General features: G+C 57.0%; 102 protein-coding genes and 16 pseudogenes (1 of these 118 running past the window's edge). 73 read left to right on the top strand and 45 right to left on the bottom strand.

Features of this window, described 5'->3' with window-relative positions; genetic code table 11:
* Together ACZ5C7_RS03020 and ACZ5C7_RS03015 are read right to left on the bottom strand one after the other, a co-directional pair.
* Positions 1-77: the 5' end (the start) of an SRPBCC family protein gene (locus ACZ5C7_RS03020; protein WP_464375124.1), read on the bottom strand. It extends 385 nt beyond the left edge of the window; only the first 77 of its 462 coding nucleotides appear in the window; its start codon is at positions 75-77; its stop codon lies off the left edge, out of view.
* Complete coding sequence (locus ACZ5C7_RS03015) at positions 74-412, bottom strand: ArsR/SmtB family transcription factor (protein ID WP_464375123.1); 339 nt, start codon at positions 410-412, stop codon at positions 74-76. The genes ACZ5C7_RS03020 and ACZ5C7_RS03015 overlap by 4 nt, the downstream gene beginning before the upstream one ends.
* 190 nt (positions 413-602) lie before the next feature.
* On the opposite strand from ACZ5C7_RS03015, the pseudogene ACZ5C7_RS03010 reads away from it, so the two are divergent.
* Positions 603-800 (top strand): annotated as a pseudogene (locus ACZ5C7_RS03010) (hypothetical protein); the annotation flags it as partial.
* Between the two features lie 346 nt (positions 801-1146).
* On the opposite strand, the gene ACZ5C7_RS03005 reads toward ACZ5C7_RS03010, so the two are convergent.
* The 4 genes from ACZ5C7_RS03005 to folP all read right to left on the bottom strand — a co-directional run bounded on the left by ACZ5C7_RS03005 (position 1147) and on the right by folP (position 8315).
* Complete coding sequence (locus ACZ5C7_RS03005) at positions 1147-2118, bottom strand: electron transfer flavoprotein subunit alpha/FixB family protein (RefSeq protein ID WP_464375122.1); 972 nt, start codon at positions 2116-2118, stop codon at positions 1147-1149.
* On the bottom strand, positions 2115-2888 hold the full coding sequence (locus tag ACZ5C7_RS03000) for an electron transfer flavoprotein subunit beta/FixA family protein (protein WP_464375121.1): 774 nt from the start codon (positions 2886-2888) through the stop codon (positions 2115-2117). Before ACZ5C7_RS03000 ends, ACZ5C7_RS03005 begins: the two co-directional genes overlap by 4 nt.
* Before the next feature lie 49 nt (positions 2889-2937).
* Positions 2938-5472: a GcvT family protein gene (locus ACZ5C7_RS02995; protein WP_464375120.1), complete on the bottom strand. Its 2535-nt coding sequence runs from the start codon at positions 5470-5472 to the stop codon at positions 2938-2940.
* A gap of 389 nt (positions 5473-5861) precedes the next feature.
* On the bottom strand, positions 5862-8315 hold the full coding sequence (folP, locus tag ACZ5C7_RS02990; RefSeq protein WP_464375119.1) for a dihydropteroate synthase: 2454 nt from the start codon (positions 8313-8315) through the stop codon (positions 5862-5864).
* 344 nt (positions 8316-8659) lie between these two features.
* On the opposite strand from folP, the gene ACZ5C7_RS02985 reads away from it, so the two are divergent.
* Entirely contained in the window at positions 8660-10378 is a 1719-nt protein-coding gene (locus ACZ5C7_RS02985) for a formate--tetrahydrofolate ligase (RefSeq protein ID WP_464375118.1), read from the top strand.
* 143 nt (positions 10379-10521) lie between these two features.
* Here ACZ5C7_RS02985 and ACZ5C7_RS02980 read toward each other — a convergent pair whose 3' ends face one another.
* Both ACZ5C7_RS02980 and ACZ5C7_RS02975 read right to left on the bottom strand, forming a co-directional pair.
* Complete coding sequence (locus ACZ5C7_RS02980; RefSeq protein ID WP_464375117.1) at positions 10522-12369, bottom strand: BCCT family transporter; 1848 nt, start codon at positions 12367-12369, stop codon at positions 10522-10524.
* A 181-nt stretch (positions 12370-12550) separates the two neighbouring features.
* Positions 12551-13774, bottom strand: coding sequence for an NAD-binding protein (locus ACZ5C7_RS02975; protein ID WP_464375116.1), 1224 nt, complete (start codon positions 13772-13774; stop codon positions 12551-12553).
* Positions 13775-13935: 161 nt separating this feature from the next.
* On the opposite strand from ACZ5C7_RS02975, the gene ACZ5C7_RS02970 reads away from it, so the two are divergent.
* The 4 genes from ACZ5C7_RS02970 to ACZ5C7_RS02955 all read left to right on the top strand — a co-directional run bounded on the left by ACZ5C7_RS02970 (position 13936) and on the right by ACZ5C7_RS02955 (position 15349).
* Entirely contained in the window at positions 13936-14361 is a 426-nt protein-coding gene (locus ACZ5C7_RS02970; RefSeq protein WP_464375115.1) for a universal stress protein, read from the top strand.
* Between the two features lie 68 nt (positions 14362-14429).
* A complete protein-coding gene (locus ACZ5C7_RS02965) occupies positions 14430-14657 on the top strand; it encodes a hypothetical protein (protein WP_464375114.1) in 228 nt (75 codons plus the stop codon).
* Between the two features lie 37 nt (positions 14658-14694).
* The gene (locus tag ACZ5C7_RS02960; protein ID WP_464375113.1) at positions 14695-14850 is read left to right on the top strand and encodes a hypothetical protein; all 156 of its coding nucleotides are present in this window, start codon (positions 14695-14697) and stop codon (positions 14848-14850) included.
* A gap of 76 nt (positions 14851-14926) precedes the next feature.
* Complete coding sequence (locus ACZ5C7_RS02955; protein ID WP_464375112.1) at positions 14927-15349, top strand: universal stress protein; 423 nt, start codon at positions 14927-14929, stop codon at positions 15347-15349.
* Between the two features lie 84 nt (positions 15350-15433).
* Here the strand turns inward: ACZ5C7_RS02955 and ACZ5C7_RS02950 are convergent, their stop codons facing one another.
* The 3 genes from ACZ5C7_RS02950 to ilvA form a co-directional block, all read right to left on the bottom strand.
* Positions 15434-17230, bottom strand: coding sequence for a BCCT family transporter (locus ACZ5C7_RS02950; RefSeq protein ID WP_464375111.1), 1797 nt, complete (start codon positions 17228-17230; stop codon positions 15434-15436).
* Between the two features lie 318 nt (positions 17231-17548).
* The gene (locus tag ACZ5C7_RS02945; RefSeq protein WP_464375110.1) at positions 17549-17854 is read right to left on the bottom strand and encodes a hypothetical protein; all 306 of its coding nucleotides are present in this window, start codon (positions 17852-17854) and stop codon (positions 17549-17551) included.
* Positions 17855-18162: 308 nt separating this feature from the next.
* Positions 18163-19398 carry a threonine ammonia-lyase gene (gene ilvA, locus ACZ5C7_RS02940; RefSeq protein ID WP_464375109.1) on the bottom strand — a complete coding sequence of 412 codons (1236 nt, stop codon included), beginning with the start codon at positions 19396-19398 and terminating at the stop codon, positions 18163-18165.
* 491 nt (positions 19399-19889) lie between these two features.
* On the opposite strand from ilvA, the gene ACZ5C7_RS02935 reads away from it, so the two are divergent.
* Positions 19890-21266 (top strand): aminomethyltransferase family protein, encoded by a 1377-nt coding sequence (locus ACZ5C7_RS02935; protein WP_464375108.1) that lies wholly within the window; start codon positions 19890-19892, stop codon positions 21264-21266.
* A gap of 271 nt (positions 21267-21537) precedes the next feature.
* Positions 21538-22404 carry a methylenetetrahydrofolate reductase gene (locus ACZ5C7_RS02930; RefSeq protein WP_464375107.1) on the top strand — a complete coding sequence of 289 codons (867 nt, stop codon included), beginning with the start codon at positions 21538-21540 and terminating at the stop codon, positions 22402-22404.
* 123 nt (positions 22405-22527) lie between these two features.
* Here ACZ5C7_RS02930 and epsC read toward each other — a convergent pair whose 3' ends face one another.
* The gene (gene epsC / locus ACZ5C7_RS02925; protein WP_464375106.1) at positions 22528-23388 is read right to left on the bottom strand and encodes a serine O-acetyltransferase EpsC; all 861 of its coding nucleotides are present in this window, start codon (positions 23386-23388) and stop codon (positions 22528-22530) included.
* A gap of 239 nt (positions 23389-23627) precedes the next feature.
* Here epsC and ACZ5C7_RS02920 point away from each other — a divergent pair, with 239 nt between their 5' ends.
* The gene (locus tag ACZ5C7_RS02920; protein WP_464375246.1) at positions 23628-24578 is read left to right on the top strand and encodes a bifunctional 5,10-methylenetetrahydrofolate dehydrogenase/5,10-methenyltetrahydrofolate cyclohydrolase; all 951 of its coding nucleotides are present in this window, start codon (positions 23628-23630) and stop codon (positions 24576-24578) included.
* 44 nt (positions 24579-24622) lie between these two features.
* On the opposite strand, the gene ACZ5C7_RS02915 is transcribed toward ACZ5C7_RS02920, so the two are convergent.
* The 5 genes from ACZ5C7_RS02915 to ACZ5C7_RS02895 all read right to left on the bottom strand — a co-directional run bounded on the left by ACZ5C7_RS02915 (position 24623) and on the right by ACZ5C7_RS02895 (position 27595).
* The gene (locus tag ACZ5C7_RS02915) at positions 24623-24793 is read right to left on the bottom strand and encodes a hypothetical protein (RefSeq protein ID WP_464375105.1); all 171 of its coding nucleotides are present in this window, start codon (positions 24791-24793) and stop codon (positions 24623-24625) included.
* A gap of 148 nt (positions 24794-24941) precedes the next feature.
* Positions 24942-25940, bottom strand: coding sequence for a DUF8073 domain-containing protein (locus tag ACZ5C7_RS02910; RefSeq protein WP_464375104.1), 999 nt, complete (start codon positions 25938-25940; stop codon positions 24942-24944).
* A 570-nt stretch (positions 25941-26510) separates the two neighbouring features.
* On the bottom strand, positions 26511-26756 hold the full coding sequence (locus ACZ5C7_RS02905; RefSeq protein ID WP_464375103.1) for a HalOD1 output domain-containing protein: 246 nt from the start codon (positions 26754-26756) through the stop codon (positions 26511-26513).
* 3 nt (positions 26757-26759) lie between these two features.
* A complete protein-coding gene (locus ACZ5C7_RS02900) occupies positions 26760-27350 on the bottom strand; it encodes a DsrE/DsrF/DrsH-like family protein (protein ID WP_006667139.1) in 591 nt (196 codons plus the stop codon).
* Positions 27350-27595, bottom strand: coding sequence for a sulfurtransferase TusA family protein (locus ACZ5C7_RS02895; RefSeq protein WP_273742479.1), 246 nt, complete (start codon positions 27593-27595; stop codon positions 27350-27352). The genes ACZ5C7_RS02900 and ACZ5C7_RS02895 overlap by 1 nt, the downstream gene beginning before the upstream one ends.
* Before the next feature lie 243 nt (positions 27596-27838).
* Between ACZ5C7_RS02895 and ACZ5C7_RS02890 the strand changes: the two genes are divergently transcribed.
* The 4 genes and pseudogenes from ACZ5C7_RS02890 (at position 27839) to ACZ5C7_RS02875 (ending at position 31238) form a co-directional block, all read left to right on the top strand.
* Positions 27839-29032: an MBL fold metallo-hydrolase gene (locus tag ACZ5C7_RS02890; RefSeq protein WP_464375102.1), complete on the top strand. Its 1194-nt coding sequence runs from the start codon at positions 27839-27841 to the stop codon at positions 29030-29032.
* 5 nt (positions 29033-29037) lie between these two features.
* The gene (locus tag ACZ5C7_RS02885) at positions 29038-29550 is read left to right on the top strand and encodes a YeeE/YedE family protein (protein ID WP_464375101.1); all 513 of its coding nucleotides are present in this window, start codon (positions 29038-29040) and stop codon (positions 29548-29550) included.
* 1 nt (position 29551) lies between these two features.
* Positions 29552-30013: a DUF6691 family protein gene (locus ACZ5C7_RS02880; RefSeq protein ID WP_464375100.1), complete on the top strand. Its 462-nt coding sequence runs from the start codon at positions 29552-29554 to the stop codon at positions 30011-30013.
* Positions 30014-30066: 53 nt separating this feature from the next.
* Positions 30067-31238: pseudogene (locus ACZ5C7_RS02875) on the top strand (anion permease).
* Between the two features lie 93 nt (positions 31239-31331).
* Here ACZ5C7_RS02875 and ACZ5C7_RS02870 read toward each other — a convergent pair.
* Positions 31332-31676, bottom strand: coding sequence for a thiol-disulfide oxidoreductase DCC family protein (locus ACZ5C7_RS02870; RefSeq protein WP_323174653.1), 345 nt, complete (start codon positions 31674-31676; stop codon positions 31332-31334).
* A gap of 92 nt (positions 31677-31768) precedes the next feature.
* On the opposite strand from ACZ5C7_RS02870, the gene ACZ5C7_RS02865 reads away from it, so the two are divergent.
* Complete coding sequence (locus tag ACZ5C7_RS02865; RefSeq protein WP_464375099.1) at positions 31769-32041, top strand: DUF7967 family protein; 273 nt, start codon at positions 31769-31771, stop codon at positions 32039-32041.
* A 202-nt stretch (positions 32042-32243) separates the two neighbouring features.
* On the opposite strand, the pseudogene ACZ5C7_RS02860 reads toward ACZ5C7_RS02865, so the two are convergent.
* The 4 genes and pseudogenes from ACZ5C7_RS02860 to ACZ5C7_RS02845 form a co-directional block, all read right to left on the bottom strand.
* A pseudogene (locus tag ACZ5C7_RS02860) lies at positions 32244-32468 on the bottom strand (thioredoxin domain-containing protein); the annotation flags it as partial.
* Between the two features lie 414 nt (positions 32469-32882).
* Positions 32883-33017, bottom strand: coding sequence for a hypothetical protein (locus ACZ5C7_RS02855; protein ID WP_464375098.1), 135 nt, complete (start codon positions 33015-33017; stop codon positions 32883-32885).
* Between the two features lie 62 nt (positions 33018-33079).
* The gene (locus tag ACZ5C7_RS02850) at positions 33080-33436 is read right to left on the bottom strand and encodes an SHOCT domain-containing protein (RefSeq protein ID WP_226778650.1); all 357 of its coding nucleotides are present in this window, start codon (positions 33434-33436) and stop codon (positions 33080-33082) included.
* Positions 33437-33520: 84 nt separating this feature from the next.
* Positions 33521-34006 (bottom strand): hypothetical protein, encoded by a 486-nt coding sequence (locus ACZ5C7_RS02845; protein WP_464375097.1) that lies wholly within the window; start codon positions 34004-34006, stop codon positions 33521-33523.
* Between the two features lie 110 nt (positions 34007-34116).
* Here ACZ5C7_RS02845 and ACZ5C7_RS02840 point away from each other — a divergent pair, with 110 nt between their 5' ends.
* Positions 34117-34350, top strand: a complete 234-nt coding sequence (locus ACZ5C7_RS02840; protein WP_464375096.1) for a hypothetical protein — start codon at positions 34117-34119, stop codon at positions 34348-34350.
* Positions 34351-34388: 38 nt separating this feature from the next.
* Here the strand turns inward: ACZ5C7_RS02840 and ACZ5C7_RS02835 are convergent, their stop codons facing one another.
* Positions 34389-35234, bottom strand: coding sequence for a universal stress protein (locus tag ACZ5C7_RS02835; RefSeq protein ID WP_464375095.1), 846 nt, complete (start codon positions 35232-35234; stop codon positions 34389-34391).
* 337 nt (positions 35235-35571) lie between these two features.
* On the opposite strand from ACZ5C7_RS02835, the gene ACZ5C7_RS02830 reads away from it, so the two are divergent.
* From ACZ5C7_RS02830 to ACZ5C7_RS02805, 6 genes and pseudogenes are all read left to right on the top strand, one after another.
* Positions 35572-35718 carry a DUF7512 family protein gene (locus tag ACZ5C7_RS02830; RefSeq protein ID WP_273739397.1) on the top strand — a complete coding sequence of 49 codons (147 nt, stop codon included), beginning with the start codon at positions 35572-35574 and terminating at the stop codon, positions 35716-35718.
* The gene (locus ACZ5C7_RS02825; protein ID WP_464375094.1) at positions 35719-36756 is read left to right on the top strand and encodes a sulfite exporter TauE/SafE family protein; all 1038 of its coding nucleotides are present in this window, start codon (positions 35719-35721) and stop codon (positions 36754-36756) included.
* Positions 36757-36858: 102 nt separating this feature from the next.
* A complete protein-coding gene (locus tag ACZ5C7_RS02820; protein ID WP_464375093.1) occupies positions 36859-37266 on the top strand; it encodes a helix-turn-helix domain-containing protein in 408 nt (135 codons plus the stop codon).
* A 95-nt stretch (positions 37267-37361) separates the two neighbouring features.
* Positions 37362-37982: pseudogene (locus tag ACZ5C7_RS02815) on the top strand (aminotransferase class V-fold PLP-dependent enzyme); the annotation flags it as partial.
* A gap of 42 nt (positions 37983-38024) precedes the next feature.
* Entirely contained in the window at positions 38025-39818 is a 1794-nt protein-coding gene (locus tag ACZ5C7_RS02810) for a bifunctional metallophosphatase/5'-nucleotidase (protein WP_464375092.1), read from the top strand.
* 70 nt (positions 39819-39888) lie between these two features.
* On the top strand, positions 39889-41037 hold the full coding sequence (locus tag ACZ5C7_RS02805; RefSeq protein WP_464375091.1) for an MBL fold metallo-hydrolase: 1149 nt from the start codon (positions 39889-39891) through the stop codon (positions 41035-41037).
* A 166-nt stretch (positions 41038-41203) separates the two neighbouring features.
* On the opposite strand, the gene ACZ5C7_RS02800 is transcribed toward ACZ5C7_RS02805, so the two are convergent.
* On the bottom strand, positions 41204-41587 hold the full coding sequence (locus tag ACZ5C7_RS02800) for a DUF302 domain-containing protein (RefSeq protein WP_464375090.1): 384 nt from the start codon (positions 41585-41587) through the stop codon (positions 41204-41206).
* A gap of 110 nt (positions 41588-41697) precedes the next feature.
* Here ACZ5C7_RS02800 and ACZ5C7_RS02795 point away from each other — a divergent pair, with 110 nt between their 5' ends.
* The 6 genes and pseudogenes from ACZ5C7_RS02795 to ACZ5C7_RS02770 all read left to right on the top strand — a co-directional run bounded on the left by ACZ5C7_RS02795 (position 41698) and on the right by ACZ5C7_RS02770 (position 47464).
* On the top strand, positions 41698-42360 hold the full coding sequence (locus tag ACZ5C7_RS02795; protein WP_464375089.1) for a class I SAM-dependent methyltransferase: 663 nt from the start codon (positions 41698-41700) through the stop codon (positions 42358-42360).
* A gap of 218 nt (positions 42361-42578) precedes the next feature.
* Positions 42579-42935 carry a thioredoxin gene (gene trxA / locus ACZ5C7_RS02790; RefSeq protein WP_464375088.1) on the top strand — a complete coding sequence of 119 codons (357 nt, stop codon included), beginning with the start codon at positions 42579-42581 and terminating at the stop codon, positions 42933-42935.
* Entirely contained in the window at positions 42932-43975 is a 1044-nt protein-coding gene (locus ACZ5C7_RS02785; protein ID WP_464375087.1) for an NAD(P)/FAD-dependent oxidoreductase, read from the top strand. Before trxA ends, ACZ5C7_RS02785 begins: the two co-directional genes overlap by 4 nt.
* A 161-nt stretch (positions 43976-44136) precedes the next feature.
* Complete coding sequence (locus tag ACZ5C7_RS02780) at positions 44137-45156, top strand: NAD(P)/FAD-dependent oxidoreductase (RefSeq protein WP_464375086.1); 1020 nt, start codon at positions 44137-44139, stop codon at positions 45154-45156.
* A gap of 80 nt (positions 45157-45236) precedes the next feature.
* Positions 45237-45714: pseudogene (locus ACZ5C7_RS02775) on the top strand (transposase); the annotation flags it as partial.
* Positions 45715-45896: 182 nt separating this feature from the next.
* Positions 45897-47464, top strand: a pseudogene (locus ACZ5C7_RS02770) (transposase).
* 617 nt (positions 47465-48081) lie between these two features.
* Here the strand turns inward: ACZ5C7_RS02770 and ACZ5C7_RS02765 are convergent.
* The gene (locus ACZ5C7_RS02765; RefSeq protein ID WP_464375085.1) at positions 48082-49119 is read right to left on the bottom strand and encodes a sensor histidine kinase; all 1038 of its coding nucleotides are present in this window, start codon (positions 49117-49119) and stop codon (positions 48082-48084) included.
* A 733-nt stretch (positions 49120-49852) separates the two neighbouring features.
* Between ACZ5C7_RS02765 and ACZ5C7_RS02760 the strand changes: the two genes are divergently transcribed.
* The 3 genes from ACZ5C7_RS02760 (at position 49853) to ACZ5C7_RS02750 (ending at position 51459) form a co-directional block, all read left to right on the top strand.
* Positions 49853-50113, top strand: a complete 261-nt coding sequence (locus ACZ5C7_RS02760; RefSeq protein WP_464375084.1) for a hypothetical protein — start codon at positions 49853-49855, stop codon at positions 50111-50113.
* Between the two features lie 66 nt (positions 50114-50179).
* The gene (locus ACZ5C7_RS02755) at positions 50180-51070 is read left to right on the top strand and encodes a ParA family protein (RefSeq protein ID WP_464375083.1); all 891 of its coding nucleotides are present in this window, start codon (positions 50180-50182) and stop codon (positions 51068-51070) included.
* Positions 51067-51459, top strand: a complete 393-nt coding sequence (locus tag ACZ5C7_RS02750) for a DUF7970 domain-containing protein (protein ID WP_464375082.1) — start codon at positions 51067-51069, stop codon at positions 51457-51459. Before ACZ5C7_RS02755 ends, ACZ5C7_RS02750 begins: the two co-directional genes overlap by 4 nt.
* Before the next feature lie 446 nt (positions 51460-51905).
* Here the strand turns inward: ACZ5C7_RS02750 and ACZ5C7_RS02745 are convergent, their stop codons facing one another.
* Both ACZ5C7_RS02745 and ACZ5C7_RS02740 read right to left on the bottom strand, forming a co-directional pair.
* Positions 51906-52232 (bottom strand): TRAM domain-containing protein, encoded by a 327-nt coding sequence (locus ACZ5C7_RS02745; protein ID WP_464375081.1) that lies wholly within the window; start codon positions 52230-52232, stop codon positions 51906-51908.
* A 297-nt stretch (positions 52233-52529) separates the two neighbouring features.
* A complete protein-coding gene (locus tag ACZ5C7_RS02740) occupies positions 52530-52667 on the bottom strand; it encodes a hypothetical protein (protein WP_464375080.1) in 138 nt (45 codons plus the stop codon).
* A 441-nt stretch (positions 52668-53108) separates the two neighbouring features.
* Between ACZ5C7_RS02740 and ACZ5C7_RS02735 the strand changes: the two genes are divergently transcribed.
* From ACZ5C7_RS02735 to ACZ5C7_RS02725, 3 genes and pseudogenes are all read left to right on the top strand, one after another.
* Positions 53109-54383, top strand: coding sequence for an orc1/cdc6 family replication initiation protein (locus ACZ5C7_RS02735; RefSeq protein ID WP_464375245.1), 1275 nt, complete (start codon positions 53109-53111; stop codon positions 54381-54383).
* 884 nt (positions 54384-55267) lie between these two features.
* Positions 55268-55933, top strand: a complete 666-nt coding sequence (locus ACZ5C7_RS02730; protein ID WP_464375079.1) for a helix-turn-helix domain-containing protein — start codon at positions 55268-55270, stop codon at positions 55931-55933.
* 2 nt (positions 55934-55935) lie between these two features.
* A pseudogene (locus ACZ5C7_RS02725) lies at positions 55936-56631 on the top strand (hypothetical protein).
* A gap of 117 nt (positions 56632-56748) precedes the next feature.
* Here ACZ5C7_RS02725 and ACZ5C7_RS02720 read toward each other — a convergent pair.
* Entirely contained in the window at positions 56749-57324 is a 576-nt protein-coding gene (locus ACZ5C7_RS02720) for a hypothetical protein (protein WP_464375078.1), read from the bottom strand.
* 469 nt (positions 57325-57793) lie between these two features.
* Here ACZ5C7_RS02720 and ACZ5C7_RS02715 point away from each other — a divergent pair, with 469 nt between their 5' ends.
* The 3 genes from ACZ5C7_RS02715 (at position 57794) to ACZ5C7_RS02705 (ending at position 59380) form a co-directional block, all read left to right on the top strand.
* Positions 57794-58318: a DUF7342 family protein gene (locus ACZ5C7_RS02715; protein ID WP_464375077.1), complete on the top strand. Its 525-nt coding sequence runs from the start codon at positions 57794-57796 to the stop codon at positions 58316-58318.
* A 69-nt stretch (positions 58319-58387) separates the two neighbouring features.
* Entirely contained in the window at positions 58388-58849 is a 462-nt protein-coding gene (locus tag ACZ5C7_RS02710; RefSeq protein ID WP_464375076.1) for a hypothetical protein, read from the top strand.
* Positions 58850-59173: 324 nt separating this feature from the next.
* Positions 59174-59380: a hypothetical protein gene (locus ACZ5C7_RS02705; protein WP_464375075.1), complete on the top strand. Its 207-nt coding sequence runs from the start codon at positions 59174-59176 to the stop codon at positions 59378-59380.
* A gap of 81 nt (positions 59381-59461) precedes the next feature.
* Here ACZ5C7_RS02705 and ACZ5C7_RS02700 read toward each other — a convergent pair.
* Together ACZ5C7_RS02700 and ACZ5C7_RS02695 are read right to left on the bottom strand one after the other, a co-directional pair.
* Positions 59462-59754 (bottom strand): annotated as a pseudogene (locus ACZ5C7_RS02700) (hypothetical protein); the annotation flags it as partial.
* A 66-nt stretch (positions 59755-59820) separates the two neighbouring features.
* A complete protein-coding gene (locus ACZ5C7_RS02695; protein WP_464375074.1) occupies positions 59821-60060 on the bottom strand; it encodes a hypothetical protein in 240 nt (79 codons plus the stop codon).
* Positions 60061-60494: 434 nt separating this feature from the next.
* Here ACZ5C7_RS02695 and ACZ5C7_RS02690 point away from each other — a divergent pair, with 434 nt between their 5' ends.
* The 3 genes from ACZ5C7_RS02690 (at position 60495) to ACZ5C7_RS02680 (ending at position 63150) form a co-directional block, all read left to right on the top strand.
* Positions 60495-61460: a transcription initiation factor IIB gene (locus ACZ5C7_RS02690; protein ID WP_464375073.1), complete on the top strand. Its 966-nt coding sequence runs from the start codon at positions 60495-60497 to the stop codon at positions 61458-61460.
* A gap of 303 nt (positions 61461-61763) precedes the next feature.
* Positions 61764-62417: a type 1 glutamine amidotransferase gene (locus ACZ5C7_RS02685; protein ID WP_464375072.1), complete on the top strand. Its 654-nt coding sequence runs from the start codon at positions 61764-61766 to the stop codon at positions 62415-62417.
* Between the two features lie 271 nt (positions 62418-62688).
* On the top strand, positions 62689-63150 hold the full coding sequence (locus tag ACZ5C7_RS02680; RefSeq protein WP_464375071.1) for a response regulator: 462 nt from the start codon (positions 62689-62691) through the stop codon (positions 63148-63150).
* Between the two features lie 61 nt (positions 63151-63211).
* Here the strand turns inward: ACZ5C7_RS02680 and ACZ5C7_RS02675 are convergent.
* Both ACZ5C7_RS02675 and ACZ5C7_RS02670 read right to left on the bottom strand, forming a co-directional pair.
* Positions 63212-63312, bottom strand: a pseudogene (locus ACZ5C7_RS02675) (IS5/IS1182 family transposase); the annotation flags it as partial.
* Positions 63313-63356: 44 nt separating this feature from the next.
* The gene (locus tag ACZ5C7_RS02670) at positions 63357-64013 is read right to left on the bottom strand and encodes a helix-turn-helix domain-containing protein (protein WP_464375070.1); all 657 of its coding nucleotides are present in this window, start codon (positions 64011-64013) and stop codon (positions 63357-63359) included.
* An 85-nt stretch (positions 64014-64098) separates the two neighbouring features.
* Here ACZ5C7_RS02670 and ACZ5C7_RS02665 point away from each other — a divergent pair, with 85 nt between their 5' ends.
* On the top strand, positions 64099-64902 hold the full coding sequence (locus ACZ5C7_RS02665) for an SDR family oxidoreductase (protein WP_464375069.1): 804 nt from the start codon (positions 64099-64101) through the stop codon (positions 64900-64902).
* A gap of 311 nt (positions 64903-65213) precedes the next feature.
* Positions 65214-65705, top strand: a pseudogene (locus ACZ5C7_RS02660) (MOSC domain-containing protein).
* Positions 65706-65818: 113 nt separating this feature from the next.
* On the opposite strand, the gene ACZ5C7_RS02655 reads toward ACZ5C7_RS02660, so the two are convergent.
* The gene (locus ACZ5C7_RS02655; protein ID WP_464375068.1) at positions 65819-67003 is read right to left on the bottom strand and encodes a trans-sulfuration enzyme family protein; all 1185 of its coding nucleotides are present in this window, start codon (positions 67001-67003) and stop codon (positions 65819-65821) included.
* A 206-nt stretch (positions 67004-67209) separates the two neighbouring features.
* Between ACZ5C7_RS02655 and ACZ5C7_RS02650 the strand changes: the two genes are divergently transcribed.
* Positions 67210-67533 (top strand): antibiotic biosynthesis monooxygenase family protein, encoded by a 324-nt coding sequence (locus ACZ5C7_RS02650; RefSeq protein WP_464375244.1) that lies wholly within the window; start codon positions 67210-67212, stop codon positions 67531-67533.
* Between the two features lie 83 nt (positions 67534-67616).
* On the opposite strand, the gene ACZ5C7_RS02645 is transcribed toward ACZ5C7_RS02650, so the two are convergent.
* Positions 67617-67796 (bottom strand): DUF7511 domain-containing protein, encoded by a 180-nt coding sequence (locus ACZ5C7_RS02645; protein ID WP_464375067.1) that lies wholly within the window; start codon positions 67794-67796, stop codon positions 67617-67619.
* 707 nt (positions 67797-68503) lie between these two features.
* Between ACZ5C7_RS02645 and ACZ5C7_RS02640 the strand changes: the two genes are divergently transcribed.
* The 13 genes and pseudogenes from ACZ5C7_RS02640 to ACZ5C7_RS02580 all read left to right on the top strand — a co-directional run.
* Complete coding sequence (locus tag ACZ5C7_RS02640) at positions 68504-68839, top strand: pilin (RefSeq protein ID WP_464375066.1); 336 nt, start codon at positions 68504-68506, stop codon at positions 68837-68839.
* Positions 68840-68885: 46 nt separating this feature from the next.
* The gene (locus ACZ5C7_RS02635; RefSeq protein WP_464375065.1) at positions 68886-70655 is read left to right on the top strand and encodes a DUF8186 domain-containing protein; all 1770 of its coding nucleotides are present in this window, start codon (positions 68886-68888) and stop codon (positions 70653-70655) included.
* A gap of 172 nt (positions 70656-70827) precedes the next feature.
* Complete coding sequence (locus ACZ5C7_RS02630) at positions 70828-71508, top strand: hypothetical protein (protein WP_464375064.1); 681 nt, start codon at positions 70828-70830, stop codon at positions 71506-71508.
* Complete coding sequence (locus ACZ5C7_RS02625) at positions 71509-72717, top strand: hypothetical protein (RefSeq protein ID WP_464375063.1); 1209 nt, start codon at positions 71509-71511, stop codon at positions 72715-72717.
* Between the two features lie 5 nt (positions 72718-72722).
* On the top strand, positions 72723-76085 hold the full coding sequence (locus tag ACZ5C7_RS02620; protein WP_464375062.1) for a VirB4 family type IV secretion system protein: 3363 nt from the start codon (positions 72723-72725) through the stop codon (positions 76083-76085).
* Entirely contained in the window at positions 76082-77269 is a 1188-nt protein-coding gene (locus ACZ5C7_RS02615; protein ID WP_464375061.1) for a DUF8128 domain-containing protein, read from the top strand. Before ACZ5C7_RS02620 ends, ACZ5C7_RS02615 begins: the two co-directional genes overlap by 4 nt.
* Positions 77259-80363 carry a type IV secretory system conjugative DNA transfer family protein gene (locus tag ACZ5C7_RS02610; RefSeq protein ID WP_464375060.1) on the top strand — a complete coding sequence of 1035 codons (3105 nt, stop codon included), beginning with the start codon at positions 77259-77261 and terminating at the stop codon, positions 80361-80363. Before ACZ5C7_RS02615 ends, ACZ5C7_RS02610 begins: the two co-directional genes overlap by 11 nt.
* Positions 80364-80697: 334 nt before the next feature.
* A complete protein-coding gene (locus ACZ5C7_RS02605) occupies positions 80698-81969 on the top strand; it encodes a phage NrS-1 polymerase family protein (RefSeq protein ID WP_464375059.1) in 1272 nt (423 codons plus the stop codon).
* A 902-nt stretch (positions 81970-82871) separates the two neighbouring features.
* On the top strand, positions 82872-83039 hold the full coding sequence (locus tag ACZ5C7_RS02600) for a hypothetical protein (protein WP_464375058.1): 168 nt from the start codon (positions 82872-82874) through the stop codon (positions 83037-83039).
* Positions 83040-83043: 4 nt separating this feature from the next.
* On the top strand, positions 83044-83589 hold the full coding sequence (locus tag ACZ5C7_RS02595; RefSeq protein ID WP_464375057.1) for a hypothetical protein: 546 nt from the start codon (positions 83044-83046) through the stop codon (positions 83587-83589).
* Positions 83590-83636: 47 nt separating this feature from the next.
* A complete protein-coding gene (locus ACZ5C7_RS02590; RefSeq protein ID WP_464375056.1) occupies positions 83637-83840 on the top strand; it encodes a DUF7317 family protein in 204 nt (67 codons plus the stop codon).
* Between the two features lie 128 nt (positions 83841-83968).
* Positions 83969-84262: a PadR family transcriptional regulator gene (locus ACZ5C7_RS02585; protein WP_464375055.1), complete on the top strand. Its 294-nt coding sequence runs from the start codon at positions 83969-83971 to the stop codon at positions 84260-84262.
* Positions 84263-84377: 115 nt separating this feature from the next.
* Positions 84378-84538, top strand: a pseudogene (locus tag ACZ5C7_RS02580) (DNA-binding protein); the annotation flags it as partial.
* A 262-nt stretch (positions 84539-84800) separates the two neighbouring features.
* Here the strand turns inward: ACZ5C7_RS02580 and ACZ5C7_RS02575 are convergent.
* Both ACZ5C7_RS02575 and ACZ5C7_RS02570 read right to left on the bottom strand, forming a co-directional pair.
* Positions 84801-85283 carry a hypothetical protein gene (locus ACZ5C7_RS02575; RefSeq protein ID WP_464375054.1) on the bottom strand — a complete coding sequence of 161 codons (483 nt, stop codon included), beginning with the start codon at positions 85281-85283 and terminating at the stop codon, positions 84801-84803.
* Positions 85280-85933: a nucleotidyltransferase domain-containing protein gene (locus ACZ5C7_RS02570; protein WP_464375053.1), complete on the bottom strand. Its 654-nt coding sequence runs from the start codon at positions 85931-85933 to the stop codon at positions 85280-85282. Before ACZ5C7_RS02570 ends, ACZ5C7_RS02575 begins: the two co-directional genes overlap by 4 nt.
* A gap of 501 nt (positions 85934-86434) precedes the next feature.
* Between ACZ5C7_RS02570 and ACZ5C7_RS02565 the strand changes: the two genes are divergently transcribed.
* The 4 genes and pseudogenes from ACZ5C7_RS02565 to ACZ5C7_RS02550 all read left to right on the top strand — a co-directional run bounded on the left by ACZ5C7_RS02565 (position 86435) and on the right by ACZ5C7_RS02550 (position 88208).
* Positions 86435-86725: a hypothetical protein gene (locus ACZ5C7_RS02565; RefSeq protein WP_464375052.1), complete on the top strand. Its 291-nt coding sequence runs from the start codon at positions 86435-86437 to the stop codon at positions 86723-86725.
* A pseudogene (locus ACZ5C7_RS02560) lies at positions 86725-87058 on the top strand (DUF7558 family protein). Before ACZ5C7_RS02565 ends, ACZ5C7_RS02560 begins: the two are co-directional and overlap by 1 nt.
* Before the next feature lie 51 nt (positions 87059-87109).
* Positions 87110-87712, top strand: a complete 603-nt coding sequence (locus tag ACZ5C7_RS02555) for a winged helix-turn-helix domain-containing protein (protein ID WP_464375051.1) — start codon at positions 87110-87112, stop codon at positions 87710-87712.
* Positions 87709-88208 (top strand): annotated as a pseudogene (locus tag ACZ5C7_RS02550) (hypothetical protein). Before ACZ5C7_RS02555 ends, ACZ5C7_RS02550 begins: the two are co-directional and overlap by 4 nt.
* Here ACZ5C7_RS02550 and ACZ5C7_RS02545 read toward each other — a convergent pair.
* Positions 88186-88578, bottom strand: a complete 393-nt coding sequence (locus tag ACZ5C7_RS02545; RefSeq protein ID WP_464375050.1) for a hypothetical protein — start codon at positions 88576-88578, stop codon at positions 88186-88188. The pseudogene ACZ5C7_RS02550 and the gene ACZ5C7_RS02545 overlap by 23 nt on opposite strands.
* A gap of 113 nt (positions 88579-88691) precedes the next feature.
* On the opposite strand from ACZ5C7_RS02545, the gene ACZ5C7_RS02540 reads away from it, so the two are divergent.
* The 3 genes from ACZ5C7_RS02540 to ACZ5C7_RS02530 all read left to right on the top strand — a co-directional run bounded on the left by ACZ5C7_RS02540 (position 88692) and on the right by ACZ5C7_RS02530 (position 90450).
* On the top strand, positions 88692-89618 hold the full coding sequence (locus ACZ5C7_RS02540) for a helix-turn-helix domain-containing protein (protein ID WP_464375049.1): 927 nt from the start codon (positions 88692-88694) through the stop codon (positions 89616-89618).
* On the top strand, positions 89615-89935 hold the full coding sequence (locus ACZ5C7_RS02535; protein WP_464375048.1) for a hypothetical protein: 321 nt from the start codon (positions 89615-89617) through the stop codon (positions 89933-89935). The genes ACZ5C7_RS02540 and ACZ5C7_RS02535 overlap by 4 nt, the downstream gene beginning before the upstream one ends.
* 68 nt (positions 89936-90003) lie before the next feature.
* Positions 90004-90450, top strand: coding sequence for a hypothetical protein (locus ACZ5C7_RS02530; RefSeq protein ID WP_464375047.1), 447 nt, complete (start codon positions 90004-90006; stop codon positions 90448-90450).
* A 397-nt stretch (positions 90451-90847) separates the two neighbouring features.
* Here ACZ5C7_RS02530 and ACZ5C7_RS02525 read toward each other — a convergent pair whose 3' ends face one another.
* Positions 90848-91057 (bottom strand): hypothetical protein, encoded by a 210-nt coding sequence (locus ACZ5C7_RS02525; RefSeq protein WP_464375046.1) that lies wholly within the window; start codon positions 91055-91057, stop codon positions 90848-90850.
* A gap of 55 nt (positions 91058-91112) precedes the next feature.
* On the opposite strand from ACZ5C7_RS02525, the gene ACZ5C7_RS02520 reads away from it, so the two are divergent.
* From ACZ5C7_RS02520 to ACZ5C7_RS02510, 3 genes and pseudogenes are all read left to right on the top strand, one after another.
* Positions 91113-91790 (top strand): nucleotidyltransferase domain-containing protein, encoded by a 678-nt coding sequence (locus ACZ5C7_RS02520; RefSeq protein ID WP_464375045.1) that lies wholly within the window; start codon positions 91113-91115, stop codon positions 91788-91790.
* Positions 91780-92034, top strand: coding sequence for a hypothetical protein (locus ACZ5C7_RS02515; protein ID WP_464375044.1), 255 nt, complete (start codon positions 91780-91782; stop codon positions 92032-92034). The genes ACZ5C7_RS02520 and ACZ5C7_RS02515 overlap by 11 nt, the downstream gene beginning before the upstream one ends.
* Before the next feature lie 182 nt (positions 92035-92216).
* Positions 92217-93090: pseudogene (locus ACZ5C7_RS02510) on the top strand (transposase).
* A 607-nt stretch (positions 93091-93697) separates the two neighbouring features.
* Here ACZ5C7_RS02510 and ACZ5C7_RS02505 read toward each other — a convergent pair.
* The 3 genes from ACZ5C7_RS02505 to ACZ5C7_RS02495 form a co-directional block, all read right to left on the bottom strand.
* A complete protein-coding gene (locus tag ACZ5C7_RS02505) occupies positions 93698-95107 on the bottom strand; it encodes an MATE family efflux transporter (protein WP_464375043.1) in 1410 nt (469 codons plus the stop codon).
* 320 nt (positions 95108-95427) lie between these two features.
* On the bottom strand, positions 95428-96219 hold the full coding sequence (locus ACZ5C7_RS02500; protein ID WP_464375042.1) for an IclR family transcriptional regulator: 792 nt from the start codon (positions 96217-96219) through the stop codon (positions 95428-95430).
* 192 nt (positions 96220-96411) lie between these two features.
* Entirely contained in the window at positions 96412-97818 is a 1407-nt protein-coding gene (locus tag ACZ5C7_RS02495) for an alpha/beta hydrolase (RefSeq protein WP_464375041.1), read from the bottom strand.
* Between the two features lie 283 nt (positions 97819-98101).
* Here ACZ5C7_RS02495 and ACZ5C7_RS02490 point away from each other — a divergent pair, with 283 nt between their 5' ends.
* The 5 genes from ACZ5C7_RS02490 to ACZ5C7_RS02470 all read left to right on the top strand — a co-directional run bounded on the left by ACZ5C7_RS02490 (position 98102) and on the right by ACZ5C7_RS02470 (position 105647).
* Positions 98102-99265 carry a CaiB/BaiF CoA transferase family protein gene (locus ACZ5C7_RS02490; protein ID WP_464375040.1) on the top strand — a complete coding sequence of 388 codons (1164 nt, stop codon included), beginning with the start codon at positions 98102-98104 and terminating at the stop codon, positions 99263-99265.
* 180 nt (positions 99266-99445) lie between these two features.
* The gene (locus ACZ5C7_RS02485; protein ID WP_464375039.1) at positions 99446-100624 is read left to right on the top strand and encodes a CaiB/BaiF CoA transferase family protein; all 1179 of its coding nucleotides are present in this window, start codon (positions 99446-99448) and stop codon (positions 100622-100624) included.
* Between the two features lie 187 nt (positions 100625-100811).
* A complete protein-coding gene (locus ACZ5C7_RS02480; protein WP_464375038.1) occupies positions 100812-101990 on the top strand; it encodes a CaiB/BaiF CoA transferase family protein in 1179 nt (392 codons plus the stop codon).
* A gap of 650 nt (positions 101991-102640) precedes the next feature.
* On the top strand, positions 102641-103648 hold the full coding sequence (locus ACZ5C7_RS02475; protein WP_464375037.1) for a TAXI family TRAP transporter solute-binding subunit: 1008 nt from the start codon (positions 102641-102643) through the stop codon (positions 103646-103648).
* Positions 103649-103721: 73 nt separating this feature from the next.
* A complete protein-coding gene (locus ACZ5C7_RS02470) occupies positions 103722-105647 on the top strand; it encodes a TRAP transporter permease (protein ID WP_464375036.1) in 1926 nt (641 codons plus the stop codon).
* A gap of 246 nt (positions 105648-105893) precedes the next feature.
* Here the strand turns inward: ACZ5C7_RS02470 and ACZ5C7_RS02465 are convergent.
* A pseudogene (locus tag ACZ5C7_RS02465) lies at positions 105894-106778 on the bottom strand (transposase).
* 576 nt (positions 106779-107354) lie between these two features.
* Between ACZ5C7_RS02465 and ACZ5C7_RS02460 the strand changes: the two are divergent.
* Positions 107355-107873, top strand: a pseudogene (locus ACZ5C7_RS02460) (phage NrS-1 polymerase family protein); the annotation flags it as partial.
* 135 nt (positions 107874-108008) lie between these two features.
* On the opposite strand, the gene ACZ5C7_RS02455 reads toward ACZ5C7_RS02460, so the two are convergent.
* The 3 genes from ACZ5C7_RS02455 to ACZ5C7_RS02445 form a co-directional block, all read right to left on the bottom strand.
* Positions 108009-109280, bottom strand: coding sequence for an ethylbenzene dehydrogenase-related protein (locus ACZ5C7_RS02455; RefSeq protein WP_464375035.1), 1272 nt, complete (start codon positions 109278-109280; stop codon positions 108009-108011).
* A 15-nt stretch (positions 109281-109295) separates the two neighbouring features.
* Complete coding sequence (locus tag ACZ5C7_RS02450) at positions 109296-109778, bottom strand: DUF892 family protein (protein ID WP_464375034.1); 483 nt, start codon at positions 109776-109778, stop codon at positions 109296-109298.
* A gap of 89 nt (positions 109779-109867) precedes the next feature.
* A complete protein-coding gene (locus ACZ5C7_RS02445) occupies positions 109868-110440 on the bottom strand; it encodes a hypothetical protein (protein ID WP_464375033.1) in 573 nt (190 codons plus the stop codon).
* A 104-nt stretch (positions 110441-110544) separates the two neighbouring features.
* Between ACZ5C7_RS02445 and ACZ5C7_RS02440 the strand changes: the two genes are divergently transcribed.
* Positions 110545-110973: an arsenate-mycothiol transferase ArsC gene (locus tag ACZ5C7_RS02440; protein ID WP_464375032.1), complete on the top strand. Its 429-nt coding sequence runs from the start codon at positions 110545-110547 to the stop codon at positions 110971-110973.
* Between the two features lie 12 nt (positions 110974-110985).
* Positions 110986-112314, top strand: a complete 1329-nt coding sequence (locus ACZ5C7_RS02435) for an MFS transporter (RefSeq protein ID WP_464375031.1) — start codon at positions 110986-110988, stop codon at positions 112312-112314.
* Positions 112315-112609: the final 295 nt, after the last annotated feature.

Below are 112609 nucleotides of genomic sequence, written 5' to 3'. Positions count from 1 at the left end.
TCGAAGGTCCGTCTGATCGTCAGGTGCTCGGCGCGCGATTCGGATACTGCTTCGGTGTTCGCCGTGTCGTCTGTCATTGGCTTGTTTCCTCCAGATGGTCCTCGAGTGCGTCGAATCGATCCTCCCAGAAGACGCGGTAGCGGGTGAGCCATCCGAAGGCGTCGCTCAGCGGAGCACCGTCCAGATGACACCGGCGCACGCGTCCATCCGTTTCGACGTCGATGAGATCCGCATCTTCGAGCACCTGCAGGTGCTTCGAGACTGCTGCCAGGGACATGTCGTGTGGCTCGGCCAGGTCGCCGACGCGTTCCGGTCCGCTGGCTAATTGCTCGATAAGTTCCCGCCGAGTCGGGTGAGCCAGGGCTCCGAAGATCGCGTCAAGATCGATGTCGTTCGGGTCTCGTTCAACCATCCAGTTGAATATATGCTGCGGTATTATTTAACCTTTTAGTTGAATGAGGAGAAGTTCCAGTTCGCGTACCCTCCGTACGAAGGTTTAGCGACGCTATCGGGCCGCTTCAACGGAGACCGGTGTCGGCGAGTTCGACCGGATGGTCCGTCACGTTGGGCTGTACTGTCTACGACCATCCGAGTCGGTTTTGCTCGAAGTGCAGATCGATCGGCTCGGCGACGACCAGTCCGTCATCTCTGCGAACGAAGCCCTGATCGAAGTTGAGAGCGATACGGAGTCAGTACGCCGATCCAGGACCGCGTCCAAGAACTAACAAAACGAGACGACCGCGAGATCGAAGTCCTTCACACCCGACGAATCAATGACCGTCGACGAACTGGCTACCGATGGTGATTGTTGACGAGTCGAGCGTCGGATTCGTCGGCAAGAATTAGTCTACAATTGTCAAGTTGGGGCAATGGAGAGTTTCGGGCCAGCGTCGCTCCGGCCGGTTCGGTCGGTTGGCGAGTAACTGAAATATACTCGCCGTAATTACAGGCACACGTTTGTAAACCACTCGTCGTCAGACCATAATATCTCAATACAGGGACAATTTGTGCCGCGGCCAACTCGTCGGAGCCGGGTCACCACTCGTCCGCGGACTCTCTTTCGGTGTCGATCCGGTGAGGACCGACTGGCGAAGCGTGGCGACGAAACGTATTCGTGATCGAACCCAGGTGCGACGGCCTCGTCAGTTACGTCACCTCGCGTATCGCGTCGGTCAGCTCCGGAACGACCTCGTGAAGGTCGCCGATCACGGCGTAGTCGGCTTTCTGGATGATGGCGGCCTCCGAGTCGGTGTTGATCGCGAGGATCTTGTCGGCACCCTTGCAGCCGACCATGTGCTGGACTGCGCCGCTGATCCCACAGGCGATGTAGATGTCGGGACTGATCTGTGCGCCGGTTAGCCCGATCTGATCGTCGTGGGGCCGCCAGCCCTCGTTGATCGCGGCCCGCGACGCACCGACCGTTCCGCCGAGCAGATCGGCCAACTCCTCGAGTTTGTCGTAGTCCTCCGGGCCACCGACGCCGCGGCCACCGCCGACCACGACACGGGCTTCGCCCAGGGGAATTCCCTCCTCGTCTGCCGTCTCGACTCGGTCGACGCGGACCCGGAAATGGGCGTCCTCGAGCGACGGCGTGAACTCGTTGATCGTCGGCTCGGTCGTCGACGCGGCCTCCTCGATCGGGTATTCGTGCTCGGCGGCGGTCACCAGCTTCGTCTCACCCTCGAGGCGGGCGTGCTCGACGAGGCTACCGCCCCAGCGGTCACGGCGCACCTCGTAGCTCTCTCCCGCCCCGGTGACGTCGACACAGTTGGTCGCCATCGGGGCGTCGAGCGTGGCGCCGGCGTGGGCCAGCACTTCGTGCCCGCGATCCGTCCCGGCGGCCGCGACCGTGCTCGCCCCCAGTTCCGAGACGAGCTGGGCGACGCTTTCACCCCACCCCTCCGGTGCGTAGCCCTCGAGGCGGTCGTGAGTGACGTGGTACATTTCTTCGACGCCGTACGGGCCGAGCTCGTCTTTCAGGGCGACCCCCTCGTCACCGAAGACGACGGCACAAAGCGCCGCCTCTTCGTCCGTAGCGAGCTCGCGGGCCATGGTGAGCATCTCGAGGGAGGTCTCTTCGGGAACGCCGCTTTCGTGTTCGACGAATCCGAGGATCATAGTACTTCGATCTCCGACTCGAGTAGTTCGACGATCTCCGGGACAGCGTCGGTTCCCTCGCCGAGAACCGTGGCGTCGGAGTCGTCCGCTTCGGGGGCCTCCAGGCGGGTTTTCTCGAACGTGCCCGGAGCCTCCGTCCGATCGGGCTCGAGGCGGCCGACCTCCTGGCGGCGCGCCTGCATCTTGGCGCGCATCGAAGCGTACCGGGGCTCGTTGATCCCTTCTTTGACCGAGACGACCGCCGGCAGGTCGATCTCGTACACTTCCTCGCCGCCGGAGATCTCGCGTTTCGCGGTCGCCACGCCGTCCTCGACCTCGAGCGATTTGATCCCCGTCACGCAGGGGAGATCGAGTTCGGTCGCGACGCGGACGCCGACCTGGTAGTTGGCCATATCGGCCGACTCGTTCCCGAACAGCAGCAGGTCGAACTCGGCGCCGTCGTCGGGCAGGTCGCGAATGGCGGTCGCGATGGCCGACGCGGTCTCCCGGGGGCCCCACTCCTCGCCCTCAGTCTCGAGCAGCGTCGCCTCGTCGGCCCGCATGGCAAGTCCCGTCCGAAGCTGTTCGGTCGCTTCCTCCGGGCCGAGCGTGAGGACGTGCGTCGAACCGCCGTGGGTTTCGACTTGCTGGATGGCTTCCTCGGCGGCACACTCCTCGTGCGGGCTCATGGTAAACCCGAGATTACTCGTGTCGATCCGTTGGTTGTCGTCCGTTAGTACGATCTTTGCACCGGTGTTCGGTACCCGTTTGATACAGGCTAGTACGTTCATTGTGTGGATGGGAGGCCGCAGACGGCCTCGGTGTGGTTCGCGTGCTGTGCTAGCTGCGGATCCGTTCGTTCTCCGGATCGAACAGCGGCTCGCTCCCGACGACTTCGACGGTCACGGGGTACTGCTCGCCCATGTACTCGACGTGCAGTCCCTGCCCCTCGTCGGCGTATTCCGGCGGGAGGTACGCCATCAGCAGGTGTTTGCCAACGCTCGGACCGGTTCCCGCGCTCGTGACGTAGGACTCCCGGCCCTCGTCGTCGACGATCACGTCGCCGTCCTCGTTCAGTACCGGCTCGTTGCCGAGCATGAACCGGCGTTCGCCGTCGGACGACGTGTGATCGTCCACCGAGAGGGTACAGAGCGTGGCCGCGTCGTCTTCCTCGAGCGCCTCGGCGTAGGCTCCCTTCCCGATGAAGTCGGCGTCCTTGACGCCGTGGAACGTAAGTCCGGCCTCCGCCGGGGTGTACTCGAGTTCGAGTTCGTGGCCGTGGAGGCGGTACCCCTTCTCCATGCGGCCGGTCGTTCCGTAGACGCCCATGCCGACGGGCCGGATGTCGTACTCCTCGCCGGCCTCGGCGATGATATCCCAGAGGCGCTGGCCCTGACCCATCGACGTGTAGATCTCCCAGCCCCGTTCGCCGACGTAGGAGAGGCGCATCGCCCAGCAGTCGACCTCGCCGATGGTGAGTTCCTGTGCGGTGTACGGCGGGAACGCTTCGTGGGATACGTCCTCCTCGGCCACGCTATCGACGACCGCACGGGCGTCGGGGCCCCAGACGCCGAGCGTGCACAGCGACTCGGAGCGGTCGATCAGCGTCACGTCCTCGTCCGTTCCGATGTGATCCCCGAACCAGGCGCGGTCGCCGCCGGCCGCCGCCCCGCCGGTGATGACCCGGTAGCGTTCGGGACCGAGCCGGGCGATCGTCAGGTCCGAGACGAAGCCGCCGTTCTCGGCGAGGATCGGCGTATAGACCGTCTTCCCGACGTCGACGTCGGTCCGGCCGACGGCCATCCGTTCCATGTAGTCGACGACGTCCGAACCCACGAAGTCGAACTTGCCAAAGCCCATATCTCCGACCATGGCAACGTTGTCCCGCATGTGCAGATGTTCGGCCAGGATGATCGGCGACCACCACCGCGAGTCCCACTCGTTGGGTCGTTTCAGCCCCTCGAGGTCGTCGTCGTATCGCTCGAGGAGATCGTCGTTGGACTCGAACCACTGCGGCCGTTCCCAGCCGGCGGCCTCGAAGAACCGCGCGTCGAGGGCGTCCTGCCGGTCGTAGAACGGGCTGGTCCGTAGCGGTCGGGAACTCTGCCACTGTTCGGCCGGGTGAACGACGCCGTAGATCTTCTGGAACCCCTCGTGAGCGCGGTTCTTAACGAATTTCCTGGAGGTTCCGTACTCGTAGAACCGGTTGACGTCCGAGCTGTGGAGGTCGATGTCCGACCAGCCCCGCGTCATCCACTGAGCGACGGCCTCGCCGATCGCTGGCGCTTCCTTGATCCAGACCGCGGCACACGACCACAGCCCCTCGACGTCCTGGAGCGGGCCCAGCAGCGGCATTCCGTCCGGAGTGACCGACAACAGCCCGTCGATCTCGTGGCGGATTCCGGCCTCGGGATCGTCGAGCAGTTCCGGAACGATCTCGAGCGCGTCGGCCATCGACTGCTCGAACGCGTCGTCGGTCAGCGGCGGCTGCGTCGGCGACAGCGGCGCCTCGTCGATCGAGGGGATGTCCTCGACGTCCCAGAGGATCGGCCGGTGCTGGTAGGAGCCGACCTCGAGGTCGTTACCGTGCTGGCGCTCGTACATCTGGGTGTCCATGTCCCGCACGACGGGGAAGGAAATCTCGCCCTCGTAGTCTTCGAAGAACGAGATCGGTCCGACGCTGACCATCTGGTGGACTGCTGGGGTCAAGGGGATCTCGGCGCCGGCCATCTCGGCGATCTTGGGGCTCCACAGCCCCGCGGCGATCACGACCTCGCCGGCCTCGACCGTCCCGCGGTCAGTTTCGACGGCCTGGATCGCCCCGTTCTCGACGTGCAGATCGAGCACCTTGGTGTTCGGCGAGAGCGTCAGACCGCCGTCCATCGCATCGTCCGCCCGCGCCCGCATGACCTCGCCGGCGCGGAGCGGATCGCAGGTTCCGGCACCCTCGCTGTAGAAGCCGCCCTTGATGATGTCCGTATTGACGTACGGCACCATCTCCTCGATCTCCTCGACGGTGAGCAGTCGCCCGGCTTCGCCCCACGATTTGGCCGACTGGACGCGTCGCTCGAGTTCGTCCATCCGCTCGTCGGTCCGGGCCACCTCGATCCCGCCACTGTTCGTGAACGTGTCCATGTCGTCGTACTGTTCGATGCTCCGGCGGGTGAGGTGGGTCATCTCCTTCGAGTGCTCGACCGGCATCAGGAAGTTCGACGCGTGACCGGTCGAGCCGCCCGGATCGGGGAGCGGCCCCTTGTCCATCAACAGGATATCGTCCCGACCCTGTTCTGCGAGGTGATAGGTGAGACTGTTCCCGACGATTCCCGTCCCGATAATGACTGTGTCCGCACTCGACGGGAAGTCGCTGTCGCTCATCGTCGGTCGATACCTCCGTCACGTAGCCGTCCGTTGCTCGAGTCGATCCCTACTCTCGAGTTGGTACCGTACAGTAGCATCTTCGGTTGTTTGGTACTACCTCTCAGGGTATTAAGCGTCCGCAAACCTGACACCGAACATATGAAACGAGCAATCCGGACGCCGATCGGTGGTGGAAGGCAGTTCGCGAACCGGCCCGTAGCAGCCCCGAACTCCAGTCGAGCAGCGTCCGAGGTGACTCACAAGACATCCACAACGTATCCCTCGTTCTAGAGGTTGTGCCGTTCGACCGGTGATTCTGTGGTTGGATCAGGACGAACGCCACGGCCGATTTCAGTCGGAGCCACAGCGCCGAACGATCGGAGTCCCACGCCGATCCGCAGCGACGGCTACCGGTCGGCGACGGTCCGCTCGGCGGTGGCGATCGCGGCGGCGTTCGGAACGACGTCGTGGACGCGAACGAGATCGACGCCGCGCTCAGCCGCCAGCGCCGTCGCGACGGCGGTCGGTACGACTCGATCCTCGTCGCGACGCGTCGCGTGTTCGAACATCGAGTTGCGAGAGTGGTCGATCATCAGCGGTATCCCCAGCGCACGGAACTCCGCGATCCGGTCAAGCGACTCGAAGCGTTCGGCGGGGGTCGTCCCGAAGCCGAGTCCGGGGTCGAGCACGAGTCGCGAGCGATCGATCCCCGCACGCTCGGCGAGGAGCACACGCTCCGTGAGTCGCTCGAGCACGTCGTCGTAGGTGTGCTGTCGACCGGGGTCGGTCGGGGCGGAGAGACTGTGTACGAGCGCGGCCGGTACCTCCCGTTCGGCGACGATGCGTCGCATCTCCGCGTCCGCGAGCCCGGTGACGTCGTTGACCATGTCCGCGCCCGCGTCGAGCGCAGCCTCTGCGACCGACGGTTTGTGCGTGTCGATCGAGACCATCGCCTCGAGCCCGTCGAGGCGCTCGAGAACTGGAAGAGTGCGCTCGCGCTCCGTCTCGGCGGGGATCGGCTCGGCTCCCGGTCGGGTCGATTCGCCGCCGATATCGATTACGTCCGCCCCCGCCGCGACCATCTCCTCGGCGCGAGCGACGGCGTCCTCGAGTGCGTCGTACTCGTCACCGTCGCGAAAGTTGTCCGGCGTCACGTTCAGGACCCCCATCACCGCCGTCCCATCGTTCCACGGGTACTTGCCGCTCGAGTCGTCGGCCCCGATGCCGAGCGCGTCGGTCAGCTGTTCGGCCAACCGACGGCCGCCGACCGCCCGCCCGCGCAGTCGGACGGCGAGATCCGTAAACTGCGCGAGCGTGCCACCGAGCACGACGTCGACGTGCAGGTCCGTCGCACCGATACCGGCGACCGCACAGGTGCCGCCCAGTGACTCCATCAGCGTGCGCAGTTCGGACGCCTCCTTCTGGCGGACGTGAAACCGAAGCGTTCGGTGGGGAAACCGATCCGCGCGGTCCCGGCGTTCCGAAGCGGGGACGTCCGCACGTCGCATGACTGCTCGAGCGCGTTCTGCGGTGGGCGTCTGGACCGATTGCAGCGTCCGCGTCCACCAGTCGCGGGCTTCCCCGACGACGGAGAGTGATCCGGTCACGAGCACGCAGTCCGACGGCTCGGCCGCCCGGAGCGCCCGATCAAGTGCGACGAGGACAGACCCAAATCGATCGGTCTCAGCGTCCGTCTCGCGGTCGAACGTCTCGGCGAGCACCTCCGTTCCGAGGGTACGGTCGACGTCCGCCGCGGCGAGGTAGACCCGATCGGGATCCGGGAGCATCCGACACATCTCCGGATGGTCCTTGTCGCGTAATGCACCGAACACGAGGTGGAGATCGTCGTACTCGAACCGTTCGAGAAGCGTCGCGACCGTCGCACACGCGTCGGGGTTGTGCGCGCCGTCGAGAATCGCGAGTGGCTCGTCGTCCATCACTTCGAACCGGCCCGGCCACCGGACGTTGCGGATCCCCGCCGCGATGTCTCGTTCGGACGTTCCGCCGATCTGTCTGGCGAGCGTGGCGGCGATCCCCGCGTTGACCGCCTGGTGGCGACCGAGTAGCGGCGTTCGGCTCTGGACCTCCCAGTCGGGACCGACCAGCGAGATCGACGACGTCGTCGGCGAGACCATCCCGGTCTCTTCCGCTACCACGTCGATCGTTTCGGCCGATCGATCGCTCGAGTCTCCGTCGCGATCGGATTTCGCGTCGAGGCCGACCCGTACGACGTCGGTCTCCTCTCGGATCGCGTCCAGCGCTGCGCCCGTCGCGCCGGTCACCAACGGCGCGTCCGCCGGCGCGACCTGGGCCTTGTCGCGAGCGATCTCTTCGACCGTGTCGCCGAGGATGTCGGTGTGCTCGAGGCTGACGGTCGTGACCGCGGCCGCCGCGGGATCGACCACGCTCGTCGCGTCGTAGCGGCCGCCGATGCCGACCTCGAGGACGGCGACGTCGACGGCCTCGCGGTCGAAGTGCCAGAAGGCCATGGCGGTGAACACTTCGAAGAACGTCGGCGCCGCACCCTCGACGGCCCGGTCGACGACGAAGGGCCAGACGGTCTCGACGAAACGCACCACCTCGCGTTTCGGGATCTTCCGGCCCCCGACCGTGATACGCTCACGCCGGTCGTTCAGGTCGGGAGATGTGTAACAGCCGACAGTGCGCCCTTCCGCTCGGAAGATTCGGTCGAGAACGCGAGCCGTACTCCCCTTGCCGTTCGATCCGGCGATCTGAACGACGACCAAGTCCTCGTGTGGATCCCCCAAAGTCGAAAGCATCGCAGCGGTCGTTTCCGTTCCCATTTCCGGCCGGATCCGTCGCAGTCGTTCCATCCTGGAGACGGATTCGTGGTACTCCATAACACGGTAGATCACACACTAGCCAATAAAGTTCCGACTGACCGGGTTCGGCCCACAAAAAGTACGGTTTCTTACACGTTGTGCCGTGTGGCCGTCTCCGTTCTGTCGTCAGCTTCCGTCCACGTTCGGACGTCGATTCGAGGACGCTACTCGCGCCAGTCCTCATCCGCGGGCCGCCACCGGTACCGTACCACCGCAATACCACGGCTTCCGGCATCGGGAGGGGAGTAAACTACTGGGCACTGCACGGCGGCTATCGCCAGATTCGGCTCGCCACCCACGTCGTATCCGGAACGTTATAAGTGTGTTAACACTTAACACCAGGCGCGGAAACGTATCTGTACATGACAGCCTCTGAGGAAACCGACCAGTCGATACCAACCGACTACGAAATTGCACAGTCCGCTGAGACGAGCCACATCGCTGACGTCGTCGAACCGTTCGGTCTTATGCGGGACGACCTGCAACTGTTCGGCGAACACAAAGCGAAGGTCACACTCAAGGCGATCGAGCGGATCCGCGAGGAGCGATCGGCTGACGGCAAGCTCGTTCTGGTCACCGGGATGACCCCAACGCCGCTGGGTGAGGGCAAGACGGTGACGACGGTCGGGCTCGGACAGGCATTCAATCAGATCGACAAGGACGCGCTCATCGCGATCCGTGAACCGTCGCTGGGTCCCGTCTTCGGCGTCAAAGGTGGCGCTGCAGGCGGCGGATACTCCCAGGTACTCCCGATGGAGGACATTAACCTCCACTTCACTGGCGACCTCCACGCGCTCACGTCGGCACACAACCTCATCGCGACGATGCTCGACAACCACATCAAACACGGAAACGAACTCGACATCGCGGTCAACCAAGTCAACTGGCCGCGCGCGATCGACATGAACGATCGCGTGCTCCGCGAGACCGTGATCGGCCTCGGTGGTGACGTCACCGGCGTCCCTCGCCAGGACGGGTTCATCCTGACGGCCGCGTCGGAACTGATGGCCGTCCTCTGTCTCGCCGACGGGATCGACGATCTCAAGGAACGGCTGGCTCGCATCATCGTCGCCTACGACGAGAGCGGCGACCCGGTTACCGCAGACGACATCGGCGCGACGGGTCCCGCCGCGATCCTGCTGAAAGACGCGTTGAAACCAAACGTCGTCCAGACGATCGAAGGCACGCCCGCGTTCGTCCACGGCGGCCCGTTCGCGAACATCGCCCACGGGACCAACTCGCTGATCGCAGACGGGGTCGCCGCCCACCTCTCCGACTATCTCATCACCGAGGCCGGCTTCGGCTCCGACCTGGGCGCCGAGAAGTTCATGAACATCGTCTGCCGGTTCGGCGAGATGGAACCCGACGCGGTGACGCTCGTCGCGTCGGTGCGAGCGCTGAAGTACCACGGCCAGGAGATGTGGCCGCCCGACCTCGACGAACTCGAGGCAGAAGACGTCGACGCGGTACGCAACGGGTTCGAGAACCTCGACAAACACGTTGCCAACCTCCAGCAGTTCGGCGTTCCGGTCGTCGTCGCCCTCAACCGCTTCCCGGACGATTCCGACGCAGAGGTCGACGCGGTCGTCGGCCACTGTGAGAACGAACTCGAGGTCAGGGTCGCCGAGTCGAACGTCTTCACCGACGGTGGAGAGGGTGGGATCGACCTCGCCGAGAGCCTGGTCGACGCTGCGGAGTCCGAATCGACGTTCGAACCGCTCTACGACGTCGACGCGTCGATCAAATCGAAGATCGAAACCGTCGCCACCGAAATCTACGGTGCCGACGCCGTCGAGTACCACAGCGACGCCGAAGACGACATCGAGCGGCTCGCAAACCTCGGCTTCGACGAGGTCCCGATCTGTATGTCGAAGACGTTCCACTCGCTCAGTGACGACGCGAGCCGCAAGGGTGCGCCCGACGACTGGACGCTCGAGGTAAACGAGATCTACCCCTCGGCGGGTGCCGGTTTCCTCGTGGTGCTCACCGCCGACGTCCTCACGCTGCCCGGCCTTCCCGCCGAACCTGCTGCCGCCGAGATGGATCTCCACTCCGATGGGGACGTCTCCGGGCTCTTCTGACCCGGACAGCGGGCTCGAGATGCGTCTCCGGATCGAGAACCTGCGGACGCGCGGTCGCTACGGGTATCACTCCAATCGGTTCTAGCTCTCCAGTCGGTCGTCGTCTTCGGCTGGGTCATTCTCGGCGTCGTCTTCGGCTGAGTTTATTCCCGGTCGTCGTCTTCGGCTTCACTAGCCAGCTTCACGCGTGCGGTACCGACGATCGATCTCCGACCGCGTTCGTGTCTGCGGAACGTTCCGACGAGGCCGACCAGGGCGATCAGGACGACCAGGGCGAACGGGCCGCCGGTCAACACGGCCATCGCCTGCAGGACTTCGGCGCTACCGGTGACGAGCACCGAGATGGCAACGAGTCCCTGGAAGATTCCCCAGAAAATGATCGCGCCAGTCGTCGGTGCGAATTCGCGTCTCGTCGCCAGCACCGCTACGACGAGTGTAGACGTGTCGGCGGAAGTCGCCATGAAGACGACGATCAACGCTAGAAAGAGGAACATGAAGAGGTGGCTTATCGCGAGTGCCTCGAAGACCGGGAAGCCGGCAACGGCCTCGGCGCCGCCGTAGGCGTCGATCGCTGCGAGGACGTCCACGGCGCTCGTCTGCTGAAGGTGAAGCGAGGTCGATCCCAACAGGAGAAACCAGACCATCGTCGCCAGTGCGGTCGCGACAAAGCCCGTCAGGACGACCGTTCGGATCCGCCGGCCACGAGAGAGGGCGGCCAGGAAGAGGCCGGCGAACGGAGCCCAGGAGAACCACCACGCCCAGTTCCAGATCGTCCAGTCAGCGACCCACGGGTCGGCGACCAATCCGTTTCCCAGATGGAGGGTCATCGGGACCGCGTTGACGGCGTAGCTCCCAACCGCCCGCGAGGAACTCTCGACGACGACCGTTCGCGGTGCGACGGCGAAAAACAACGCCACAAATAGGCCGAACAGGACGAGGTTGACGGCCGCGATCCGTCTGATTCCCCGGTGGACGCCGCTCTGTGCCGATACGACGAAGACGAACGTCAACCCGGCGACAAATAGTATCGATCCGACGGTACCGAACGCCACATCCCACTGGAATTCGATCCCGGTGAGGAACTGCTCGCCAACGAGCGCGATGGAGGTGGCGATCCCGCCGATCGTCGCGAAGATTGCAAGCAGGTCGACGATCCGACACCACACCGAGTCGAGGTTTTCCACGCCGAGAAACGGCGTCAGGATCGTCGAAACCCGTAACGGTGCCCCCCGCTGGTAGACGTAGTAGGCGATCGGCACGCCGACGGCGATATAGGCGCTCCAGGCCCAGAAGCCCCAGTGGAACAGTGCGTAGGTGAGTGCCGCCTCCGACTGCGGTTCGACGTCGAAGTACGGCGGTGGCGTCTCGTAGTGAAACAGCGCCTCGGCTGGCCCCCAGAAGACGATTCCGGCGGCGATGCCGGCTGTGAAGAACATGGTGAAGTAGACGGGGTAGGTGTACGCCGGTTCGGCGTCGGAACCACCGAGTTTTATCGTTCCCCACGGCCCCACCAGCAGGTACAGAGAGAACACCACCGCGAGCAGCATGACCGCGACGAACAGCCAGCCTCCGTACGTGGTGACGGCCCGCTGTGTGGCACCGACGGTGGCGATCGTTCCTGACGGCACCAGCAACTGCCCGAGAAAAAAGAGGGCGAACGCAGCGACCGGAACCCCGAACGTAACTGGATCCTGGCGGGAGAGAAATCCCCTGACGGTGCCGGTCAGCCCGAGCCGACGGACCCGGAGCAGATACTCCGGATCGAGCGCGCTCACGTTCTCGTCACTCTCGGCCGGCAACACGGCGAGGTATGCCAACCCCGACCCGAAGAAAACGAGCGAGACGACGAGCCACATTCGTCCGGAGACCGTTTCCCCCACGAGTTCGGGGAAGAAAAAGCCCAACACGACGACGGCCCCCGAGAGGACACAGAGCGGAGCCAGCAGCTTCCGAAGCACCCGTTCGGCTGGGCTGACTCCCTGAAGCCCCATAAGGAGGAATAACCTCCCGTTCCGTTATAAATACCCCAGTCCGTCGAATCGAGTGGACTCCCGTTACGGAATGGGTACGGGGAGCCCGGTCCTCGTTCTGGCCCGCGCGTGGATTTCCCGTCCGAACCCAGCTACCGGACAGTCGGATCGGCCCCGTCCGAACGGCCGTGTCGTGTCCGCTTCAGTCCGAGTCCTCGTCAAGATTCTCGAACAGTGACTCGGCGGACGCCTCCTCGAGGATCGATCGACCGAGGAGTCGGCCACCGATCTCCATCGGGCTGATGACCTCGTCTGCGCCGACCTCCTCGAACTTGTCGACGTGCTGTCGGTCGTTCGCCGCGGCGACGATGCGGACCTCCGGATTCGACTTCCGCGCCGCGAGGACGGCCAGCACGTCGTTGGCGTCGTCCCGCGTCGCGACGACCACGCCAGAGGCGTCGTCGATCCTGGCGTCGCAAAGCGTCTCCTCGTGGGTCGGATCGTCGGTGAGGACGTTGACGTCTCGATCGTTCAACGTGGAGGCCTCGTCGGCGTCAAGCGTGACGACCACGACGTCGACTTGGTCAGCGAGTTCGTCGAGCAGTGATTCAGTGATGTCGCTGTAGCCGAGGACCAGCACGTGGTCCTTGAGCAGGGTGAGTTCTGACGGTGTCATGGTTCCGAATGCCGCGGCCATTCGCTTCTCGATCGCCGGCACGACCAGCGACCCAATCGCGACCGTAAACGCGCCGGTTCCAAAGAGGATGACTGACACCGAAAACCACCGCGCCCCGGCCGTCAGCGGAGTGATGTCTCCGTAGCCGACGGTCGCGATGGTGACGATGACGTAATAAAGCGAGTCACTCCAGGTATCGATCTCGCTGAACTGGTCCTGGAGGGCGTACGAACCGATGGTCCCGTACAGGACGACACCTACGATCGAGGAGAGTGAGGCGATCTGGAGTGAAGAGAGTTCGATCCGCCGGTCGAACGCGCCCCGGTTGGTGAACAAGAGCGGGAGCGCCACGAGGATCGAAAGCAGGAGGGGGACGTCAGTAGTCTGGAACGTCGTCAAGGGTAACAGCGTAACCAGTGTCAGAACGGCAAGCGTGAGGTACCACGCGAGACGCTTTCGGCGCTGCAGGCCGAAGACGAGTCCCGCAAGAACGAACGCGATCAGAACGCCAGTAAATTGCACGAAGCCTGGATCGACTGGAATGACCGCCGCCAAGGGACCGTCGTAGGTCACGTTCGGCTGGCTGAGATTCGACAGTCCGGTAACGAACGTGAGGACGGCGACGAAACCGGTCAACAGCACCGCCGCCTTCGCCCCAGAAAACTCGCCCCAGTAGACGAGCCGGATCCTCTCGGAGTGATAGAACAGGCGCTCGAGAGCGGGCTCCGACGGATCTGGGGTATCGGACACGACCGCTTGACGATACGGGAGCGGGATATATAATTGGTGTCGAACCAGGCTCTGTGCTCCGACTCGATCCGCACGGGAACCGCAATCAGCTAGTGAGATGTGTTAACAGAAGCAAAGATTATACGAGATACCCCCGATATTACAGACGGGGACGAGTACAAATGTACGATAACGTTCTGATCGCGACTGACGGCAGCGACGAGGCCGAGGGTTGCGTCGACCACGGTCTCGACATTGCCGAAGCGATGGATGCGAAGGTACACGCGCTGTACGTGGTCGAGACCAAAGCAAGCTACATCCTGACCGTCGGTCTCTCCGACGAGGAGCTAGAGTCCTACAGGGAATACGGCGAGGATGTCGTCACCGAGGTGATCGAGAGTGCCTCCGTGCGAGATCTCGGCGGGGAAGGCGTGGTCAGGACCGGGCGCCCATCCGAGGAGATCGTCGACTACGCCGAGGGAAACGACATCGACGCCATCATCATGGGCAAACAGGGCCACGAGGCAATCGAGAGGCACCTTGGGAGTACCGCGGAGAAAGTCATGCGAATGGCCGAGACACCAGTGACGATCGTCGCCGGGGATTGACGAGCAAGCGCGGAGAGGATGGACGCTGGTTCCACGCATCGGTTCCGAGGACGACCCGACGACCCCGCGTGAACTTTCGAACCGTTATAATTGATATGCTCCCCCTCGAAGAGGGGATAGAACGTATGCACTGGAACCCCAGGACGTACCTCCGACTCTTCCTTCTCGTCGGCGGGACACTCTTCCTTGCCAATGGGATCCTTGGCGGTGAGCTGCTGGAGATGGCCATCGGGGCCGCCGCGGTGGGTCTCGGCGGCGTCGGCCTGGCCTCCGAGTGGCGGGAGTCGTCGGCCTGACGACACGTATAAGTCCCGTCCTCACAGTTGTTCGTACATGTCCAGCCGGGTCGCGACTGTTTCCACGATTCTCGCGGTGGTACTGGCCATCGCGAGCCTCCTCCTTCTTCTGGCAGGCCGTCACTTTTTCGCCGGCGTACTGTTGACGTTCGTCGCGTTCTCCATCTATCTCAGGGAGACCAACACGGACTGAACCGGTTGGCGCGTGACACACCCCGGAGACAAACTATTTTGTACAGCCCTCCGAAGACTCAAACAGTAGCACGGTTATGCTAGACAAGATACTGATTGCGACGGACGGCAGCGACAGGGTGTCGAAAGCGATCGAACACGGGTTAGATCTCGCGGAGGTGTTCGATGCGGAGGTACACGTGATCTACGTCGTCGAGACGGAGGCGTCGTACATCCTCACAGTCGGGGTGAGCGAGTCGGAGATGGAAGAGTACCGACAGTACGGCGAGGACGTCGTTACCGACGTGGTAGAGCAGATCGAGGGACGAGGCCTCGACGGCGTCGGCGCGGTCACAACCGGAAAGGTCGCACAGGAAATCGTCGATTACGCAGAAGAAGAAGACATCGACACCGTCGTCATGGCCGAGCGGGGCCGGGGTACGCTCGAGAAGTACCTCGGATCCAGCACGGAGAAGGTCGTGCGGATGTGTCCGAAACCGGTCACCGTCGTTCGCTCCTAGGTCTGCACCCGGTCGGTTCGGATCCCCCGTGCCAAGATCGTCACGGCGTCCGAGCGATAGTCTGCCGTGCCGACGAAGCGGACGTCAGTCGTCACTGACGTCGATAATTCTGTCCTCTCTGGTCCTGACGTGGGTAACGAGGTCGCCGGTCTGGCTCGTGACGACGATCTCCTCTTCCTCCTCGAGATCGTCTATCAACTCGGTGAACTCGTCGGACTGGAGGAGCCTGTACTCCCGCCTGAGACCGATCATCACGGCGTAGATCATGAACAACAGAATAACGGTGAACGGGAGGCCGCTGGCGATGGCGGCCGCCTGGAGTGCCTCGACGGCCGCGTCGCCGCCGGCGATCAGCAACGTGGCGGCGACCAGCCCCTCTGATGCGGCCCAGAAGACGCGGCCGGCTGGCGGCGTCTCGTGTTTGCCGCCGGTGCTCAGGTGTTCGAGAACGAGCGATCCCGAGTCCGAGGAGGTCACGAAGAACGTCGTCACCAGGATGATCGCGAGCAGGGACAGGAGCACCGTTCCCGGCATCAGATCGAACATCGCGAACATCGCGACCTCTTCACCGATCTCGAACACCGGTCCGCTGATCGCACCCTCCGTCGCCTCGCTCAGTTCGAAGCTGAGGGCACTCCCGCCCATCGCCGCGAACCAGGCGAAGGAGAATACGACGGGGATCAGGAGCACTCCACCGACGAACTCCCGGATGGAGCGGCCCTTCGAGATTCGGGCGATGAACATCCCGACAAACGGCGACCAGGAAATCCACCAAGCCCAGTAGAACACCGTCCAGTCGACGAGGAAGGCACCCTCACCCTCGCCGCCCGAGCCGTAGTACTCCGAACCCTGGAAGTAGTGGTTGTCGAACGAGTTGCCGAAGAAGGACAGCTCGAAGAAGTTGCCGAGGTAGCCGCCGATGCCCTGTGGCAGCGCACCGAGGATGAACAGCGTCGGTCCGAGGACGAACACCGACGCCAGAAGAATCATCATCAGCGTGAGGTTCAGGTTGCTGAGCCGTCGGATCCCCTTGTCGAGGCCGAGGTAGACCGAAACGATCGCCATCCCCGTGACGACCCCGATGATTGCGACTGCAACCCAGATCGAGTCGGGCACTGCGGGGAACGCGCCCACCTCCTGGCCAACGAACGTCAGCCCCGCATTGATCTGCAATGCGCCTAACCCGAGAGAGGTCACGAGGCCGAACAGCGTCGCGAAGATGGTGAAGATGTCGATGAGATGTCCCGGCCAGCCGTAGATCCGATCACCGAGCACCGGGTAGAACACCGACCGGAAGGTCAGTGGCAGCCCGCGATTGTACGAGAAGAACGCCAGGCTGAGCGCGACCAACGCGTAGATCGCCCACGGGTGAAAGCCCCAGTGGAACAGCGACACCGCAAGCGCCACTTCGCCGGCACCCTCGGTTCCCGCCTCGGCACCCAGGTGCGGGTCGAAGAGGTGAAACACCGGTTCGGCGACGCCGAAGAACATGAGGCCGATCCCCATGCCCGCACTGAACAGCATCGCGACCCACGAGATGTCGCTGAACTCCTTCTCGCCGTCGACGCCGCCGAGTCGTATCGAACCGTACTTGCTTATCGCAAGATAGACCATGAAGATGATGAAAATATTAGCGGCCAGGATGAACAGCCAGTCGAAGTAATCTGACACCGCGACTCGAGTGTCCTGATACGCCGTCCCCGCCTGATCCGGGAACGCGAGCGAGAGGGCAATAAAGAGGATGATCAACCCTCCCGCGATGAGAAATACGGGTGGGTTGATGTCGAACCCGTATCCTCGCCAGTTCTTGTCGCCCGGTTCTCGGTCCGTCTCCGCGTAGAACAGACCTTCCTGTATTCCGCGTTTGTCTTCGTCTGCCATAGTTACCCTCCGTGTTCGTCCTGTCGTGTTCTGTCCGTTCGAGGCCGTCCGTCAGTCGTTTCGAAGCGGTAGTTCGTAGCATCACGCTCGACCCGGTCGATCGCGCTGACCCTCTCCAACCGCCCGGTCCAACCTCCACTCACCGTGCGAAAGCGTCTCGAGTGGCATTCATTACCAATCCCATTACTTCGATTCCATGCATTTCCGTATATAGTTTTGGTAAATATACCGATATTTCACAAGGGATCCTATCGTCAGGCAGTTAATTACGACCGTCTCCGGTTCAAAGTCCGACATCGCGGGCGTCGGGTGACACTCTCAAAATCGGGCGAAGATGGAACCAAGCCGGTACGGCGTGGCGAGAAACGAAACGACGAACATCACGACGGCGAGTCCGAACGAGACGACCGCGAGTCCGGCGAGAAATGGCGCCAATCCCGTCCAGAAGGGCATCATAAGCACGATCACCGACATCGAAACCACGACGACCATCAAGAACACCATCGAGACGCGAAGCCCCATCTGTCGCGGATTGAACCCGCACTTAGGACACCCTTCCTCGCCCCCCTCGAGCCCGCACCCACACCGTTTGCAATGGGGCACCCCACCAGTGAACGGACGCATATACTAACTTCTCGTTGAAACAATAAAAAGACGCGGCCCGTATCTGGACTCGAGTAATCGAAAGCGTGATCGGTTCCTCTAGCGATTGCGACGGAGCAGTCCGTCGACAAACTGCACGAGGTAATTCGGCTCCTCGGACACGTTCGGCATCGCAGGCATATAGTTAACGAGTTCTTCTGTCGACGTTTCGTCGGATTTCCTTTCCGTTCTCATTCACTCCGACATTCGAACCACCGGGGATTAAGAATTGCGAGTTTCTCTTTGGTAACCAGCAAACACGTTCATTCGCTCTAACTGGATGGATTCGGTCAGTTCACCACGTCGACCTCGTACCCGTGGTCAGCGATCGCCTCGATGATCTTTCGAGCGTGTTCCGCACCGCTGGTTTCGACCTGAAAGATCAGGTAGGCCTCGCCGACGTCTAAGTCCTCGAGGACACGATCGTGGCGGACGGTCTGGATGTTGGCACCATGGTCGGCGATAACCCCGGAGAGCTCCGCCATCTTTCCGGGTCGGTCGTCGATGTGTACCCGCAATCGCAGGATCTGCTCGCGGTGAGTCAGTGCGTGGATGAGTATCGCGCGGAGCATCGTCATGTCGAGGTTGCCGCCACAGAGCAGCGGCAGTATGCGCTCGCCGTCGACGTCGACCGCGTCGCTTCGGATCGCTGCAACCGCGGCGGCACCAGCCCCTTCCACCAACTGTTTCGCTCGCTCCAGCAGGACCAGTACGGCTTCGGCGATCTCCCCGTTCGTCACCGTGACGACCTCGTCGACGTGTCGCTCCATAATCGACAGCGTCAGCTCGGAGATGCCGCCCGTCGCGATTCCGTCCGCGATCGTATCGACCGAGTCGAGCGTCTGCGGGGCACCCTTGTCCAGGCTGTCGGGGACGGTCGCCGCCTCCGCCGCCTGGACGCCAACGATCCGCGTCTCGGGGCTGCGTTCGGCGAACGCGGTTGCGATCCCGCTGATCAGACCGCCGCCGCCGATCGGCACGACGACGGTGTCGACCTCGGGAACGTCCTCGACCATCTCGAGTCCGAGCGTTCCCTGACCGGCGACGATCGCCGGGTCGTCGAACGCGTGAACGAACTCGGCCTCCGATTCCCCGGCTAGCTCGCGCGCGAAGTTCGTCGCCTCCTGGAAATCTTTTCCGACGAGTTCGACGGTCCCGCCGTAGCCCCGCGTGGCGTCGATCTTCGTCTGGGGAGCGGTCGTTGGCATGACGATCGTCGAGTCGACGCCGAGTTTCGTCGCGGCGAGGGCGACGCCCTGTGCGTGATTTCCGGCGCTCGCCGCGACGACCTGCTCGAGTTCCCCCTCCTCCAGACAGCGCTCGATCTTGTTGTACGCCCCGCGGGTCTTGAACGAGCCAGTCCACTGGAGGTGCTCGAGTTTGAGCATGACCTCCGTGGCGCCGGTCATCGACTCGAGCGACGTGTTCCGCTCGACCGGCGTCCGCTTGACGATCGACGGATCGTCGAGTCGCTCACGGGCCGCTTCGACGTCGGCGAACGTGACGGGGAGTTTGTCTCGACTCATCGTCGTCTCACGGGGGTTCGATCGGCTCGAGGCCGTCGATACAGTCGCGGAGGGCGTCCTGAATTCGGTTCGCCACCGCGTCGCCGTCGATGACGTGGGTCACGGAAACTCACCGTCGGTCCTCTCGTACGTGTCGGTTGCGTCGAAGGTCATTCTCTCTCACCGCTGCGTCGCTCCCGACGAGTCGTCGTGTCGTCCCTGTGGACGTCCGCGCACGTCGGGCGATACTGAAAGCTAGCAGTGCGAAGAGTTATCAATGCACTGGGTCTCGCGGGTCGAACGCGGATTTCGGGACCCGTTCGGATCGAATTCCACATCGTATAAAATATTCGTTATGTATAGTCGGACGAAAATCTCCCTCATCCGCACCTCGTTGAATCCAAGCTATTACCCTTCTCGAGGTTTCTCCGGCGTACTATTGCCGGTTTCGAAGATTGAGAAGTAGTGGAGATCTCCTACTTTTATATTCTACGGGATACATATGCATGATAATGTCTGACAGCCAACCACCGGAACAGGACAGTACGGAACACCCGAACTACCCGAGCGTCGATCAGTCGGATCGGACCCTCCCGAGAAATCTGCGCCAGTCCGGCGATCCAGGAATCGAGATGCTCGTTTCCACGCGCGTTCGCAAGTCACCGTTCTTCCACAAGTCGTTCGTGGAGAACGGCGCCTGGCGGGCGACGGTCTACAACCGAATTTACCACCCGAGGGGCCTCGTCGAACCCGAAGATGGCGGCATGATGGAGGAGTACGATGCGCTGGTCAACCGGGTAACGCTCTGGGACGTCGCGGTCGAACGACAGATCCGCGTCCAGGGGCCCGACGCCGAGGCGCTCACCAACCACGTCATCACCCGGGACGCGACGGAAATCGAGACGATGCGCGGCAAGTACGTCATCCTCTGCAACGAGGACGGCGGCATCCTCAACGACCCCGTGTTGTTGCGACCGGGCGAAAACGAGTTCTGGTTTTCGATCTCGGACTCGACGCTGATGCAGTGGCTCCAAGGCGTCAACGTCGGCATGGATTTCGACGTCGAGATCGACGAGATCGACGTCGCGCCGATGCAGATTCAGGGCCCGCGCTCCGTCGACGCAATGATCGACGTCGTCGGCGAGGAAGTCGAGGAAATACCCTATTACGGCCTGATGGAAGCCGAGGTCGACGGCTGTTCGGTGCTGGTGAGCCAGACCGGCTTCTCCGGCGAGAAAGGCTTCGAGATCTACGTCCGGGACGCCTCGAAAAACGCCGAAGCGGTCTGGGATCCCGTCCTCGAGTCCGTCAGGGATCACGGCGGGATGCAGGTCGCGCCTGCACACCACCGCCGTATCGCGGCAGGGATCCTCTCGTGGGGCCAAGACATGGATCACGAGACCTCGCCGTTCCAAGTCAACCTCGGCTACCAGGTCCCCGACGACAAGGACGTCGACTACGTCGGCAAGGAAGAACTCGAGCGCCAGCAGGCGCAGATCGAGAGCGGCGAGTACCCGTTCGTCCACAAAATGGTCGGCCTCAAGATGGCCGGCGAGCCGGTTCGGGACTACGCGCCGGACTTCTGGCTCATCTCCGACCCCGACACCGGCGAGAACTGCGGTTACGTCACGTCGCCGTGGTACAACCCCGAGCTCAAGACGAACCTCGCGCTCGGGTTCGTTCCGGCGGCGAAACTCGACGGCGATCCGATGGCGGTCTACGACGGCGACATCGGAACGGAGTTCCAAGTCCACCTTCCGGACAAGTACGCCGAGGAACCCGGCGAGCCGGTGTACGCCAAAGTCTCGGAGGTCCCGTTCAAGCCGTCGGTCAACCCGAGCGCCCGGGAGCAGGCCAAACTGAACGCCAGAGAGGAGGCCTCCGAGTGAATCGTGACCGGGAGAGTGGGAGCCAACCGGTCACGGCGATGGCGGAAACGAACCGTTCGACGTTACTACGGACCGGTCCTGTGTCGGCCACCGCCGACCTGTTCGCACCACCGTGGCGACGCCGAATCGGTCGCCGGATCGATCGGTAGCCGATACGTACGTCGGGCTCGAGACCCAACGCGGTACCGGAGCCAGCCGACGGCCGACTACACTCGCCCCGGTAACGAGCGTTCGTGTCGAGGGACGGACCAGCCACCTCAGGAGTGAGACCATGTCATCCGAAATACAGTCGACCGCGATGGCGGAAGGGGTAGTGGAGTTACTCGATGAGCCGCGCTTCGAGCTGATGCCGTTCGAGAGTATCGACGAACAACTGGGGCACCTCCCGGACGGCGCGGAGGTCGCGATCACGACCTCGCCGACGCTCGGCCTCGAGGCGACGATCGACTGGACCGAGAAAGCGACCGATCGCGGCTACGAGATCGTCCCGCACGTCGCGGCGCGCTACGTTCGCAACGAGGACCACCTCGAGGAGATCGCGAGACGGCTCACCGACGCGGGAGTTACCGACGTCTTCGTCCCGGGTGGCGATCGCGAGGAGCCAGCGGGGGAGTTTCACTCGGCGTACGACCTCCTCTCGGCGCTCGAGGAACTCGGCTACGCGTTCGAAGAGGTCGGCATCACCGGCTACCCCGAGGGTCACGCGTTCCTCGACGACGAGGTGCTCGCCGAGTCGATGGCGAGGAAAGAGCCCTACGCCACGTACATCGTGACACAGCTGTGTTACGATTCCGACGCCATCCTCGAGTGGATCGCGGACGTCCGTGACCGGGGGATCGAGCTCCCGGTCGAGGTCGGCATTCCGGGCGTTATGAAGTACCAGCGGTTACTGGGTATCTCGAAAAAGGTCGGCGTCGGCGATTCGGTCCGTTTCCTCCAGAAGACGAGCGGCGTCCTCGACTTCGTCCGCCAGCTCGTCGGTTCCCGGGGGACCTACGTGCCCGAAGAACTCATCGAAGGTCTCGCGCCGTACGCGACCGACCCCTACCACGACATCCGCGGCGTTCATATCTACGCGTTCAACCAGGTTCCGGACCTCGAGTCGTGGCGCGCGGACACCCTCGCCCGGTATCAGTGACGCTGCAGGAGGCGACGCTCGTCGTCGACTCGAAGGACTCCTCTCACCCGTCGCTCGATATCCCCACGGCGACGACACCATCCGACGATTATCCGCGTCGGTCGAGGTCCGGTCCTGAACAGCTCACTCGCCCCGTTTTCGCTCCTGCGTCGGGTGCTCGGAGATGTACACCATCATGTTGTCCGGCACGTCCTCCGTAACCCACGAGTTCGCGCCGATGCTGACGTGGTTGCCGATGGTGACCGCTCCCAGTACCTTCGTCCCGGCTCCGATTACGACGTGGTCTCCGATGTCTGGATGTCGCTTGTACCCCTTCTTCAGCGTCTTCTCCTCGTCTTCTTCCTCCTCGAAGTGGAGCGCACCCAGCGTCACGTCCTGGTAGAGGCGAACCCAGTTGCCGATCGTCGCCGTCTCGCCGATGACGACGCCGGTACCGTGGTCGATGAAGAAGTACTCGCCGATCTTCGCACCCGGGTGGATGTCGATCCCCGTCACCGTCTTTGCATACTCGGTGAGTTCCCGCGCGTACTCGGGAGTCCCGGCCTCGTACAGTTCGTGTGCGACCCGTTGCATCGTGATGGCCTGGAAGCCAGGATACGACCGGATAACTTCGATGTAGGACTTCGCGGCGGGATCACCCTTGTAGGCGGCCTCGACGTCCTTCTTGAGCGTCGCCCGGAGTTCGGGCAGTCGTTCGAGCACGTCGTCGACCGTTTCGGACGGATCCGTTCCCGAATACGGGCGGATCCCGCGACAGTATAGCGACCCCAGTTCCGACAGCACGTCCCGTACCGCCGACTCGTCCTCGAGCAGGGCGTCGGCGTTCCAGCACCTGGGAAAGAGGAGTTGTCTGAGCAGTCCCATCTCCGCCCGCCGTTCCGATTTCGGGAAGTTCATCGACGACTGCGTCGGGAAGGGATCGGCGTCCGCCTCGTAGACCTCGAGGAGTTGTGCGTGTACATCGCCCGTGTATCTGTACTCCATGTCCGTTGGTCCTTCGCGTGCTACGTACAAAGATGTAAATGGCCGAACGCATCGCGAATCAACGGACGATCGGCGCGCCGAAGAGCCGACACTGTCCGAGCGTTCGACAACGGCAAGCCAGTACCGAAGGCCCGAGAGATCGTCTCGCAGAGCGATTCCTGGCTGGACACCGCGCGGTACTCGATCCGGAGCTGGCCGCGGGAGCCGCCTACGTAGTGAGCCGTCGGCTACCGGGCCGAATGCTACAAGAGCGTCGCCGTCGAACTCAGACCGTGTCGACGGAACTGCTCCTCGGCGAACCGGTCGCGGCGGACATCCGCGAGGCGGTGAGCGACCGAGTCCACGACCTCGGCGATCGAGGTATCGTCCCGACGCTCGGGACCGTACTGATGAGCGAGGAGCCGGCCGACGAGCGCTTTATGGACTTAAAGCACGCTGCCTGCGACGATGTCGGCGTTGCGACGCGGGACGTCCGTCTCGAGCCGTCCGAACCGTCACGACGCCTCTATCGGGAGATCGAGGATCTGTGTACCGATTCCGAGATTGACGCCGTGTTCGTCCAGGTTCCGCTCCCGAACCACGTCGCGCTGTCCGCGGTCAGGCAGCGCCTCGAGCCCGAGAAGGACGTCGACTGCTTCAACCCCGAGAACCTCGGACGACTCGTCGCCGGCGAGTCACGGTTCGTTCCGGCCACGCCGGCAGCGGTGTGTCGGCTACTTTCGAGCTACGACGTTCCGATCGCGGGAGCGGACGTCACGATCGTCGGCCGATCCGGAATCATCGGGAAACCGCTGGCGAACCTGCTGCTCCAAGACAGGACGCCGGGAAACGCGACCGTCACCGTCTGTCACTCGAAGACGACCGACCTCGCATCGGTGACCCGTCAGGCGGACATCGTCGTCACCGCCAGCGGCGCTCCGGAACTGGTCGACGGCTCGATGCTCTCCTCCGGCGCCGTGGTCGTCGACGTGAGCGCGAACCGCGAACCCGAGACTGGCAAAACGGATGACGGCTCGAGCAGTCGACACGGTTCAGGGACCGCCGGCGTAGTTGGCGATGTCGAATTCGAGAGCGCCAGGGAGAAAGCGAGCGCGATCACTCCCGTTCCCGGCGGCGTCGGCCCGGTCACGCTCGCGATGCTCGTGAAGAATGTCGTTCGCGCCGCCGAGCGGCGAGGTAGCGACGGATAGAATTCGACGACCGTACAGGAATGGAGTATCTCCGGGCAACCGCTTCAGCGATCGCTGCGCTCGTGCTGTCGATCCGCTCGAATCCGCCCTCGACGACGGAACAGTGTCTTGAAGAAGCGCTCGAGTCGGCCATCGGAGGGAGACATCGCAGGAGTCCCGGGGAGGTAGTATTCCGCGCCGCGCTGTTCTTCCGACGTGGTACGTTCTTGACTCATATTCGAACAGTGGGCCTCGATCGGATTAAAAATTCTGGAATGGTATGAAATAGCGTAACGAATGTTCACCACTGACAATTGTCGTCGAGGAGGTCCTCGACGAGCGTTTACGAACCGTTCGATCGTTCTCAGGGCCGACCCTATTTCGTCAGGACTGTGGAACGGAGGCTTCGCGGAGGCGGTCGACGATCTCTTCGCGACCGATCCTGCGCTCGGGCTCGTTGGCAACGCGACCCACCACGAGGTCGACGAGGTCGAGTTGACGTAACAGTTCGAGCGTCTCGTCTCGATCCAGTTCGAGATCCTGTTTGACTTCGTAGATCGTGTTCGACCGCGACACCGTCTCGACGAGTGTTTCAGCGGTAACATCCTCGGGAAGCCCAATTCCGTCGGTGAGAACGACCGGCGACGACTGCGTGTGTTCTGAACCGTCGACCGGCCGGTCGTCGGAGGAACTCCGTGCCGACGCATCCGAATTGCTGTCGATCTGGGGACGCCCGCCCGAGTCGCCGTCCTCGGTTCCGTCGGTATACGAGTTCGGCTCGTGGATATCGTAATCGATCATATACCGCCGGACCGTCTCCGCGGTGACGTCCATCTCGATAACCTCGCTCATCTCCGTGAACGTGTCACAGGATTCGTACACCTCCGTGAGCAGCTCCGGATCTCTGAACGGCGGCACGTTCCGTCCTCGACCGTCAGTCGCCGCGTCGTCAGTGTCGTCGGTGTCGTCGGTGTCGTCGGAAACCGCAAGCGGACTCGAGTTCCGTTCGTCCGTTTCAAAAGTAGCGCCGCCGGTCTCGTTATCCTCGGTAGCGACGGAGACACTGAGCACGATCGTTATCGACCCGTCGTCGATCGTCACGCTCGTCGGATCGACCTCGAAATCCGGATTGGTCGTCGGAACGAACGGTACCGACTCCAGGGTAAACTGGAGTCGCCCGTCGTCGTCAGCGGTTACGTTGTCGGGGCCGAGCGGCGTCCACTGTTGGCTCGATAACGACGATATCGTCAGTTCGACCTCGGCGGTCGGCCTCGTTTCCGAATCGAGTCGATCGGCGAATTCGACGCTCGTTATGGTGCCGACCTCCTCGTCGAATTCCTCGAGAAAGAGACCCAGGTTCTGAAGGGTACTGCCGACATCCATGGTATATGTTATCTCACCATGCACAAGCATGAGGATATATGATGAATACTGCAGGTGTTTAAGTGTAGCTCGAGTCCAAAACGAGTCAACGAGTGTCTACGTACAACCGACGCCGAAGGGACCGGTCTCGAGACGGAACTCTCCGCCCGCTTCATCGATCGATAGATCGCGTCGTACTGTCCGACGGTTACTTCAAATACACATGTGAGATTTAGTGGTTTGTCGGAATCCATCTTCCGAATTCTGCAACTTCGACGATACCGACGGGACCGGCACGGGCGATGCTCTCAAGATCATGCGGCGAGCTGGCTGGGAGCCAACGAACGCCTGTTTCTCGAAAAAACGGCTCACGTATTCTACGTGCCCATCGTCCACAACCTCGGAGGATGATTCTGATGTGTGGCTTTGTTTCCCCTTAGCCAGAAGAGAAACTGACAGCAAGTAGAGTACGAGTTGCTCAGTAACTAATCGATTCCAGACCTTCTGCGTCGCGTGATTCAACCGAAGGGATGTAGTAGTGCATGAAAATGACAATAGCCGAGGGTCGTGGAAGCGAATCCCAAACTCTTCTTACGACAGTTTGATGGTCCCATCCGAAGAGATTGTTACGTCATACCCTCGGTACCGGAACGAAACGTGTCCGCCTCGGACCGAGTCGTCAACAGCGGTCGGTTCAAACAATCGGTCCAGCGCAGCAGGATCCACAACGTCGTTGAGCGGTGGCTCGAGAGCAATCGGGGAGACATCTTCCGCGTTGGCAATCGCTTCAAGGACGCGTAGGCTCGGCTTTGAGCGCGTTGACTTGGTGGCAGTCATGGATTAGACGAGGAGCTGAATGTCGGATTCAGCCATGTGTTGCAGCGCGGTGGCCGCACCGACGCCGGTGGTGACGCCGTCGTAGAAGTCGTCCTCATCATAGTCCATCAGTTCGATCGTCATCTGACACGCCTGCAGATCGACGCCGCTCTCGAGCGAGAGGTCGATCAGTTCCTCGATGGTGGCAGTCCCATTGTCGTCAATCTTCTTCTGCATCATCTTCGTGGCCATCTTGTCCATGCCTGGCAGAGCAGCGACGGCGTTCGGGACCGGCATATTCGGGTTGCCGACGGCGCTCAACTTGAGGTCCTTCGACTTCTCCTCGTGGAGGATATCGAGCCCCCAAAACGTGTGGAAGACGACAACCTCCCAGCCGAAGGCGGCCGCAGTGCTCGCGAGGATTAACGGTGGATACGCCATGTCGAAACTCCCCTGTGTCGCGACGATGGTCATCTTCTTCTGATCATCGCCAGTGTCCACCGCTGCCATCGATTCTTCCAATTCCTCGACGCGCTCGCGCAGCGCCTGTAACTCGGCGGCGTCGACGTCCGGATCGGCGTCGTCGACTGCCGTCGTTGGGTTATCCGTGCTCATTATTCCGTCTTCTTCACGTAGTGGGTGTAGATGTCGTCCTCCTCGACCTGCTCGAGGAGTTCGACGCCGTCGGTGCCGTCGGCCCACCCCTGAATGTCGCTCATGCTGCCCGAGTCAGTTGCGACGACCTCGAGGACGTCGCCGGCCTCGAGATCGTCGATCGATTGCTTGGTCTTCACGATGGGCATCGGGCACGACTGTCCCTTCACGTCTAGCGTCTCCGTGGTCTGGTATTCCGAACTCATAGTTTCGTTCTGGCTCCGTATTGGAGCTATCATACAATATTGGGCGCCCCCATATAAGGCCTCCGGTTATTGCACAATACACGAATACCCCCCAATCCTGGTGAGGGTAAAATAACTAGTTAGCACCTTCCATACGCATATATAGAAATCGTGAGGCTGTATTTGGCCAGTCTGTATTGTAGATAATAGGAAATACTACACAAACCCTTAAGTGCCAGTAGCCGATACTGGGAACTGTACAACATGGACGATATGGATCTTCCAATGCCGGACGTCGAGATCGAATCGGTCAGTCCAGACGAATTGAAGGGGCGAATCGACGCGGGCGAGGATGTCACGCTCCTCGATACCCGTATGGAATCGGAGTACAACGAGTGGAAGATCGTCGGAGAGACCGTTGAATCGATCAACATCCCGTACTTCGAGTTCCTGGACGACGAAATTGACAACGATGTCCTTGCACAGATTCCCGATAACCACGAAATCACGGTTCTCTGTGCGAAGGGTGGCTCGAGCGAGTACGTCGCCGCACAGTTGAGAGAGCGCGGCTACGACGTTGACCACCTCGAGGACGGGATGAACGGCTGGGCGCGCATCTACGAGCGCGTCGAGGTCGAGCGCTACGACGGTGCGGGGACGCTCTACCAGTACCAGCGTCCCTCGAGCGGCTGTCTCGGCTACCTCATCGTTGGCGGTGACGAGGCGGCCTTGATTGACCCACTGCGTGCATTCACCGACCGCTATCTCCAAGATGCGAACGAACTGGACGCCGACCTGAAGTACGCAATCGACACGCACATCCACGCGGATCACATCTCGGGCATCCGCGACCTCGCCGATGAGGGCGTCGAGGGCGTCATCCCCAAGGCGGCGGTCGACCGCGGTATCACCTACGCCGACGAGATGACTCTCGCAGCAGACGGCGACGAGTTCGAAGTCGGTGCTGCCACGATCGAAACCGTCTACACGCCCGGACATACCTCCGGGATGACCTCGTACCTGATCGACGACTCGCTGCTTGCGACTGGCGACGGCCTGTTCGTCGAGAGTGTTGCCCGCCCTGACTTAGAGGAGGGCGACGAGGGCGCAGAAGACGCCGCACGCCAACTCTACGAGTCGCTGCAGGAGCGCGTGCTGACCCTGCCTAACGACACGCTCGTCGGCGGGGCTCACTTCAGTGACTCCGCTGATCCCGCCGACGATGGCACCTATACGGCACCGATCAGCCAACTCGAAGAAGAGATGGACGCTCTAACGATGGACGAAGACGAGTTCGTCGAGCTGATCCTCTCGGACATGCCGCCCCGTCCGGCCAACTACGAGGATATCATCCTTACGAACCTCGGACAGCAGGAGGCCAACGACAAGGAAGCGTTCGAACTCGAGCTCGGCCCGAACAACTGCGCGGCCAGCCAAGAGTCGCTGGCGGGTGACTGATCACCGTGATCGAGATCGCACTGTTCGCCGAACTTGCCGCCCCGGGTCAGGTAGTGCCCGCCGAGCCGTTTCCCAACGGCATCTCCCGGTACGCGATCGGTGGACTGCTCGTCGGCCTCGGCGCGGTCGTCATCTACCTCGGGACGGGGATCGCCGCGGGCGCGAGTACGTTCCTCGAGTCGACGCTGTCGTACGTTTCGGATCAGTCACGGTTCAAGCAGTACCGCGGCTCCCGGGACTGGCGGGTCGTCTTCACGCTCGGAATTGTTCTGGGAGCGGCGGTCTACGCCATCTTCTGGCAGGGCGGGACGTGGACAACCGACGTCCAGCCCTGGCGGTTGCTGCTCGGTGGGGTCCTCGTCGGGATCGGAACGCGCGTCGGGAAGGGTTGCACATCGGGCCACGGCGTCTGCGGTGTCGGCTCGGCCTCAAAAACGTCGATCGTCGGCGTGATCACGTTCCTGACGGTCGCGATTGTGACCGCCCAGATCGTCCAGGCGATGGGGGTGAGTCCGTAACATGAGCAGAAATCGCCATCCGCTGTTCATGCCGCTGATCCTCGTTGGCGGTCTGATCTTCGGCTTCGGACTAGCGTACAGCCACATGGCCCGGCCGGAAGTCGTGCTGGACTTCCTCCAGTTCGACGACCTCGGCCTGCCGTTCGTCATGTTTGGCGCCGCGATCGTCTCCGGGATCGCCTTCGCGATCATGCCCCGGATTCGCGACAGCGCACCGCTGACGGGCGACGTGTACCGTCGACGGCTGAAATCGTTCGATCGAAACGTCCTGATCGGCGGCGGGATCTTCGGTGTCGGCTGGGGGCTCTCGGGGATCTGCCCCGGCGCGGCCTACGCCAGCCTCGGGATCGGAAACGTTGCCATCCTGTGGGCGCTCGTCGGCATGTTCGTCGGCGCCTACCTGCAGGGGGTCTGGCGCAGCAAGCGCGCCGCGGCCGACTCCGGTCCAGCGAGTGCTGACTAACACCGTTCGAATTTCGCACCTCGAGAACTGAAACGGAGGATTTTCGTACACTAATGGAACCCACAACGATACTCCTGTTCGCAGCGGCCGCGGTCGCGAGCCTCTTCATGGCGTGGGTCATCGGCGCCGGCTCGAGCGGCGCGACCCCGTTCGCCCCGGCCGTCGGCGCGAACGCGATTCCGACGATGCGCGCGGCGTTTCTCGTCGGCATTCTCGGCTTCGCTGGCGCGGTGATGCAGGGCGGAAGCGTCTCCGAAGCCGTCGGCAGCGGCCTCGTCGACGGGATCAGCCTCCCGGTCAGCGGCATCATCGTCGTCCTGCTGATCGGTGCCGGGCTGATGGCGATCGGGATCTACACGGGTATCCGATCGCGACCGCGTTCACCGTGACCGGGTCGGTCGTCGGCGTCGGCCTCGCGCTCGGCGGCGATCCAGCCTGGGGAAAGTACGCCGAAATCGGCGCGGTCTGGGTCCTCACGCCGTTCGTCGGCGGGGGAATCGCCTACGGGATCGCGAGCGTTCTTCCGCGACCGGACGTTCCCGAGGCGACGAGCGTTCCGATTCTCGCTGGCGTCGTTGGCCTCGTGGTCGCGAACCTCGAGTTCGCGTTCCTCGCGTCGGTCGGCGGGACGCTCGCCGCGGCCGGAAGGAACGTGATTCCGATCGACGGAACTGCCGCAACGGCCACGGTCTCGCTCGGGCTAGGCGTCGTCGCCGCAGCCATCGTCCGCTGGGATATCCGACGTGATCAGGCGGGCGGATTACGGCGGTTCCTCCTCTCGCTGGGCGCGCTCGTGGCGTTCTCGGCGGGCGCGAGTCAGGTCGGTCTAGCCGTCGGACCGCTGTTCCCGCTACTCGAGGAGCTGCCGACGGTGTCACCGATCGTGGTCCTGCTCGGCGGCGGCGTCGGAATCCTCGTTGGCTCGTGGACGGGCGCCCCGCGAATGATCAAGTCGATCTCCCAGGAGTACGCGTCGCTGGGGCCGCGTCGCTCGATCGCGACGCTCGTCCCTTCGTTTCTCATCGCACAGAGCGCGGTTCTGCTGGGAGTCCCGGTCTCGTTCAACGAGATCATCGTGAGTGCGATCGTCGGCAGCGGGGCCGCGGTCGCCGGCGGAGCCGGCGTCAGTCCGCGAAAGCTGGGACTCACCGTCGCCGCCTGGATCGGATCGTTCATACTCGCGTTCGGTCTCGGCTACGGGTCGATGCTTCTTCTGGACCTCTGAAGCTGCAGGACGCGTTCGGCCCTTCTTCGATCACCGTCCGTTTTCGATCGAATCTCGGTCGGAATAGCGGGTTGCCTATACGCTTTCGAGAAGCTACGGTAGCAATCGGCCGATCGACGGCCGGTTCGATGCGACGACGCGATAGACGAACTCGCGGACGGGTGCATATCCAGGAACGCGACGAAACAGCGGAAAAAGCTGCGATGGCAGAAGGCCGGTCCGTTCGTAGGCGCGTTCCATCGCTGCCCCACAGGAGTAGGTCGTCTCGTCGGTAACCAGATGCGCACACGCCTCGTAGTCGAGCGGCAAGCGCGCTCGCAGGTCGTCCGTGAGTTCCGAAAAGCCGACGATGTCAATCGCCGCGCGGCGGTCCACGAACCGCGCTGCACGAGTACAGACCCCGCAATCGTCGTCATAGACGAGCGTCGGTGGTGACATTCTCGAGCCGAAGGCGTGGATACCGATGAGGTTCTCAAGCCACTAAACTCTCAACCTCAACGACTACCCTTACGCTTCCCGTTTGGGTTCTCATGCCATCGGAGTCGGCCGACGTTCGCGTGTGGCTGGTCGAGCGCGATTACGACAATCGAGACCTCCTCATCCTCACCTATGCGACTCCCGACGGAACTCGAACCTTCCGAAAGGAACTCGCAGTACAGGCGGTCGACCTGGACACGGTCACTGCCGCGAAGGACGTCTCTCCTGATGACCTCGCGACCGTCGAGGATCCAGACGTTCGCGACCGGTATGCCGACGAAGCAGCGCGCATGGTGGAGGAACACGATCCCGACGAGACGATATAGTTGTGACAGATGACCGGACCCGATCCGTCCCGACGGCGACTACTCGAGCGTACGGCGGGAACGCTCGCGCTCGCCGCGCTGGCCGGCTGTAGCGACCTCGGTTGGGACATTGACTCGAGCGACGTCAACAGGACCGACAAGAGCGACGGCGGAGACGTGATCGACGGTGACGACCTCCCCCCCTCCGTGAGGCGAACGTCGTCTGACAGGGGCCACACCAGTCGGCGTAACAGTCCACGAGGACAACATCGTGCTCTCCGACGACCTCGTCGAGGTGACCCTGACCCGTGATCGCGATTGGCTCGTCGGGTGCGGTGCTCTCCCTGTCGGCCGCATCGAGGCCCCCGCCGTTCTCGAGACGTTCCTGCAGCTCTCGCTTCTTCTGTTCACGGATCCGTTGGCGTTCGTTGTTTGCAGAGTCGCTCATCGATCGACGGTACGGTTTCCACAGCAATAACGGCTTTGTGAACTAACTACAATATCATATGGCCGGTTTGGACTCGCACTGGTCTCGTCGCGGATCGCCGGCCGACTCTCACATCGTTCGGGCTGAGCAGACCGGGAACAGATCGTCCTCGAGTCCAGTAATGAACCATACCACGGCGTTGACACCGCCCGTTTGATCGGGTAGCGCAGTACCGTATCGACCGCTCTCGTGGCTGCTGCGGTGACCCAAGACCGCTTCGTCGCGTCTCGCACCTCCTCCCATTCCGTTTGTCGTTGGTGAACTGCCGACGGTGCATCTCCGCGACCGTTTCCGACTCGAGGATCCGCTCAGTATCGACGGCTCCGCCGTGAAGGTGTACCCGGACGAACCGTGCCATGTCAGTCGCGGTCGCGCTCATCGCTCCAGTCGTGCCATTCCGACGAACTCGAAGGGACGGTCCTCGAATCCGCCGTCTGCGGCCGTGTACCCCATTGCGAGATCAGCGAAAAGCACGTCCGAAACCGGCTGGGCGAACGTGCTCTGATCCATCGAGAGGGGGCACTGCCGGACAGAAATGGCGGCGTCCGGCTCGGAATGCGTCCACCCGCGTACTACTTCTCCCGTCGCAAGCGTTCGCGGCGCTCCTCGAACTCCTCGTCCGTGAGGTCGCCGCGGGCGTAGGCCGTTCTCAGTTCCTCGAGTGCAGGATCCGTCCGTTGCCCGCCCGAGTGCCGAACCGCACTGTACAGGAGATATCCGAGACCGAGGAGCACCAACAACGGAATAATCAACATGAGGAGCCACATCCACGTGGCTCCGGTGCCGTCCCACATCCCGCCGTTCCACATGTGGCCCCCACTCCAGACTCCCATCATGGGCATCGCGAGAGCCATCATGAGAAACGGTAGGAGAAGGATCGCGGCGATAATGATTAGCAGCGTCCGAACCAGAGAATCGTCGGTTGCCATATGTTCTCCTTTGGTTGCCAGAGTCTTGAACGGTATGGTGGATACCGATTCCCGGGAACTGGTCGTCTGTCTGCATCAGGGAAATCAGTCGGTTTCCCTCGACGGCCATTCTCGAGCATCGGATTCGACTAACCCGTACAGTATTCGCCGACGTGTGTCCAGTTCGTCGAGTTCGGTCTCGAATTCGTCGTCCGATATGGTCGGGATACCCTCCTCACGGAGGTGGCGAAGATTCGGCGGGGGTGGTTGGCTGTCCGCGGATTCGACGAATCCTTCGTGGAGTGTCTCGAGTTTCCGCGCCGTCAGCTGTGGCAGCGTGCCGAAGAGCAACTGCGTGAACGCGCCGATCGTAACGAAGTGGATGTGCGTCCACGTGATCCACGATACCTGCGGAATGAGTTCGAACGCTTGAAGGCCCTGATAGAGAGCGAGTGCGAAACCGACAAACAGGAATGCGATGCCAGCAACGTGAAACGGCGTCAGAGTGAGTGTCGGTCCATCAGCCATCCGCCGGGTGGATCGGTATTCGGAGTCGCTTGGACGTGGGTCGCACGGATCCGTATTAGCCATACACGTTCGTTTGATCGGCCGCTGTGTATCCGTTGTCGCGAATATTGCAGGGTGCTTCGAACATGTTCGAAGCGTATGCTACGGTGTTCGACTGCCAACCATCAATACTGATGCCACGGGCGAAACTCACCGTCCAACTCCCCGAATCCCTCTGGATCCACGAGATTTCGACGGCCTATCCCGACACTACGTTTCGAGTCAGTTCAGTGCTGCCGGGATCGGACGTCGCGTCGGCGCTCGGCGTGACCAAGTCGACCTGTAGCGATGTCCTGCATCGCGCGGAGAGCGCGATCGCACACTGGTTTGCCAACGAACGCGTCGACTCCATCTCTCACGACCGGTGAACCGGTTCACGCTCGAGTGAGCCGACGGTTCGCCCTCGTTACGCCGTTCGATCCGGCGGAACGAGCATAACGTTGCTGTCCGCCCGTGCGACGATATCTTCAGAGACGCTCCCGAGCAAGAGTCTGCGGAGCCTGCTGTGACCGCGCGAGCCGACGAGAATCGTCGTCGGTTCGTACTCGACTTCCGCAGCGAGAATCTCGTCCGCCGGATCACCTTGACGGACCGCCGTTCGCGTCTCGATCTCCCAGTCCTCGAGTTTGGTTGCCAACTCCGCCAGTCGCGCTTCGGGGTCGGCGCCCTCTGGAAGCGCCGGATCCTTCGGCGTTTCAACGTGGACTAGCGTCGCCTCCTGTGTCGCGTGACGGAGGTACGAGAACGCCTCGAACGCCCGCTCGGCGTTCTCCGAGAAGTCCGTCGCGAATAGCATCCGCCGAAACAGGTGTTCGCGGACGACGGCTGGCTCGTCCGCCCCGCGTTCGATCCGGTTGACTAGCAGTGGGACGATCGTCGTCCGCGCGAGATTGCGTGCAGTCGATCCGATAACGCGGTTCTCAAGCGGACTCTTTCCGCGCGAGCCGATGACTGTAAGGCTAGCGCCGACCGCCTCTGCGATCCCGTTGATGCGTCGATGGGGCGTCCCGCGAACGACGTGTGCTTCGACGTCGAAGCCCGCGTCTTCGATGACGCTGCGATAGCGGTCGAGCGCTCGCTCGCGTCGCGCTGCGAAGTCGATACCGGGCATCCCCGCGTGGACGTTCGACGGGATCACGGTCACGAGGTGGATCTCCTCGACGCCGATTCGGCCGAGACACTCGAGACAGGTCTCGCTCTCGATCGTCGCCTCGCTGGCGGCCGAGAGATCGGTCGCACAGATCGCTATCATACCGGTCGTAGGCTTCGGACGCATAATATTGTTTGTGTAAACCAATACCTACTCCGAGTTATCAGTCGTAACCGATCCGTAGGTATCGCGACGCCGACTCCGTCTCGCCACGAATCCGCTGACACAGCGTTCCGACCGCGCGCCAGCGGAAGGAGTCTCCGTCGGTTCGTTCCTCGGCTCCGTATAACTTACTGGAATATTCTCGTTGGATAGCCGTGAGATAGACTGCAGTAATATTGTACGGAATTCCCAAAAGTGTTATATCCGTCCTCCGGATAGACGATACCGAGTAGAAACCTATGCTCCGCACACAATCGGGCGACGGAGGTCGGTATCGATGATCGACCTCGCAGCGTATTCGTCAGCAGTACAGTCAGGCGCCCTCGTTGGCGCCGTCCTCCTCGAGGCGTTCGTCCTCTACGTCGGGTACGGCGCGCTCGAGCGAGTCGCAGCGCCGATCGTCGAGAAAATCACACGCGCATAGATGGAGTTATTCGGAATCGCCCTGATGACGCTCGCACTGTTCGTAAGCTTCGGCTTCATGGTCGGCGTCCTATTCGGCTTCTTTGGCATGGGCGGTTCGTTCCTCGTCACACCGGCGTTACTCGTGATGGGGTATCCCGCCAGAGTCGCCGTTGGGAGCGGCATGGCCTTCGTCTTCGGGACGGCCATGATCGCGACGCTGAAACACCGCGACCTCGGCCAGGTCGACTACAAACTTGGCGGACTGATGATCGTCGGGACGACGAGCGGTATCGAGGTAGGGAGTCGGATAGTGTACTATCTCGAGGAATTGGGACTCGCCAGCGGTGCCATCGGCGTCACGTACGTCGTCCTGTTGGGTGCGGTCGGGCTATTCGTCACCCGAAATGCGCTCGTAAACGACGGCGGAGACGATTCGAGTAGCAGCCACCACGAGTCCGACGGGGAGATCGATCCGGACGCGATTCCGCCCCTCGCGAAGCGGATTCAGTCTTACCGTATCCCGCCGATGATGACAGTTGCCGGTGGGATCCAGGTCTCGCTCTGGTTGATTCTGGTCGTCGCGTTCGCCACGGGTCTGCTGTCGGGTTTCCTGGGTGTCGGTGGCGGTTTCATCAAGATGCCCGCGATGGTCTACCTCATCGGCGTCCCGGTTCCCGTCGCGGTCGGGACCGACCTTTTCGAGATCGTGTTCTCGGGCGGGTTCGGCGCGTTCACCTATGGACTCAACGGCGGCGTCGATCTCTCGATCGTCGCACCGCTACTTGCGGGGAGCGCGCTCGGCGCCCGGATCGGCTCGGCCGCGACCGGCATCGTCGACGAAGACGACATCAAGATCTACTTCGGACTGATGCTGGTCGGTGGTTCGATCGCCGTCGCGTTCCGTCAGGCGGGCGACTACCTCGGAATGGACGTACTGAATACGGTCAGTTTTGCACTGATCCTGCTCTCGGCGTTCATGGTCAGCGGGGCCGTGATCGTCAGCACGATCATGACGATGCGAGCGCAGTCGAACGCGTCCACGACGTCCACGAACTAACGCCGTAGACGCCACTCACCCCATTCAGATATCGGCTCACCGAGATTGTACAATATTCGCACAATCCTTATATCGTCGCGGTCCCTATCACGTGATAGTTAAATGGCTGACTCAATGGCAGAGCAACTACAGCAGGACATGGAGTGCGAGGGGCTGCTGGAGTGTATCCACGGCCTCAAGCAACTCGACAAGGACTGCTTTCGCGTAATGGTCGAGAGCGAGGAAGCGCTGACGATCGACGAGGTCGCCGAGCGGGTCGACCGCGAGCGCTCGACCGCGTACCGATCGATTCAGCGCCTGCTCCAGAGCGGATTCATCCAGAAGGAGCAGATCAACTACGAGCAGGGCGGCTACTACCACGTCTACTACCCGACAGACCCGACCCAGATCGCGAACGACATGCAGCGAAAGCTCAATGACTGGTACGCGAAGATGGGGCAGCTCATCCAAGAGTTCGAGGACAAGTACGAACACGCAGAGGCCGACATCGAGATGCCCGCACAGAGCTAATCGTCTTCCGGCCGTTACTCTCTTCGCTCTTGTCCGTACTCTCACTCTCCTCGAACCGCTTTTAGGTCGTTTCGCTGACGGGAGTCTCCCGACGAGCCCACGACGCTGGTGCGCTTGCGCTCGTCGACGCCGTACAGGTCCCCGGACAACTACCAATGAACGTCGCGGAGTGGGGTGCTGATGCGGTCGCTGCTGCCGGCCATAAGTGGCTGCTCGGGCTGTGGGGCGGCGGCTTCCTCTACGTCGACCGTGACGTCGCTGAGGGTTTCGAGCCGCGAACGGTCGGCTATCGAAGCGTCGAGACGCCATCCGACGATCCCTACAAGTACGCAGCAGGCGCACATCGGTTCGAAGTTGGATCAGCGAACCCGGCACCCCACGTCGCGCTCCGGGAAGCAATCAACGTGATCGATGAAGTCGGGATCGACCAGATCGAAGACCGCGTCCGCCGTCTCGCCGGTCGACTAGTAGACGGTGTCCCCGTTGACCGTCTTCTCAGCCCCTCAGTGCCGGAGTCGGGGCTCGTGACCATCGATGTCGACGATCCGGCGACGACGGTCGAACGGCTGGCTGCCGACGGGATCGTCGTTCGAGCACTGCCATCTCCGACCGCCGTTCGAGCGTCCGTCCACGCAGTCAATACTGCAAACGACATCGATCGACTGCTCGACGGACTTGAGCAAGAGTGGGAATCGCGGGAGCACAATGCAGGGTAACGGCTTGAGTACATGCTCTCGTAGGATGTGAAAGAGCATCGCATGGATCTCGACACGGAATACATGGAGGAGTGGAAACGGCTCGACGGATCGGACGCGGCTGACCACGATCAGGGACAAGTACCGGACGTAGTCTGTCTCCACGTCAGCGACCTGCACGGCCAGCTCGTTCCCGAATATCACGTCTACTACGATAATCCCGAATCGAGCCCCGATTTCGACTTCGGTGGCGACGACCGGATCCTCCGGCGCGGCGGCGGGATCCCGCTGTTGGCCGGCAAACTCAAAGATATCCGCTCGGCTACCGATGAGACGCTTACGCTGATGAGCGGCGACACGTTCCACGGCACCGCGGTGACGACGTACACGAAGGGCAGGGCGATGCTAGAACCGATAACCGAGCACGTCGATCCGGACGTGTACGTTCCGGGGAACTGGGACTTTGGAAACGAGGCCGCCGAGGACAGGAACCTGCGGAACCTGATGGACGAACTCGAGGCGCAGGTGTTAGCGAACAACCTCTACGGGCCAGATGCGGACGGGTTGCTGTTCGACCCCTACACGATTGAACGTGCGAACGGCGTCGACGTCGGAATCGTCGGGATGACGAACGTCTACGTCGACCGTATGGCGCCGGCGTTCCATGAGGGAAAGTACCGGTTCGGAAAACACCCAGCGTTGCTCGAGGAAGCCGCAGAATCCGTACGCAACGAGGGTGCCGATGTCGTCTTCGCGGTCACCGAGATCGGACTGCCGTGGGCCGTCCAAGCGGCGAAGGACATCGAGAGTATCGATGTTCTGTTCAGTGCGCATACTCACGAGTACACTCACGATCCGATCCTGATCGATAAGACGGAGACGCTCGTCGTCGAATCAGGAACGGGCGACGGACTCGGCCGCGTGGACCTCCACATCGATGACGACGGCGTCGCATTTCGCCACATCCTCTATTGTCTCGCCGAAGACCACGACTACACATCCAACCCGGCACCGGTGGCCGAACGGACGGTTGCGGATATTCGATCGCCGTTCTTCGACGACGAAACTTCCTACGAGCGAGGAGACGGAACCCTCGAGCGGCCGCTGGACACAGTCGTCGGTAGGACGGAGGCGTCGCTCGATCGACAATCGTTCCTCGAGAGCGACTGGAACGCGCTGTTCGCCGACGCACTACGAACGTACTTCGGCACCGAATTAGCGGTCACCCACGGCTTCCGTTACGGTCCAGCAGTTCCCGCCGGCGAGATAACGCTCGAGCACCTATATCAAGCGTTTCCGATGACCGCACCGGTGGCCCGTGGCGAAGCGTACGGTCAGCAGCTGCTGAACCACATGGAGGCGTTCCTTACTGACAACTTCACACCGTACGTTTACGAGCAAGAGGACGGTCGTGTCCGGAACTACTCTTCGAACGTGGAGGTGATCATTGATCCGACCGCGAAACGCGAACGCAGACTCGTCGATCTCGTCGTCGACGGGGAACCGGTCGATCCCGAAGCGCGCTACTCGATCGCGACGTTTACCCGTCCCGGTGATCCCGAACGTGATCTCGGAAACTGCGGCTTCCCGTTCCAAGACATCGACATTGAAGACGGCGTCGTTCCGGTTGACGTCGTCGTCGACTACCTTGAGGACTACTCGCCGATCGATTACGAGGAGACGACGCTCGTCCAGACGCCCGACAACGGCGGATGGGTCCAGAATACGCCCGCTGACGGACCGTACCCGTACGTCCAACCGGGGGTTGATTACGCGGGCAGAGATGAGTACTGCGAGACGCGGTTAATCCCAACCGGGACCCGCTTCCCCGAGAGCGGGCGAAATCCGTACCGGTAGCCGAGGATGCCTATGCAGGGATGAGAACTATCGGCGGCCTCGCACCAGATAGTATTGTAAGGAGATTCCAATGGTGAACCAAATTTCCCCGGAACGGCTCGCGGATATGATTGACTCAAACGAGTCGTTCACGCTCGTCGATACGCGCCCTGAAGATAGTTACGAGGGCTGGCGTATTCACGGCGCCGAGAACATCCCGTTCGGTCCAGACAACGAGATCGGGGACGAAGAACTCGAGCGCGTTGAGGAGGCCAAGGACGGAGAGACAGTAGTCGCGATCTGTGGAAAGGGGCTTACGTCGACGCCGTTCAGCTTCGAACTCGAGCAACACGGCTACGACGACGTGTCCGTCGTGAAGGGCGGTATGGAGGATTGGAGCAAAGTCTACGAGGTCGTTCCCGTCGAGACCGAAAACGACGACCTCGTCGTCCTGCAACTGCAGCGACGGGCGAAGGGCTGTCTCGGCTACGTCGTCGGCTCGAGAGACGCCGAGTCGGCCGTCGTCGTCGATCCGACGCGACAGACGGACCAGTTCAAGATCGTCGCCGAGGAGGCCGGACTCACGATCGAGCGCGTCCTTGACACTCACGTCCACGCCGACCACATCTCGGGCGGACCGAAACTGGCGGCGGAGCTGGACGTCCCCTACCATCTCGGAGAACACGCGAGCGAGCGGGGCGTCGAGTACGACTACGAACCCCTCACCGACGGCGAGACGATCGAACTCGGTGAGATCGGGATCGAAACGCTGCACACGCCGGGGCACACGACCGAGATGGTCAACTACCTCGTCGACGACGAGGCGCTGCTGACCGGCGACACGCTGTTCGTCGAGTCCGTCGGCCGGACAGAGCTTCAATTCGGTGACGAGGATGCGGCACGCGGCGCCGAACTGCTATACGAATCGATTCACGACACCATCCTCGAGTTACCGGAGGAGACGCGAATCCTTCCGGGCCACGTGTCGGTCACGGAGGACAACCGATACGAGGTCGGCTCGCCTGGCGAACTGATCGGCGCTCGACTAGGTGACCTCCGCGACAACCTCGACCTGCTGGGACTGGACGAGGACGAGTTCGTGGACCGATTGGTCGACAATGCGCCCGACAAGCCACCGAACTACGAACGCGTGATCGAGATCAACACGGGTTCGGAGCCACCCGAGGACGAGTCCGAGGCGACGGAACTCGAGTTAGGGCCAAATAACTGCGCGGCCTAGTTCGCGCAGTCAGACTCGAATCGGTTCTGTACGGTCGATCAGCGGTTCCGTGGCACGTCTTCTACATTGGAATCCTTCCAGTCACCTCCTGCCCTGTTCTCTTTGCGAAATTCGTCCTTCGGTTGGGACAATAGGAGCGATCATGAATGGCTGCACCGGACCCGAACTATAACGACTCGAGAACGCGTTCGAAGCGTTCGTAAGCATCGTCACCGATCGAGTCGAGTTCGTTGTCGTCAGCGACACCAATCAGACGCTGCGGGTCGACCGCGCTAACGACGACGCCGTCGTCATCGTCGTACACGACGACGTTACACGGGAGCAACGTCCCGAGTTCGAGATCGTGCTCGAGTCCCTGATGGGCCAACTGCGGATTGCACGCACCCAGGATTCTATACTGCCGGAAGTCCTCGTCGAGTTTCTTTTTCAGCGTTTCCCGGACGTCGATATCGCAGAGCACGCCGAACCCCTCGTCCTCAAGGGCGTCGATCGTTTTCTCGACGATGTCGTCAAACTCGCCGTCGACTTGTGTACGAAGCGTATAGGACATACTGTACCACTGATTTCGAGAACGGTCGTAGTTGGGGTAGCACCAGCAAACCTGCAGCACGTGCGTCAGTTTGAGGAAGACTGTAGTCCGTCCACGATGAAGGGAGTACTATGGTTTCTCGTCGTACCGTACGAGCGATCGCCGCCCTGCTCGGACTCACGCTGCTCGCCGGACTCGGATACGCCCTTCGGTGGCGATCGAACCCATCACCGTGCCCGTACGCCCAGCGCCACGCGATCAACTTCCCCCGTCCGGTCATTACTCGCTCCCGGCTGCGCGACGTACTCAAGTCCCAGCCCAGTGAACGTCTTCTCGAGGTCGGACCGGGAACCGGCTACTATACCGGGATGGTCGCACGGGCAATCGAACCGTCGGGGACACTGCACGCCGTGGACGTCCAATCGGAGATGGTCGAACACGTCCGAACGCGAATGCGACAGGAAGGGAACCCGAACGTCGAACCGATCCGCGGCGACGCACGATCGCTTCCGTATCCGGACGACACGTTCGACGCTGCGTATCTGATCTTAGTCCTCGGGGAAATTCCTGACCAAGAGCAAGCCCTCGACGAACTCGAGCGGGTTTTGAAACCCGACGGTCGACTCGTCATCGGTGAGTCTCTCCCCGACCCGCACTTCGTCGGATTCGAAGGGCTGCGACGCCGTGTCGAACAGCGAGGACTGACATTCGACGCGCGCGTCGGAACGCGAGTTGGGTATTTCACCCGCTTTGACGCGGGTATTTCAGATCGGTCGGCCGACTCTGTCGAATGAGCGGTTGTTAGGTTACTGTGCAAAACCGATCGGGACGGTTCGACCGACGAAAGCGTTGTCACATCTCCTCAATCATCCTCACCGAACCTCTACTTAGCGCGGTCCACGGATCGGTTCGTTCGTCGTAGTGTGGAGAATGAAGACAGCCTCTACTATGGCACCCATATTGTGCAATTCTCACAAAACCTTTAAACACTATCAGTCCATACGTAGTGGTGATGGCAACTGATGCACGCGGTGCCTCCGGAGAATCGCTCGACGAACCGATCTACATCGACGGGAGAAGCCACCTCGAGGACGTCACGACGGCGCACGACGTCGTTCTCGTGGACTTCTACGCCGACTGGTGTGGCCCCTGTCAGATGCTCAATCCCGCCCTCGAGCAGCTCGCGGACACGACCGAGGCCGTGATCGCCAAGGTCGACGTCGACGAACACCAGCAACTCGCGGGCTCGTTCGGCGTTCGGGGTGTGCCAACGCTAGCCCTCTTCGCTGACGGCGAGCAGGTCGAACAGCAGTCCGGCGCGCTGCCGGAAGACCGACTCCGTAGCCTGATCGAGAGATACACCGAATGAACAAGGAAACGGACATGATCGCGGACGTTCGCAACGTAGTGATCGTCGGTTCCGGCGTCGCCGGCCTCTCCGCGGCCGTCTACGCCGCACGGGCCGACCTCGAGCCGCTGGTGCTCGAGGGACCCGAACCGGGCGGCCAACTGACGCTGACGACCGACGTCGAGAACTACCTCGGCTTCCCTGAGGGTGTCGGCGGGATGGAGCTGATCCAAAACGGGAAGGACCAGGCCGAGCGCTTCGGCGCTGAGTTCACTCACGGCACTGTCGAAAACGCGACGCTCGCGGAGCGGCCGTTCGAACTCGAACTCTCGAACGGCGACACGTTGCAAACGCGTGCGCTGATCGTCGCGAGCGGCGCGAGCGCTCGCTGGGTCGGCGCCGAGAACGAAGACGAACTGATGGGCTACGGGCTCTCCACGTGTGCGACCTGCGACGGCGCGTTCCACCGCGGTGACGACATCCTTGTGATCGGCGGCGGCGATTCGGCGATGGAAGAGGCGCTCTTCCTCGCGAAGTTCGCCGATAATGTGACGATCGTTCACCGTCGCGAGGAACTGCGCGCCTCCGAGATCATGGCCGACCGCGCCCGCGACAACGAGACCATCGAGTTCCGCTGGAATACGGAACTCGAGACGATACACGGCTCGCAGGAGGAGGGCGTCACCAGCGCAACGCTCATCTCGCATCCCGACGGCTATCCCGCGGAGAAGGCCGCGACCGGCGTCGACGTCGACCGAGAGACCGTCGATGTCGGCGGCGTGTTCTACGCCATCGGCCACACACCGAACACCGAATTCCTCGAGGGGACCGCCGTCGACCGCGACGAGAGCGGCTATCTCCGCACCCGTACGGACGACGCCGGCCGCGCGACGACCGAGACGGCGGTCGAGGGCGTCTTCGCCGCCGGCGACCTCGCTGATCCGCACTATCAACAGGCGGTCACCGCTGCCGGAACCGGCAGCATGGCAGCACTCGATGCCGAAGCGCACCTCGAGACGCTCGAGCGAACGGAAGAGGCCGCATTTGAGATTCCTCTGTAGCTGGAAACATGCATTCTACGAATTATTAGATTAGGAACGGCTGCTCAGTAAGTCTATAGAATTCAAGAACGAGATCTCACTCGGTGGCTTTGTCACTGTATCCACAATATCACGCCGATTTCGAACCACCATTTTATGTGTCGATATCGGACGAAGAGACGATGGCTACTGATTCAACTGTTCACGATTACGAAGTTCTTGTCGTCGGAGGCGGTCCGGCTGGAATGACCGCAGCGCTGTATACGACGCGACTCGGTCATCGAACGGCCGTCGTCGATCGCGGCGGTGGACGCGCAGCGATGATGCAAGAAGTCCACAATTTACTGGGTGTCACGGAGGAGACATCCGGGAACGAATTTCTCTCGGTCGGGAGAGACCAACTTCGAGAGTACGGGTGCGATATCCACAATGATCTACTCGTCTCCTGCGACAGTACTGAGGATGGTTCGATCCGTCTCTGCGGGAATAATGCTGACTATCGCGCAGAGTACATTGTTCTCGCGACGGGATTCAACGATGTCCGCCCAGAACCGCCACTACCGCGGACCGGTCGTGGACTCCACTACTGCTTGCACTGTGATGCCTACATGTTCGTCGATGAATCCGTCTACGTCATGGGATACGGGGAGAGCGCTGCACACGTAGCTGCGATCATGCTGAACTTCACCGACGATGTTGATCTACTCACTCGCAATGATAGCCCTGAATGGAGCGACGAGACGGCAACGATGCTCTCGAACCATCCGATCGATATCATTCACGAGGACATCACTGGCGTTCAAAACGACAAAGATGGCTGGTTAGCAGCCCTTGAGTTCGAAGATGGCATGGTTCGCGAGTACAAGGGTGGCTTCGCCATGTATGGTGCCGAATACAACAACGGTCTGGCCCGCAACCTCGGCTGTGACGTCAACGATGATGGGACGGTCGTCGTCGATGATCACGGGCAGACAACAGTCGATCGCGTCTATGCAGTGGGAGACCTGACACCTGGGCATAATCAACTCCCGATTGCATTGGGCGAAGGAGCAAAGGCTGGTATTTCATTGCATTTCGAGTTACGTGAATTTCCCCGTGATCTCGACATCATCGAGGAACAGGGTCCAGTCCGTTCCGATGAAGTTCCTGGGATTCCCGACGAACTTCTCGAGCAAGAAGTCGAATTCCACACATATGACTGAATGACTGTAGAATTGTTCTATAAGCACTATTGTCGGATTGGGATATATTAAATATACCTATATATTTGGTGGCTGGGCACGACGCCATGCTATTCCACCGTGAGAACGGCAGCAAGCACTACTACCGCCGGACAAACTATCGCGTTCAAACACTGAAAGCGACCGCTCTCGTTGACACGGCGATGCAAGCTGTCCTCGACGTTCACTGTACGACCGGGAAACCGCATGATACACAGTTCGGCTGGCGGGTCGCCTGCCGCAACACAGGCGATCTGCACAGCCTCGCCAAAGGCTACGACTGGATGCAATTACGCGAAAACTCAGAGACGAGGGCATAAGACCACTGATCAACCATTGAATCTTCCGGCCCATCGACCCGCGCGTTGCGTGCGTGATCGATGGGCCTCGTTACCGCCAGCGATCGATGTGTGAGGCCCCTTCTCGGCGATCAAGCGCACGCACGGCGTCGCTGTGCGTGCGCAAACCTGGTATCAAGAATTTCGAGAACTCGTCATGAAATGTGTCGTCAACAACATCAAGCGAGCGGTGACACAGTGAAATCAAGCATTGCATGGCGATTCACCAGAACCCGTCGTTCCATTTCCAGAATACGTCTTGAGTCAACAAATTCATGAGGAACGGGACACGACAGGTAGGATCCTCAACCACTTCTACCACCCCGATACGATCGTGAATCGATGGCTGACTCGCTGGATCAGCTCTCGGACCATGCCTGCCGAATGACTGATACCTGTACGGGAATCGAAATTACTGAACAGCTTCAAGCAGGCAACTCGCTGCAATCGAGCATCGCTGAGAGTACGATTCGAACCGAATATCTCGATGACAGTTATCCAGAGTGGCACCCTGCCCCGGACTCGTTTCTCGGGATGGTTCGACTCCTCATCTACCGGGAAATCACGGGTGAGAGCTATCGAGCGCTGGCTCGGTATCAAGAACTTGCCGAACTATTCGGGCTGGATCACATCCCTGATGAATCTGTGCTGTCTCGAACATGGCGCAATCGCTTCAACGACGGTGTCCGAGAGTTCGTTCGGAGTGCTTCCCACTTCGTCGTCAAAGAGGTCCACGACCGGGAGTTCTCAGCTCCTGCTGTCCGGCCGAAAAGTGAGGTTGTCGACGAGAAAAATCGTTCTCCCAAGGACGATGGGGCAGCTGGTCGAGGATTCACTGACAAACAAATCCACCGAACCACGCGCCTCGCACGGGACCACGGCTTCAACGAGTTCGACTCGGGTCGCGCCGCGAATGCTACGTATGGGGACACGCAGTTCTTCGAGTTGCAAACGTTCATGGGGATGTCGGCTGTGGGACATCACAGGGCGCAGCACGCTTCCAATATCGGCGTGGGACCGACTACGGTCCACACGGGGATACTCACCTCCGAGCAATCAAGCAATTTGATTTGGAGACACTCATTGACGGATTCGATGAGGCGACTGACCGGCTGGTTTCGGTCATCGCATCTGAAGCGTCGTTTCGCCGGCCGGTAGCAGCCGCGATCGACATCACGACCATTCCATACTACGGCGACGTTGAGGGGATGTCGATGGTTAGCGGGACGAAAGAGCAGGAGCGTCGGGCGTTCAAATTCGCGACTTTGTCGATCGTTGGGCAGAACATCCCGCTGGTACTCGGTGTAGAACCGATTCGAGAGAGTTCGGAATGGGACAGAAATCCACCGAACAAGATTCACCGTGTCGTCCGACGCCTGGTGAAGCGAGCACAGGAACACGTCCCCATCGAGACGGTACTCTGTGACCGCGAGTTCGATTCCCAGCAGGTCTTACAGACGTGTTCGAATCTCGGAGTGAACTATCTGATCCCGAAACGGATCAACAGCACGGAGCGGGAGGTCATTGAGACGATGGACGACGACGAACAGGAAGTCGCCGTGGAATCGGCCTCCGTCAGCGTCGAAACAGGAAGCCACTCGATGCGGTTCGTGTATGTACCGTCAACGAAAGGCGATGGAACAGCTGTCTTCGCGACGAATCTTAAGGCTGAACCGGACAAGGCAGAGACGTTCTGTCGACGGTACAGCCGCCGCTGGCAGATCGAGAACGAATACAAGAGTATCAAGCATGACTTCCTCGCGAAGACCTCCTCGAAGGACTATCGGGTACGGCTGTTCTACTTCGTGTTTGCCGTGCTGCTGTACAATATCTGGCGGCTCACCGACTTCCTGCTGAAAGCCGGTGTTGACGGAGAGATGGACTACGCACCGATCTTGACCGCCGGCGAGTATGTAGAGCTAATCGTCTCGGCGTTGATTCCGCCTGACTAATCGGCTGCATTCTCACCGAGGTAGCTGTATGGGAGTGGAAACGCTATTCAGCAACTCCAAAATTCGAGCTTCATCTTGCCAATTCGCCCATATGCATTCAAGACTGTCTCATATTGGCGGATAATCTCGATGATTGGGGAAAATTCAATCTAAAACTGACCTATCCTCCGAAACTCTGGGATCGTCAGACCACCTTGTTCAGTATAGCGGTATAGAGTATACAGAATTGGTCGTGGCTGACTAGTGATCAAGAGAGAATTGCAAGCCCAGATCAGCCCGCTCGGACGAGACTACAGCTATGAGGCCCTGAGGATGAGGACGACACTCGCACAATTGCAGAACTTACCTCAGGAACTACCAAGGCACCATCGTCCGGAAAACTACCAATGCACTATCGTCCGGAAAATTTAATTCAGGCACAATAGTCACCTTAGTCATACGAGGTAGCTTGCCTACCTGCAGTAGGTACCTATTCTCAGAACCAGACGAATACCTATTACGGATAAGGAAAGACAAGGGGCATCATAGACGTATTCCCACGGTATTTATTCCACAAACTCTCACGGAGAGTAATCGGTAAGTAAGGCTGTAGGACGAGTTATTCACCGGCGAGAAGACTATCCGAGTTGAGTAAGTTCAACGTGAAATTCTGTCCCTGTTGGGTCATTTTTCGTGACCGTAATATCCCCATCATACTGCTCGAGTAAGGTTTTTACAAGATAGAGTCCAATACCGGTTCCTGAACTGTTTATCCCTTTCTGTCCTTCTTTGAAAAGTGAATCTCTCATTTCGGTGGAGATTCCTGGGCCGTTATCCGCGATGTGAACGGTCACGTTCTCGTCCCGTTGCTCGACACGGATCTCAACGACAGGCTCATCCTTATCGTTGTGCTGTACAGCATTATTCAAGAGATTACAGAAGACAGAAGAAAGCATCTCGTTGGCTCTCACTTCGACATCCGGAATTTCGCCAACGACCGTGAACTGCGCTTGTGGGAAAAATTCGCGTCGCAGTTCAACCTCTTGTTTGAGGATGGCACGGAGTGAAACCGGTTTGATTTCCATCTCCGCACGATTTGCGATGGTCTTGGCGTAATCCCGGGCAATCTCGGTAAGTTCCACGACGTGATCTGCAGCCGACATCATCTTCTCTAATATGGCTTCTCCGTCGTCATCGACGTACGCTTCAAGCAATTCGCCCCACCCGAGGAGAATACTTAAATCGTTACGAATGTCGTGACGGAGAACGCGGTTGAGTGCTTCAAACTCTTGCTCACGGTGCTTTTGACTTGTAATATCCGTACAAATACCGGCAATTCTTTGCAGAGTGCCATCACTATCTCGTATCGGAATTTGTCTTGTATGGACCCACCGTACTGTCCCATCTGGATGAACAGATCGACTCTCGTATGATTCCTCAGAGATTTGCTGAGGAGCTGCTTCCATATGTGACACAACTGTTTTAACGTCTTCCGGATGGATTTGATCGAGCAGGTTGGACGGGTCATCCTGAATGGTTTCGGCGGAGATACCCCAAATATCCTCGGCACCGGCACTGACGTGTTCAAACTCTCCCAGATCAGAAACGATCCAGATAGCTATGCCATCAAGGTAGTCAACGAGCGACTGAAAATCCGGCTCCGCTGACTTGCTCATGAATTGAATGGGAGAACTCATAATACCATTAAAAAGCCTTTGGCGAGGATGTCAACAAGCTAGATAGCTACAGTACTAGACGATTCGTGAATGCCCTGTACTACTCGAAAGAAGTAATCCAGATTGCGTGGGATCGGTTTTATGACACCCTCTAGATAATGGTAGCCAATGAGAGTTACCTAAACGGCATCAGTGACACTTGACATCCTCCCCGCGTGAAGCCGAGGCTTTCTCCTCGATTCTCCGTAAACATCGATGTCACTGCCACACTCGAGGCAATATAGGTTGATCTGATCATCTGGATAGTACAAAAAATCGCGAGCGTCGTTCACGATCGAGGATCCTCAATCTGAACGTTACCAGAGTGGGGATAGCTCCCGAAGTTCCAATAGTTACCTTAGCCAAGACAGCTACCGAATACATGCGAGCTGAGCCACAATAGGTAGAATAGTCACCTATTTCTACTGAGTTGCCTGTTTAACCTATTTTCCTATCTGCCCCATATAGATCCCACCTGAAGAAGACATGGAAAGAGGTGGGCGTGTGACCGCAGTATTCGGACGAACGGCCGGGACACGTAGAGAAAAGCGATTCAGAGACCAAGGTATTGAACTCGAATAGAAATTTCGGATAAGCATGTGTTGAAAATTCGTATATCGACCCCACTTTCCACAATAGGTACATCAGCTGCAGTAGGCACATAGCCCCCACCCCCACAACAGAGACGAGAGACATGGTATCCTCAATAGCTCCAACATCTCCTACACCTTCAACAGATTCAATAGACCCAGTAGGCCCAACAGACTCAATAGACCCAGTAGGCCCAACAGACTCAATAGACCAAACAGACCCAATAGCTCCAATAGCTCCAATAGCTCCAATAGATGAGCTGCCTTCAATACAAAACCTTCCTAAGTCACCTATTGTACCTTTAGTAGCTATTCCCGGTAGTTTTAAGCCCATCAACTGTCATGAATCTCTCGTCCAGCAATGAAATCTCCCAAGGCTACAATAGGCACAATAGATACCTATTATGGATAGGGAGTGCGCAGATTTAAACATGGAAATAGATAGAGACACGCCACAGGCAGTGAGTGTAGTAATATTGAAAGGTGGGGTTGGAAAATCAACGACGTCCATGAATCTTGCACGGCAACTTGCAGAACATGGCCGAACACTATTTGCTGACCTCGACCCAAACGGGCACGCGACCAATGGGCTAGGATTTAGGGAGGCCTATCAAAGCGACACGAATCTCGGAGACGTAATCCTCGAGGGCAACGCAACCCCAGCCGACATTATTCAATCAACAGATCACCAGTTCGATTTACTCCCGTCGTCAAATACCCTCGAAGACGTCGAAAAGGATCTCGCGGGCGCGATGCAGGGGTCGGCTCGAGTCAAATCGAAAATAGTCGATCCGCTCCTCGGTGAGGAATACGACTACGTCGTCTTTGACTGTCCAGCGTACCCGGGCATGCTCAACAACAATGCACTCGTCGCGTCGGGAAACGTCATGATACCAATCGAACCAGGGTCGAGTGCAATCGGTGGGTACAAGAGAACGATGGAGCGACTTATCGAACCCGCACGCGAGTACATCGACGTTGACGTACTCGCCGTAATTCCGAACAAACTCTCGGACCGAATCGACCAACAAACGGAGGATCGGGAACTTCTCGAGAATTTGAATACGGCGAGTTACGAAGTCAACGAGGGTCAACCCCTCCAAGAGGCAGTCCCATCCTTTGCTCGTATTACAGCGGAGGAGTTTGAGCAAATTGATGCCGGTGAGATTCAAACACCAAAGCCAGGGATTCGACACCGGTCTGCATTATCCCGTTCGCTTCAAGAAGACCAACCACTGCAAGATTACGATCCGGACAACGACCAGATACAATACTATCAGGAACTCGCTGAAATAGTCGCAAACGGAGGGCAGGTGAAATGAGCAATCCGTTTGATGATCTTGAGAGCAACGAAAGTGACGATACTGAAGACGAGAGTGAGTCGACCTCGAGTTCCGACACTGACTCAACGACACAAGCGGAATCAGTGCAATCCGAACCTGTACAAGAAACAACCACAGAATCGAAGCCGCCAGAAAAGTCCGGCCCCGGGTTCGAATATAGTGAAGTCCGTCAGAAGCCACTGTATGCCCGCGACGAAACTTGGGATGAACTCGAGGACAAACTCGGTATTCAGGTGACACCAGAACTTCGCCGGATGGAAATTCGAGACGAAGAGACTCGAGAAGTCCACGATGCAGTTCTAAAGGTAGCGCTTGATCATATTGATGAAGTCCCAGAGCAAATCTTAGCAACTCGCGACGAATCATAGCAGATGGCGATACGTTCTATCCGAACAAAGAGTATTTGAGAAGCAAACCCGGCGGTATCGAACTCAACTGAAGTGAGTGGACCGAAAACTGATTTTCGAGAAAAGGACACACCTCTATCGATGTGTTTGGATCAAGGGTATCCTGCGCCGTCATTGTCACTCACACTAAAACTCGTACACTCTCGATAACCTATTCTATCTGAATTTGTTAGAGAGAAAATTACCGACATCTATTCAACTCATTCGTTAGTTAGCATCAGTGCGTGAGAAATAGGAAAACCCTTAACAGCTATTAATTATGCAAATCTCCTCAAGGGCACCGGGGACACACCTCTATCGATGTGTTTTGACCAGTTGTGTCTCCATTTGATCCGGCTTTTCTACAAGGAAAGCAGGGCGAGCACCTCGGGGACAAGCCCAGAGGTACTTCATTGAGTTGCACACAGCTACGATTCCGTATCGACAAGTTCTGCTTGGCCGTATGTATCATCAACAGAAGTCACACGGACTGTAGTCTGAATCGCAGAGATATCTTCCTCGAGAAACAGAACAAATCCGCCTTCCGTCTTACAAACGAGGGTCCCATCAGGTTTCTCGTCGACGATATCAACAGTGATGGTCTCACCTGGTTCGGGTTTCCCACTCAGCGATTCGCCGCATCGCCAACAAGCAGAAGAATACTCTGCAGCTCCTTCCGGTGCGTTTTTTGCGCCACATCGGGCTGTATCACACTTGATGAACGTATCGTGCGTTCTCGGATGGTAGCGTCCCACATCTCTCCTTCGCTGTGGTGAACCAAAAACATAGCGTCAAGCAGTGCAAGATGTCAACAAAACCAGAGAGGAAAACAGAGACACACCCCTCTATCGATGTGTTCGCGCCCTCGAGAGAGGGGTGGGGTGTTGACTGACAAAAAGGGAGGGAAAACCATTTGAGAGGCTTAGAGACAGCAACTAGCGCCGAGAAGTCCTGAGAGTTTGTCTTCGATCGTCACGTTCACTCTTTCTTCTTCTAGCTTTCTAGAACAACACTCACACACACCTCTATCGATGTGTTCGATGTGTTAGCGGTCAATCCTTTCCGTTCTTGGAAGGCGGATCTATAATTCCTTCTCTCAGTGCCTGAATTCTGCTCTCAACATCCGGTACAGCGGTGATTGATTCGAGTGCCGCTGAGGAACCAACCTCTTCTATGAGATTTCTCTCCATAGGATTCTATAGAGAAACACATCGATAGAGGGGTGTCTCTCCCCCCGCCTAACAATCTCTTTTCCTCGATCCGTCTTGACAGACACATCGTTAACAGCGTGTCTATGGTATTTATTCCATTTTTGAAATCGCAATATCTGGTGAAATCACACTCTCAAACGCCGGATCACACATCGACAGAGGTTGGCAACACTTTTGACCCTTGACGGACTCTACCATAGCATGGTCACTGACGACTCTGAGAGTTCTCGGGAGAAAGAGGAGCTTTCAGACTATACGGAGACAACGCAATCTGATTTTCTTTCAGATACTAAAACGGAAGCACAGGAAGACGGTCCTCCTTCTGATAACTCTACTAGTTTGTCCGACCAGGAAAAAACGGATTCCAAGCCATCATCTACTAGCAGTGAGCCGGCGGCCGATCCAAAATCAATCGAAGATATGTTACTCGAGTTCGACGAACAAGCAGGACTCATCCGTGACCGGTCTCTCCTCGATCCAAATCACGTCGTTTCCGAAGATCGAATCGTTGGCCGCGATCACCAACTTCAGGAAGTAACCAAGATGCTCCGTGTCGCCCTTGGCGATAATCGTCCCCCAAACCTCTTTCTCTACGGTCCGTCAGGGACCGGAAAATCCCTCATCACGAAAGCAGTCTGTAAGAATATTGGCCAAATCTGTAAAAAGCGAGATCTTCGATTTGGAACGATCGAGGTTAATTGCCAAGACCTAGACACTCTTGGGGTTGCCATTTACGAACTCGCGTGTGAGGCGGCGGACGAAGCTAGCGCCGAGGTAACAGTCCCGAAGCATGGCGTTGCGACGAAAGAAAAGTGGGACGAACTGTATCGTATCGTCAACGAAAACTTCGATTCCGCCGTATTCGTTCTCGACGAACTCGACATGCTTGTCGGTCGGAGAGATAAACAAGAACCAGCCTTCTCTCGACTCCTCTATCAACTCTCTCGAGCTGGAGCAAACAATGAACTGACCGCTCATATCTCCGTTGTTGCCATTTCCAACGACACGAAAATGATGGAATCTGTCGGAAGTCGCGCCTTGAGTTCGTTTACTCCAGAAGATGTCCATTTTGATGATTATGATGCGAATCAGCTCCAGTCGATCCTCCACCATCGACAAGATGCGTTCTTCGAGGACGTCGTCGATGATGACGTTATTCCGCTAGTTGCGGCATTTGCGGCGCAGACACACGGCGATGCACGGAAAGCAATTGATCTCATACGAGTCGCCGGCGAGCTAGCGGAACGGGAGGGCGACGATCGCGTTCGCGAGGACCACGTTCGCGAAGCACAGGACAAAGTCGAGAAGAACCGAGTTCTCGAAGTCGTCCGGGGTATCAGTACGCAAAAGAAGCTTTGCCTGTACGCGAGTGCGGCCGTTGCGGCCGAGGTGGACGATGAAACAGCTCGAAGCACCACCGGGTACCGTGTCTATCAGTTCCTTACTGAATCAATCGGCGCTGACCAGTATCACCAGGAGACCTATGTTAATAAGATGAAGGAGATGACGACGTACTCGCTCGTCGATTTCGAGCGCCGGAGTCACGGCCCAAGCTCCGGAATGTTCCTCGAGTTTCAGTTCGCAGAACGTCCTGAAACCATTCTCGAGACGCTTGAGGAAGACTCGAGGATCGATATGGTCTCACACGAAGAAGTAGAGAGCGTTGTTAAGGCTCAGGTTCGGAACAATTCGTAATGCCTTCTTCGTGTTGCGTTGATTTGTCGAATCACAGTTCGAAACTTTTTGCTCGACAAACTAGTTTTACTTGGTGATATTCTTGACCAATATCGAACAGACACCTCTATCGATGTGTTTTTGCCGATGATTCCTAGCAGCACGTTTCCCTCCAATTGGGAGAACGGCTGTCTACGATCATTTCGTCTGGACCAGCGGGATCCGCGGGCCGGACGCTTGCCGGCAAGTGCCCCGCGGTCAAACACTATCTGCGCTCGACGATCACGCGTTTGAAGTGTATAGCAGTCAGCGCCGATACAGAGCCGGGCGTGAGTTGTCTCGAGGCCACGCTCGAGGGGTGATGCTGGGCCCCTATGCGCCGATACAAGTCCCATTCGGCGTTTTCTCATTTTTGGGATCGGGCGTAGCATTTTGCAGAGAACAAAGTCTGAAACTGGTTTCCAACAGGAATTAGTATGTCAAACTGGCGAGAAGGTTAATACCAATGCGATCGAGACATACAAGTGCGAACGGGGAGGATGGGGGGAATCTGTTGTTGCTAACAGACCGGTTAACATAATTTCATCTTCTTCCCGGACGCACTTTTCAGAGGCACGTTCATCCAATTGAGACTCGATCTTTTGCGTTCGACAGTTGATATGGGAAGCGCGGGCAGATACCTCGATGTCCGTAGAACGAGACAACAATCGTCCGTACACACCGGCATGCAGTAAACGACCACGGGTCAGTGACCCGTGGAACTCTCGCTGCTTCTTCTAGTAGGGAAGTGACCTGAGAACCAATTTTTCTTTGTGGTGTGACTAAGCGAAGACACGTCAATCTAGCTGCAGACCCATACGAAGAGTAATTCTTTTGAGTGTTGCACACAATTGTGCGACCATAGGATGTACGAAGTATGTGGCGAGAAAGAACTCAAGGTAATCCTCGCGCTTGATCCGGGTGACTCCATCTCGGGCGTCGCACGGAAGATCGATGAGAACCGGGAGACTATCCGTCGAGTCGTGAACCGGGTTGAGGAGGCTGGGTACGTCGTGTACGATGATGGCCTCCAGCTCGTCGATCAGACGATCCGAGATATCGGACTCGAGTTTCTGGCCACAGCAGCAACTACCTCACCACCGTCGATCTCAGAAACGTACATCCTCCCGCAGTTCGCAGGGATGGACTACGCGTTCACCGCCATCGATGCGGTTTATGTTTGGACTCGAGGTGGCTATCAAGTCGCTCGCGATCCAGAGGACTATCCACTGTTCGTCGCCGTTCACGAGTCTGAATTGGATGCTTGGACGGAGTTCTTCACTCGATTCGGGATTCCAACTACACAGGAACGACAATCCACTGAAGACCTCGATGGAGCTATACAGGTCGTCCTGGAGCCGCGACCCCAGATCAAGACGGAGATGGTCGACGGACGACCCGTTATCCCACTCCAAGAAACCGTGGCGTTCGCGAACGAGTATTACGCGACTTTCGAGTCGGCACTCGATATGCTCGGACGAATGTACGACGATGTCGACACTGACACAACCTACCGGATGGAGTCAGCCTGACCATGAGTCAAGAAGACCGCAGTGAAGCACTCATCGAAGTGCTCGAAGAACTGGAGCAGTCAGACATTGAATTCGTCCTCGTTGGCGGGTACGCGATCAGTCAGTTTGAGACGTGATTCTCGACCGATCTCGATCTCGTCATCACCCCGCACGACTATGACGAAGTCGTTGCTTTCCTCGAAGCACGCGACTTCGAACGACAGGCGGATCTCAAAGTCCCACCGGAAGAGTCCATTTACAACCGTGAAATCGAACTCTTTGAACGAACCTAGGGACTGCCCCACCCGGTCGGCGTGGACATCCTCGTGAACGGTCTAGGTTGTCGGCAGACCGAAGCAGAGTGGTCGTTCGACTATCTGTGTAAGCACAGTTCCCCAGCGACGATTTCGGGAGGGACCCGGTCAACGACTGCACGAGCAGCTAATGGGGAGGTGCTCGTTGCCGCAAAGCTCCATAGTGGCCGGAAAACGGATCTCACTGATGTTCTCGCCGCAATTCCATCAATCGACCTGTGCATGGTCGAGTCTCATCTACATCGTGGAAATGCTGATGCCCTTCGGGAACAGCTCAGTGACGCACACGCGTTCATCGAAGAGGGTGGACTCGATCACCGATTCAAGAGTCTGTTCGGCCAATCATCGGCCTCGGCCGAGGATATCGAGACGTTCCTCGAACTTCTCAAGCGACAACAGCAGTGAGACACCGTTCACTGAGACATCAGTAACTATGGTATCTGGACCCTCTCTGCAGAGAAGACGGAGCCAAGGGGAGTACCGACGAACATGCATGCGTCGACAGATTCAGTACAGGTCTCGTTAGTTCTCAGGCATCGTTACCCGAAGCTCACCGTTAACTTCGTAGAGATAGCCTCGATCGATCAGCCGGGACAGTGCATGGGCCGCATCTCCCTCTTCGAGGTCTAACTCCTCAGAGCTACGAAGGACCTCGAGTGCGTCCTCACGCGGAATCGACTGTCCGTCTTGATAGTCCTCTGCGTTGCGACTGTGAGCAGTCAGGATTTCGTACGTGTTCAAGATCCAATCTGGAAGCGGTGGGCGTGGATCAGTGAGGTCGTTCATCTCAGCGCTATACTCCATCTTCGCGGTCAACTCGGTTAAGAATATCCCCCGAAAATTGGATTGACTCCGTAGGTGGTCAATCTCGAGGGTCTCCTCGCTCGGGCTTCGGTGTTCGATCGACGGCGACCCCTTGCCGCCGCTCGATACCGCAACGTCCCAGTACGTGGCGTGGGTTTCGTCCCCACTGCCGAATCCACTATTCCCCCGTCGAGCCACCGACGCAGCGACCTTGTACGTTCCCGCGGAATCGAACGTGTACATGTGGAAATACCGCCCAAATTCGGCGAAGTACGCGCTCGTCCATGGCCCCATCCAGGCCCCGGTGGATTCGCCGTCGACCCACCAGTTTACCTCGTGGCTTTCGTCGGGGAGAGAGGAATCAATTAGCAGTCACTCAAAATTGTGACCTGTGTATCGATGTGTTCTCAGCGCTTTGTTCAGTAGGCTGTGGAGTTAGCGCAGGTGTCCCCTGTGCGATCGCTGCTGGAGCATTTGGTCTTGGAGCTGCAGTCGTTTGTCCCGCTATTGTGGCGTCACTGTGTGCATACTATGCAGTTTTTAGGAACATTCCACGAGCAGAGGAAGTCATCAAGCATGACGTCTCACTCTACATATCATGCATGAGAATGGTGATCTAACTCTGCATATTCGCAGTCGTTGTCGATTCTGATCAAAACTGTAACCATCAGTTGGGGTTGACTCTTCTGAAGAGGTAGGTAACTGTGTCTATATTATCGAGAAGTGGGCAAATTATTTGAGTTTTGGCCACGTATGTGTTCTAATGACCTCACAACCCGGATCTTGGAAGGAAAAAACGAGTGGACGTGAGCGCGTCCGCATGGTGGTTGACACGCTCAACGAGCCAACGACTATCAATAATATCGCAGAACAAGCGGAGGTTGCGTGGGAGACCGCCGATAGCGAGGTCGACCGACTTAAGACGGAAAACAAAGTCCACGAAAGGGACGATGGACTCTATGAGCCGAATCCAGTCCAACAGTTCCTCGACCAGATTCTCCAACTCATCGAAGACCACTCAAAGTCGGAGCTTGAATCACAACTCCAAGAGTATCAAGAGCAAGTAGAGGATCTCTCGGAGGAGTACGGCGCACCCTCTGCACAAGAGTTGCGAGAGCAGTTGACCAACGATGATGTCTCTGCCGAAGAAATGCGAGAGATACGGAACGTCAGCGATACGTGGGGGGCACTCGAGTTGGAGATTCGACTCCTGAAAAACGCTCTGCAACTCTATGATGATCTCTCCCAACTGTCTCAATCAAACGGAGAAACGCCAATTACTGTATGACCGCTATTCACTGCCACCACATAGGTGATCTCTATTCCTCTATTTCTCGTTAATTGGATGCGGCCTGGGATGCGCACACTTCACCGGATCCGCCTCGTCCGTGAATTGCAGAATGATAATCGATTTGACACCGTTGAGTTTCGGCTGGCTGAGCCACGGGAATCAGGGAGTTACCGTGTAGTCGGATCTACGAAGACACAATGGATTCTCGACGATCCCACCTACCCGTCAACCGATGCACGCATTGAAATTGGATTTACGGACCCAAAGCAGAACAGTAATTCTTGGTACTGGTTCAACTGGATCGAGCCGGAGCGATCGTTCATGCTTGGCTGGCATCGAGATGACGACCATCCGAACCTCGGACCAACTCACGTGCAAATCAATCAAGGGCAGTCTGCTGTTGCTCGAAAATCCGCTGAAACCATTGATAGCCACCCAGGAGCGATCTTCCACAGGAGACTGGACCAAATCCCCAGTATGCTGAAACGGATTTCGTGGGATGGTGATCAAGCCATCGGGTTCAATTGACATCCTCCTCCGCCTTCAGGCGACGAATCCCTAGTCAAGCGAATCAAAGATTTCCGTTCATCACAAATCTTCGATTTGTGCAGCGTTTGGATATTACAGTTTGTATACTTCCTGTTCTCTCGATATAGGTTACGACAGTTCAACGAATATTGGATCTCCTACTCGATAAGAGCTATCAGTGGGACTTGCGCTACCAATACGCCAGTTTGCCCTTTTGTGGCTTTGTTGAAATCCTACTATTTCCACACTATCTGCAGTGGAACAACCACTTAGTAGGTGCGCGAACCTACCGCTATCTATGCCATACTCTCAATCCGATAATGTATGGTGTTTAACTTCTTCTGGAATATACTCTCGAATATGGGCGATAAGAAGCCGAACAACCCACTATCACCGTACTATCCATCTGAGACCCCCGATCTTTCGGGGAACGTCCCTAAATGGATCGCAATTGGTGTCGTACTGTGGGCAGTGTTCTGGGGCGGTTGGATACTCCTTGCCACTCTTGGAATTGTCTCACCTCCAATGTAACAGAGATAGCGTCAATAGAGGGTAACCAGCACTGCGTTACTTGCTTCACCTGTACTGATCAGATTGGCACAATATGCCGGTTCATCTTGGTGGAAGGGCGTCACCATATTCTCCGTTAAGGATTTCGGAACAATCAACGGAAATACTGGTCCACGCGTTCTTCACAACCTCGTACCCAGTCCAACCTTCCGTCCGAATCATCTCCACGGTTGCCTCGCAAAATTCAGGCTTTGAGATGAGATCGTTGTCAATCAGGATGTAGAGGAGCCACGGTGGTCTGACAACGTCAATATCGTACGCGTTATCGTCAATGAGACGCCGAATTGAACGTCTCGCAGCAGCGTCAAGATCGATACGATCTGACACGAAGAAGCATGCTCAGAAAGCTCCTGCTTGAGCGATTGCTCACCTGCGTCTGGTCCCTGCGGGCGGGGAGGATGTCAATCGACGAACCAATCCCCCCATTTTCCGTTCTTGGATCGTGTCTTCTCGAGCGTCGGTGATACCTTGACATCCTCCCCGTCCTCGAAAAGCGGAGCTTTTCGGTTGTGGTTCGGGACGTTCCGCGTCTCGTCATCAAGCGAGACCTCCGGTCTCGCGGACAGCGAGGGATCTCCGATCCCTCGAGCAGTCGGCGTAAAGCGCCGACGACCTCGCGGAGCGAAGCTCCGCTTAGTCACGAGAGACGTACGTCTCTCGAACGACAGCGAGAGCTTCGCTCTCGCCATGCCGCTGAAGCGCGAGGATTTTCTCCGTAACAATTCGTTCGTCTGTCGAGTTGCCTTTTCTCGAGAAATTCCCCATTGACGATAGTATCACTATTAGGATGAAGACGGACATTGGTAATTTCTGTGTTATAACACTGCTGAATTCCCTCATTATCGTCTCGGTAAGATAGTCGGTAAATACCGTTGATAGTGTACAGGGGGCTGATTTGGGCCAATAGGATGGTTCGTCTCCAAAGAGATTTTAACGAACTTCCATCCGTCATATCTGCATCACTAAATTAGAATTTTAGTGTTCATGAGCGTATTCCGAGATAAAATCGGATTCAAAGAACCTCACGACACCGCGTAGTCTTTAACTTTCTGGAGAAATAGTTTACAACAGACTAATGGAACGCCCAACTCGTCAGAAAGAGCGCGAGACGGAGACGACGGACGAAACAGCAGAACAGGAGGGCGTTCGGACCTGTCCGGAGTGTGATTCGACTTCGCTTGTTCGAAGCCCAGATGAAAGCGAGGTGAGTTGCGAAGACTGCGGATTAATCCTCGAAGAGGAATCGATTGACCGAGGGCCGGAATGGCGAGCGTTCAACCACACGGAACGGGACAACAAGTCTCGAGTCGGTGCGCCAACGACCCAGACGATGCACGACAAGGGGTTGACGACGACAATCGACTGGAAGGACCAAGATGCCTACGGCCGATCGATTTCGTCGGATAAGCGAAGCCAGATGAACCGGCTTCGAAAATGGCAAGAGCGCATTCGGACGAAAGATGCTGGTGAACGAAACCTGCAGTTTGCCCTCTCCGAAACCGATCGAATGGCGTCTGCACTCGGTGTTCCCCGATCGATCCGCGAAGTTGCCAGCGTTCTCTACCGACGTGCGCTCGAGGAAGACCTCATCCGTGGACGCTCTATCGAAGGTGTGGCTACGAGCACACTCTATGCCGCTTGTCGGATGGAAGGTGTCCCTCGATCACTCGAAGAAGTCTCTGCGGTTTCGCGGGTTGAGCAGAAGGAAATCGGCCGGACGTACCGATATGTCGCACAAGAACTCAGCCTCGAGATGAAGCCGGTCGATCCGAAAAAGTACGTTCCACGATTCTGTTCTGAACTCGAGTTACCGGAGGAGGTACAGGTAAAAGCTAACGAAGTAATCGACACTTCAGCAGAGAAGGGATTATTGTCTGGCAAATCCCCAACAGGATATGCTGCGGCTGCGATTTACGCGGCCAGTCTCCTTTGTAATGAAAAGCGAACTCAGCGAGAGGTGTCTGACGTAGCTCAGGTGACTGAGGTAACTATTCGAAACCGATATCAGGAACAAATCGAAGCGATGGGGCTTCATTCGTAGCCGTCAGGCGGTGAAACAGAGTTCGCTCACGTTCCAGATGAGGGAAGAACTCTCGAACGATGGTTTGCCTACTGTGACATCCTCCTCGCCGTAACCGGGCGAGGAAAGAAACACGCAACGAATCTAGTATCTGAGGTTCCCCTCCTTCGGACGCTCGTTCGATAATAGGCGGAAATACGAAATCAATAGAGAATCCGGTGTAGATGGCCGGACGGTTGTAACGAACGATCGGCAATTATTGAGTATACGCGAAATATAAGGTCCCTTCAGACAGGAAGACTAGAATACGTGTCTGTTGCCGATATGGGTTCATTAGAGTTGTACGTGGTTCGCAATGAGGTCGATCCGGAGTGTGAGTACCACTGTGACGCGTTGGCAGCGGCGTTTCCCACAGCCGAGGAGGTCGATTTCGTTGGGGGTGAGCGTGTCCCCCTCGACGCGGCGGACGGCGTCGTCTTGACCGGCAGTACGGCCGCCGTTTACGAGTCCGACAGCCGTCCGTGGATTGCCCAACAGGAGGAACTCGTCCGCGAACTCGTCGACCGAGAGATTCCTGCCCTCGGTGTCTGTTTCGGCCATCAGGTCGCCAATTCGGCCCTCGGTGGCACTGTCGAGGAAGTTGGAACGACTGCGACGCTCGTCGAGACGACACTGGCCGATGACCCGCTCTTCGACGGCGTTGAGCCCGTCGTCGTCTCCCTCCATAGCGACGCCGTAACGGAACCGGGGAGGGGGATGGAGATCATCGCGTCCGCTGATCACGCTCACGTGTTCGGGACTCGCCACCGGAGCGCACCGCTGTGGACTGTACAGTTCCATCCGGAGATCACGGCTCCACACCGTGACAGCCTCGTTACCGACTTCGGATGGGAATCAACGCAGTTCTCATTCGAGGACGTCAGCGCGGGACAGGTCTTCGAGAACTTTGTGAGGCTTGCCCGCGAGGCAACGACATAGCAGGCCCTGTTGCAATGGAACTATTGTCTCTGTTGAAAGCCTCTTCTTTAGACACTTACTCTCGTGAAGCGCCTCCTCACTACACGTGCGAATGGATCGTTGTTGAGTTGTGTGATTGTTTAGGTGAAAATGGTGCTTATATATGTAGAGTCCCTTTTTCGCAGCATTACGAGAGATCTTGCACTATGTGTTCTCTCCGAGAGGAGAGGGTCGGTGATTGGATTCAGAGCGGTATGGTCGCATCACACATTCCACACTCGTGACGCCCACTATGAGTAACTCTACCCAGTCACGTTCCGATGAAACGCTCGAAATCCTCCTCGTTGAGGACAATCCCGGCGATGCACGTCTCACTCAGGAGGCTTTCAAAGAAACGGACTGTAAGTCAACAATTCATGTCGTTATCACCGGGGACGAGGCCTTGGACTTTCTGACCCAGCAGGGTGCGTACGAGTCAGCGTCGTTCCCGGATCTCGTTCTCCTTGATCTACATCTCCCTGGAAAAGACGGATGGGAGGTTCTCGAAGCGATCAGAGACGATCCACAACTCAGGCCCCTTCCCGTAATCATGCTCACGAGTTCCGAGGCCAGCGAGGATATTGCGAGGTGCTACAATGCTCAGGCCACTGCCTACCTGACGAAGCCGATAGATCCCGCCGAGTTCACTGCACTGGTAGAGGCGGTCGAGCAGTTCTGGTTCAAGCGAGTACAACTCCCCCCACTCCCGGAGTAATTTTCTCGCTTCAACTATCGACGGAGTGACTCAGTGGTATATGTATCCCCTGTACTGATCGTTAGAGGGTGCGCTCGAGATTTTGGACAACGCACACAAGAGGAGTTCCCGAAACTGTTTCCACCAGCGTCGTGAACGAACGAACGCACCGTATTCTCGCTCGTCGTCATCTGTAGGACATCATCATATTTTCCAGCCCATCAGCCTCAAGAGAACTGTGACCGGATTATCCGGGCTTCGGCTTTCCGTAGGTGTTCAGCAATGGTACTTGGCGCACAGTCCAATTCCGCGGCAATATCTTCCTGACTGGTGCTCCGAGGGATGTCGTAGTAGCCCAGTTCCACTGCCGTTTCGACAACTTCGCACTGGCGGTCGGTGAGATGGCCCTTGATAACAGCCGTCGTGCCAGCGAGACTGCCTACTGCTTCGATAGTCACCTCAACCGGAACAGAGATAGCTTCGATTGCATCCTGTACCTCGTCGTCAGGACCGAACACCGAGAGCACCACTGTCCCATCAGGCTCGTATTCGATGGGGGGGACGACAATAAGGCCGCCAGAAGAGATGGGACTGAACATCTCTTGAAGCGAATCGGTCGTCGCGTCCCGGACGTACACGTAGCACGACCGCTCGTCGATACGTTCAATGTCGTAGCCGACGACCTCCGGAATCTCTTGCATCGCTCTTTCGAGCGCGTCAGCGTCGCCAACAACGTAATGGAGGATGCCCAGTGCGTCTCCGGTATAGTTCCACTGTACTGCCGTCGCTCGCTCGACGAACGATGCCTCGGTCATCACGCCGTACATCGGGTGGATTTCACCTGCTCGTCCATGGGCCGTGATGCGCACCCGGATGTGTTTCATCGAGCGATAATACGAGGTCACTTACTTAAACCCGCCGAGCAGACTCGGCAATATCCATTCGGTCCGGTGGAATGAACCATCTCGTATGATCCAAACGCTGGTGACCGGCGCAACTGGAACACTCGGAACGGCACTCCGACCGCGGCTCACGGCAGCGGACCACGCTGTCCGGGCGGCGAGCCGCTCGCCTCCCGAAGAAACCAGGGTGGAAGTTGACTGGGTGGAACTCGACTTGATCGAAGGCACGGGCCTCGAGTCGGCGCTCGATACCGTCGATGTCGTCATCCACACGGCGACGGCCCCGAGGGGTGACACAGCGGCGGTTGACGTGCAGGGGACGAAACGACTTCTCAAAGCGGCCGAGGCAGCCGACGTGGAGAACGTCCTCTATCCTTCCATCGTCGGTATCGACGACATCCCCTTCTCCTACTACGAACACAAGGGTACCGCCGAGACGGTAGTCGAGGAGAGCGATATACCGACGACTATCGTCCGTGTGACGCAGTTCCACTCGTTCATCGCGGAACTGTTGGATTCGGTGGCGAAACTTCCGCTGTGGCCCCTTCCGACGAACGTACAGATCCAGCCCGTCGATGTCGGCGAGGTTGCGGATATCATCGTGGATCACGCGACGCTGACAGCGAGTGGACGAACTGACCTCGTTGGTGGTCCCAACATCCACTCAGTAGGGAAACTCGCACAGGCGTACCGTAATGCGCGTGGCCTACGACGTCCGATCATCAGATTTCCCATCCCTGGCAAAACGATGGCGGCGTTTCGGGCTGGCTATGCGACCTGTCCCGATAACAGGGTCGGGACAGTCACCTGGGAAGAGTGGCTCGCGGAGCGATATGCGAGCGGAGCGGACGAACCTACCACTCGTGCGTAGTCGTCACCGTGATCGCCGATACAGTGACGGAAGCGTATTTTTGCTGCAGTGGGTCAGCCACCTACTACTGACAGCTCTCCACGGGCTGGTTCACGTAGCCGTTCCCGCGTGCCCGGTACGTGCTGTGTCTCTTGCACGACTTTCGAAACACATCTTGCAACTGGCAGATACCCCATTGGTCAGTACAGGTGAGAGCGGTACCAGCAGAGCCATCAATCTGTCTTCTGACTGTCAAGAATCGCATACTGATGTCGCCTGTCAACTATACCCATATCCGAGTGTTTATACTGTGCTAAATGCGCATAGCACATATGACCGGGAGTGGAACTGTCGAACGGATTTTTATCACACCTGAAGCCGAAGCGGAAATGGAAGAACAGACCGACGTTGAAGCAGTTGCTGGAAAGGGACTTCGAGGTGATCGTTACTTCAGCGAGATTGAGACGGGAACCTTCGTCGAGTGGGAGCCAGATGAGGAACGCCACGATGGGTACGACCTCACGTTGATCGAGCAAGAGGCTGTAACAGCAATTGAACGTGAAGCGGGCATCGAACTCGCACCGGGAGAACACCGACGAAACATCGAAACCCGTGATATTGCACTCAATCATCTCGTTGGATAACGATTCCGAGTCGGTGACGCCATCTGTCGAGGGGATCGGCTGTGTGAACCGTGTAATCATCTTCAGCGCATCACTCAGGACGGCGTATTGCAGGCGCTCACTCACCGAGGTGGGCTCCGAGTGGACATTCTCGAAGATGGGATGATTCGCTCCGGAGACGTAATCGAACCGGTCGAATAACCCGCACTCTCTCGTTTAGAAACAGTTCGCATTCCCGCTTGTGACTGCCACATCTGGTGGACAATTGACCCGCTTGCGGATCGGGATGGTCGGGAGGAAAGGGGAACGTGCGCCTACGATAGCGCCGTCCGCAGATCCTCGCAGAGGTCATCGGCGTCTTCGAGACCAACGGATACCCGGACCAACGTCTCGGGAATCTCCGCTGACTCCTCACTACGACTGAACTCGTCCGGGATCATTAGTGACGGTACCTCAACAAGGCTCTCGACTCCACCGAGACTAGCTCCCGGCGTGAATACCTCAAGTCCCTCGATGAACGCCTCAAGTTCAATGAGTGTGCCATCGAACTCAAAGGACAGCATCCCACTGTACCCCGACATCTGCTCACTCGCAAGATCGTGTTGCGGGTGGCTCTCAAGGCCCGGATAGTGGACACAAGCGACCCGATCGTGGCTTTCGAGGAACCGGGCAACTGCCATCGCGTTCTTCTCGTGATGTTCCATCCGCGCGGGCAGCGTCTTGATGCCTCGCGCAACGAGGTAGCAGTCGAACGGCGAAAGCATATTCCCAAGTCCGACCCGCTGCGCGAACGCTAATTGCTCGAAAACACCATCGTCATCGGTGATAACAGCACCGCCGATCGAGTCGGAGTGCCCGTTGAGATACTTGGTAGTGCTGTGAATGACGATGTCAGCACCTAGTTCGAGTGGGGCTTGGTAGTACGGACTCGCAAAGGTACTGTCTACGCCGAACAGAGCATTATGGTCATCGGCGATGTCGGCTATCGTTTGGATATCGCACAACCTAATCAAGGGGTTCGACGGTGTTTCTGCCCAGATCAAGTCAGTGTCTGCGTTGACTGTATCGGCGACGTTGTCGGGGTCACGGGCGTCAACAAAGTCGATGTCAACACTGAGATGTCCGGCCACGTATTCCGTGAGCAGTTTTTCGGTTCCGCTATAGATGGTGTCCGATGAGACGACGTGGCCTCCAGGGGGGACCAGCGACAGCATCGTCGTCGATGTGGCGGCCATTCCGGAGGCGAAGGCCAACCCATGTTCGCCGCCTTCGAGGCGGGCTAACTGCGCTTCGAGGGCTGCCCGCGTCGGATTGCTCTCGCGCGAATAGTCGTGTTCATTGGTGCCCTCCCCGCTAGTCCACTCGAACGTAGTCGAAAGGTGGATCGGCGGGACGACGTCGTTCGTTCCATCTCTGTGAGGATGCGTCTCGGTTCCAGCTGCGCCGACTGCGATGGTTGCGAATCGATTCCCGTCGGATTGACTATTGTGTCGTGTCATCAGATACTCACCACGAGACCTACTCGGACCCGATTTAGAGGGGTGTTCATAGGAATGTTTTCAGTTGCGAAGGTTAGGTGTGAAGTTCCCGGCGAAGGTGGCCAGAAACCTAAATCCGACTCGGGTGTGTGTCGGCGTGTCGTTGCTTGCTAACCATTGTATGCTCCAAGGGGAGGCATCTTGTTCGTGTGGACGAAGGCACAGTCATGACGTATTTGGTTATGTTCCGCCTCGATCCCGGGGAGTACGACGCAGAGTTTCATGAGTTGAATGACGCGATACAAGCGGCTGCTGAGGACACGGAAGGCTATCTCGGTAAGCGAACGTGGCACGCTCCAGAGAGTGAGGAGGTTCTCGTCGCATACTACTGGGAGTCCTTAGGCGCGCTTGAGACGTTCGGCGCATATTCAGAACACAAAGAGGCGAAACAGCGGTGGACAGAGTGGTACGATGCCTATGAGGTCACCGTTACGGAAGTCATCGAATCGTACGGAAGTGGGTTTGGCGACGACGTAGACCCGCCTGCATAGGAGTATCACTGTCTCGTTTGATTGGCATACTCAGCAACGATGCGATAAGTAAGCATCTGTAGTTATCGCTCAGTGCGGAGGAACTACTGAATATCTTCTGAGTAGACATATGCACCTTCCTTAGCAAGAATCCACTTCGTACGTAGTTCTTCTTTAGCTACGTTTTTCGGAAAGAGTATACACTCATCGGCTCTAGTGAATCGCCATACTTCGTCGGATTGTAGGTCTTGCTGTCTTCCTGAGACCAGCCAATGATTCGTCATTACCGGATTCCTCAGGGTGCAGTCACGATCGAACCCGTGTGACGCCTCAAGCGACGTGATCTCCCACGGTGTAAGTCGCCGCCATCTAGTGGTTCACCAGAGCCTCCAGAATTAGAACTCGAAAGTACTGGTAGAAGGTGCCCAGATCTATGTCTTAATCCACTTCAATTCAAGCCAAGTGTCAATGTATTCTAGTTATTTACGAGATTTTACTGATACTGATTTCATGCTATTCCCTAATAGAAACTATTATGTACATGAGATAATGAGTCTTTAGTGCTGAACTTTAACGGAGGAAAGAATGATCCGAAATACCGTCAATACAACTAGTTCGGTCATGTCTATCGACGCGTTATTTCTAAGATGGACAACCAGCATCAGTCCGTTCGGGCTCATTCGTGAGGTTATGACTAATCGAATAGTCCATCGCAACAGCGACCGTCAGGATCTTGTCGTACTTGTCGATCAACTCCTTTGCGACCGTGGATACGACATAAGTATCCTGATTGAACTGACATCTCCTACCGAGGGCATCGAGCTACAACATGAAGAGCAAGCCCCAAATTTCCACTAATATGAGTAATGGAACCCCCTCTGACTCGCCGGATAAACCCGCTAACCGACCTGATGAGTCACCGACGCTGTCGACTCGTACACGTCACCTGTTCGTCCGCGTTTCTCCGCGGATAGTCTCGATCGCCGTGTGGATGGCCTTCTTGGTTGTCATCACTGGCTCAGTGTCCGCACAGTCGGATGTCGGCGATGTTTACTGTGGAACGGGCGTCGCAACTGGGATTACAATCGTGTTCGGGGCGATTGCTGGACTCGGACTCCCTGCAACAGGCTTCTATGTCTGTCGAGCTGGCCTCTCGTACATGCGTGCGGGTGGAAATCCCGAGAAGAAGAATAACGCCAAGGAGAGACTGGTCATGTCGGGTATTGGGTTCGGAATTATCGTCCTTGCCCTTATTTCGCCGGAACTTATCGACAACGTCGGAAGCCAAATGGGATTCAACTTCTCCGATTGTGTGAAGCCCTTCTAATCCACCGACTGGACCACTCGAAAATCACATCCCCCACCCACTGCAAATGGCCACACTCCGTTCGGTGCTTGTCGTCCTCGCTCTTCTCGTTACGAGTAGCCTCATAATCGGCCTGGTGAGTTCCATAGCGTCTCCCTCTCCAGATTCGAACTCGAGCACAGCGATCCCCGAGGACGGACCTGATTACGGGGTCAACGAAACTCAGTTCCCGTTATTATGGTCCGAAGCCACAAATCAGGAAAATCTCTCGAGCGACGACTTCGACGAGGACGTTTCATCACCTGAGGAGTTCTCCCAGCGGCTTTCGCAATCGACGGACTTCCTTTTCGAGGAACCCGTTGAGGATGTCGAACTCTGGAACAGTGGTGACTTCGATGATTTCTCCGCTGGTGATGAAGAGACAGCAGTCCATCCAGAGGTAGCAGAACTCGAGGACGGGCGCTACATCAAAGATGTACACGTCAGTATCTTTGCGGTCCAACCATCGACGATACTCCAGTCGGGTAACAAGTCAACCACGTATATCGCACCAAAGGGCGAGGTTCTGGCTACAACCGATTATCGCGTACAGGTTCCAGACGACAACGAGAGTGGCCCAGTACGCGAAGAGTGGTCCATTGACGAGACAGATATTGAGAGTGTCGACTTACTGGCTGACGGCCAACTCATCGATTCTAACGAGAGCCATCGGTCGACGCTCGAGTACAGCGATTTATCGGGTGACCCTACTCTGACGACAGAGGTGGAAATTTCCGCGCAACTTCGTCATGAAGAACGGACGTGCGATGACTATAACAGTAGTACGGACTCGTGTGATGGGTCATGGGAGACCGAGATCAACTACCCATCTGAAGAGGTAACTGCAACCGAGTCCCGACAAACAGTTGTCAATCAACTCGAGAACGCAAATGGAAGCCGAACCGCGTTCGAAGCTGACGACGAGCGGACTGGAGCGGTTATCCACCCCGATACTGTCTGGTCAGGGATTGACGTCGACGACGATGCGCAGGTTCGTGGAAATTGGCGATTCTATTCCGCGGGAGATGACGGGTGGCACACGATGGTGTCACGGACAGGGACGGACACGACTCGAGAGAATTCATCAGTTCGTCCGGCACAGATCTACGCAATTCCCTATCAGGCAGAACCAGATATGCCGAGTGAAGCGACGGATACCGCTGAACCACCGCTGGTGATCGAAGAGGCGTGGGGGAGTGAACACGAGGGGCCATCTCTCCCCAATGAAATCGACATCACCCCCGCTGATCACTACGTGAATGCGACATCGGTTGCTTTGCAATCGGAGACACTCTCAGCAAGCACATTTGACGAGGTAACCGTTCACGGCATTGTTCGTGGACAGTCGCAATCGGTGTCGCTCGAGGAAGAAGGAACCGTCCGCGAAACAGATCTCGAACTCACCGTCCTCGAGGACACGTCTTCGGGGACAGTTGTCAAAGCAGAAGTCACGGAAAACGCAACTGGAGAGCCAGTAACGACTGGGCGGGTCGAAGTCGGCAACCAGTCGGCTGCCGTCAACGCCAGCGGAATGGCCCTCCTCCATCTCGAGGAGCGGCCGTCGTTACTTGTTGACGGCGAATACGGGCCTGAAGAGTGGTGGCATGCGGACGCACTATACGCCACAGCGGAGGATCGAACGAAAATACCCCCGAAGTATCCAGACTTCGCACAACTCGTGCAGTTCGCCCTCGTGACACTCTTTTGGTTCCTCCCAGTTGCCCTTGCCGTCTACGGGTTTGACTACCTGTCCAGCGGTGCATTTCTCGGACTTACAGATAACCATGAACGAGAATAATACCACTACCGATAGCCGTATCGCTCGTCGATCAGTTCTTGCCAGTATTGGTGTCAGTACAGCCGCTCTTGCCGGCTGTACATCGGACTCCCCCTCAGATTCGTCGAGCAATAGTACCGATGATGGATCTGGACTTGAGACCGAAGAGAGTGATGTCTTCACTACCGTCGAGATGAGTGAGACCGATCTCGAGATTGAGATTGCTGACGATATTTCGGTTGAGTTTGTGGATCTCGTTGACCCGGATGGAGAGTTGTACGATCAAGAGCGTCTCGAGGACGACGAAACCGAGGTCTCGTTCGAGATCCTCGGACGATATGATGACGAATTGGCCACTGGTGAGTACGAGCTCGTTGCTCTCGAGGATGACGAGCAGATTGAGTCTACGACAATTACGCTCGACGCAAACTGCGAAATAACCGACGTGCTGTGGGCCGCGGAACATCCTGATATGGACTGGGAGACGGATTCGTCCGTTTGGGAGACACATGCAGCTATTGTTGTCGAGAACGACGGAACGATTCCCTCGTTGCTTACGGAAATTCAGTGGAGGGATGCTCCGGTTGCACGGTTGCAATCAACGGAATCGCAGTCGTACCATCATGAGGTACGCTTGCCCCCAGGAGAAACAATCGTCTATTCAGAAGGGCCGGTCTATCGAACTGAAAATGCACTCCGAACACTCGATTGTGGAGAACTCGGAACGGAATCGATGACTGCGACGGCCGTCGTGCAGGTTGGACCAGACCCGTCGTATACTCAGCAAATCGAGTACGGTGATGACCAGTCCTGCGACCTTGCTATTGTCGAGGGTAGCTCAGGCGAGTCAATTGATAGCGGAGGCGACACCTGAATGGGTTGGCTTCAGGGTCAAGTTGAGGATGGGATTGAGAGCGTCCTCGAGGATTTCACCGATGCGCTTCTCAGTCTTGTGAACGATATTTATGAAGCACTCTTAGGTCCTATCGTCGGCGTTCCAACCCCAGAGTCCGACTCAGGATATATGGTCGTTGGAACACCAGATAACGCGCCATGGGATAATTTGTATCAAGATGTATATCTCGCATTTATAATGCCGTTAGCGATCATGTTGATTGTGATCGCGTTTGCTTTTATTGGCCTTCGAGCGGGCTCGATGAGTGAATATCGCCGAAAACGTCTCTTGAGACGACTGGGGGTCGTGTTCATGGGTACATTCATCTGGTTTCCATTAGTTTCGGTTCCGCTACAGTTTATTGACGCAATTGGAATGACAATAGCGCCAGTAGACGATATGTCTGCAGGACTGGGCGGACTCATTCAGTCTACTCTTGGAGGAATGTTTACGATTCTGGCCATGGTTGTTGTCTCGAATTTCTTCCTCGTAGTTGCTGGATTTGTCGTCGCTCTTCGGTGGATTGCGATTTTGGTATTGACACCAGTAATGCCGTTACTGGGTGTCCTCTGGGCAATGGAAGTTTGGCCGTTTAATTCTGCGGCAAACATGGCTCGCCGTGCTGCAGGAGTTTACCCCGGAGTAGTACTCGCTGGGATTCCCCCTGCAATTCTTTTCAGATTAGGATGGGAAGTCGGAGGAATCGAAACGACAGCTGACGGCCTATTCTCTCTGTTTATCGGATTGACGCTGATCCCCGCAGCGATCATCGCGATGATTATGACTGTCTACTGGAGTAGTCCAGCAGTGCGAACGATCGCCAAGAAAGGCGCCACCGCATCAAATCCAGCAGCAGCGACAGCTGGGGCCGCGAAGGCGAAAGCCGCTTCTGGGAGTGCCGTTCGCGGTGCTCGAAACGTCCATCGTGGCTACGCAAACGAACAGTTTGGCGCGGTCACGAAGAGTGGACAGGCAACACTCGGGAGCGGCAGTTCGAAAGCGTACAAACTCGGCGCATCAGCCAATTCGACGAAAGCACACGCCGGCCAGTACAACAAGGTCCGAAAATCGGACACCGGCCGACTACGCGATCAGGCGAAAGACGATGCTCGAAGAGCCAAGCAAAAGACGTCGGCCAAAGCGAAGCAAGGGCTCAAAAACACGAAACAAAAGGTCTCGAGGTGGTAATTTTCATGAGTTCCAACACAGCGGATAGCGAGTATAACGCACGAAAGATCCATCAGTCGCTGGGCGGCACAACGGCGTTTTTCCAGGGGTACACGATTGGCGAGCTCATGCTGTTCCTCGCCGTGGCGTTCGTCACCGTTATTGCCGCGACGTTCGTTCCACCGTCGCTGACGATCCCGACACTCGGATTCGGGAGTATGCTCACAGTCCTCCTCTTCTTGCTTCACAAAGTCAAGCCCGACTATCTCTGGCTCACTGAGTGGCTTGTCGCCCGGTTTGGGTGGGCGATCAAAAACAAGGAGTATACCCACGGTGGAGAGGACAACAGCGAGGTCCGCTATATGACCCGTCTCAACCGGGTCTATCCACACGCCATCGAACGGACGGACGGCGCACTCGTCGGGGCGATGAAAGTTGAGCCAGCGAACATGGCCCTCGAGGATGACGAGGCCTGGGCAAAAGCCGTGCAGTCACTTTCGGAATTCGTGAACTCGACAGTTGATTTTCCCGTGAAGATCTACATCACCAGCCGAGAGGTTGATCAGGACGACGTCGTTCGCGAACACCAGGATCGGCTTGGCGATGCTGACGTCCGATCACGTCCGGTCCTGAAACGGCTTCTCGAGCAGTACGTCTCGGCCAATACGAACGAAAACGGAGATCTGGACTCTGAAACGACGACGATTCGTGAGTACTATCTCATCACCGCTGTCACCAACGCCGATATCGAGCAGTTCGACGAAACAGGCGATAGCGTACTGGCCTACCTGGCTGAACTACCTGCTCTCGGTCGATTTTTCGGACGGTTCCAGTCTGAGGGTCTGAGTGAATCCAAGCGAGATCAACTCAAGGAAGAGAAATTAGAATCGCGACTTACACAACTCCGGCGTGGCGGCTCGTCGTTGTACCGGTGCTCGATCAGGCCTGTCGATGCATATGACCTCGCTCGGATTACGAAGGAATACTGGACGTGCCAATCGGCAGAATACGCTGATATTACGAGCGCGATCGGAACGTTCCCAGTCGTTTCCCATGGGATCAGCGACGGTGTCCCAGCCACGCCGGATCCTGATGATGTCCTCGACGCAATGACCGATTCGACTCATTCGCCCAACACGGGATCGAATGGAAGAGAGCAAAATAACGATGACTGGAAGTTCTCCCTCGAGGACCTCGACGAAGCGAGCAACGAGGAGAACAACGGAGACAGCACTGACAACGAAACGTCGGTTCCCGCTGAGAATCGGCTGCCGGACACGTCGACGATGCATCAGTCAGCGATCGCTCCCTCGACGGTCGATTGGGAGACGACCTATGCCGTGATCAACGACGAGACGTTCGTCCGGACGTTCTGGATCGAACAGTTCCCTGAAGAACCATCCGATGGACTCTTCGAGCGACTGTTGCTCGAGACCGACCTCAAGACGGATATTAGCATCCACCTCGATCCGTTCGCGAGTCAGTCAGCCCAGGATATGATGGCAGACTGGATATCGGACTTGAAGATCAACCAGCACGATTCGAACAGCCTCAAATCCGAGGATCTGCAGGAGGATATCGACCAGGCAAAGTACATGCGGTCGCTCGTTCGTGCGAACAAAGCGTCGTTCTATCGGGGCGGCGTGTTCATCCGACTCGCTGCCGAGAGTCAGCAAGAACTCGAGAACCAGACGACTCGACTGCGCTCAATCATCAAGGACGCGCCAGCAAACTGTACGGTGAAAGTCGCGAGTCGATGGCAAGAGCGCGGGCTCGCGACAGTCTCGCCGCTCGGGAGAAACGAACTCGGTCGTGATCGAATGTCGACGCTGACGAATCAGGCGATCGGGGCGATGTTCCCCTTCTCGTCGAATTACCAGATGATGGACGATGGCATCGAGTACGGCTACCACGGCCACAACGGCTCACCGATCCGAATCAATCCGTGGGAGCTCGAGACCGGTCACAGTGAACTCGTGGTCGGCATGCCCGGTGCCGGGAAGACGTTCGGCGATATCATGCGCCACCTTCGAATGATGAAGCGTCGCAACGATACGATGCTCGTGCTCATCGATCCAGTCGGTGGCTTTCAGGGGATTGCCGATGCCTTGAACGCGAAAACGATCACTGTCGGTGGCGATACGAAGCTAAATCCACTCGAAATTCGCGAAACGCCTCAGCATGTTCTCGAGTCCACCGATGGCATCTCGCCGCTCTCAGCGAAGAAAGACGAGGTATACGCCGTTCTCGAGAACTTCCTCAACGCTCGGGATATCGAACTCGGTGCCGAGACCGGTGTCCTCTCGTATGTGATCGACGAAGCCTACCGGCAGGCAGGGATTAGCGAGGATGACGTCTCGACGCATACGTCGGAAAACTCGCCGACGATGCAGGACGTCCACCAGATCCTCTGCGACATCGCCGAGAACCCGGACGAGCACAACATTGCAGAGTCTGCGTCTGCACGCGAGCGAGCGGCGCAGTATGCGGACGAACTCGCGATTGCGTTCCAGCCCTTCCGTGAAGGTGGGTCCTACGAAAACCTCTCTCACCAGTCGGAGATCGACATCCTCGAGGGGGACAACAAAGTCGTCTACATCGATCTCGGCCAGATTGAGGGCAGCGCCTCGGGGATCGACCGTCAGACCTTCCTGATGCAACTGCTGTTGTCGACGATCTACCAGCAGGCGAAAAACACAGAGCGAAACGTCGAACTCGCGATCGACGAAGCCCACTATCTCTTCGAAGATCAGGCCAACCTCGACTTTCTCGAGACGGCGTTTCGTCACCAGCGCCATGCCGGCCTCCGGATGGTGCTACTTTCCCAGACGGCCCAAGAGTTCTACGAAACTGAGCAGGCTGAGAAAATCATCGGGATGTGCCCGGTCAAAGTCTTCCACAAGCTCCCCGACTTAGACGACGAAACGGCAGAAAAGATTGGGTTAACAGAAGAACAGCGACGGTACGTTCGAAGTGCTGACGCTGGGAAGGAAGACCTCGGGTACAGTCAGTCGCTCGTCCGCGTCGAGGAACACGGTACCTATCCATTGCACGTCGTTGCCGATGAATTCGAGCAGCGTGTTATCGACTACGATTCCGACGATCGAACGTTTATCGAGCAAGCGATCAACAGCGATCCGGAGGAGTACGTTTCCTTCGAACAGTTCGTCGAGAACGAGGCTCGACGCAACGCGCTCACGAACCGGTTCGATATCCCCGAATCAGCCGTTTCTCGGATTCTCGAGCAGGGATTCACACAGGAGGAACTCGTTGATGCAGTCCTCGAGGCAACGCTTTCGGACGGTTCGTCTACAACGCTCAGCTATTCGGATGCAGATTCTCAGACCCAAGAAAGTGAGTCAGAGGTCACAACAGAAGGTGAACGATGAGTGGACTTCTTCCAACCTCTCTCGGTTCGGTGTTCAGTAGGTCACCGCAGTACACAGCGACTCAACTCGATTTTGATGAGCCGTTCATTCAACAGCCTGCAGATGCTTCCGGTGTGTTGCTTCGGATTCGGCCATACAAGGAAAGCGCCGGGATCGAGAGTGCGGCTGGCTTACTGCAGTCAGTTCACGATGTGACGACGAACTTCCGCGGAGCAAATACGAGTGACCACCACTCGTTCGAAGTCTGGTTCGATGAAGGGAAAGTGACCTTCTATATGCACGCTGCTACCGAAGCAGCCGCCGACAAGTTTCGACGCCGCGTTGGGAACAACTACGCGAATAGCGAAGTCTTCGTCGTCGAAGAAGGCCACGCGTTTCCGATCATCGAGACGGACCAATTTGTTGCTGGAGCCTGGCTCGAGATGGAGAAAATCCCCTACTACCCTATTCGCCACTACAACAGTGAAGGGTTCGCGATGGACCCATACGGTGAAATCACGAGCGAAATGCTGTCACTCGACGATAGTACGGTCGTTACGCAGATCGTCTTCCGACCAGCAAAACAATCGTGGACTGACGGTGACCGCTTCAAGCACAATAGCGTCGACGAACTGGCCCAAGCACTTCGCCAGGGGTCGTCTGTAGGATGGCTCAATCCGCAAACGCGACCACCCAGTGCAAAAGACAAGCAGGCTGCGAAGACTATTGAACAACAACGCGGTGAACAGGCGTTCCACGTTAATATTCGCGTTTTTGCAGCCTCGGCGAACCAGCAGGAAGCGGAAGCTCGAGTACAGGGCGTCGCTGGAATGTTCAGGAAATACTACAACGCGATCACTGAACAGGGGCTTGACGACAACCCTGTTTGGCACCGCAGAGATTCAAAACGGGCCAAACGGCTTCGGACGTTTGTTCGTCGAATGAGTGAGAGACAATGGATTGATCGAAATATGATTTTGACCGTCGACGAACTCGCCAGCGTCGCTCACATCCCGAATTCGGACATAGAAACGCCAAAAATCGATTGGAGATACACGCAACGAGGCGACCGTATTCCCGCGGATAGTGTTCGGTACGAATCTGAAGGCTCACAACGGCAAAGCCAATCGTCTGGTGTTCCAGTGGAGGCAACGAGCCAGTTTGAGGAGCCAATTCAGGATCAGGAGGGATTCGATGGTTCTTGATCGGTTCTTCGGCAGTGAGGCGAACTCTCCCAGTAGTAACCAGAACAGTGACCGTTCACCAACAGACGAGGGTTCCGGTGAAAATACATCCGTCGTTGCCTCAACCACCGACGAACAGGAGAGACCCAGAGACACAGTTTCCAGTAAATCCTCCCAACAGCAGACAAATATCGACGAACAGTACGACATAGTTGGTCGAGAGACGATTCGTGTCGGTGGGAAGCCGGTGATTACGGAAACACGCGCAGAAGGGACGGTCGCCGGCCCGATCGTTCGGGAGATGTTCGAATCTGGATCATACGCTGAGAAGTCTCCACTCTGGGTTGGCTATACAGAGGATCCACAGACGGGTTTTCGCGAGGCTCCGCTCCGTTTCGAGTCACTCTTCCGGCACAACTGGATCGCCGGGACGACCGGATACGGAAAAACGACCGCACTCTTGAATATGATGGTTCAGTGGGCCTATTCGGGATACGGCTTCACGTATTTTGACCCCAAGGGCCGCGATTCGCGCGAATTGCTCCGAATGCTTCCCGAACATCGGCTCGAGGATGTCATCTGGATTGAACCGGGGGCGACGACGCACGAAAAGACGATCGGGCTCAACTTTCTCGAGGTGCCCGAGTGTGAGACGCCCGAGGAATTCGAGAACGAAATCGAAGCCAGGGTCGAGAATCTGAAAGCCGTCTTCGATACCTCCGACTACTGGGGAATCAACATGGAGGCGATTACAGAATCGATGGCTCGAGCGATGATGAAGTCGGACAAGCAGTTCTCTGTTATCGATATGTACTTCATTCTGCTTAACGCCGATCGACGCGAGGATTTTGCACTCGACGTTGCTGACCCATATCTCCGGGAGTTCTGTTTCGAAATTGCCGAGATGGAAGACGAGACCGTTCGGCCACTCCTGAAACGCATCAAGTCCTGGGTCGAAAATTCGGTGATTCGTCGAATCATTGCTCATCGGGAGAGTACTATCGACTTTCGGGATGTCATCGATAACGATCGTATCGTCATTGTCCGTACGCCCGTCGAGAACAAGGACATTAAGAAGATGGTTACGCTCGGCGTGATGCGCAATCTATGGTCTGCGATCCAGCGCAGATCCTATGAGCTCGATACGACTCCGGATCCGTACTTCGTTCTTTGCGACGAGTTCGACGATATTGCGAGCGATAATCTCGATATCGAGTCGATGCTCGCTCGAGCCCGGTCGATGCGTCTCTCTGTAACGCTTGCCTCCCAGTATCCATCACAGTTCGAAGAAGAGACGCTGAAAGCGATGCAGAACAACTGCGATAATCTGCTCACGTTCTCAGTCAACGACAACGACGACGCTGAGTTGTTGATGAAACGCTTCCGTAACTATACGGCAGAAGATCTCATCACGACAGACCAGTTCAAAGTGTGGACCCGAATTCCGTTATCTGGTGGTCGTTACTCCGAACCCGTATTGCTTCGGACGTTTCCACCGTATCCTCCATTGAGAGGACCACGTAAAGTCGATGAGATTATCGATCAGAGCCTCGAACAGTATGGAACGGACCCAGTAACTGATACGGAGATCCTTCGCAATCTCATGTATCGGGAATACAACGAAGCAGCCAGCCCAGATGCGTTAACTGTTGATCGGGTAATGGCCGAAGCAATTCGAACGATCCAGTTGCGGGAGGGATGCCGTGATCAGAACGGCTGGGTGAACGTGACCGCCGTCGACGAAGAAGTGCTTACGCGTCTCGAGAGCGAGAGTGATGAGATACCCGAGGGTGTTGACGTCGACACAGATCTCGAGGAGTTTCCCGATGTCCGTCAGGAGTCGCCCCTTATCGATGTCGATCTCGGCGTTCACAATGACACGGTAGTCGTTCGGTTGACTGACGAGGGAGAAGAAATTGCTGAACCGGAGACGGGTAATGTCCGGTCTGCAGGAAGCTCGGATCATGATGCATTGCTCCTCGATCTCGAAGTTGCTCTCACGAAACTCGGTTTCTCCGTTGACATTCTCGAGCAGGATGGAAGCGAACAGCCTGACGGGACTGCAACTCATCCCGAGTATAATGTCGAGTTTGCGCTGGAATCCGAAACAACGACTCCGAATCGACCGGCAAAGGTCCTCCAAAACCTCAAGCGTGCACAAGAAGATGATCGCATCCCCTTATTTGTTGTTCGACCGAGCGGTGATGGCCCACAGTTGGCGTCTCGTCTCGAGAATATCTTGGAAGCACCAGTTCGAGAAATGGCGGATGGGACGGAGAGATATTACAACACGGACTCGTTTGTCACATTCAGTGGTGGAGCATCAGTTCGCGGTGGGGTAACTGCCGTTCGGCCAGTTACTGATGATTCGACACGAACCGTTTGGAGACGTGATGGAGGCGAGGGTATACTGACCGATGGTGAAACAGAATTCCTTCGGACGACCGTAGCTGACATCGCGAAAGACTCCCTCCCAGCGTACTATAGTTATGACCGAGAAACCGGCCAGTATACCGTCTACGAACGAGGTGAAACGCACGTCTATGAAACGGTAGACGCGCTCGAGTCTGAGTGGGTACCCATTAAGCGGCCGTTCGTTCCAGAGGCCGACCTTCCAAATCCCTCGTACGACCGTGATAGCTATTCTATCGTCGTCTTACCACAGAACGAGGGCCCACAACTATACCGAGACGGCGAAACAGTACCGCTAGAAACGGCACTTTCGATTGAGAACTCGACCCGAGACAGTTCTCGGACGAGTGAGTCGCCAGTCAAACAAGCGGGTACACAGGACCCGACTCCGGCCACGGATTCATTTGAATTAGACCCAGACGAAGATGGGGTTGGCGCCTTTGTCGATCAATTCGTCGTTGAAGAGCAAGATAGCGCGGTTCCAAAGAAAGCGCTGTATCTCGCCTATGTTTCGTGGGCGAAGGATCACGGCCTCGACTATACGAATGATGTCTGGTTTGGACGAAAGTTGAGTGACCGAATCGCTGTTGAAAGTGATCGGCAACGAAGAGATGGTGAGCGTATCACAGTTCATACAGGTATCGCTCTCAGCGAGTCTGGGGAACGTCTTCTCGATGAAGTAAACAAGTCTGGTGAGATATGATTAAAACTGGGATTTCAAAACATCGGGTGTCCAGAGTATTTCCACCCCCAGATTCTCGATGTATATCCACCGTTAGACCGTTACATCCCAATCCCGAAAGTGCTGTCCAGGGTAAATCACTGGATACGGGTATTCGGAATTTCGGTGTCCAGGGTAGAAACCACCAGACGGTAGTACTGTCCATAGTAAAACTGCGTTCAAAATCAACTAGTATTGGATGGGATCCATCCGCAGAAGTGGGTGTCCAGGGGACGTATCGATACGGTTTGTTTTATCGTGCCGATGATACGATATTGGCGGCGCAAATGAGACCGTCACAGGACGAGGATTACAAATGACTACGAATCAAACAAGTCTGGTCGAGAGGGAACGCATTCCAATAGAATTGCAGACTCGAGAACAGTGGGTGTGCTGGCAGCGCAAGGAACGGGGAGAAAAGGTAACTAAGGTACCTATTGTCCCTGGTGTAGCTGAGTTTGCTTCGGCAACTGATCCAGAGACGTGGCGGTCGTTCGATGAGGCACTCGAGTATTTCGAGCGTGGAGATGCTGCCGGTATTGGGTTCGTCTTCACGGAGGAAGATCCGTTCGTTGGAATTGACCTTGACGACTGTCGCGATCCAGAAACGGGGTCGCCAAGCGAGGAGGCTCGAGGGATCATCGATGAGTTGGATTCGTTTACTGAGGTTTCGCCGTCGGGGACTGGCTATCACATCATCGTTCGTGGGTCGATTCCTGGTGATCGAAGTCGGCGCGGGTCGGTCGAGATGTACGAGAAAGCACGGTTTTTCACTGTGACAGGCGATCACGTTGAGTCGGCACCATCTCGGGTCGTTGAACGGGCTGGTGCACTCGAGGTTGTGTACAACGAATACATCGCTGGATCGGCGGTTCAAAACGAGAACGAGACAGAAATACAGCAGGAGTCTGAGCCCGATTTCACAACGGAGACGAAGCGTAATCAGGGAGGTTCGCTCAAGGATGCGGAACTTCTTGAGAAGGCTCGAAATGCGTCAAACGGGACGAAATTCGAGCGACTCTGGAACGGGAACATGGCTGGGTACGAGAGTCAGTCGGAAGCCGATATGGCGCTGTGCTGTCTGCTGGCGTTCTGGACCGGTGGCGACCATACTCGAGTGGATAACCTCTTCCGTCGATCAGAGCTACTCCGGGAGAAGTGGGATGACGTCCACTACGCCGACGGGTCGACCTACGGCGAGAAAACCATCGAACGAGCGATTGCGAACACCTCCGAGTTCTACGATCCGGATGCTCGAAATGACTCGAGTGAGGCGAGTCCAAGCCAGAACGAGTCGTCTACCGCGGGTAGTCGTGACGAACCAGGGCAGACTCATGCATATCTAGTCGAGAAGAATCGACTGTTGGCCGACCGCGTTGACGACCTCGAGGCAACACTCGAGGAGAAAGATGAGCGTATCGCCGAACTCGAGGCGACCAACGAAGCGCTTCGAGAGAGGCTCAGTGCCCGTGAGGAGCAACTCGAGCGGCATGACCAGGCTTCGAATCTTGAGGTGGATGAGAGGAGTGCTGATCAAGACGACTCGATCTGGACCCGTGCACGGCGGTTCGTCGGAGACAACAACTGAGGACCCTTCCAAAGCTCTCCGCCGAGTTTATCGACCCCCGAAGGGGTGAGGCGTTCGAAATGACTGTAATTGACCAGAGAGGCGAACAACGCAGTGTGTGGTTGTATAGATCGGTTGAGTGCTGTAGCCATAATTTGATCCCAACACCCTCGACGGTGCTGGTTTGTGTATGTACTACGAACGTACAAGCGTATGTCTGAAGCTGAAGCAAACAACGGTGATCCTGATATTGAGCGGATCAATCTTCGGATTTCCCCAGTCATTCCGCGAAGTCATCGATGAGACGTGGTGCGAGTGGGCATTCAACAGCCGAAGTGAGTTTATCAGCGGCACAGAAGAATACCCCGACCCTTGAGGTCGGGGTGATTCACCCGTTACGCACTGCGAGAGTCTGTGAATCATCCGGAAGGCGCTGGGTTCTGGAAAGACCTTGCAATTAGTGAGGCTCAGTTTGATGACGGTGAAAGCCCCTCGAGCGAGGAAATTAAAGCAGCATATGGGACCGACGTAGAGTGCTATCGAACCCACCGCGTAGTGTTTTTCACCCCAAGAGGGGTGAGGGGTTTCCGAATCGCCCCCGGAACCACACATGCATTCTGACCGACAGCACGACCGCGACCGTCGTATCGACCGAACATCATCCGATCCGGACGTAGTGGTATCGTCCCGGTCAAAACTCCATCTTCGGGTCCAGAACGGCCAGAGTGGTGACTTGATCGCCACGTTCCTTGAGAAGGTCCTCGTCGTAGAGAAGCGAGTTTTCGTTCATGAGTTTAGCAGGAGACTCGGGGATGAAATGGTGGTGGGACTACTGAGGCGACAATCGACAGTGACATGCGCTGAACCAGAGATTTTTTGTATCGCACCCACCTATCTAACAATAGCATTTGGAGTGTCTCGCCATGTCAAGTCAAAGTGAACCCAACGATGGATCGTCCCCACTTGAGCGATTCCTAAGTGGTGGTCGTATCGATCCTGACGAACTTGGGGAACCCCCGCTCGCCAACACGGAGGATTCGTTGCTCGATCGTGATCGAATCCACGTCGAGCGTGATACGGACGAGGAGTGACAGGGTGCACGGAACAGACCCAGTTCCTGATCATCGCGACTCGCTCATTTTTCCAGCCGATCATGGCAAATCGACTATCTTCTTGGGGAAAGAAGCGTTACTCGCTCGATTGACTGACCTCCGATCAGCACGACACCAGCAGGTCATTGATCGATTTTTCGAACTCAGTCGTGCTCAGGCGTTCTACTATACGAATGTCTATGTGCTTGCAGAGGTCTTTACCAGCGTTCGCTACGGTACATCGGCCCGTGAAACGGCTCAGTTGCAGGCAGATATCGAAGACTCAGCAATCCGGGTACTACACGGTAGTGATAACTGGAGCACCACCACGCTCTCGAATACGCCGAAGGAGGTCTTTTTGGCTGCAACGCAATTGTACGAGGAACGTGAGAAGATTGCGTTCAATATCACAGAAGCCACACTCGTTCTTGAAGCCACACGCGCTGGGGCCAGCTTTGTCTTCACGTATGATGGGACGATTGCTACGCTTGCGCGGAGTTTTGGACTCGAGGTCCTTCCATACTCCACGCCACTGCGCTCAACCGGATAAGCCACTACTTCTTCGAACCTATGACTACTGACCGTCACAGTCCCCATGTGGACGATACCGAGGAGTTCGCGACCACGATTGGACTCTATGCTCTCGGTGAAATATCCCTTGGAAAGGCTGCAGAGCGGGCGGATGTCACCCGCTGGGAGATGACAGAACTGCTCACTGAGGCAGGTGTCGAGGTCCGCCTTGGCCCGCAGACCATGGACGACTTCGACGCTGAAATTGAGACAGCGCTCAACATCGAATAACGACATCAATTTTGCAACTGGTTTCGATCAGTAAATCCGCCTGCTCACCGTTCCCATACTGTTCTCACTCTGTGATTTCTTTCATCAGCTCTCGGAACGTTTATAGCTCTATACTCAATAATTCCGATATGTACGATTTGACTGCCTTTCAGCGCGATGTCCTGTATACGATCGCCGGTCAAGACGAGCCCCACGGGCTGGCGATCAAGGACGAACTTGAGGACTACTACGAGACAGAGATCCATCACGGCCGACTGTATCCCAACCTCGACGAGGTCGTCGACAAGGGTCTCGTCGAGAAAGGCGAGCTCGATAAGCGGACGAATTACTATACCATCACTGCCCGTGGCCAGCGCGAACTCGAAGCGAGACGTGAGTGGGAAGACCAGTACGTCGATGAGGCGCTCTCAGAGTCAGAGTAAGCCGTCTCGATTGGCTATCTCGAGGTAGTCGATACGCTCGAATCAAACGCGTTTTCGTTGCAATTTGGTTGTGAAAGCAGCATCTGAATATTTCGAGGGGAACTATCTTTCACCCTTCACGATCTGGCAACGGTCGAATCAGACGATGGTTCGCGAAGGACAGACGGTTCGATTCCGGGCGGCAGCGAAGAGCTGGTACCAGGGACGATGCTTGCTCGCCTTGACGGGCTGGAGTTATATCGAGTTCCGGAACGTCGCCGGTGGTGGGATGAATAGTTGATGTAGTTCCCCCTTTTATGCTGTGGGCCGAACCGACCCAGATCCCACCGCCCTACTCTCCGCTCCGTGTTCGCTGCGCTGCGCGCGCAGCCACTATCGACGTCCAGGCTCACTCGGGCGGCGATGGTACTTCCGACAGACTCGAGTCGCTCGAATGGGTTTGTTGTGCGCTCCAAAGAGGCGTCACGAGGTAACTGAAATGCCAGTACAAGTCGCACTGTCGGTGACTAATGTGGTACTGGAGAAGTCCTGGCGATGGTCACTCGCAGATACAGTCCTGTGTCCGGGTGAGACGAACAATCTCGTTGTGGAGTTGGACTGCGAGCCTGTGAATCGTCTGTGCCCGATACTCACCTGCAACGCCGGTCCGGTAGTAGGATTCCGATCGGTTTTCGATCCAAAGTTCTTCGAGCCGATCGGCAATGTCGCGAGAGAAAAGACCCGCTCTGACGCCCAATTCGTACACCTCTGTATGGCGCTGGCCGGCGACATCGTACCCTTTCTGCCCGACGTAAAACTGGATTGAGCGCTCAATCGCCACGAAGGAACTCTCAATGATAACCGTGTAGTGGCCGTTTCGACCGAGCAGGAAGCCAGCGGCGTCGAGGAGCCGGCACGCCTTCCGCAGTTGAAGGATGTCCGAATCAGAGACGTACTCAAGTCCGACTTCCGGGTTCTCGGGTCTTCGCTGAAATGCGTCTTCGGCGTCCGCCAGCGCTGCTTCGAGTTCCTTCGAGGTCATTCCGTCACCTCGAAAATGTCGTGTCTCACTCGCCGAAGCGTCTCGCTCTCGAGGAGGGGAATGCCCTCCTGAAATATCGGTTGGAGATCCGCTCCCCGCTTGCGAGCGCTCTCGGGAGACTCGACAAAGATCTCGAACTCATATCGATCGCCGCCGATCGATTCTTCTTCGAGATCCCGAACGATGTCTGAGACGGTTCGCCGCACAGAGACCACCTCCTTGTCGTCGACGAGAACGAAGACGTCAATATCGCTCGCACGGTCAGCCTCACCGCGTGCGACACTCCCAAAACAGAGAATCCCAGCGACCGACGGTAGTTGATCGTCGATCCGCTTGCGGAATCGCTTCAACGGTTCCCGAAACTCCGCTTGCGGGATTTCGAGGAACGGATCGTCGGCGTTGTGTAGCCGCTGTTCGTCGATCTTGTAGAGGGTCCGATTACCCGCGTCCCGCCTGATTATCAACTCCATCGCCTCGAGCAACGAAAGTGCCTTTGACACGCTCGGACCGCCGTACCCGGTCAGTCGTTGTAGGTCTCGATTCGAGAACTCTTCGGACGGGTTGCGAGCGAGTATCTCGAGGGAATCGTCCATCGCCGCGTACCGGAAGACTTGCTCGTCCGGAAGGGGTAATCGTACTTCGACGTTCATCTGTTATATCCTATGTAACGAGTTACTTCACATATAACGATTTCTCCGATTATCTGATAATAGGCCATTCATCCGATCAAACAGCGTTCAATACGTCCCAATTCAATCTATAATCCACATCACTCTTCTGTGCCAATCAATATTGCCAATAGAATATCAACAGACCCAATCAATCGAGTGTTCGCTCCGTCACACCAGCCGCCACCATACGAAAGCGCTCCAGTCAACTGCTCCGCTGGGTGTTTATTGGTTCCTTTCGTGTGGGAGGCGATTCAAGAATCGCGGTCTGATCCCCACTCGAGGAACCCATGATAACGAGAGACATCTAGTTCTTGGCAGCGTGACCGACTTTAGCTAACATTTTGAGGGTTGATCCAGATTGTTGGTTAATAATTCCAGAGCCGCTGTCCCACTCTACCAAGTCACCTGCTATCGAGGGGAGAGTCTGTCAGCGCCATGAGGCATGAGGCGCGCACGAAAGCGTACCCGAACTGATTCTTCATGACTGGTCCAGATGCACTCGACGATACAGCGAACGATTACAGACGACTCGAAACCGAACTGGTTGCACAAGACCGAGATGCGACTCGTATCTCGACAGCAGACGTTGACGAAACGACCGCCCGACGCCTCGTTGGCGATCTCCTCGAAGACGATGTGGTCATCCCGATCGCTGAACAGCGAATGCTCGTTCACGATCCAAGTGGCGAGGCGTTTGATTCGATCATGCAGTTAGCAGTCTTCCACCGGGGCTGGACAGCCGGCCGCGACGCCGATGAGGAGGACGAGTGATGCAACAGATGCTCTCTGGCTGTGTCTTCTGCGATGTACCGCCCGGTCGGAGCTTGGCGAAGCTCATACTTGGGGGACGGACGAACGGGTCACTCACCCAATTTGCGTCGATTGTGCGATCCAGACACAGCCAGATCCCGGCGAGCGCAACCACCACGCCGGTGACGGGTGCAGACTCGCCGTCGACACACTCGCAGCACTCACGCGGTTTCGAGTGGAACTCGTCACTTGGAAGGACCACTGCAACTGTGTGCGCGATGTAGTCCCAGTAGACCAGCTCCGTACTGGAGTTGCGACCTCGAGGAGCATCTCGTCGCGTCGCCGAAGGAGTGACCCCAAACACTCTTTACTGTTTCGCTGTAAACTGTAATCAAGACTAAAGCCATGTCACGTACGTCAAACCGAGCCAACGGCGACGTCATCCGCGACTTCCTCTCGGTCGCAGACCTTCTCGAGGAGCCGAAGCTCGCTCAGCTGTATGCGTATATCGATCAAGAGGAGAAAGCGACCGTCCAAGAGATGATGGACGCCCTCGACCTCGCGCAGGGGACAGCATACACCTACGTCAACCGGCTGGTTGACGCTGGCGTCCTCGAGGCGACGACTGACGAGCAACCACGGATGTATGTCGCGAGCGATATCGACCTGACCGTCACAGCTGCCGATGGGACCCGAGAATACACGATCACGCCAGCGCTCATCGATGCCGTCGGGCGCCGCACGACCAACGATGACATCGATACATACATCGATCGGCACGGAATCGCGGGCCTCGCGACAGCACTGAACTACACCGTGGATCGAGAGCGTGGGGAGGTCACCCACCAGCTGATGGCCCATGATCTCGATATCTCCCCGCTCGCGGCCGAGATCATCCTCCAGGCGCTTCGACCCATTGTCCACGAGCACTTCGACATCGAGGAGGCAGGCGCGTCGGTCGCGGATATCGAGGGTGTCGATCGAGACGTTGCCGGCGACGACACGTGAGCGCCATTCACATCGCGGATACTGGCCTGTTCGCAGCGATGGGGCAACTTCGAACCGCCGATATCGCGTGGTCAGAGCGTTCGCTCGCCGGAACGATATCACATTCGTCCTCCCCGAACGCGTCTACGATGAACTGACCGTCAACGATCCCGATGTAGAAGATCCGCCGATCGACACGGCAATCGACGAGGGGTGGGCGCGAGTCGCAGAGCCGTTGCAGTATACGAACGCGCTAGTATCACGGACGATGGACGGTATCCAGCGGTACATCGCGAACGCGGATGATCGCCCTGCCGACGAGATCGAACGTGCGGATCCAGCGCTCGCCGGGGTCGCCGCCCAGGCGTTCGTAGAGGGGAGGGCAGACCATGCGTACATCTATACGACCGATATTCTTGCCGGTAAAGGGGCTGAGAGCGTGTTCGCTAGTGAAGGGTACGGTGATTCAGTCACGTACGTGAACGGCTTCCGCTTCATTGAGGATCTCTTGAAGTAGGGATCAATGCATAAGCATGGTGTTCCACCTTTCGACGCACAGCGAGTGCGAGCAGCCCCTTCTCGTACGCATCGTCGGGTCCGTCATGAATCCCGGTGCGCTGGCGAATCAAAATATCGCTTGCATGGGATCTCACCTTCTCCGTACCGTCCTCGATATCAAACTCAACCTGGTCGATAACCGTCTCCGTTCGCTCACCGAGTCGTTCGTACGCGTCGTCGAGTTCCTGTTCGAATGAGTGGGCAGTCGTGTCCTCTCGTACGATTTCTTCGACCTCTTCGAGCAGATGCCCGAGGAAGCCTCGAGTCTGAAGGTCGAGATCAGCTTGCAGAAGTAAGCGCCCGGTTGTCTGGTTCGACGAACCCGTCATCAATCTGTCGTCGATATAGCATTCGAAATTTTGAGTCACATAGATAAGAATGAATATATTTCATCTCATAATCACCTAAGGTCTTAAATAGGATTGGGCGATTATGAGATAATATGATCGAAGAGAAAGAGTTACGAGTTCTTTCAGCTGTAGAGTCCCCAAAGACTAGACAGGAATTAGCTAGCGAGTTAGAGTACCAAGAAGCAACAGTATCCGAGGCGCTTGGGGGCTTGGAACGGCTCGATCTGATCAGCAGAGAACGGATAGGAACTCGTTCCGTCGCCAAACCAAGCGACGCACGATGTGTTGAAGTATTTCAGTCGCTTACGAAGTCGAATCCGCACGTCGATTTCGCCGATTTGCTTACGCCCTCACTGCTAAACGTGTTGTACTATCTTAGCAGCGATAAACAGTGGGCAGCAACCGAGCTTACAGATCGAACCGGGCGGAGTCGGGCAACGATCTATCGGAATCTTCGGACGCTAACGAATCGGGCAATGGCGACGAAGGATCATAGTCAATACAGACTCAGAGCAGAGTTCAACGAACTCCACGTCTTCGCTTACGAGCTCCAGCATCACATTCATCGCGTCAAGATCAGACGCGACGTAGGAGGCGGAACAATCGTCTGGGAATCCCACACGGAGTTTCTCATCCGAACCGAAACCGATGTCGAGAGCCCGAATTACCATCGAACGGGCCTCGATGCGTTTGCCGAGCACGGATTACAGTTCTTCACGAAATCCGAGCAGTACTATTTCTATTCGACAGAACAGGATTCGCTTGGTCCGGAAGACCTTGTCTGCCATCTACTTCTCATAGAAAACGACTCACGACACCGGAAGTACGCGCTGTTGCTCGTCGCCGAAACGGGATTGTCAAAGGAAGAACTCCAGCACTCTGCGAATCACTATGGTATCGAAGACGTTGTACTTCCGCTCGTGGAGTTCCTGTGGACCAAAGGGGAGATCACTTCGGAAAATACGCCGCAATGGGAAGAGTTTGAGAAGCTGGTCTCCGAGTACGAGGTTAACCTATGAGTCGCGAACCGACCTTCAGATCGTCCGCAATTCGACAGCAATTCAGTGAACTTGCAAGCCTCATCGATGACGAGCTGACGGTGTACCTGATTGGTGGGGGTGCACTGACATTGGCGGAAATCAAGAACGCGACGAAAGACATCGGTCTCATCGTTAGGAGGGAGTCCGAACTTCGCCAATTATGGCACGTTCTTCGCTCCGCGGGCTACGAGCCACAAGAGGATCTCGTCGAGGAATATGACGAACTCGAGACAGGTTTATTCTCGAAAAGGACCGCAAACGGTTCGACGTATTCCACGAACAGGTTGCAGGCGTGATCTCCCTCAGTGATCCGATGGTCTCTCGGAGTCGCCATCTATTCGATGAAGGCGGGCTTTCGGTTCGAATGGTCTCGCTACACGATATTTTCCTGTTCAAAGCGGTCGCCAACCGGGAAGACGACGTCGATGATATGATTCGCATCGCCCAAGGCGGAATTGACGACGAAACGATCGTCGAAGAGATTATGACGCAACTCGAGATGCTTGGCAACGATGATTTCATCAGTTCGATAAAGCATAAACTGGACCGGCTAGAAGACCAGGGGTTCGTCTTCGATATTCACAGGGAAGTGCAAACGCTCTACGATCGGTTCCAGAATGGAAGTGAAGTCCGAAGCGCTATTATTTCGCTTCGGGAGTTCGAGTACGACGACGATCTCTACACCGGCGTCCCCGAATCGGCTGTTGAGCGCCGAGTAGGTGCAGAGACGACCTCGTCTGGGATCGAGTGGTTAGAACTGATTGAAGATATTGAGCGGGCTTCGGATGGGTCGCTTGTGGTAATCAATTGAGTCGCTACAGCCGGGTTGACTATCAACAGTAGCGGAACCGTCACATCGGGAGACAATTGATGCTTTGAGTGATGAACTCGAGAGTTGTGGCTACTGGGGATCGGCGATGCCTCTTTCGAGTATAAACGAGATGTTCCAGCACGGAGATCCGGTTCGGGTCGCTCGTGATGGCAAGCGAGTTCCCTCTGTCGAACTAAAACCAACGGATCTTAATCACGCATCGTTTCAAAATCAGCGGAGAGCAGTTATTGGACTAGATGACGGTGAGCAAATCCATCTCCCAATAGTAGTCCCTGAGGTGCAGATTGCCTACAAGCTCGATATGGGAGGGAACGTGGATTCCGAGGACGCATACTATTTGTTCAAGATCTGTAAAGACGAATTGAATAGCGAACTTTTAGTTTTCTGGCATCGTCACACAGAGTTCACCGTCAACCTCATAAAAGTAGCCTCGCTCGAGCAGCCGGGTGAGCGCATGGTCCCCATCCTCGGGTTCAAGTGCCAGTTCAATCGTCTTCAGGAGAATGTCGAGTGCGTGCCCTCGAGGTGTACCAGCAACACTGTGGTACCGATCGAGTACCAGCCGAACCGGACGTATCAGCATCATTGGGAGGAGACCTCATTGCCGGCATTTATTTATGAATTGGGGAGAATATCTATCCATGGGCAGTAAAAGTATCCAACAGGGCGCATCACTCGAGCTGTCAGTCCCTGTCTCTTCTACGGACCTCTTCAGTCACACCTGTACTGGGGAGATTCTCACATTGCTTGTCGACAATTCCTATACAGCGTTCGGGATTCGAGATTTGAGCCGAGCAACGGATCATCCGCATCGAAGCATTTCGGCGGCTGTTGATGACCTCGAGGCTGTTGGCTTCGTCGAGATCGAGCATAGTGGGCGGAAGAAGCTCGTTCAGATTAATCGTACCCGACTCAGCAAGCCTGACGATCCGATCATTCAGATTCCACAAACGGAGTTTCACGCCCCAATTCGAGAGCTCGTCTCGAGATTGACTGACAACGTCGACGGGATTTGCGGAATCGTCCTCTTTGGCAGTGTCGCTCGAGGGGATGCTGATCGGCGAAGCGATATCGATTGTTTCGTCCTTGTTGACAGCGCGCAGGCGACAGCCCAGCAAACCGCCGACGAACTCACATCGGAGTTGAATGAGCAACCGTTCGATGGTGACCGGTACAAATTCCACGTCCTTGTCGAATCCGTTGAGAGTGCGCGCCGATACGGGGATCGGCTGCGCGAAATCTTCGCCACTGGACTAACGCTTGACCAATCCGACGCTCTCACCCAACTCAAAGAGGAGGTGCTGACGAATGGACGATAGCTACGTCGACGAAGCACTCACCGACGCTGAGGTGGCCTTTCAGCAGACCTGGGGACAAACTGGTGAATCCGATCTGGATGTCTCTAACACTGCTCTCGTCCAGCTTCGGAAGGCCTGTCGACTTCTCGAAGCAGCACGAACGCTCCGCGAACAGAACGGATACTATGCGGTAGTAATTGAAGCGTCATTTGTGGCTGCCGAGCGTAGTATTCAGTTCTATCTGATGCATCGTGAAGTTCTTTAACGGAGATCTCGTCGAGATGGTCCATTACAAGCAGGAACAACCTATGGGTCAAATGTCTAACGTCTACTATCATGGAGAAACTCTTCCCCCGGAGCTCCACTCCACGTCTTTCGTCACAACATCACTATCCATTGTCATAGTAAACATTAGAACTATTCACTCACAAAGCGCTGTGGAAAACAGTGGACTCCCACGACGAAATCTCAGTCGAAGAGTTGCAAGATGCTCTTGATAATGTAGACGGAAAGAAGCCGACACAACGTCTCTTAGCAGCAATTAAGTACAAAACGATGTCACGTAGACTGAACTACCGAGTGGTACGACGTGCAGCGATAGCCAATCGATAGCTGGCTCACGCGACTCAATACTGACGAGTCGCTTGAACAGGCTATTACTGATGCTCATCGATCTGGGAAATGATGAATACCTTCAGAAAGAAAACAAGAGGAATTCAAAGCTATCCACGAATCTCCTGCGGAAGTTGGCCTTGATGCATCAGCGCTCGTCCAACAGTGTCTCGGCGAGGCCGACGATGTTGAGTACTCACTCCCGAGTTGCCGGCGGGTGCTCAAAGAAGCGGGATTGTGTTATCAAAAACCATGCCCTATAGCCGTCGGATCTGATTCTGAGGAGCAAAAAACCCGTCCAGGTCGAGTCGCGTGCCGCGTGGTTTCCGTGCTGTCCGTAGCCGTCTGTCGAATTATCCGGCCAACGTGATTGGACGTGTCTGTCGGGCACATCACCGGAACGGTGATCGCTTTTTCTCTCGATTTGAAGAGTACGTGACTGCCAATCAGGCAAAACATCATAATTATATTATGAAAGGAATTTAATGATGATTTTCTTGTTGTGCTCGATGGGACACCGTATTTTCAGGCGTTGGCCGTCACGGGCCGCTAGGTCCGTGACGACCTTGCATTCGTCACGTTCCCGGCGTACTCATCAGAGCTAAATCCGGTCGGAGAACGTTGGAGACAACTCCAAGCCGCTTTCAGTAACCGCTTCTTTGAGTCACTTGAGGATCTCACAACGCCGATCGATACAGATCTCGACTAACTCTCTGTACCATGATTGGGTTATCATTTCTAATCAATATTCTGGCGATGATTAAGTGGTCAGCGCAACGTTTTGAATAATCGTCGTCGAGACTGGACTCGACGGGATCAGGAGACGCAGTTTGCAGACCTGAGACATTCACAGGTTACGCTAATCACTCCGACTCGATCTCCGAGGAAACAGTGCGACACCGTCTAAAAAACGACCTGAAGCCACACCGCTCTAAATAGTGGCTCATTCCACGAAAGAGAACACTGAGTTCGTCTATCGAACGGAAACGATTCTCTCACTCTACCAAGAACCGTGTGATAAGAACCCTCCAGTTATCAGTTTCGACGAATCCAGTAAGGAACTTCGAAAGCACACCTGCGCCCCGCTCCCGGTAAACCCGGAAGGATCACCACTACGAACGCACGGGGACACGAATGCTTCACGTAGCGACCGAACCGCTGACTGGGTGGTTTCATTTTGCGGTGATCTCACTCTCGCTGGGCGAACACACGCAAGGTGCTTGCCAAGTTCGCGTACGACGAGGAAGAGATCGATCGGTTGCTCAACGAGGGCGTTGTCTAGGCTGAATAAGGAACGCCGAGAGACCTAATTACAGTCAGTCCTCTTTGTCCGCGTTTGTGTCGGTGACGCTGCCGCGTTCGATCATGAGTGTCCGCGCGCGGTCCATCCACCGTCGCCGATAGAAGACGGTACCGACGAGGCACGTCCGCCAAACGTAATCCGCGACTATCGCCACGTAGACGGCGGTGACACCGTACTCGAGCCGGACGCCGCCGACATAGGCGATGCCGAGCAGGAAGACGCCAGTCCCGGTCAGGCGGGCGAGAAACGGGGTGACGGTATCGCTGCCGCCGCGGAGCGCTCCCGAGGTAACGACGGTGGCCGCGATAAGGAACGCGGTAATGGCGTAAATCTGGGTAAACTGGACGGCATGGTCGACAGTTTCGGGATCGGTGGAGAAGATTTGAACGAACTGTTCGGCGCCTACGTAGAGCCCGATCCCGGCGACACCGATGGTTCCGATTGCCAGCAGCGTCGTCGCGACGCCGTCGGCGTACGCCTGGCGCGGATTTCCCCGCCCGAGCGCCTGCCCGACAAGGATGTTCGCTGCGACGCTGTACCCTCGCGACAGCGGAGATGCAATCTGGTGGTACATCCGGCGGCCGATGTGGTAGGCCGCATTCACTTCCGTGCCGAAGATGAGCAGGATAGCGTTGAACGGGAACTCCGCGACGATTTCTGAGCAGCCCTCGGCGATCCGCGGGACGCTGATAACGACGAGTTGTTTCGTCAGGACCAGCTGTGTCGGGACGACAAGCGTGAAGGAACTTCGCGGGCGGTAGATCACGCCGAGGAACAGCGACGCGGCGACAACATCGGCGAGCGCACTCGCGACGGCGACGCCGACCATCGACAGTTCCGGGAGCGGCCCGAGACCGAACGCCAACGCCACCGATCCTACGATGTTCAGGACGTTCGCGAACGCGTTGACGAGCATCGCGGTGTACGTGTCGCCCGTTCCTTGTATGGCTCGTGCACCGACGAGAGTGAGGATCGACGCCGGCGCAGCGATCATGACGACCGTCAGATAGGCCGCACCAATCTGGACCACGTCCGCCTCCGCGCCCATGATGGCAATCGCCTCGGCGCTGAACGCGAGTCCGAACACAGAAAGCGGGAGCCCAAGGGCGCCGCCGAGGAGTAACGCCTGGGCTACCGCTTCGTCGCGATTGGCCGTCGCTTCGCTCCCCGTGTCCTGGCTCGAGAGTGTGATCGCACCGTCACCGATCCCAAGACCGATTTGAAGTGAAATCCGCGCGTAGAGATCGGCAAGTCCAACGGCGGCGATAGCTGCCGGAGATAAGAGGCCAGCGATGACGATGTCGGTTGTCCGCATCAGCGTCCGGAGCACCTGTTCGGCCATCACCGGTGAGGCGAGAACAAATCCCCGTTGCCACCGCTGTCGGAGCTGGCGGAGACGAACTTGAATTTTGGTCACTACCACACGCTCGAAGAGAAGCCAATTGATTATTTTGGTTTTCCTTCACAGATTTGACGTTGACTTTTCTTCTATTCAAGAATCACTCAGAGAACAACGAACAGTTGGCAGCATAGAAGGTCGTGGTGAATCGCCATACGACGTCTGGTTGTAGTGTCTCACTATCTTTCTGAGTGCAGCCAACTGATCCGTCATCGCCAGATTTCTTGTGATTACAGTCACGATTGCCCCAGCATGAGGCCGCAAGCGACATGATCTCCTCCGGCAAGTCGTCTAGTGATTCACCAGATCCAAGAAGTCACTAATTATTATGGCTCTGGCGTCTATCATAATTCTTCATCACCAGTCTGGAGATTAATCTCGATCATGTTTGCGGCCTGTACTAACCCTTCCGGATACGTTTGCTCGAACACATCGTCTTTGAGTCGACTTGCAGGTCCGGTGAGGCTCACTGCCCCTACTACGCCGTTATCTACATCTAGGACAGGTGCTCCAATCGCGCGGATTCCGTTCATCTCTTCTTCCCTATTCAACGCGAAACCTTGTTCTCGGATGATCTCCAGTTCGCTCCGTAACTTGTCTGGATCCGTAATCGTGTTCGGCGTGAATTGAACAAGACCCTGATTCTCGAGGATTGTTTCAAGCCGCGACTTAGGCAAATGGGCGAGGATCGCTTTTCCGCCGGCGGTACAATGGAGATGCTTCGTCGCCTCGGCCCGTTTTTGGATATGAAAGGACCGACCGATTGCGTTCTCACCGAACCGCTCGTGAAGGACGAACAGTTTGCCGTCGTGCTCGAGTAGCAGGTTCGCGATTTCGTCGGTTTCGTGGGCGAGCGTATCGGTCACTCCTTTCCCGGCCTGCAACATGCCGCTGTTGTTTCGGATGTGAGCACCGTATAACAGGAAGTCGGGGCCGAGCCGATAGGTGGTTCCGTCTTGTTGGACCATGTTCTGCTGCTTGAGCGTCGTCAAGTGATTATGTACACCGCCAGGGGTGAGCCCGACACGCTCGGACAGCTCCGTGACCGTCAGGCCGTCGGTCATCCGGAGTTCGTCGAGGATTGTACAGGTGTGTTCGACGGCTTTTATCGTTTTTGGAGGGGTGGTGTCGCCCATGCGTGAGAGATGAGTTGCAGCCACCATATATTTTCTCCTGGTAAATCCGACCTTCGGCAGTTGGGATGCAATTTTGTTTCGTTAGTTCGGCCTCGTCGGTTGTTCATGAGTGCGATCGTAGTGCTCAAGCCTGCACGAACAGTAAATGATTCGTGGCCTCACGACCGTCCTTTCTCCTCACGGGTGGGTTCGTTATCGAGACGTAATGGAAATATCAACCGTCTTTGGGCCGCTAACGGCACTTTCCTTGGGTACGTTTCCACTCGGCTTGGCCGGCGGGCCCGCTCTCACGGTGAACGACAATCGTCCTCCAACATCGGCCGTAACGACACCCGGACTGACACTCGATGCGTGCCCGTCGGCGGTGACGGCAAAGCGATTCTGGGGTTCGTAGACCCCAGGTGTGACGAATTCGATCTTCCCGCTTCCGGTAACGGTAAACCCATCAGCAGTCACGTTCTCGAGGTCGAGAAATTCGGGAGTCTCTTGGGTGAGCGCTGGACGATTGACTTGCCAACCCCACACGTCGAAGCTGGGCTCGATGGACCGGTAGTTAAAGCCCGACGGATCGACGGGGTCGCGCCGGAATACCTCCAAAAAGTCGTCCTGCAAGCGTTCGATATCTTGGTGTGCCCATTCGTAACTGTGACCGCGATCGTGGTTTACGTAGAAGTCGTGCTCGACGTTCGCCGCCGCGAGCCTTTCGACGAGCTCCGTGCCGAATTCGTACGCCGTTGGTTCGACGGGTCCACTGTTGCCAACGGCGACGTGGACTCGAGTGTTCTGGAGGTTTTCCGTAATATACTGTGCGTTGTGGCCTTTCCAGCGCGTCTCTTGTTCGCGTGGGTCTCCCCACGCCCCGAGTCGCCCGTCCATGCCCGGCCCCCAATCACCGGACTCGACCACCTCTTTCGAGTAGTCTATGAGATACGGTGACCCGGAGAGAGCGTACGCACCGGCGTACAGGTCCGGGTGACGGGCCCCCAACGTCAACGAACCCGCCCCCCCCATCGAGAACCCAGCTGCGATTCGGCTTTGCCGGTTAGACCGTACCCTGAACTCGTTCTCAATGAAGGGAATGAGTTGATGGACGTGGTACGTCTCCCACTTCGGTGCTCCGAACGCTCCGTCGTTGTACCAGTCGGAGTGCCACCCGTCCGTTCCGTCCGGCATTGCGACCATGATATCGGCTTCGAAGTAATTTTGTAGCGGTCCGGGACCGCTGTCATCTGTCGTCCACGAGGCAGCTGTACCCGGCCCTCCGTGGAACAAGTACACCGTCGGATACGTTCGTTCCGACTCGTGATAGTCGGACGGAACGAATACTCTCATGTTCGTCTGCTCAAACGGAGGATCAACTAACGGGTTATCGAACGTGTACTCCACCAGACGGTCGCTGAGCCACTCTTCGTCGACTACCTCTAGCGGTGGGGCCTCCGCGCCCGCGGTTCCGCCCTGAGAGTCGGTCGAAGTCGGTCCGCTACGCGCGGACACAGAACCAACGAGACCGAACCCAGCAACGCTACCCGCAACTGCCATGAACCGTCGCCGATCTGTGCGGTAGTCTTCACTCGTCGCATTTGGGGTTTGTTCACCCATAACACAACTCTATTAGCACGACTATTAAATATTATGGACACTAACAGGGAACGGTTTTTCTGTGTTTACGTCGCCCAACCGTCCGGCCGCTTGTCTGTACCGGGCTCGCTGAGGCCCGATAGTAGACGAGACGGACGACGACCGGTCCTTCATCCGGTTTCAATGCTCGAGTTTCGACAGCCGTCCCATCGCGTCTCGGTCGGACGCAACGCAGCGGTGTTCGGCACCCGGCGAGCGGTGCGCGACCAGTAAGGCTAACTTGATCGAACGCACTGCCGTAAGTATGGGATCGAAGCCACTAGACGATATCACGCTTGTAGACGCATCTCAGGGAGTTGCTGGACCGACCGCGGGTGTCATTTTCGCCGACCTCGGTGCCGACGTTATCTCCGTCGAGCCGCCGGGCGGCAAGACCGCCCGTCACTATCGCAACGGGATCACGCTTCCGAACATCGCGCGCAACAAGCGCTCAGTCGTCCTCGATCTGAAAACGCCCGAGGGCGTCGCCGCGCTCCACCACCTCGTCGAGGACGCAGACGCGTTTATTCACAACAACCGACCGGGGAAGATGAACGACCTTTGTTGTGACTACGAGACCCTCGCCGAGATCAACCCGGAACTCGTCTACTGCTCCGTCACCGGCTACGGCGAGGACGGACCCTACAGCGATCGTCCGGCGGTCGACCCGCTCGCGCAGGCGACGTCCGGCATGATGTGGTCGACCGGCGAACCGGACCGCAAGCCGGCCCGTATTAGCGTGTCAGTCGCCGACTTCTCGACCGGTATCTACGCCGGGTTCGCGATGCTCGCGGCCATCCGTCACGCGAGCGCGACCGGGCAGGGCCAGAAGATCGAGACATCGCTATTCGACACGGCGGCCGGATTCATGGGCCACTGGTACACCCTCTACGACAAGACCGGCGAGCAGCCACACCGACAGGGTGATTCGTGGGACACGTACGCGCCCGCCGGCATCTTCGAGACGGCGACGAAGCCGATCTACCTCGCGACGCCGTTTCAGTTCCTCTGGGAGCGCGTTGGGGAAGCGGTCGACCGACCCGACTGGCTCGAGAATCCGCTGTTCGAGTCGAACGACAAACGACTCGAGAATAGCGACGCGCTCACCGAGGAACTCGAGGCGGAGTTCGCCGACTACGAGCGCGACGAACTCCTCGATCGTCTCGTCGAAGCGGGCGTTCCCGCGTCGGAGCTCAAGACGGTCGCGGAGGCCGCTCACGACGAGCACCTGCACGAGCGCGGGACGCTCCAGTACGTCGAAGACGTTGACGGCTCGGACGTAATCGCCACCACCTGTCCCGCTCGGTTCTCCGAGACGCCGGCGGAAGTGGAACACGGCCCACACGAAGTCGGCGCCGACACGCGCGAGGTGCTCGCCGAGTACGGCTACGAGGAAGCGAAAATCGAAGGTCTCCTCGAGACGCAGTAGCGTGCGCCCGGTTTTAGCTGAATTGCGACGCTACGTTACCGATCTCCGATTTCCGTTTCGCTGCTCCGTCGGCCGGGCCAGCTAACTGCTATTCGTTCGTTTGTTCCGTGTGATTGATTATCGTATGATAGTTGGCGTCTTATCCAAAACGTTTTGTCATCCGGCATGCTCTCGTCGACTATGCGAGGGAAGCCCTTAGCGGACATTACCGTTCTCGATCTCACACAGGCCGTCGCTGGCCCGTGTGCAAGCGTGTTACTCGCCGACTTCGGTGCGAACGTCATCTCTATCGAACCGCCGGGTGGCGGCTCCGAACGGAAGTACGGCGGCGGATCGACGATGCCGAACTTCGGTCGGAACAAGCGTTCGATCGTCGTCGACCTCAAAACTGACGACGGAACCGACGTACTCCACCGACTGGTCGAGGACGCGGACGTCCTCATTCACAACAACCGACCGGGGAAGATGACCGATCTCGGCTGTGATTACGAAACGCTTTCAGCCGTCAATCCGCAGCTCGTCTACTGTTCCGTCACCGGCTACGGCGAGGACGGTCCGTACCGCGACCGTCCCGGGTTCGATCCCCTCGCGCAAGCGATGTCGGGCCTGATGTGGACGACCGGCGAACCCGATCGCAAACCGTCGCGCATCGGCGCGTCGACGATCGACATCGGGACCGGTATCTACGCGGCGTTCGCGATCTGGCCCGCACTCCGTCACGCCAGGGCGACCGGCGAGGGACAGAAGATCGAAGCCTCCCTGTTCGACACCGCGGCCGCGTTCATGGGCCACTGGTACACCCTCTACGACAAGACGGGCGAACAGCCACAGCGCCAAGGACACTCCTGGGAGCTCTACGCGCCGTCGGGCGTCTTCGAGACGGGAACCGATCCGATCTACCTCTCGACGCCGTTCCAGCATCTCTGGGAGCGAGTGGCGGAGGCCGTCGATCGGCCGGAGTGGATCGACGATCCCCGATTCGAAACCGGGGACGACCGAGCCGAGAATCGAGCCGAACTCGCCGCGGAACTCGAGTCCGAATTCGCCGACTACGAGCGAGACGAACTCCTCGATCTGCTCATCGAGGCGGGCGTTCCCGCGTCGGAACTCAAAACGGTCGCGGAAGCAGCGCGCGACGAGCACCTCCACGAACGGGGAACGTTACAGGAGGTCGAAGACGTCGACGGTTCCGAGGTCACGGCCACGGCGACGCCCGTTTCCCTCTCGGAGACGCCCGGCCGCATCGAGAGCGGGCCACCGTCGCTCGGCGAACACTCTCGAGACGTCCTGGCGGAGTTCGGATTCGACGACGACGCGATCGAACGACTGGTCGGCGACGAGATCGTCCACGACGGCTGATTCGGCGGAACGCGCAACGCGGTCTCGCGGACCGATCGGTACCGTCCTCTCCTTGCGGCACTCGGGGCACTCGAGAACGGACGCCAAGGTCGCCCCCGATTCACGCTCCGAGCGAAGCGCAGCCAGTCGCAACGACAACAGATACCAGTTCCCAAACCGTTTTATCTGATGGCAGACGATATCGTGTATGGCTGAGACACCGCTTACAGCGACGACCGTACTGGACCTATCCCAAGGGGTAGCTGGACCGACTGCTGCGACCCTTCTCGCGGATTTCGGTGCAGATGTGATTTCTGTCGAACCACCGGGTGGCGCGACGGAACGTCGGCTCGCCGAAGGATCCGCGTTTCCGAACGTCAGCCGCAACAAGCGGTCGATCGTCGTCGACCTCAAATCTGACGAGGGAACGGCCGTGCTCCACCGACTGGTCGAAGACGCCGATGCGCTCATCCACAACAATCGACCGGGGAAGATGGCCGACCTCGGCTGTGACTACGAAACACTCGCCGAGATCAACCCGCAGCTCGTCTACTGTTCCGTCACCGGCTACGGTGAGGACGGCCCGTACCGCGACCGCCCGGGTATCGACCCTCTTGCACAAGCGATTTCCGGCATGATGTGGACGACCGGCGAACCCGATCGTAAACCATCACGTATCGGTGCGCCAACGATCGATTCGGGGACGGGAACGTACGCCGCCTTTTCGATGGTGCTGGCGCTTTGGCACGCTCGCGAGACGGGTACCGGACAGAAGGTCGAGACCAGCCTCTTCGATACCGCGGCGACGTATCTGGGGAACTGGTATACACAGTACAGTATGACCGGCGAAGTACCACAGCGTCAGGGTCACGCGTGGGATAGCTATGCGCCGTCTGGCGCCTTCGAAACCGGAACGGATCCGATCTATCTTGCGACGCCGTTTCAGGGTCTATGGGAACGATTTGCACACGCGATCGATCGGGACGATTGGATCGACGACCCTCGATTCGAAACGAACGACAAGCGTCTCGAGAATCGAGAGGAACTCACAGAAGTACTCGAGAACGAATTCCGCTCGTTTGATAGGGAGGAACTGATAGCACAATTAGTTGCGGCCGGTGTTCCGGCGGCTGAACTCCAAACGGTCGAACAGGCGGCACACGATGAACATCTTCACGAACGTGGAACGCTCCGGCGAGTTGACGACGTCGACGGATCCGAGGTAATCGCGACCGGACCGCCGGTTAAATTCTCCGAAACACCGGGAGAAGTCGAAAACGTTGCACCCGAACTCGGTGAACACACGTCGGAAGTACTTGCCGAGTTCGGTTTCGAGAAGTCGATGGTCGAGCGATTACTTGATGACGAGGTCGTGAACTCGTCGTAATCGAAGAGACGGAGCGAATATCTTTTGCTGCTGGTGAACGTTGTTGGCTATCGATAACCACACGAGGCGTTCTTGTTGAGGGAACAGTTGATGGCACCTACGCGATTTTGTGACCATGAAGGTGCGTTTAGCCCCTCATTGCGGTGCAATTGAAACTGCTCGAGTAGGACGTGACGTGTTATTCAACTCTCTCGTGCAGCCGCGATTAATAATTTACCAGCAGTAAACCGATCGGTTTGACATGATGGTGCTGAAAAACCCGATATCGAGTGGTTCACATATAATAGAAATCGGTCGGCGCTGCTCGAGTATTTCACGACCAGGAATTTACACACATACTGTTGTAATTTTCACAGTCAATAAAAATGGGGAAATCAAAACTACCGCATTTACTCACAGTAAATCCCGTGTGCTTTCCGGATTCAGCACGAGGAACAGATGGTTAGAGCAGTAATCAAATCGCTCGAGCCGTGGATTTTTCAGCGGACTTGAATTGTAATGTAGTGTGATGAGTGCACGTATTACTTGAGGGCGTCCAACTGATCGCACACGATGACTTTGCGTGTACCGGACGCGAACTCGCCGAAGTCCATAAAATAGAAAATTATATATGTGTACTCTATTCATGGTAAGGTATCGCAAGATCAATCATGACTAACACTACGAAGAGCCGACGACAGTATTTGGTCAGTGCTGCGGCAGTCGGAACGGCTGCAATTGCGGGATGTATGGGCGGCGATAACGGAGAAAGCTGGGTAATGGGAACCAGCGAACAGGGGACGACGAGCTTCTCGATCGGCCAAGCGCTACAGAGTGTGCTCCGGGACCACAGCGACCAGATCGAAGTTTCCGCACAAGCTTCTGATGGACAGGTTGCCAACGCCCGGCAGCTCGGCGATACGTATGACATCGCAATATTATCAAACAACATTCATTTTGATGCCGTCGAGGAACGCGGACCGTTCGCAGATGAGGCGCCGGACAACTCCGCTTATCTTGGATTCTCTACGACGTCGTCTGAGTGTTTTATGCTCACGAGAGCTGACAGCGATATCGAAACGTATGACGATCTCGTCGACGAGACAATAACGACGTTCGGATCAGGCTCTGCCCTCTACCAATTAACAGCGACAATCTTCGAAGAACTTGGCATCTATGACGAATACGACTATCGAGATATCCCCCTTGGCGACTTCGGCTCCGCACTCGATGAGGGACGAGTAGACGCCTGTGGTGCTTACACCACGCTGTTGGGCGCGAATCTCTCCGGTGGAATGCAAGATCTCGAAAGCCGTGTCGATGTCGAAGCACTAACGATGAGTGACGATCAGCAAGCAGCCGTCGAGGACCTTCCGTCGCCGGAAGTTCAGATGATCTCTCCGGAGCCCTTCGACGATATAGACGAAGTGCTCGCGTGGACTGACGTCGCAAACATCGTGTTCGCAGACCACGTTTCCGAGGATCTGGCCGAGCACGTCGTCGAAGTTTGGTTCGACAACTGGGCCGAAGTTCAGGAAGCGTACGGCTCCATCCTTGACAACGAGGGCGATAATCTCCACAGCGGATTCCTCGACGAACTTCCCGTTCATCCAGGTGCTGCAAACGTGTTCGAAGACCGTGGCACCGAAACGGACGAGTGGAACGTTGGCTCCCTTTGAGCGGTTATCGGATAGAAACGTTCTTGAATAAGGGGGGTAATGAGTACCAATACGCATAATGTTTACTCGTCTCATGGAGTCTCCTAACAGGATCGCACGGCAAGTAGACGCCACGTCGGTCGTCTACGCGCTCGCAATTCTGTTTTGGGGGTTCGTCACCTGGCACACCTTGCAATGGCAAATTTCCCAGGCGATGTTTGGTGTCATCGTTCTTGGCTTCGCGCTCACGGTCTACTGTCTGGAAACAATCGCTGAGGCGGCCGAAGACGGACAGCATCGGCGCCTCGTACTGCTCACGCTATCGCTCATAATCGGTGTCGTGACGACCGCATACATCATCTGGAATTTCCAGGAACTGCAGTCGGTCAGGGTCGGCTACTCCACGACACTCGATTACATCGTCGCAACCGCATTTATCGCATCAATCATCTATCTGACCTACGATGCGTACGGACTCGGATTCGCGTCGATGATCGTTGCAGTCATCGTCTACAGCCAGTTCGGTACCCTGTTTCCGTCGTGGTTCTCTCACGCCGGCCTGAGTTACGAACGCGGGCTCGAAGTCGGAATGCTCGGTATCCAGGGCGTTTACGGAGACCTCACACAAGTAATGGGGACGATGGTCGCACCGTTCCTGTTGTTCGCTGGGCTCATCCGATTGTTCGGCGGTTTCGGACTAATTATTCGCCTTTCGTTCTGGGTGTCGAAGTACATCGAATCGGGCATCGCACAGATGGCAGTCATCAGCAGCATGCTAATTGGCTCGATCAACGGAAGCGCCCTCGCCAATACATCGATCACGGGCTCGTTCACGATACCAGTGCTAAAGAGCACCGGCATCAAGAAACAGCAAGCAGCAGCGATCGAATCGGTGGCCTCGACGGGCGGCCAAATCCTGCCGCCAGTAATGGGTGTTGCGGCATTTCTCATGGCGGACATTCTCGCTCGCCCCTTGGTCGATATCTTCGTCGCTGCGACCGTCCCCGCGCTAATCTTCTATATGACAATTGCCATTTCTGTCTACCAGATCGATCAAAAAAATGATGTTAGCGTCTCGACTGACAGAGAAACCTTGATTGAACGAGTTCCGGAGCTTGGGGAGTGGATTGATGCTGACCGCGAGTCGCGATCGGTTCTATACACCGTGCTCGAGATTGCCCAGTTCGTACTCCCGTTAGTGGTGTTATTCTATTACCTTGCATACGTTCAGACCACGGTCATGCGAGCGGGGATGTACGCCTCGGGCGTGATGGTCCTTACCGGCTGTGCGTTCACCGTGATTGACAACCATTATTCGGACGGCACGTCGGTACGAGCGTCGGGACGCGACGCAGTTGAGAAACTATCGGGCGGAATGTACGACGGACTGCATACGCTCGCTCCACTGACGATCGTCGTCGCAGCCATCGGACTGTTGGTCGATACCCTGTTCACTACCGGACTGCCAGCGACGTTGTCGTTCGCGCTCATTGACCTCTCCGGTGGCATTCTGGCAATCTTGTTGGTGTTGACGATGATTCTCTGCATCATCCTGGGAATGGGAATGCCGACTAGTGCGTCGTACCTCGTCGTCGCGCTGTTGGTCGCACCGAACCTCATCTCGTTTGGTATTCCCGAACTTTCTGCGCACTTCTTCGTCCTTTACTTTGCTATTCTTGCGGCGATTACACCACCGATTGCCCCGGCGATCGTCATCGCGAGCGGGATCGCGGAATCAAACTTTTGGCGGAGTTGTTTGGAAGCAATCAAGATCTCGGCACCCGTGTTCGCACTCCCGTTCGCATTCGTCTACAACCCTGCGTTAGTCACTGATAGCCCATCTCTAGACACTCTGTGGGCGACGATATTCGTCGTTATCGGTGTCTTCGTCCTCTCGTACGGATTGAATTCGACACGCCCGCTCCCAGTGCTTACACGAGTCAATAACCGGGTAGCTCTCGCCGGTTCACAGGCCGTCTTCTCTATTGTCGGGATATTGATTATTGCGGTTCCGAAGTGAGCAATCGATTTGTTGTACGATGTAGTGGTTCACGCAATTCACCTGAAACTGCGGCTCCTACTACTGGGGAGAAATCACCAGACGTGTGAATTGTGGCCCTGGGATGTCCAACAACGCTTTTTCGTGACTTAAATACTGTCGTGTGAGAGATATACTTTTCATGAATTTAGTTTCTATCATACTATGGCCTCCATTCAATGTTCAAAGTCAAATAATCATTTGCGCATTAGAAATAATAACTCATCCTTAGGATTTAGAGTTGGCCGAGGGCATATCGATCACTATTGTAAGTTCAACAAGTGACTCGAAGAACAGTTGCTGAAAGCCATTTATATTTGCCTCCAGCACTGCTAAACAGAATTTGGTCTCGGAGAGTACGCCGGTACTGTGACGAAGCCAAGGTCGTCACGTACTCGCAATCTGTGACGGCCGATGCATGAAAGTACGGCGCTTAATCTATCACGACGACCAAGTCCTCTTCGAATTCTTTGCATGATAGATAAATGAAATTTTGTGTGTGCAGCAGTCACGTACTCTTCGAACCCGAGAGAAAAAGCGATCACTGAAGAAGGTGATCGCGCCAAACAGACACGTCCAGTCGCGTTGTCCAGGGAGTTCGACGGCCGACCGCGTGCCGCACAGAAGCCATGCGGCAGACGGTTCAACTTGCACGGATTTCTTGCCTTGATCGATACAGACTGCTGCAACGTCCATTCTCGCGACTTTTCTAAGTTTGTCACGGAACGTCTCTTGCTCATCAATGCCAGATTCGGCGGTGTACAGCGTGGTTTTGATAACACAATTCCGTTCTTTGAGCACCCATCGACAACTTGAGATTGAACATTCCACATTGTTGGTTTCGTCAAGATCTTGGTGGACGAACGCCGTCGCGTCAAGCTCGATGTCTTCAGGATATCCGTGGAAGATTTCTTCTCACTTTTTGGGGGCTTTAGCCTTCTTTCAGATTGGTGAGTGTCAGTAACGGCTTGCTCATACGATTTATCAGTGTTAAGTCTCTATAGATTGTTCGTTGCTCAACGTCGTACACTCGACTAGTGCAGTCTGTGTCGTGCCGTTTTCATACTTTGCAGCCACTAAAAGCCGTTGTGTCGGCTTCTTTTCTTCTACAATATTGAGGACCTTTTGAACCCTTTGTCGAGCTCATTTATTATATTTAGCAACAATTTCTGAGCAGTGTCTTCTAATGGCGACTATAGCTTGCTGAACTGTCGAATAATCCTCCTCGAGGTTGCGATCAAAATATTCCCAAAGCAACTTCCCAATCTGTTTGGGTTGGCACTGGAAGTAAGCGCTGTCCTCGTAATTCATTTAGATTACTTGTATTAATTATCTACACAAATCCTTAGTGGAAACTATTATGTGAATGAGGTAATAAGTCTTTACTATTTAACATTCGAATGAAAAAGAATGGTGGAAAATAGCCTCAATGCAACTGGTTTGATCATGTCTGTCGACGTGTTCTTTCTGAGATGGACGACCAGCATCAGTCGGTTCGGACTCATTCGCAAGGCAATGACCGAGCGAATGGTCCATCACGATAGCACCCATCAGGTTTTGTCGCACTTGCCGATCAACTCCTTCGTGACCGTGAGTCCGACATAGATACCCTGATTGAATTGACATCCGTCATCGAGGACTTCGAATTATTGCTTGCAACTTGCAACTCAGATACCCAATAACATGAGTGCGCTGTGCTATCTGTTGGCGTTCTGGACCGGTGGCGACCACACTCGAGTGGATCGGCTCTTTCGCCAATCAGGACTGCTCCGGGAGAAGTGGGATGATGCCCACTACGCCGACGGGTCGACGTATGGGGAGAAGACTATCGAACGGGCGATTGCGAACACCTCCGACTTCTACGATCCAGACACTCGAGATGACTCGAGTGAACTGAGTTCCAAAAGGAGCGAGTCGTCGGCCGCTAGTAGCCGTGACGAACCGGAACGAAATCATGCGTATCTGCTCGAGAAGAATCGGCTATTGACCGACCGCGTCGACGATCTCGAGGTAACACTCGAGGAGAAAGATGACCGTATTGTGAGCCTTGAGGCGACCAATGAAAGGCTTCGAGACCAACTCAGTGACTGTCAGGAGGCACTCGAGCGTCGTGACCAGGCTTCGGATCCCGGGGTGGATGAGACGAGTACTGATCAAGACGACTCGATCTGGATCCGTGCACGGCAGTTCGTCGGAGACAACAACTGAGTCTTGTAGAGGTGTCATAGAACGATCTACATAGGGTTCTTTTCGCCCCATTCGGACTGAACTGTCCGTTCACTACAGGTGCGTATTGAACGGCAATCACCTGTCCGTGAATTGGGGTATACACATCCCCTCTAGTTATTCGAGAAACGATTCTGGACCCTTTTCATAGAACTCCCACATCGTTATCTCCGCATTCCGGATCTCCTCACTCATGATGTGACTATCGCTAGTGAGATTGGTCCAGTCGAGTGTACCAGGGAAAACGAGTGGAATAGTGTAGGTTGTAATCTCGCCCCAATCGGGTCTTTCCCCGTCGAATGCTTTGGCTACGAGTTCAGTCGTTCCATGGGAATGGGACTCGCCGCGATAGTCCGGCTTGACGCCGAGGCCGAGTTTGTACGGATACGCGACCCAATGCCAGCGCTTCCCAGCACCGTGATGAACCGCTGGAGTCCAAGTGTAGATGCCACCTGGCTCAAATTGCTTCGTATCCGCCGGATGGTCGGTCTGTAGGTCACGCCACATCTCGACGATCCACTCCCCATCGTCCCAGGTTCCAGTCCCTCGCCAGTCTGCCGCGCTGCCCTGGGGTTCTCGAAGCGGACGTCGGGGAATCATCGCTCCCTCCCATTCGGCGACGCTGGGATCGAATTCAACCGCATCCTCCAGTTCTAACGCGTACGTACCGTCTTGCTGATCTGGAAAGGTTCCCTGCTGAATCTCGTGATAGTCCAGTGCGCCGTTTTTGACGACATCGGGGTCCCACATGTACTCGGGACCGTCTACAGGATCCCAGTCCTGTGTCGTGTATGTGTTCTGGCCCTGATCGCTATGGCGATAGTCGAGGACGTGGTGGTCAGTTCCGTACCCCTTCGGATTGCTCCGATGAGCTCGCCACATCGGGAGATCGAGAAAGACGCCGTCCTGTTTGAGCCGGTCGAGCTCCGTCTCAGATCTGATCTGTCGCCAGTCGTTCTCCCACCATTCCCCTTCAGCAGCCTGTGGAATGTACTTTCGAATATCGGTCTTCCCGAGGCCGTCGTCACCAAAGTGATCGTGCTCTCGAACGGTTTGTTCGGATACCTCACTGGGCAGAGACCGCATTCCTGTATGGACGGTCAGCCACCCTCCGAACTCCTCGAACCCTCTCACTGAACCGTCATCGAGCAGGAAACTAACGCGATCTTCGTAGAACCCGGTATGTTCGTGCGTATCGGTCTCAGCGATCCAGGGTGAGGGATCGGCGAACTGCGTCCACTCGCCATCGCGGTAGACTAGCATATCGTGAATCCAGCCACCCGGGTTCGGCTGATCCCATCGAAACCGGAAATAGATCTGTTCTGAATTATACGCTATCTGCGTATCGAGTCGCTTCAACTTCTGTTCCGGCCGCCAGAGGTCTGTCATACAGGATTCTTTAGACTATTCGATCCGCCGTCGTTCAACGATTGCTTCCATCTTGGTGAGTGCAGCCCTCGCTTCTTGGCGGTTTGCCGCCAGCTCCGTCGTAATTTCCTCAGAGAGTTCTAAGTTCGCCGCCAACAGTAAGAGTCGGTCGAGCACCGTGATTTCGAACCGTTCATTCATCATCCCGGTGCTCAACACGTCCAAATCGCGGAGTGCTGGCGGAACATCGGTCGAGACGATTTCATTTTTCTCTGCGAGGATCCCTTCCATAACGGGACTTCCTGCGGCTTGTGGCTCTTCGTCCAACTCTTCGAACATTCTCTCAATCCGATGGATTTGTTCGACCGTATCCTTCTCGTGATCCGTAAAGAGCACCTCGACATCTTCACTCGCCGCGGCTTCCGCGAGATCCGCGTGAAGATCGAGGATTTCCAGTTCTGCGTGATAGAGCTTCTGTAGTTCCCGTTCGAACATCTCGGTCGGTGTCGTGGTCGTCATTGATTAGTTCTCCTCCATGACTGACTGGATTAGTAGTGTTGCTGTGCCTGGTCGTGCCTGAGTACCAGTGTTTTGTATACCACTGATGATCATCCGTCAAACACCTGTTTGCGAATGTGCTCCTGAACTTCTCGTGTGTCTACGTCCTCGCTTTCGAGCAGTATCTTAAGCTCGTGTGATGACAGTTCGTTTCCAGCCGCTAAGTCCTCTAGAAGTGATTCCTGCGGGAGCTCCACTGCATCGATGTCGATGTCCACGTTCTGGACGAGCTTTCCCTCTCGCCGACCTACCCGATGAAACGCCTCGGTCAGCAACTGGTCCGCAACCGGGCTTGGTCTGTTCGCGTCTGTGCTTAGTCTTGCGTTGATTCCCGTACTATGTAGAAGAAACGCGAACGCGTCACGAACACCGTTGGATAGTTTCCGATTGTCCGTAAGTGTCGTCTGTTTTGTCCCTGCCGTACCAAACAACTTCTCACGCTCATCCGCTTCAAGATACTCGAACAGGATGGTGAAATCGAGCAACGAATTGTACACGCGTTCCCGAATATCTCGACGGCGTTGGTAGCGCTGTTGTTTCGCGTGTTCACCCTCGTAGCTTTTTTCACCCGTTAACCACCGCCGGTCTTCTGTCGTGAGCATCGCATTTTTCCGGCCGGTCATAGTTTGTCTGTGAGCCTCAGTATGGGAAAGTACCGCCGTCGGCAAATCTATATCGATTGACCGTATAGGAGAATATATTTATTCCCGACCCGTGATGTAGGCCTATGACCAAAATAGCGTTCGTCTGTGTCGGGAACGCCGGTCGCAGTCAGATGGCGACCGCGTTCGGCGAACAAGAGCAAAGTAAGCGGCAACTTGAGGATACAATTTCCATTGTTACTGGCGGGATCGATCCTCATGATCACGTTCACAAGGACGTGATTACGGTGCTCAACGAGGTGGGAATCGACATCAGTGATCGACAACCACGCGAAATCACGGAAAATGACATCACTGACACTGAATACATTGTCACGATGGGATGTTCGATCGACGAATTTGCCCCCGATGACTGGGATGGAACGACAGAAAGATGGGAGCTTGTCCATCCTGGGGGTGACGATCTGGACGCTGTTCGATCTCAACGCGATGAGATACAGCAGCGTGTCGAGGACTTTTTCGATCGAATCGACCTATTGGGCACACAACGATAAACGAAACCACCAATGGCTAGAGAACAAGTCACAGTTGAGGCAGATGAAACGGGCCCACTAGATACGTTTCAGCAGTTCTTTTCGCTTAAACGGGACGTGCTCGTCCTCTCGTTGGCGATGTTCGCGTTCAGTCTCGGGTTCCAGATGACCAACCGGTTCCTGTCGGAGTACCTCGTCTTTCTGGGGGCCTCAGGGCTCGTTGTCGGAATCTGGGGCTCGTTTGGGAACGTGATCGGTGCGGTGTATCCGTATTACGGTGGCGTAATCTCAGATCGTGTCGGTTCTCGCTATGCCCTGACTGTCTTTGGCTTTCTGTCGGCGATCGGGTTCGGCATCTGGCTGGCAGCCGTCTTCGTTGATCCCATCGACCTTGGTATCCTCACCATCGAGCCGTGGGTGTGGGTGTTCGTCGGTCTGTTGCTCGCTCAGTGCTGGAAGTCGTTCGGCATCGGCGGCCACTATGCCATCGTCAAGCAGGCCACGGAACCGGATCGACTGGCCCGCGGGTTCGCTAGCACGGAGACGTTCCGGCGGACGGCCTTCCTGCTCGCCCCGCTAATCGTCGCGGTGTTGGTCGCCGATGAGTTCATGCCGGGGTTCCTGTGGGTACTCGTCATCGGGATCGTCTTCGCCCTTCTCGGAACGATCGTCCAGCACGTCATGTACGAGGCCGAAGAAGATTCCGTGGGCTCCGAGTTCGAAGGCTTCGGACAGATCCTCGATGATCTCAGAGCGCTCCCGGAACCGTTGCGGCCACTGCTCGTGGCGGATACGTTCGTTCGATTCGCCAACGGGATGGTGTACGTGTTCTTCATCCTGGTGATCACGCAGATAATGGACATCGGCTGGACAGTGAACGTGCCTGCAGTCGGTGCAATCGATCTGGCTCCAGCAGCGTTGTTCGGGGTACTCACGGGGATTGAGATGCTTGTTGCACTCCTAACAATGGCACCGGCGGCGACGATCGCCGAACGTACCGGTCTTAAACCGGTCGTCGGTTTCGGGTTCTTTGTCTACGCCGCGTTCCCGGTAATGCTGATCTTTGCGCCAGAGAACGTCTGGGTTCTGATCGCCCTGTTCGCGTTTTCCGGATTGCGATTTGCTGGCCTCCCAGCACACAAGGCGTTGATCGTCGGTCCAGCAGAACGGGGAGCAGGTGGTCGAGTCACCGGTTCATATTACTTTGTGCGGGGAGCTATCGTAATCCCCAGCGGTTTGCTTGGGGGAGTGCTCTGGGAGTACGTAACTCCCGAAACTGCGTTCACGATCGCATCGATTATCGGAATAGTCGGAGTCATATACTTTGCCATCTACGGGAAAGAATTTGAGGCGTACCAGTAGACATCCATCATTCTCTTCCCAGTCTCCGAGACCTCCACTTGATCTTTCAACCGTTATATTCCGCACTCTGTCTTAACAGATAGTCAATGGAAGGAGAGACACTCTGACAACTGTGTCACCTGTACTTACCGTTCGTCGGCTAGTCACAGAGTGGGTATGAGTACCGTTCTATGACTCCCCCTACCATATCTACAAACAACTCCATGGCACCCCTTTGCTCGAGGATCAATTGGGGGCGATAGATGGATTCTACAAGCACCCCATGCAGTCCCTTGGGGATCGGCTTTCAAGAAAA

The organism is Halostagnicola alkaliphila, assembly GCF_055379965.1.
Note: the sequence above shows the minus strand (reverse complement) of the source record. Positions and strands in the feature narration are given on the sequence as shown.

Excerpts from the sequence above, each read along its gene's own strand:
- ACZ5C7_RS02995 (WP_464375120.1), bottom strand. The coding sequence starts at position 5,472 with ATGAGCGACAGCGACTTCCCGTCGAGTGCGGACACAGTCATTATCGGG.
- ACZ5C7_RS02495 (WP_464375041.1), bottom strand. The coding sequence starts at position 97,818 with ATGGGTGAACAAACCCCAAATGCGACGAGTGAAGACTACCGCACAGAT.
- ACZ5C7_RS02910 (WP_464375104.1), bottom strand. The coding sequence starts at position 25,940 with ATGGATGTCGGCAGTACCCTTCAGAACCTGGGTCTCTTTCTCGAGGAA.
- ACZ5C7_RS02795 (WP_464375089.1), top strand. The coding sequence starts at position 41,698 with ATGGTTTCTCGTCGTACCGTACGAGCGATCGCCGCCCTGCTCGGACTC.
- ACZ5C7_RS02565 (WP_464375052.1), top strand. The coding sequence starts at position 86,435 with ATGACTGGTCCAGATGCACTCGACGATACAGCGAACGATTACAGACGA.
- ACZ5C7_RS02870 (WP_323174653.1), bottom strand. The coding sequence starts at position 31,676 with ATGTCACCACCGACGCTCGTCTATGACGACGATTGCGGGGTCTGTACT.
- ACZ5C7_RS02855 (WP_464375098.1), bottom strand. The coding sequence starts at position 33,017 with ATGGATCAGAGCACGTTCGCCCAGCCGGTTTCGGACGTGCTTTTCGCT.
- ACZ5C7_RS02920 (WP_464375246.1), top strand. The coding sequence starts at position 23,628 with ATGCTACAAGAGCGTCGCCGTCGAACTCAGACCGTGTCGACGGAACTG.
- ACZ5C7_RS02945 (WP_464375110.1), bottom strand. The coding sequence starts at position 17,854 with ATGCGTCCGTTCACTGGTGGGGTGCCCCATTGCAAACGGTGTGGGTGC.
- ACZ5C7_RS02570 (WP_464375053.1), bottom strand. The coding sequence starts at position 85,933 with ATGAACGTCGAAGTACGATTACCCCTTCCGGACGAGCAAGTCTTCCGG.
- ACZ5C7_RS02635 (WP_464375065.1), top strand. The coding sequence starts at position 68,886 with ATGGCCACACTCCGTTCGGTGCTTGTCGTCCTCGCTCTTCTCGTTACG.
- ACZ5C7_RS02785 (WP_464375087.1), top strand. The coding sequence starts at position 42,932 with ATGAACAAGGAAACGGACATGATCGCGGACGTTCGCAACGTAGTGATC.
- ACZ5C7_RS02865 (WP_464375099.1), top strand. The coding sequence starts at position 31,769 with ATGCCATCGGAGTCGGCCGACGTTCGCGTGTGGCTGGTCGAGCGCGAT.
- ACZ5C7_RS02720 (WP_464375078.1), bottom strand. The coding sequence starts at position 57,324 with ATGGGGCCATGGACGAGCGCGTACTTCGCCGAATTTGGGCGGTATTTC.
- ACZ5C7_RS02680 (WP_464375071.1), top strand. The coding sequence starts at position 62,689 with ATGAGTAACTCTACCCAGTCACGTTCCGATGAAACGCTCGAAATCCTC.
- ACZ5C7_RS03005 (WP_464375122.1), bottom strand. The coding sequence starts at position 2,118 with ATGATCCTCGGATTCGTCGAACACGAAAGCGGCGTTCCCGAAGAGACC.
- ACZ5C7_RS02545 (WP_464375050.1), bottom strand. The coding sequence starts at position 88,578 with ATGACGGGTTCGTCGAACCAGACAACCGGGCGCTTACTTCTGCAAGCT.
- ACZ5C7_RS02950 (WP_464375111.1), bottom strand. The coding sequence starts at position 17,230 with ATGGCAGACGAAGACAAACGCGGAATACAGGAAGGTCTGTTCTACGCG.
- ACZ5C7_RS02905 (WP_464375103.1), bottom strand. The coding sequence starts at position 26,756 with ATGACTGCCACCAAGTCAACGCGCTCAAAGCCGAGCCTACGCGTCCTT.
- ACZ5C7_RS02715 (WP_464375077.1), top strand. The coding sequence starts at position 57,794 with ATGACCTCACAACCCGGATCTTGGAAGGAAAAAACGAGTGGACGTGAG.
- ACZ5C7_RS02445 (WP_464375033.1), bottom strand. The coding sequence starts at position 110,440 with ATGACCGGCCGGAAAAATGCGATGCTCACGACAGAAGACCGGCGGTGG.
- ACZ5C7_RS02705 (WP_464375075.1), top strand. The coding sequence starts at position 59,174 with ATGGTGTTTAACTTCTTCTGGAATATACTCTCGAATATGGGCGATAAG.
- ACZ5C7_RS02670 (WP_464375070.1), bottom strand. The coding sequence starts at position 64,013 with ATGAAACACATCCGGGTGCGCATCACGGCCCATGGACGAGCAGGTGAA.
- ACZ5C7_RS03000 (WP_464375121.1), bottom strand. The coding sequence starts at position 2,888 with ATGAACGTACTAGCCTGTATCAAACGGGTACCGAACACCGGTGCAAAG.
- ACZ5C7_RS02455 (WP_464375035.1), bottom strand. The coding sequence starts at position 109,280 with ATGACAGACCTCTGGCGGCCGGAACAGAAGTTGAAGCGACTCGATACG.
- ACZ5C7_RS02900 (WP_006667139.1), bottom strand. The coding sequence starts at position 27,350 with ATGAGCACGGATAACCCAACGACGGCAGTCGACGACGCCGATCCGGAC.
- ACZ5C7_RS02820 (WP_464375093.1), top strand. The coding sequence starts at position 36,859 with ATGGCTGACTCAATGGCAGAGCAACTACAGCAGGACATGGAGTGCGAG.
- ACZ5C7_RS02630 (WP_464375064.1), top strand. The coding sequence starts at position 70,828 with ATGAGTGAGACCGATCTCGAGATTGAGATTGCTGACGATATTTCGGTT.
- ACZ5C7_RS02840 (WP_464375096.1), top strand. The coding sequence starts at position 34,117 with ATGCCACGGGCGAAACTCACCGTCCAACTCCCCGAATCCCTCTGGATC.
- folP (WP_464375119.1), bottom strand. The coding sequence starts at position 8,315 with ATGGAGTACCACGAATCCGTCTCCAGGATGGAACGACTGCGACGGATC.
- ACZ5C7_RS02515 (WP_464375044.1), top strand. The coding sequence starts at position 91,780 with ATGGACGATAGCTACGTCGACGAAGCACTCACCGACGCTGAGGTGGCC.
- ACZ5C7_RS02450 (WP_464375034.1), bottom strand. The coding sequence starts at position 109,778 with ATGACGACCACGACACCGACCGAGATGTTCGAACGGGAACTACAGAAG.
- ACZ5C7_RS02640 (WP_464375066.1), top strand. The coding sequence starts at position 68,504 with ATGGCCTTCTTGGTTGTCATCACTGGCTCAGTGTCCGCACAGTCGGAT.
- ACZ5C7_RS02685 (WP_464375072.1), top strand. The coding sequence starts at position 61,764 with ATGGGTTCATTAGAGTTGTACGTGGTTCGCAATGAGGTCGATCCGGAG.
- ACZ5C7_RS02480 (WP_464375038.1), top strand. The coding sequence starts at position 100,812 with ATGGCTGAGACACCGCTTACAGCGACGACCGTACTGGACCTATCCCAA.
- ACZ5C7_RS02500 (WP_464375042.1), bottom strand. The coding sequence starts at position 96,219 with ATGGGCGACACCACCCCTCCAAAAACGATAAAAGCCGTCGAACACACC.
- ACZ5C7_RS02755 (WP_464375083.1), top strand. The coding sequence starts at position 50,180 with ATGGAAATAGATAGAGACACGCCACAGGCAGTGAGTGTAGTAATATTG.
- ACZ5C7_RS02625 (WP_464375063.1), top strand. The coding sequence starts at position 71,509 with ATGGGTTGGCTTCAGGGTCAAGTTGAGGATGGGATTGAGAGCGTCCTC.
- ACZ5C7_RS02750 (WP_464375082.1), top strand. The coding sequence starts at position 51,067 with ATGAGCAATCCGTTTGATGATCTTGAGAGCAACGAAAGTGACGATACT.
- ACZ5C7_RS02780 (WP_464375086.1), top strand. The coding sequence starts at position 44,137 with ATGGCTACTGATTCAACTGTTCACGATTACGAAGTTCTTGTCGTCGGA.
- ACZ5C7_RS02930 (WP_464375107.1), top strand. The coding sequence starts at position 21,538 with ATGTCATCCGAAATACAGTCGACCGCGATGGCGGAAGGGGTAGTGGAG.
- ACZ5C7_RS02830 (WP_273739397.1), top strand. The coding sequence starts at position 35,572 with ATGATCGACCTCGCAGCGTATTCGTCAGCAGTACAGTCAGGCGCCCTC.
- ACZ5C7_RS02730 (WP_464375079.1), top strand. The coding sequence starts at position 55,268 with ATGTACGAAGTATGTGGCGAGAAAGAACTCAAGGTAATCCTCGCGCTT.
- ACZ5C7_RS02760 (WP_464375084.1), top strand. The coding sequence starts at position 49,853 with ATGGTATCCTCAATAGCTCCAACATCTCCTACACCTTCAACAGATTCA.
- ACZ5C7_RS02655 (WP_464375068.1), bottom strand. The coding sequence starts at position 67,003 with ATGACACGACACAATAGTCAATCCGACGGGAATCGATTCGCAACCATC.
- ACZ5C7_RS02530 (WP_464375047.1), top strand. The coding sequence starts at position 90,004 with ATGGTCTCGCTACACGATATTTTCCTGTTCAAAGCGGTCGCCAACCGG.
- ACZ5C7_RS02880 (WP_464375100.1), top strand. The coding sequence starts at position 29,552 with ATGAGCAGAAATCGCCATCCGCTGTTCATGCCGCTGATCCTCGTTGGC.
- ACZ5C7_RS02895 (WP_273742479.1), bottom strand. The coding sequence starts at position 27,595 with ATGAGTTCGGAATACCAGACCACGGAGACGCTAGACGTGAAGGGACAG.
- ACZ5C7_RS02475 (WP_464375037.1), top strand. The coding sequence starts at position 102,641 with ATGACTAACACTACGAAGAGCCGACGACAGTATTTGGTCAGTGCTGCG.
- ACZ5C7_RS02485 (WP_464375039.1), top strand. The coding sequence starts at position 99,446 with ATGCGAGGGAAGCCCTTAGCGGACATTACCGTTCTCGATCTCACACAG.
- ACZ5C7_RS02440 (WP_464375032.1), top strand. The coding sequence starts at position 110,545 with ATGACCAAAATAGCGTTCGTCTGTGTCGGGAACGCCGGTCGCAGTCAG.
- ACZ5C7_RS02600 (WP_464375058.1), top strand. The coding sequence starts at position 82,872 with ATGTCAAGTCAAAGTGAACCCAACGATGGATCGTCCCCACTTGAGCGA.
- ACZ5C7_RS02740 (WP_464375080.1), bottom strand. The coding sequence starts at position 52,667 with ATGGAGAGAAATCTCATAGAAGAGGTTGGTTCCTCAGCGGCACTCGAA.
- ACZ5C7_RS02435 (WP_464375031.1), top strand. The coding sequence starts at position 110,986 with ATGGCTAGAGAACAAGTCACAGTTGAGGCAGATGAAACGGGCCCACTA.
- trxA (WP_464375088.1), top strand. The coding sequence starts at position 42,579 with ATGGCAACTGATGCACGCGGTGCCTCCGGAGAATCGCTCGACGAACCG.
- ACZ5C7_RS02850 (WP_226778650.1), bottom strand. The coding sequence starts at position 33,436 with ATGGCAACCGACGATTCTCTGGTTCGGACGCTGCTAATCATTATCGCC.
- ACZ5C7_RS02845 (WP_464375097.1), bottom strand. The coding sequence starts at position 34,006 with ATGGCTAATACGGATCCGTGCGACCCACGTCCAAGCGACTCCGAATAC.
- ACZ5C7_RS02525 (WP_464375046.1), bottom strand. The coding sequence starts at position 91,057 with ATGATGCTGATACGTCCGGTTCGGCTGGTACTCGATCGGTACCACAGT.
- ACZ5C7_RS02805 (WP_464375091.1), top strand. The coding sequence starts at position 39,889 with ATGGTGAACCAAATTTCCCCGGAACGGCTCGCGGATATGATTGACTCA.
- ACZ5C7_RS02645 (WP_464375067.1), bottom strand. The coding sequence starts at position 67,796 with ATGACGAATCATTGGCTGGTCTCAGGAAGACAGCAAGACCTACAATCC.
- ACZ5C7_RS02535 (WP_464375048.1), top strand. The coding sequence starts at position 89,615 with ATGAGTCGCGAACCGACCTTCAGATCGTCCGCAATTCGACAGCAATTC.
- ACZ5C7_RS02555 (WP_464375051.1), top strand. The coding sequence starts at position 87,110 with ATGTCACGTACGTCAAACCGAGCCAACGGCGACGTCATCCGCGACTTC.
- ACZ5C7_RS02615 (WP_464375061.1), top strand. The coding sequence starts at position 76,082 with ATGAGTGGACTTCTTCCAACCTCTCTCGGTTCGGTGTTCAGTAGGTCA.
- ACZ5C7_RS02540 (WP_464375049.1), top strand. The coding sequence starts at position 88,692 with ATGATCGAAGAGAAAGAGTTACGAGTTCTTTCAGCTGTAGAGTCCCCA.
- ACZ5C7_RS02490 (WP_464375040.1), top strand. The coding sequence starts at position 98,102 with ATGGGATCGAAGCCACTAGACGATATCACGCTTGTAGACGCATCTCAG.
- ACZ5C7_RS02810 (WP_464375092.1), top strand. The coding sequence starts at position 38,025 with ATGGATCTCGACACGGAATACATGGAGGAGTGGAAACGGCTCGACGGA.
- ACZ5C7_RS02980 (WP_464375117.1), bottom strand. The coding sequence starts at position 12,369 with ATGGGGCTTCAGGGAGTCAGCCCAGCCGAACGGGTGCTTCGGAAGCTG.
- ACZ5C7_RS02605 (WP_464375059.1), top strand. The coding sequence starts at position 80,698 with ATGACTACGAATCAAACAAGTCTGGTCGAGAGGGAACGCATTCCAATA.
- ACZ5C7_RS02620 (WP_464375062.1), top strand. The coding sequence starts at position 72,723 with ATGAGTTCCAACACAGCGGATAGCGAGTATAACGCACGAAAGATCCAT.
- ACZ5C7_RS02520 (WP_464375045.1), top strand. The coding sequence starts at position 91,113 with ATGGGCAGTAAAAGTATCCAACAGGGCGCATCACTCGAGCTGTCAGTC.
- ACZ5C7_RS02970 (WP_464375115.1), top strand. The coding sequence starts at position 13,936 with ATGTACGATAACGTTCTGATCGCGACTGACGGCAGCGACGAGGCCGAG.
- ACZ5C7_RS02960 (WP_464375113.1), top strand. The coding sequence starts at position 14,695 with ATGTCCAGCCGGGTCGCGACTGTTTCCACGATTCTCGCGGTGGTACTG.
- ACZ5C7_RS03015 (WP_464375123.1), bottom strand. The coding sequence starts at position 412 with ATGGTTGAACGAGACCCGAACGACATCGATCTTGACGCGATCTTCGGA.
- ACZ5C7_RS02650 (WP_464375244.1), top strand. The coding sequence starts at position 67,210 with ATGACGTATTTGGTTATGTTCCGCCTCGATCCCGGGGAGTACGACGCA.
- ACZ5C7_RS02935 (WP_464375108.1), top strand. The coding sequence starts at position 19,890 with ATGTCTGACAGCCAACCACCGGAACAGGACAGTACGGAACACCCGAAC.
- ilvA (WP_464375109.1), bottom strand. The coding sequence starts at position 19,398 with ATGAGTCGAGACAAACTCCCCGTCACGTTCGCCGACGTCGAAGCGGCC.
- ACZ5C7_RS02955 (WP_464375112.1), top strand. The coding sequence starts at position 14,927 with ATGCTAGACAAGATACTGATTGCGACGGACGGCAGCGACAGGGTGTCG.
- epsC (WP_464375106.1), bottom strand. The coding sequence starts at position 23,388 with ATGGAGTACAGATACACGGGCGATGTACACGCACAACTCCTCGAGGTC.
- ACZ5C7_RS02470 (WP_464375036.1), top strand. The coding sequence starts at position 103,722 with ATGGAGTCTCCTAACAGGATCGCACGGCAAGTAGACGCCACGTCGGTC.
- ACZ5C7_RS02735 (WP_464375245.1), top strand. The coding sequence starts at position 53,109 with ATGTTACTCGAGTTCGACGAACAAGCAGGACTCATCCGTGACCGGTCT.
- ACZ5C7_RS02690 (WP_464375073.1), top strand. The coding sequence starts at position 60,495 with ATGGAACGCCCAACTCGTCAGAAAGAGCGCGAGACGGAGACGACGGAC.
- ACZ5C7_RS02585 (WP_464375055.1), top strand. The coding sequence starts at position 83,969 with ATGTACGATTTGACTGCCTTTCAGCGCGATGTCCTGTATACGATCGCC.
- ACZ5C7_RS02825 (WP_464375094.1), top strand. The coding sequence starts at position 35,719 with ATGGAGTTATTCGGAATCGCCCTGATGACGCTCGCACTGTTCGTAAGC.
- ACZ5C7_RS02710 (WP_464375076.1), top strand. The coding sequence starts at position 58,388 with ATGCGCACACTTCACCGGATCCGCCTCGTCCGTGAATTGCAGAATGAT.
- ACZ5C7_RS02665 (WP_464375069.1), top strand. The coding sequence starts at position 64,099 with ATGATCCAAACGCTGGTGACCGGCGCAACTGGAACACTCGGAACGGCA.
- ACZ5C7_RS02890 (WP_464375102.1), top strand. The coding sequence starts at position 27,839 with ATGGACGATATGGATCTTCCAATGCCGGACGTCGAGATCGAATCGGTC.
- ACZ5C7_RS02835 (WP_464375095.1), bottom strand. The coding sequence starts at position 35,234 with ATGATAGCGATCTGTGCGACCGATCTCTCGGCCGCCAGCGAGGCGACG.
- ACZ5C7_RS02610 (WP_464375060.1), top strand. The coding sequence starts at position 77,259 with ATGGTTCTTGATCGGTTCTTCGGCAGTGAGGCGAACTCTCCCAGTAGT.
- ACZ5C7_RS02765 (WP_464375085.1), bottom strand. The coding sequence starts at position 49,119 with ATGAGCAAGTCAGCGGAGCCGGATTTTCAGTCGCTCGTTGACTACCTT.
- ACZ5C7_RS02985 (WP_464375118.1), top strand. The coding sequence starts at position 8,660 with ATGACAGCCTCTGAGGAAACCGACCAGTCGATACCAACCGACTACGAA.
- ACZ5C7_RS02800 (WP_464375090.1), bottom strand. The coding sequence starts at position 41,587 with ATGTCCTATACGCTTCGTACACAAGTCGACGGCGAGTTTGACGACATC.
- ACZ5C7_RS02915 (WP_464375105.1), bottom strand. The coding sequence starts at position 24,793 with ATGAGTCAAGAACGTACCACGTCGGAAGAACAGCGCGGCGCGGAATAC.
- ACZ5C7_RS02575 (WP_464375054.1), bottom strand. The coding sequence starts at position 85,283 with ATGACCTCGAAGGAACTCGAAGCAGCGCTGGCGGACGCCGAAGACGCA.